The organism is Parabacteroides goldsteinii (assembly GCF_020091425.1).
GTDB lineage: Bacteria > Bacteroidota > Bacteroidia > Bacteroidales > Tannerellaceae > Parabacteroides > Parabacteroides goldsteinii.
In genome coordinates this window covers 230687-346029 of the sequence record NZ_CP081906.1, presented here as the reverse complement: position 1 = coordinate 346029, position 115343 = coordinate 230687, and the positions used below count along the sequence as shown (strand labels likewise).

Sequence of the window (115343 nt, the reverse complement as noted above, 5' to 3'; positions counted from 1 at the left end):
AATGTTACTTTTCTCTTGATAGAAAAGTAACCAAAAGATCAAGGCTGCATCTGCTTCGCTACTCAGCATCCTGCGTTCGCTGTCGTCTGTGAACTCGCTACGCTCAAACAGCACAGCCTCCGGACGCTCTCTACGGATACTTCGCTTTACGCTCACCAGATGAGGCCTTTCATAGAACGCTTTGCGTTCTCTTAAGATTGCCGATACTACCTGTTAAATCCGAAAGTTTTTGTTTTATAAGTACCGGTATCGGCCATCCTAAGAGGGTGAACGTCCGCGTAGGGGAAAGACGAAGCGGTTAAAAAAATCCGTTGTCTGAGCGAAGCGAGTTTCGGATTTTTCAGCGAAGTCTTTCACCGGAGCAGTGAAGCCGGTTAAGCCTTGATCTTTTGACTACTTTTCCATCAAGGGAAAAGTAGGTTCAATTATTTCTAATTTCGGATGTTATGTCATTCGTAAGGAGACTTGTTAATGTAAGAAAAAGTCATGCTACAACGTAGCGAGTAAAAGCTTTATATATTTTGCAGTAAATGTACGGGGGGTATTCCTTTTTTCCATACTTTTGTATGCTATGATAAATGCAAATCCGAATGAAAAAGTCCTTATCCCATTTACCTAAAGAGAAACAGACCGATTTACGTCTGATCGCCCGATATGTAGTCGAAGTTCTTGGTGATCAATGTGAAATGATCATTCTTTATGGTAGTTATGCTCGCGGCAACTACGTAGAGTACGACCAACGGATCGAATTTGGAATACCGACTTACTTCATGAGTGATTTCGATATACTGGTCATCACCCGGAATGATTGCAATAGTAACGGAATAAGCCGTCAGTTGGAAAAAGTGGAAGATCGTTATTACAAATATAAAGGGATGGGAAGATTTGCATTTACGACTCACATCCATTTTATCGATGAAACGATCAAAGACTTTAACAAAGAAATAACAAAAAGCCGCTACTTTTATACAGACATAAAGAAAGAAGGTATCCTGCTATACGATAGTGGTAATTGCAAATTAGCCCGTCGCCGCAAGCTTAATTTTTCCGAGATTGGAGAACTGGGACAAGAATATTATACTACTAAATTTAAATTAGCGACAAGTTTTATGAAAGGGGCTTGTTTTTATTTAAGTGAAAGTGAATTCAATATGGCCGCGTTTCATCTGCATCAGGCTTGCGAGAACTTATACCGTGCTATTATTCTGACATTTACAATGCATACTTATAAAATACATGATTTGGAAGAGTTAATTAAAGCTGCCAAAACACATTCTTTGGAAATAACCAAAGTATTCCCCCGCGATACCGAAGAAGAAATACGATTGTTCAATTTGTTGCTTAAAGCCTACATAGAAGCACGATACAATAAATATTATGCTACAACGAAGGAAGATATAGAAGCCTTAATCCCACGTGTAGAGCATTTAGCAGCGATCACCAAAGAAGTTTGCGAAAATAGAATAAAGGAATATGCGAGTCGTGCCAGAACGACAAACTAACCGGCAGAAGCCGGGAAACTAATTCATTCCTCCCTACTAACTAATTGAAATGTAAGGACTCCTTATTGGCAAGGTGTACAGGATAGCCAGCCAAGGTGTACAGGATAATCCACCAGGGTGTACAGGCTAATCGATTATCCTGTACAGGGTGGTTATACTAAGTAAGGAGTTAACAATTAGTTTATTATAGGGTTTGATTTACTCAGACCGGAAGAGAGCAATAGTTTCAGAAGTGATACATGATAAAACATCTTTTATACACAATGTTTTCAGTATTTATTTGCCATTTGCAATATACTTCTATAATATCCTATCAATAAGCATAATAAGACATGGCAAATAACTATTCTATTTGCCATACTATTTGCCATTTGCCATCATTCCTCTTACGGTTGATTATGGCAAATGACAAATAACATTGCAAACAGAAAAAACATTTGCAATAGTATATATAACTGTTTAACAATGCATTGCATCGGCATATTGCAAATGGCAAACAAAATACCGAAAACATTCTGTGAGTGTTTATCGATGCATCTTCTTACGCCGGTTCAATTCTGACTGCAACATCTTCAGTTCACGGCTGGTCTGCCCTGCGACCGAAGTGTTTTCTTCAGCACGCCGGATCAGGTAAGGCAATACGTCTCTTACCGGAGCATAAGGCACATACTTGGTTACATTAAATCCTTCATGGGCCAGATTGAATGAGATATTATCGCTCATCCCCAGCAACTGGGCAAAAAAGATACGGGAATCATCCCGTTTGAGACCTTTCTCATCTATCAGCTTAGCCAGTTTATAATTACTTTCCTCATTATGCGTTCCCATAAACATCTCGAAATGCTCCAGATGGTCCATGGTAAAACGAACAGCCGCATCGAAATTCTCATCGGTCGCCTTCTTATCCTTGCAGATCGGGTCGGGATAACCCAAAGCCGCAGCACGCGCACGTTCAGCCTCCATATAAGCACCACGCACAAACTTGACACCGGCGATATATCCTTTTTCTTTGGCATCATCCAGAATACGGCGCAGGTAAGGCATACGGTCATGACGATACATCTGCAAGGTAGCAAATACGATCGCACGTTTCTTATTGTATTTCCGCATCGCCTCGTCGGTCAGTTCATCCAGCGCATCCTGGAAACAGTAATCTTCCGCATCGACAATCAGACGGACATCGTTCTCATAAGCACGCTGGCAGAAAGCCATAAAGCGTTCTTTAAATTCGCGGAAGGCTTTTACTTCTTCAATGGTCAGTTCGCCCCGTTTTTCAGAAGCCTTAGCAAGAAGTTCATCGGTCGTTATAGTAGAAGGTTTGAATACGGCATAAGCCAGGTTATCATTTCCTTTGGCAAAATCGATTGAACGTAGTGTTTCTTCAAATGTAGCCTGGATACCTTCAGGAGTCTGCTCGCCTTCGGCTGAAAAGTCAAGGGTAGAACGCACATTAAACTGTCGGAGATGGTCGATCGCTTTGGTACAATCCTGTAATGTCTCACCACCGACAAACTGTTTATATAAAGTTGGCTTTACAGCCCATGCTAAAGGGAAATGAATCTTTAAGGCGATATTACTTCCAAAACTGGCACATTTTACCAGCCACGGATATTTTATTGTATTGAAGAGTAAGTAAGCGTTTCTCAATTCAGACTGCGATTTGGATGAAAATGCAATCTCGGTATTATTAAAGTCTAACATAGTATCTGATTTTTAAAGTTGACAGATGACAGTTGACAGTAAACAATTTCGAAGCATATTACCTGTCAACTGTCACTTGTCAACTGCCAGCTGATATGTTATTTTTCTCCTAAGAACGGATAACCGTAAGAAGTAGGCGGAACCAAAGCCTCCTTGATACAACGAGGATTCGTCCAGCGGATCAGGTTCAGCGGACCACCGGCCTTGTCATTCGTACCGGAAGCTCTCGAGCCACCGAACGGCTGCTGTGCAATAACGGCACCGGTCGGCTTATCATTGATATAGAAGTTACCGGCAGCATAGCGCAGTTTATTGAATGCCACGTCGATAGCATAACGGTCGCGTGCAAAGATCGAACCGGTCAGGGCATAAGGAGAAGTACGGTCGCACAACTCCAATGTTTCCTCATATTTATTATCGTCATATACATAAATAGTGATCACCGGACCGAATATTTCTTCCACCATGCTCTTGAACATCGGATCTGTTGTCTGGATAACAGTCGGTTCAACAAAATAACCTACCGACTTGTCGCCATTACCGCCAAAGACGATCTCAGCATCCGGAGATTGTTTCGCATAGTTGATATAACTCATGATATTATCGAATGAAGCCTCATCGATCACCGCATTGATAAAGTTCGTGAAATCCTGCACGTCACCCATCTTGATCTCTTTCAGCATATCGCCTACCATCTCTTTTACATCTTTCCATAAAGAAGCCGGGATATAGGCACGTGATCCGGCAGAACACTTCTGACCCTGATATTCGAACGCACCGCGAACGATAGCAGTCGCCACATCCAATGCCGGAGCAGACGGATGAACAAAGATAAAATTCTTACCGCCCGTTTCACCGACAATCTTCGGATAAGATTTATAATGGCCGAGGTTCTCGCCCATCTGGCGCCATAGCGTATTGAATGTCGCAGTAGAACCAGTGAAATGGAAACCTGCCAGATCGCGGCTGGCAGTTATCACCTTACCGATCACGCTCCCCTGTCCAGGGATAAAGTTGACAACACCATCCGGAAGTCCGGCTTCCTGGAAGACCTTCATCAACAGATAGTTTGAATGGATAGCCGTAGTAGACGGTTTCCAGACAGCCACATTACCCATCATGGCGGGAGCCATATTCAGGTTGCTGGCGATAGAAGTAAAATTAAACGGTGTCAACGAGAACACGAAACCTTCCAGGGCACGGTATTCCATACGGTTCAGGATACCCGTTTCCGAATAAGGCTGGTCGGCATATACCTGGCTGGCATAGAACGTACTGAAACGCAGGAAGTCGATCAGTTCGCAGGGAGCATCGATTTCCGCCTGGAACGGGTTCTTGCTCTGTCCCAGCATCACTGAGGCATTTAACAGATAACGATATTTTGTAGCAAAGAGTTCAGCCACCCTTAACATAACGGAAGCACGTTCAACCCAGGGCAGTTCAGACCATTCTTTGTGCGCCTTCATAGCGGCGTCGATGGCCATCTGCACCTCTTTCTCGCCGGCTTTATGGTAAGTAGCCAGCACATGATGATGGTCGTGCGGCATAACCACTTTACCGGTATTACCCGTACGGACTTCTTTTCCGCCAATGATCAAAGGAATATCCCATTCTTCATTTGAGAGTTCAGCTAACGTTTTTTTCAAAGCTGCTTTTTCACTCGATCCGGGTGCATACGATTTTACCGGCTCATTAATAGGCTTAGGAAATCTAAAAATAGCGTTATCCATGTTGTTTCTTAGTTTATAAATAGTTAATCAATGATTTTTTCTATGCTGTAAACGTAGTAAAATAATTTTAAAACAAAGTGAGTAAAGAGTTAAATTAGTTTTAATTAGAAACACTTTGGTATATGGTATATATCAACATTTTCCCATCCATAGCTGTTATTAAAATATAATCATCTTAAAGGTATAGAAACTATGGCTATTAAAAGTGTTTGGATAGAAGAAGACTGTATCGCTTGCGGTACTTGCGAAGGCATCTGCCCGGAGGTTTTTCATGTGACGGATCGTTCCCGCGTAAACGAGGGAGTAGACTTCAACGATTACGAGGAAGAGATCAAAGAAGCAGCCGAAAGCTGTCCGGTCAGCGTTATTAAATATGATTAAGTGAGGAGGACCACTCACGTTTTACAGAGTAAAAAGTGGAGAGGTTATTCCGGTTTGGGATAACCTCTTTTCCTGTCAGGATTTGTCGGTATTCCAATAAAAAACCGTATATTCACAAAAAAGATAATTGGGATGAAGAAAACTGCTATACTTCCGGTATTTTGCCTTATTCTGCTGAGTTTCTGTACCGGCAAAACGGATAAGCCGATTACTGACGGACAACCTGCACCAGACTCTGCGACTGTAGAAGTAGCGGAAATAATAGATACTGTCCCTAAAGAAATAATCATTGAAAAGGAATTGCTCTACGACCAGCATACGCTGGAAGACACTTATCCGTATAAAGATACGACACGGGAGTTCCAGTGGGAAAAGATAAAGGAGCGCCTTGCCTGGCTCGAATCCATCCAGAAAGAACCGGCCACCTGGTCAATCCTCCAGAATTACAGGAATAAAAACGGGGAAGCGCCATTGGTAAAAAACTATCACAGAGATTCATACCGCCGTATAGCCGACTCGCTGGGCGTCGAACGCTTCCAGGGAATACCGCTCTACCTGACAACAGACACTACGGTGCCAGAACTCTACGGCAGGGACGGTGCCCTGGTAAAACACCTGGAAGACTATACGAATTTCACCCGGGTTGCCTCCGTACACACCGGAAAAGAGTGGATGATCCCTAAAAAATATATCCAGACGATTCCTGATACGATCGTCTTCAAAAAAGCTGTCTTTGTAGATACCCGGAATCAGAATATCGCGACACTGGAACAGGAAGGCGACAAATGGCTGGTCAGAAGCATGAACCCGGCTACAACCGGACTGCACAGGCCACCCTATGCCCAGGAAACGCCTCCCGGAGTATATATTATCCAGGAAAAGAAGCCCCGCATGATCTATCTGGTGGACGGTACCACGGAGACAGGAGGCTTTGCGCCGTATGCCAGCCGCTTCACAAACGGGGGGTATATCCACGGGGTACCCGTCAATGCTCCGCGCAAGTCACTGATCGAATACAGTTCGACGTTAGGAACCACTCCCCGCTCCCATATGTGTGTCAGGAATGCCACTTCACATGCTAAATTCATCTACGACTGGGCACCGGTTTATGAGACTCTTGTTTTTGTTTTCGATTAAAAATTCTAACTTTGCAGTCTGATTCACACAGACATGCACAAAGTTTTCATCTATCTGTTCCTATTGTTTATCCCGGTAAACTTCTCAAAAATGAGAAGTACGGAACCGGTCATCCATGAAGTTTCAAGCTGCCGGCAGTTGTACCAGGAGATGCAACTGGATGGGATGGTAAACTTTGAGGCATTCGAACAAGCAATCACCGGATACCATAAAATCGAAGATAAAACGAAAGAGATCCTTACACTGGTCGATTTCAGTAAGCCTTCGACCGAAGAGCGTTTTTATGTATTCGACATGAGGCATAAAAAATTATTATTCTCTTCGCTGGTATCACACGGAAAGAATAGCGGAGGGAATTATGCCACCTCCTTTTCCAACGAGAACGGTTCCCTCAAAAGTTCACTGGGATTCTTCCTGACAGAAAACACCTATCAGGGAAAGAACGGTTACTCACTTGTCCTGAACGGATTGGAAAAAGGGATCAACGACCGCGCCAAAGAACGGGCGATCGTTATCCACGGAGCTGCTTACTCCAATCCTTCCGTAATTGCTTCATCCGGCCGCCTGGGACGCAGTTTCGGCTGTCCGGCCCTGCCACAGGCTGTAAGCAAGCCTATTATCAACACCATAAAAGGCGGTTCCCTGCTTTTTATTTATGCTAACAATAAGAATTATCTGGCTTACAGCCCCATCCTATCCAAACGGCAGGTTGCTTCTATGTAAAAACCCTATCTTGCAAACGGATAAAGAAATGAGATAGAACTTTCGGGAGGTATCCCTCTGGCACTACAATGCGAATCCTATAAAAAAGGAATCATGAAAACCAAAGTAAACGGCTCTCCTATTATGGACATGCTAATCGCTGACGGCCAGATCAGACAAATCTTCACCTGATATCGCCTTTTCAAAAGATATACAGGACAGACTTCCGTCATTTATAAAAACAAATTATAAGCTATTCATACACATGAAAGATACGTTCCATCAACTGCCATTTCTCTGCGGAACTGGCATTCGGATCAGCTTGTTGAAAAACAGACATATATTCTTCCCACTCAGCCTGACGGGGTAAACCGGCGAGACGGCTGAATGCCGTATCCCAATCAAAATCGAGCGGTGTTTCCACGATCATGAACAAACGGTTCCCGCACAGATAAATTTCCATCTCCAGGATTCCGACACTTTTAATCCCCTCGCCTATTTCGGGCCAGTAACATTCCTGTCCATGTCTTTTCCTGTATTCTTTGATTAACTCCGGATCATCTTTCAGGTCCAGCGTCTGACAATAACGTTTAGTCGGGAAATCATAATGTTTGCTTTTGTATCCGTTCTTTTTATCTTCCATAAACCATATTATTTTTTAATTCGTTCAACAGGAACGATTACAGTACAAATGTAACGATTATTATGCAACCGAAATAAGAATATTTCTGCAAGGGATAAAACGATATCGACACCGGTTTCATAAAATACGGATCTAAATCGTTATCTTTACCCGCTCAAAAATAATATAAAAGATGAAGATCACTGCACCCCGGATAACTAAAGTATTAAAAGAAGACTGTACACTCGATGAAATGCTCCTGCAACCGGGAGAAGACCTGGCGGAATATTCTTTCAGGAATCAAAGAGTATTCGAATTTAAAACGGAAAATATGAGTATGCAGGACTGCCTGTTTACAAACAGCATACTGATCGGTTGCGGCATAAAAAAATCGCAGTTCAGTGATATCATCTTCAAGAACTGCGACCTGTCTAATATGAATTTCTCCGGTTCCGGTTTTCACCGTATCGAATTTATCGAATGCAAACTGATCGGGACAAACTTTTCCGAATCAGCGCTAAACCATATTGTTTTCAGCAACTGCAAGGCAGAATACCTCAATCTGAGCATGAGTAAACTGAAATATGTCAGTTTCGACCGATGCGACCTGCGAAACAGTTCCTTTGAGAACGGTCAGTATGCCAGCGTGAACTTTCATGAGAGTGATCTCAAGGAAGCTGAGTTTTACCGTACATCCTTAAAAGGTGTCGACTTCAGTAGCTGCGACATATCCGGCATCCGGATAAGTCCTATCATCGGCTGTGAATTACGCGGAGCAACAGTCACCTCTTTACAAGCATTGGAATTAGCCCATCTGCTGGGTGTTACAATTAAAGGATAATCTTCTTCAAATTCGTTATTTTGCATATTCCTGATGTCTTTTTAGCCAGGCAACTGCATAAGAACAGACAGCCCGGGGTTTCAATTGATTTTCTATCGCGTAGTCAAAAGTCGCTTTCACCAGTAAAGCGGCTATTCCCTGACCTTCCAGAGGAACCGGAACTATTGTGTGAATAATATCCAGATTATTACCAACAAGCCTGTACTGCACAAAGGCAGTTAAACCATCCTGTTTTATTTCAAAGCGATACTTTTCCGGATGGTGAACAATATCATATTCCATAATTTATTTTTTATCTACAAAACAACACCCTGTTATAGATAAAACAGTTTATTCGGAAATTAGTTCACCTGCCGGTTCATTTTGTCCGGATACAGGCTGCTTTTGTTGCTTTTTCTTTCCGGGATGGAAGAAATTCTTCACTTTTGTAAAGAAGCCGGAGACTCCTTTGGCAACATCCTGCACCTTTTTAGAAACACCGACCGACTCCGTCAATGCCGGACGAAGAATTTGCCACAGATAATTAAATGTAGAATGATACGGGTCACGTTCTATCGTCAGATGAGAATGACGGGGCCTGTATGTTCCCTGTTCCGGATGGTCGGGATTATCATGTTTCAGCACCAGGTTAGCCAAACGCGACAGGAATTTATTATCGATCACTTCCCCGTTTTTCTCTTTCATTATTTCAGCCTTCAGATCCCTGTAAAGAAATAGCATATCGACAGTGGCACCTTTAGTGGAGGCTTCAGTACTGAATGTAAAGTCGACCAGCTTGCCACTCTCCACTTTAGCAAAGGCAAGCGGCGTGATCAGTTGGTTCAATGCAGTCAGATCAAAGTCCTCCATATGCGCATCCAGCAGGAAACGATCGTTCAGGGAATCGACCGGAAGCTGCCAGGTGGCGGTAAAATATCCTTTCCCCATTAATTTGCCGTTTGCATCCAGACGGATATACTGGTCCGGATAGGAAACGACATTGGTAAAGCCGTAGAATTTCCCGTTCATTTCCGTGAAAAACAGTTTACCCGGTTGTATCCCTTTCTTTGACAATTCTTCGTAGACAACGGAAAAGTTATTTACACGGAGACTGTCGATAGCCATTTTCACCGGTGCCTTCTGCAAACCGGAATAGATCATCGGTACGATACGGCGGGGCACGGCAATCTGTTGGTTCTTGAAATTCTGAAGTTCGGCATTGTCAACCTCTACATTTTTTATCCGGACCACTTTCTCCGAGAAGTAAGCCGGCAAATCGATTCCCGACAATCCCAACCGGCCGACCTTGACATCAAACCAATCCTGATGCTTTGGCTGCCGGTAAGCAAATTCCATTTTCGGATAGGCAGAAACCAAATGGATATCTTCCAGATTCAGATCGGTATTATCCAGATTGACTTTTCCTATCTTCAAGGTATAAAAACCATTATCCAACGGGAATGCCAGGTCTTTGGTATCGAATCGGACAGTCTTCAGCCCGAATGTCCGGTTCCTAACATTGACATGCAGTCCTTCAAGAAACAGGTTTGCCGTATCACGATTCCATACAGCATTGGAGACTGTCAGTTTTCCCAGTGAAAGGTCAGGTGTAAACCGACCGACAGCCTCATAAATATCATCTGACAGGACAGCGGGAGATTTCTTTTTTGTCTTTATCGTATCGGGAGAAGTCCCGGTCTGATAACTGACAACCGGATCAGATAGATTTATTGAACCGACAGAAAAATGCAGACTGTCCCACACGATTTTATCGATACCCAAGTCCTGAAGTGATACCTGTAACAAGCTTCCGTCTTTTTTCATCAAGCGGATATCGGGTGATTCGACGTGCAGCGAAGCAGCATCCAAACGTTGAAGCAAATTCTCTGGCAGACGGTTCAAACCGGTCGCAGAAATCATCGGAGTCTCCATACGAAGATATGAATTTGCTCCCATTTGCCATAAAGAGTCTTGCGGGAGCAGTTTCACGTCCTGTAATCCCAATATGCCTTTTGCCGTAGAGAAATTACCTTTTCGGACAGCCAGACGGTAGGCTTTTCCCGGCAAATAATTGTCGAAGTCTTTGAAACTGAAACCAAAATGATCACAGGCAAAGAACAGCCCTCCACTCCGGTTCGTACTGTCGTCCACCAGGAAGCGGGTAGCATAGAAATTGAAATCCTTCAGCTTATAGATTATCGGATCAGGAACGCTTCTGTCATTCAATGTTACGTACGCATGATTCAGATTGATCCGTTTAATAGACAAATATTGCAATAACGGGTTCAGAATACTTTCCACATCCGCCCTCGGATTTACCGGCAGCTTCGTTTCCTTGCTTTTCTTCGCATAAGACGGGGATTTATAATAATAGATAACCGGATGGTCTATCTTGAAAAGGTCGGCACTGATCCCTTTATCATAAAGTAATCCCCTGATACCGATTGTGTCAATGCTACCAGACATATAGTCTTTCCGGGAATTTACTCTTATAGGCTTCAGGCGGATTTTCTCTATATTGAAATCGCCGGACTCCGTATCCAATGCCATACGGGCAATATCGAAACGGTGGTTACGTGCCGTCATCTCCCCGCTGATGCCAGTTGCTTCAAAGGCGAAACTACGGGAATACCACAAACCATGCTTCTCTTCCGAAACCGAATCAACCAGGAAGTCGTTTGCCCGGAAATTGAAGTTATCCAGTTTATAGACTTCCACTGAATCTTTTACGGCTTGCGAATAAGTAACTTTGGCGGCATCGATTCCGACAGTCCGGATAGAAACGCTATGCAAAACCGGCGATATTATGTCATATAAAGATAAAGCCTGTACCAAAGAATCCGTATCGATCTTTGTAGCATGGCCTGCCGCTTTTTTCGCTGCCGGGGCATTAGCGGCCAGATTAAATACCTGAATGTCCGACGAAGATATTTCAAAAGAACGGGCTGTCAGATAATTCAATGCATCTTCTCGTTTAAAACGGATTCCGTTGACTTCCACTGTCCGGACCTGTGCATCGACATAGCTGTCCGGACGTTGTTTTGTCTCCGTCCATAAACTATCCTGCGGAATCAATCGTATCTTCTCTATATAAATAATCGAATCCTGCGTACTGAGTTTTATGCTGTCTGTTTTAAGGAAAAAGTCGTTATTGGCTAGCAGCGTCTGCGGTTGGTTCGTCACAAATTCAAAGTTATCACAATAGAGTAACTTTCCGCTCTGTGACGAGTTCTTATCCAACAGAAAACCGTAAGCGCGAAAGCTGACATCATCAAGTCCATAGACGATCGGTGTCACAGGATTCTCGACAGTATAGGATACGCTGGCGTTCGACAGGTTCAGTGTCCGTACGCTCAACACATTTATATAAGGAGAGATTACTTCATACAATGATTTGGTATCGGCATGCCGGACCTTTTTCTCCACACGCCCCGAATAATAAGAATCGAAAACTTCTATCCGCGGGGCTTTTATCTCAAACGTATTAAAATGCAATTCCTTATAACTCCAACGCCAAGTAAGGTTTACACCTTTGAAATCTATCACGCCGATCTCCGCTTTCACATAAGTACGGGGAAGGCTGTCAATAGCTTTCCACTGTTGAAACACAGTTGAATCGGGCATCAGCCTGATGCCTTCGATCTTCAGTTCCCCTTTCACAAAACCGATCGAAAGGTCATCAAAAGAAAGATTATAGAATCCATCCGTAGCCTCAGCGGTGCGACGGCTCAGTTCTACTTTCAAATATCTTTCCAGGCGGTTGCTCAGGTACAGGTTCAAAATGGAAAAAAGAACGATCAATAATCCTGCTATTGGAAAAATGTACTTAATTATTTTCTTACTTCGTCTCATACCCTTTTCTCTATTTTATCAACAAACCTTTCTCTTAGGAGCAATTCCTCTGCGATCCGTATAAATACTCTATATTATTTAAAACAAGAAGACAAATATTATGTTGCAAATAAATAATACATTTAGCTGACCTTACAACCATATTACACAGATAATGATCTGGTTTAAATGTCTATTTTAACCATCATCCAGCCCGAATGAATAGATTTCAAACATTTTTGAATAATTTTTCATTACTAACTAAACCTTATATTTCATTACTTTGCCCTCATTAATAAGAAAACATCAAATCAAATGCGAATGAAAAAACTTGTATTACGAAGTTTCATGTTAGTTTTTTTCAGCCTTGTTATTACTGAAAAAGTACAATCTGAAAAAGCAATAAACATACCAACTTCATCAAATGAACAAACTGTAGGTACACCTGCGGCAACACAACAGACAATAACCATAAAAGGTGTTGTAAAAGATGAATCCAACGAACCCATGCCTGGAGTCAATGTCGTCGTTGAAGGAACAACTATTGGTACTATGACAGATGGAAACGGACATTTCTCTCTAAATCTACCATCCTCATCTGTTAAAATCAAATTCTCTTACATTGGATACAAAGAACAAATTGTTCCGGTAAAAGACAAAAAAGATATTAGTATTATAATGAATGAAGATTCTGAAATGCTAGAAGAAGTTCAAGTTATCGGATATGGCACACAGAAAAGAATAACAGTCACCGGTGCCGTTTCTTCAGTAGGTACTAAGGATATCCTGAAATCACCTGTACCTAATGTTGCACAAGCATTAACAGGTAAGGTTCCAGGATTATCCACAATCCAATATTCCGGTCAGCCGGGAGCAGATGATCCAGCCATATTCGTTCGAGGCATAGGTTCTTTAGATGCAAAAAGAGCTGCTCCACTCATTATGGTTGATGGAGTAGAGCGTTCTTTCTTCCGCCTCGATCCTAATGAAATCGAAAATGTGACCGTATTAAAAGATGCTTCAGCAACAGCTGTATTCGGTGTACGTGGAGCCAACGGAGTCATTTTGGTTACGACCAAACGCGGTGAGGAAGGAAAAGCGCAAATATCTGTTTCTACATCTGCTAGTTTACAAAAACCTCTCCGTTTATACGAATATGCCAACAGTTACGATTATGCAGTCGCATTCAATGAGAAATTAACAAACGATGGGGCTAGTCCGGTTTTTAATGAAAACATATTAAATGCATTTAAGAATCATACTGATCCCTTATTATATCCGGATATGAATTGGATGAATCTAATCATGAAGCCTACTTCTTTCCAATACCAGCATAATCTGAATATTTCCGGAGGCACAGAGCGTGTACGTTACTTTACTTCTATCGGAATTTTGACTCAGGATGGCTTGTTCCGTTCCTTTGATGCCGGTTACAATTCCAATTTCACATACAACAGATATAATTATCGCGCAAATCTGGATATAGATGTAACCCAAACGACCCTATTGAGTGTAAACCTGGGAGGACGTCTGGAAGATACCTGTGAACCTAACACCAAAAGTAATTTGTTTACTTTTCTGACCCGTGTAACTCCTTTTGGAGGAGCTGGTCTCTACGATGGTAAATGGATTCACACCAGTCCTGACAATATCGGTTGGGACAAAGGAGCATTAGAAAATGCAGATCCTTTTGAATGCTTCTTCGGCAAAGGTTATAATCAGAAAATCTATAATGAAATCAATTTAGACCTTTCTGTAAAGCAAAAGTTAGACATTATCACCAAAGGGCTTTCTGTTACGGTAAAAGGTTCTTATAATAGTGGTTACACACATACCAAAAACCGCTATAAAGAAATACCTTATTACACAGCACACAAAGATCCGGATACTAACGAGTTATTCTTCCGCAAATTCAGGGAAGAAACCCAACTTTATTTTGATGAATCGACAAACCGCGGACGTAACTGGTATCTGGAAGGAAGTTTGAATTATGACCGCAAATTCGGAAATCATCATGTAGGAGGATTAATTCTTTATAACCAGTGGCGCGATCAATATCCGAATCCTGATAAGTTTGACTATATAAGTATTCCACGTGGTTATGTAGGCTTAGTAGGACGTGCTACCTATGACTATAACAATCGTTATATGGTTGACTTCAATATTGGTTATAACGGTTCCGAAAACTTTGCCCCAGGCCACCGTTATGGCATATTTCCTGCATTCTCTGCCGGTTGGATCATCTCCGAAGAAAAATTCATGAAAAGTCAATCATTCATTAACTACCTGAAAGTACGTGGTTCTTATGGTATTGTAGGTAATGACCTGATGAGTACAAAATCACGTTTCTTTTACCTGCCGGATGCCTATAATCCTTACGGAACAAGTTACAATTTTGGTGTCGATGTATCTGGCAATCGTGATGGAGCCACCGAACTTCAGATGGGTAATCCGCTTGTTTCATGGGAAAAAGCAGGAAAACAAAATTATGGTATGGACTTCTCCATATTAAACGATCGTCTATCAGGCTCTTTCGATTATTTTATCGAAAAACGTCACGATATCCTGACAACACGGAATACCGCACCAAATTTTATAGCTATTACAATGCCAGTTGTCAATATCGGTAAAGTAAATAATAAAGGTTTTGAACTTGTATTGAAATGGAACCATAACATAGGCGATTTCAAGTACTGGATCAACACAAATTTATCATATGCAAAGAACACGGTTGTTTATAAAGATGAAATACCGCACAAATATCCCTGGCTGTATGAAACAGGTCAGTCTGTTGGTCAACCATTTGGCTTTATCTTCGACGGATTTGTCACTGATAATGATATAAAATCCGGGAATTTACCGGATCATAAACTAGATCTGAAACCTGGGGATGCCAAATACAAGGACCTGAATGGAGATAATATAATCGATGATAACGATCAATGCCCGATAGGTAACCCGATTTACCCACAATTAACAGCCGGTGCTACCATAGGTTTTGAATACAAAGGTTTCGATTTCAGTATGCTGTGGGTTGGAACAAGTAAAGTGTCGCGTTTCGTCAGTGCCGGACTCCGTGTTCCTTTCGGTGGCGGTAATTACGGATTATTGCAATATATGATTGATGATCATTGGACACCGGAAACAGCGGAAACAGCAAAGACACCTCGTTTTTCCGGAGCTGCAAATGCTAATAATTATACGCGTAACTCTACTCTCTGGCTAAAAGATGCTTCCTATATGCGTTTAAAGAACCTACAGGTCGGATATACATTCAAAGGGGACTGGATGAAAAAAATCTATCTAAAAAATATGCGTATTTATGCATCCGGCGAAAACCTGTTGACATTCGACCATCTGAAGATCGCCGATCCGGAGGCAACTGATGATAAACAGTTTGAATATCCGCTCCAAATGATCTTTAACATCGGTTTAAATCTTAATTTCTAATCAGATATAAAAGTAAAATTATGACACGTTCTATATTCAAATATATACTCGTCGCTACAGGGTTCATATATACACTCACTGCTTGTCAGGATCTGAAGTTCGGCGATGATTTTCTGGAGAAAGCCCCATCTAACGATGTGGACATCGACGTCATTTATTCAAATGCCCAATATGCCCGTACTGCACTTTGGAGTGCATATGCCACGTTACATTACGGATTAAATTTAGGGAATCAAGGAAATCAGTTAATGGGATCCGATCCGTTAGACTGTTTAACAGATCTAGTATATTCAAATGTATGGACAGACGGAGTTTCAGGAGCAGCTATCCATTATAACGGAACCTATTCCGCCGATTATGAAAATAATGGTTATTCTTCAAAATACAGTTATTATCAAAGACCATGTTGGCTAGGGATTCGTAGAGCCTGGTTATTCATCGAAAATGTAGACAGGGTTCCCGATATGGAAGAAAGTGAAAAAGTACGTCTGAAAGGAGAAGCGAAAGTCATTATCGCGATGCATTACTGTGACATATTCCGGCATTACGGAGGTGTTCCCATCATCGATCACGCCTATACCGCGAACGATGATATGCAAAAAGAAAGAGGGACTGTACAAGAAACATTGGACTTCATTATAAAATTATTAGATGAAGCCTCCGCCGTACTCCCTTGGGCAATGTCTGCCAGTGAAAATCGGGAATGGGAAGGCCGCTTAACAAAAGCATCCGCTATGGGACTAAAAGCACGCATCTTACTCTTTGCTGCAAGTCCGCTATTCAACAGCGCCAGTCCTTATATGGAAGGAGAAGCAGCCAATAACCATTTAGTATGGTTTGGAAGTTACAAATCAGAACTTTGGGATCAAGCCCTGGCTGCCCATAAAGAGTTTTTCGAAGAACTTAATAAAAACGGGCAATACAACCTGGTCTACAAATCAGATCCCAGACAAGCCTTTCGTTCCGGTTATCTGGACCGCGGAACAGGAGAAGCAGTAATAGCAACTCATTATGGCTATACTGTACCGGATTACTGGACATGGGGATGGAGTCATTATGAAACAGCCGGTGATGCTGGAACAGCATGTGGGACCCAGGAACTCGTCGATATGTTCCCCATGGTCGATGGACTACCCATAACAGAAAGTCCGTTATACGACCCTAAATCTCCTTATGATCAACGGGATCCCCGTTTATACGAAACAGTTGTTGTAAATGGCGATAAATACTACGGAGGCATAGCGGAAATCTACGTCGGAGGAAAACACTATCAGGAATTTGAAGGTTCTTACGGAGCCTTTATGTCCGGTTATCGACCGCGCAAATTCATTCTCGATGGCGGAGGTGGTCCATTATTCGAATGGCCGGCCGAGATCTCCGGAAAAGTAGTACAATGGCCTTACCTCCGCTTACCCGAATTATATTTAGGGTATGCTGAAGCTCTTTGCCAAACAAACGAAGATATGAATCTGGCCTACGAGTATGTTAACAAATTACGTGACCGGGTAGGTATAGGGCATTTAAAAAAAGGACTTGGTAAAGAGGAATTCCTCGAAGCCATCCTAACCGAGCGTGTTTGCGAATTTGCTTACGAAGAAGTACGCTGGTTCGATATGATACGGTACAAACGTGTCGATATATTCCAAAAAACTCCACATCGTGTAGTTATTACTAAAAATCCGGAAACTGGAGAATTCAGTTATGAGTATAAATTATTTAAACCTGCAGAAAACGGAGAACTCAGACAATGGGCCAATCCCGGTAAGTTCTCTCCCAAATGGTATCTGAGTGCATTCCCCAGTAACGAGATCAATAAAACATATGGTCTGATCCAAAATCCTGGATGGTGATAACCTTTATTACGAATACTAAATTTGAAAAATAAAATGAGAAATAAATTAATTCCAATCATATCACTGTCTTTTCTATGTGTTATGCCACCCGTTTGGGCACAAAGTGAAAAAGTAACAGAACAGACAGATGAGCAGGCTGATGAAACAACGATTGCAGCTTCTTCCGTCGATAACAAAGAGCTGATGAAACGCTCTAATATAAATCCTGCAAATGCTCTTTTCGGTAAACTGAACGGTCTTTTCATCCGACAAAATGGCGGATATGGTAATGGAGAAGGTAACCCGAGTATGAATATTCGAGGAATCGGTTCTTTGATAGAAAACTCCATATTAGTACTTGTTGACGGTTTGGAACGAGATATCAATTCACTGGTACTTGAAGAAATAGAAGATGTTACTATTTTAAAAGATGCAGCAGCATTAGCTCCATACGGAGTAAGAGGAGCCAATGGAGTCATGTTGGTAAAAACCAAACGAGGGAAAAAGGGGAAAGCTAATATTCACGTTTCTTATCAGCATAGCATCACAACCCCCATGCGCCTCCCCAAAATGGTCGATGCGGCAACCTATGCTGAAGCTGTTAACGAAGGACTAACAAATGAAGGTTTAGCCCGTCGTTATACACAACAAGAGATCGATACTTACCGGAGTGGAAAATATCCGACTCTTTTTCCAAATGTGAACTGGGTGAAAGAAACGCTACGTGATCATGGGCAACGTGACCAGGTCAATTTCACCGCTAGCGGTGGCTCTGATCGTATCCGTTATTATTCATTGCTCAATTTTATATCTGACAAAGGACTGCTAAAAAATACTGATCAAGACTCCCACTCCACTCAGTTCGGAAATTCCATATTGAATGTCCGAACAAATCTCGATATAGATATCACTGCTTCCACTCACGTAAAAGTAAATTTGTCAGGTAAAATAAAAGAAAAATACGAACCCGGAGGGATCTCTGATGAGGCTCTTATGGGTACTCTATATACACTTCCGGCAAATGCCTTTCCTGTTAAGACACACAATGGCATATGGGGAGGTTCGAATATGTATGATAAAAATCCAGTAGCAGAGAGTTCTTCAACAGGTTACAATACCTCACATGCCCGAACATTATTGGCAGACATGACACTTACACAGGACCTGGACGCCTGGTTACCTGGAGTCAGTGCTGAATTTCGTATTGGTTTTGACGCCTATTCCGAAACATGGGACACGCGCACCAAACAATACTTATACGAATCAAATATTGCTCATCTTAATAATGACGGAGTTCCTACAGACACAATCAATACACAATATGGGAAAGATGAAAAACAACTGGGATTCGACAGTTGGTTGAATGCCCAGAACCGTCATTCCAATATTCAGTTTGCGTTGAATTACCAGAAAGCATTTTCTTCAGGAAACCTACTTGCATCAGTACGTTATAAACAAGATAAAAATGTTTATCTGGAACAATATAACACTTATATGCACCAGGATATCGTTGCAAATGCCCACTATAGTTTAATGAATAAATACTATTTTGACTTGAATATGGCTATATCCGGAACTAGTCGTTTACCTAAAAATAATCGATGGGGATTCTTCCCGGCAATATCTGCGGCATGGCTACTAAACAAAGAGACATTCTTAAAAGAAACCTCCTGGCTGGATTTACTTAAACTACGTTTATCTTATGGCTTAACCGGGAACGACCAAGTTTGGAAGAATATGGATAAATATCCTTTCGGAGGTGGTGGAGGATTCATCTTTGGTGATGATTTCATTAGTAACGGAGGTATTGCGGAAGGTCAGTTACCTAGTTTAAATGCAACTTTCGAAAAAAGTAGCAAAGCAAATCTGGGTATTGATATGCAATTATTAAACCTAATAGATTTCAATCTGGAAACATACTTTGACCACAGATATGATATCATGGTTCCAAACAGAAATGTAACTTCCGGTTTCTTTGGCGCAACAGCATCTAATTCTCCCAATGGAATAGTAAACAATTACGGAGTTGAAATCGGAATGAGCATAGGAAAACGTATCGGAGATTTTGCTTTCAATATAAATGGTCAGTTTGCTTTTTCAAGGAACAAAATCATTGAGATGAATGAAACTTTTAAGCCATATGATTATCTCAAATCAACCGGAGGACGCCTGAATCAATTTTACGGATTGGAAGTGATCGGATTCTTCAAAGACCAAGCCGACATAGACAACAGTCCGGCACAGATGTTTTCAACTGTATATCCTGGAGATTTGAAATATAAAGACCAAAATGGGGACAAACGAATCGATGAACAGGATATCATACCAATGGGCTATAATACACAATGTCCGGAAATTTTCTATTCGGCGAGATTCGATCTCGAATATAAAGGTTTTGGCATCAATGCACAATTCCAGGGAGCCGGTCATTATACCGTACAACGAGATCTAAGTAGCCTTTACTATCCATTGATGAACAATCAAACGATCTCAACACATTATCTGGAGAATTGCTGGAGACCCGGAGCAGATAATACAGAAGCTACTTATCCACGTCTGACCACAACAGAAAGTGCAAACAATTACCGGAATAACTCAGTATTCATGAAGAACGTTTCTTTTCTGAAACTACGTTCGGCTGAAGCTTATTACAAGTTGCCGGAAAACTTTATCGAACGATTCCGTTTACAGGAATTCAGACTTTTTGTTAAAGGAATGGATTTATTCTCTCTGGATAATATGAAAGAAACTGATCCTGAAGTGATGTGGAAAACTTATCCGGCACAACGGTCTGTTCATTTTGGTTTCGACCTGACATTCTAATATCAAATTCAAAAACAACAAAAGAATGAAAACTAAATTATTTATATGTTTATTCGCTTTCTGTATAAGTTCATGTAATTATTTGGACTATGACGAATCCGATTTTCTGGAAAAAGAAGCAGTTTTTTCCAGTTTCAAATATACCAGAAACTTCCTGACTAACATCTATTCCTATGTACCGGCAGCTTTCGGTACAATTGGGGATGATGCCATGCGGTCAGCAGCATGCGACGAAGCTGTTTTCGTGGATAATCTATCTCCTGTGCACAGTTTTAACAACGGAGCATGGAGTGCGATCAACACGCTTGATGATAAATGGAATTATTTCAGTGGAATCCGCGCTGTGAATATGTTTCTGAAAGAAACGGAAGGACAGGAATTCGATGATCTGAAACACAATGAAGACTATAATGATATTATGGCTCAATTCAAATACTATCCATACGAAGCTCGCTTCCTACGTGCCTATTTCTATTTTGAATTAGCCAAACGTTACGGTGATATACCTCTTATCACAACTCTTTTAACAGAAGAAGAAGCTAATCAACAAAAACGCGCCTCGTTTGAAACCATCATCCAATTTATCATTGACGAATGTGATGCCATAGCCCCTCACCTTCCTGTCAGTTATAAGGATTTAATCAAGAGTGAGACCGGCCGGGCAACAAAAGGGGCAGCTATGGCACTGAAGTCAAGAGCATTACTTTATGCAGCCAGCCCATTATTCAACTCGAATAATGACATTGAAAAATGGGAATTGGCAGCTAGAGCCGCAGCAGACGTTATTGACAAAGCCTGGGATTTTGGATATATGCCACTCCCCGACTTATGGAGTCTTTGGAATAATAACTATACAAATAATAATGAATTGATCTTCGGCGTCATGCAAAAAGAAGATAACTGGTTTGAGCGTGTCAACTTTCCGATTGGCATAGAAGGAGGCGGAAACACAGGGCATTGCCCGACTGAAAATTTAGTCGAAGCATATGAAATGCAGGATAGCGGATTACCCGTTACTTCCAAAGCCGGATATGAACATGCTGATCCGAACTACGATCCTCAAAATCCTTATGAAGGAAGAGATCCCCGAATGTATGAACTGGTTGCACAAAACGGAGCATGGTGGGTTTATGATGAACAAATAGAATGTTGGTATGGAGGAAGAAGTGGTAAGCCGCAAAAAAATGCGACAGTGACAGGTTATTATTTAAGAAAATATGTAGACGGAAGCACCAGTTTAAAAAGCGAATTTGTAACCAGCAAACGACACGTATGGAATATCATGCGATACAGCGAAATATTATTAAATTTTGCAGAAGCAATGATGGAGGCCTACGGAGATCCTAACTATAAAGATGGCTATCCGATGTCTGCTAAAGAAGCTATAGAAATCATACGAAAACGAACTTATGTAGACATGCCTGGATATCCCGACAATTTAACAGTTGAAGAGTTCAAAGCAAAATTAAGAAATGAACGCAGAATTGAATTATCATTCGAAGATCATCGCTTTTGGGACATCCGCCGATGGAAAATAGCAGATCAAACAACCGACATTTATGGGGTAGACATTACTAAAAATGAAGACGGTTCTTTCAACTATAAAAAAGTACTTGTCGAAAAAAGAATTTTTAAAGATTGTATGTATCTCTACCCGATCCCACAATCTGAAATTTATATCAATCCTGAGTTAACTCAAAATCCAGGATGGTAACCATATAGCCAGGAGAATTCCTTTATAAAACAGGATTCTCCTGATTTCCTTTTACTAAATTTACTCAATAATAAAACGAATGAAACTGGTAACATCCTTCTTCCCGATTCAAACTATACCTTTGAAAGGGATACTATTTGCTCGACTTAATAATAAGTTATTCAGACAATGGGGAAAAACAAAATCATTGACATTTCTTATCGTTATTCTCTTCAATGCCTGTTCTCCATCAACCGGCTATTTAACTTCCTGCTCTCATACCTATTATTTAGATGCGACAGCAGGGAATGATAATAATCAGGGAACCTCACCGGAAGAAGCTTGGAAAAGTCTTAGTAAAATCCAATCGCTTGACTTAAAAGCCGGCGACAAAGTTCTTTTAAAGAAAGGAGAAATATTTACAGGAGAACTCCATATAAAAGGAACCGGTACTCCAGAAAAACAAATCATTATTGATGCTTATGGTGATAAAGGAAATAATCCTTGTATAGTTGGATATGACAATTCACTCTATGCCGTATATGTATATAATTCAACCTATCTGACTATCCAAAATTTGGAAATCATTAATACGGGAAAAGAACGATTACCAAACAGGACTGGTATAAAAGTTCACCTGAAAAACTATGGAACAGCACATTCCATCCTGCTAAAAGGACTCTATATCCATGACGTAAATGGAAGTTTGGTTAAAAAAGAAGGGGGCGGATCAGGTATTTATATCGTAAATGAAGGGGAAAAAACCAGTATCTTCGATGGCCTGACCATTGAAAATTGCACGATTCGACGCTGCGAACGCAATGCTATGATCTGGTGGGGATATTCAACACGCGATTTTTGGTATCCGAACCGAAATGTAGTAGTCAGGAACAACCTGATCGAAGAAGTCCCCGGCGATGGTATCGTCCCTATCGGGTGTGATGGAGCATTGGTTGAATATAATATAATGAGAAATTGTACTGACCTGTTGCCGGATGGGGAATATGCAGCTGGCATCTGGCCATGGAGTTGTGATAATACCCTTATCCAATATAATGAAGTTTCCGACCACAAAGCTCCGGGAGACGCACAAGGTTATGATTCCGATAATAATTGTAATAATACAATCATACAATATAATTACAGTCATGACAATGAAGGAGGTTTTCTGTTGATCTGTGATACGGGAGAATCTGTTATGCCGGAAAACATAGGAACTAATAATACAATCATTCGGGGGAACATAAGTATTAACGACGGTAATCGGACCCAATTAACCAAATCAGGTTACTTCTCCCCCAGTATCCATATCGCCGGTCCAGCAAAAAAAACAATGATCTATAATAATATTATCCATGTAAATAAAAAGAAAGCACCGGAGGTACAACGTTGTCTGCTCAGTATCACACCTTCTTATGGAGACGCAGACAGTACGACAGTACGGGATAATTTATTCTACGTCAGCGAAACCAGTGAATTTCACTTAGGGACATCTACAAATAATCTATTCCAAAACAATTATTACTTGGGAGACATCCTGAATATACCGAAAGATAAAACTGCCAGGTTTGAAAACGAGACCTACGAAAATATGATCAGAAATGACCTGTCAGGCTTTGAGTCATTAAAGCCATTCCTTCGTATGATCAACATTCCAACCGGTCGAATAACGACTATCGATAAAGAAGCTATCGATTCGTTTTTCAAAAAGTAATACGATTATATATGCGATGAATCCCATGTAAAAAGCGATTTTTACAAAGATTTATATACCTTAGATTTAAAATGTTTTTTCGTAACCTGAAACAAATGAAGAAATTCAGGACTTTCAGGTTACCTTTTTTATATATTTGTCATACAATTTTGAAAAATACTACTTATAATGAAAAGAATAATATTATTATTGCTCCTATGTGTATTTTCATTATATGATCATGCAGAAACAGAATGGAACAACTATAAAATACGTCCAATCAATAATCAGGATAAACTTCCCGGCAAACAGGTTAACCAAATACTCCAGGATAGTGAAGGGTATATGTGGTTTGCTACCAATAACGGTCTATGCTCCTACAACGGATACTCTCTGAAAACATACAAATCTTCCAACCAACATCCGAAACTACTGCAAAGTAATATTATAAATGCCATAATTGAAGATATAGATCATCGGATCTGGATAGGAACAGAACAGGGTATAAATATCCTGGACAAATCGACAAACAAGATTGAAACAATCAGTAACGACAGCCTCCAGAATTCATATATTCACTCTTTTCTTCTCTCCAGCGATAGCACTCTATGGATCGGAACACAGGTTGGATTACTTCGCTACAACAGAGGTACACGAAATTTCACGACTTACAAGAATCGTCCTAGCGACAGTACATCCATTTGCGGAAACGCTATAAAAGCTCTTTTGGAAGATAAATCAGGAGATATATGGATTGCTACTCACGGCTACGGAATATGCAGGCTAAATACCCAAACCGGTAAATTCGTCCATTATCCGTCACTTGCACCTTTAAACCGTGCCAACCATTTATTTCAGGATAGAGATAAAAATCTATGGGTATGTTTATGGGGAGACGGTGTTGTCAAAATAGAAAATAAAAACGACAGTTATCACCCTATTTATACACATTTACAAAAAGAATCGACATATGAATGCATTTTCCGTAGCCTTCAACAACTAGACAACGGAGAAATAATAGCCGGTACCAATCAAGGATTATATTCAATTACACCGGACAATATATTACAATCCTTAAATAAACAAGATAATACTTTATATACGCAAATTCTAAATAATGAGATTAACTATTTATATACGGATAAAGAACATAATGTATGGATCGCAACCCAAAACTCAGGCGTTTATGTCGCATACCAAGAGAAAAATCCATTCACAAATTATCCACTAAACATGACTACCGGTTCTCAACAGTCACTAAAAGTTAATTCTTTTTACGAATGGAATCCCAATGAACTCTTACTTGGAACAGATAAGATCTGCATTGCTTTCTACGATAAAATTAAACAGGAACTTACTTCTTACAATAACAAACAGAACTATAATAACATATTCAGGGAATGGCCAGGAAACTTACAGTTCATATACAAACATCCGTATAAAAACGAATTATGGTTTGGCACCCAATTCGGAGGACTGATTATATGCCAAATTGAAAAAAATGAAATCGTATCTTCCCGCTACTATTTTCAAAAACTGGGACAGACTCCGATCGGAACTACGGTCAATTCCATTGTTATGGACAAAGGCCATAATATATGGATCGGCTCCGACGAAGGACTAAATATAATTACAGCAAATGACGATACGTTATCATACAGGACATATAACCGGATACAAGCAATCTGCCAGGATCATACCGGCGCTATTTGGCTCGGCACCTATTTTGATGGTGTTTATCGCTTACGTCCTGGATTTGATGTCCGCAAATTATCCTTTGAAATATACAATAATAATAATAAACTGATAAATGCCAATGAGATACTATGTATTTTCGAGGATTCCTCTCAAAATCTATGGGTTGGCACTAAAGAATGCGGCCTGCAAAAATATAACCGAGAGAAAAACTGGTTTGAGCCAGCACCCGGTATAGAGGATATCCAGGGTAATATTATCTACAATATAACAGAAGCAAACGGAAAACTTATTCTTGGAACAAATCGAGGGTTGGTTCTATATAATAATACAACCTACCAATCCACCATTCTAACAGATATAGATGGCCTAATGGACAATAGTTGTATGATGAACGCCATGTTGAATACCGGCAGAGGTGAAATATATTACGGAACACCTAAAGGGTTTTATATTTTTCGTCCAGACCAACTGCTTCCAGACTCAACCAATGTAAAAACGGTTGTTACGGATTTCAAGATCTTCCATAAATCATTCGATGAATTACCTGCCAAAAAACAAAAGCAACTGGCTGGAGATTTTCATCCCCTTTATACCAGGCAAATCACACTAACGTCATCGGATAACAACATAGGTATAGAATTTGCCGCTTTATCCTACATACATCCCGAAAAAAAGAGATATAAATTCAAATTAGACGGATTCGACAAAAACTGGGTATATACAGATGCCTCACAACGAATCGCCTACTATACGAATCTCCCTGCCGGTTCATACGAATTCCACGTAAAATGCATCAACGACAGTGGAATAGAAAGCTCAAATGATGAAATATTTCATATCAAAGTCCTTCCTCCTATCTATAAAACAGGTTATGCCTACTCACTTTATTTTCTTTTAATTACAGGTATAGCTTATCTTTTATATCGTTTCCAGTTATATCGTTTCCGGCTACAGGAAGCCGTTAAAATCGAACAGATAGAACGGATCAAATCAGAAGAAGTGAATCAGTCCAAATTCAAATTCTTTACAAACATGTCACATGAATTCCTCACTCCCTTATCTATCATCAGTTGTTCTTTTGAGGAACTGAAACGAAAATTTCAGATCGATAACCAAACCATTAAAGCGGCCGAGTCTAATGTATTCAGGCTGAACAAACTAATCGAAGAAATACTGGAATTCCAAAAAGCAGAGAATAATAAACTAAAACTAAGAATCACGTATGGAGATATAGCCTCCTTTATTCGTGGGATATGCCATGAAAACTTTTCTTTACTGGTAAAAAACAAAAATATAACTTTGGAGGTACACTGTGAACCTGAGCATATTGCAGCCTGGTTCGATAAAGATAAAATCGACAAGATTTTGTATAATTTATTATCCAATGCTATAAAATTCAGTTACACAGATGGTCGTGGTAAAATTATTGTAACCCTGGTTGCAGAAGAGCTTGAAAATGAATATCAACATAAACAACTTACTATTAAAGTCGGTAATCAGGGAAAAGGAATCGGGAAAGAAGAATTACCCCAGATATTCACTCGCTTCTATGAGAAAAACTTCAGGCAATCCGGTAAAGGTAACGGTATCGGATTAGCTTTAACCAAAAGCCTGGTTGAATTACATAATGGAACCATCATAGTCGATAGTGAACTTAATGGATGGACTGAATTCACAATTCGTATCCCGATCAGCAGAAAAGCGTTCCGCGAAGAACAAATTGAGGATGAAAAACAAGAAAAAATAATATCCATGCAAACTCTTAGCGAAGATAAGGATCCATCGACAATAAATTCTGGAAATACAACAGGCAAACATTCTTTATTACTTATTGAAGATGATATGGAACTACGTACCTCTCTTCAACATCTCCTTTCCGAGAAATATTATACAGTCACTGCCTCAAATGGGCAAGAAGGACTGAATATTGCAGCGCAGATCAATCTTGATATGATTATCAGCGACGTTATGATGCCTAAAATGGATGGGTTCGAACTTTGTAAAAGAATAAAAAAAGATATCAATATCAGTCATATCCCCGTTATATTACTGACGGCTAAAATCGATGGTTCCGACCATTTGGAAGGTTTGAAATGCGGAGCAGACAGTTATATTACAAAACCATTCAGTTATACTCTTTTAGAAGCTCAGATAGAAACGATCCTTTCCAATCGTAAAAGAACTATTGAAAAATTTCGTTCCAGTCCTCTTACACAGGAAATCAATCTTTCCATATCTTCCTTTGAAGAGAAATTTCTGGAGAATACTATTGAAATAGTAAAGAAAAACATAGAAGACCCTGAGTTTGATGTAAAACAGCTCATTGAAGAAATGCAGGTGTCCAACTCTATGTTATATCGTAAGCTGAAAGCACTAACCAACCTTTCCCCTAACGAATTCATTCGGAATATACGCTTAAAAACCGCCACAGAATTATTGCGACAGAAAAAAGGAAATATATCCGAAATCGCCTATCAGGTTGGTTTTAAAGATGCCCGTTATTTCAGTGTCTGCTTCAAAAAAGAGTTTAATATGACACCTAGTGAATATATGGAAAAAAGTCAATCAATATGAAGAACAGGTTGAGTATTTACAAAAAGACAACAAAATAAGAAAAGAAGAATGATATAAGAGCCGTATTATTTCAAAATACCGGAGGGTACACTATAAACAAGGATAAAATCTGGTCGTACTTCATATCGCAAAGTATAAGACAAAGCATCCTCCGTTCGGGTTTCAACGGCTTTAATTTGTCCGGAGTCTGCATACACAAACGGCTCCACATGCAGATGTTCTATAAAGTCAACATCCTGTTGCCGGATCATCTTGAATAAAGCCTCCTTGGCACACCAGTGGACAAGCAGATGTTCTGTTTCATAATCCGGACCGACCGACGCATTCTCTTCCGGAGACATAAAACGGCTACGTATCTTTAATACCCGGTCGGAACGGTATTCTATATCTATACCAACCGCTCCCTGCTCCTGCAACAACACTGCCGCATAGCCATTCGTATGGGAAATACTCAGGGATAAGGATGAATCGGGTAAGTAAGGAGCGCCATCGTCATGATAAGCGATCAGCAACTCCTCTCCCGCCAACTCTTTCAGGAGAACACGAGACGCCAGCCATTCCTGACGACGTTTTTCCGTTTTTATCTGTTGCAGGAAAGGGAGATATTCGGATGTCTGTTCCAGCATCGACAGCAATTCTTCCGAACTTTCTTCAATCTTCCAGACACCCAACAACGGCTCTGTGTATTTAAACAGGACAGGCATTACTTTTTCCAGCTAAAGGATTGTATCAACTCGATAATATCTTTTCTCAGATAATCTGTAACCGGTGCCAACGAATCGGCATTCGGTACACAATCATAATATAAAGCACCCCGAAAGAAGTTCGAGGTACTGTCGGTCAGCATAAACTGTACAGGAGAAGCAGACTCCCCATCCAACAGGAAAAGAGAGCCATACACCCGTTCATCCGGGTTGCTATAGGCTTGTTCCTTTACCGCTTTCGCCTGCTTCGCCTGGCGGGAAACCAGGGAACGCGACTCATTCTCTGCTATTTGCAAAGTAGAACGGGTGACGGGTAAATAACTGCAATAAATCTTTACACCCAATGAAGGGTAAGACAAATTGATCCATCCTTCAGGACTTCCAATCTCCGGCAGCTCGACAATAGCCAACTGAGAAACGTTGAATGAGTAGGGCAAACAGTCCAGAGGCAACACCTGATAACGTGCCTGAGGCGGCTCGATACGGAAATAACCACGCGGTTTCGGTGTATATTCCGTACAAGACACACAGCACAACAGGATACAAAGGAAAACCATGCCGGACAGAATCTGCTTCATCACTCCTCTCCTTCTTTCTCTATTTCTGAAATGCAGTTGAATTTCACTTTCAGGATTCTCCGGTTATCCATTTCCAGAATCTGGAAACGATATTTACCATAATCAATGATCTCCCTGCGGCGCGGGAAGTCACCTTTTATTTCCAGCAAAAGCCCGGCAAGCGTTTCTACATCTTCCGTCAGTTTGCCGAACTCGGACGGGTCTGTATTGATAACGCGGAAGAAGTCAGTCAATAAAATCTTGGCTTCAAAGATCAGGCTACCGTCTGCCAGACGGACAAACTGCTTTTCATCTTCATCATATTCGTCCGAAATCTCGCCGACAATTTCCTCCAGGATGTCTTCCATCGTCACGATACCGGATGTACCGCCAAACTCATCCACCACAATCGCCATGTGAATCTTATTGGTACGGAATTCTTCCAGCAGGTCGTCGATCTTCTTTGTTTCGGGAACAAAGTAAGCCGGACGAATCAAGCTCTGCCAGCGGAATGTATCCGGCTTTTCTATATAAGGAAGCAAATCCTTTATATAAAGGATACCTTTAATATTATCTTCCGATTCGGCATATATAGGGATTCGCGAATAACCGGATTTGATAATGAAATCGATCACATTACGAAAACTGGTCTTTATCTCGATGTCCTCCATATCCAAACGAGGCGTCATAATCTCATCGGCCGTCTTATTATAGAACTTGATGATCTCAGCCAGCATCTCTTTCTCTTCCGGAATCTCTTTAGAGGTCAACTCCAAAGCCTTGGATAACTCATCGACCGACAAGTCATATTTTTTCTTCACCAGCGCCTTGTTGATAATAGAAGTAGAATTAACCAATACCACCGAAAGCGGACGGCAGAGGCGTTCCACCATATTCAACACCGAGGCGGAACGGCGAACGAAACGGAGCGAATTTTTCTGTGCGTAAATCTTAGGCATGATCTCGCCGAAAAGTAAAAGCAAAAAGGTCAGTACGATTGTCTCAAGAATGAAACCCAAGACAGGGACAGCCGAGAAATTGATCAAAGAATTGATACCGTAGGTACAAAGCATAACCACGGCCACGTTCACAAAGTTATTGGCAATCAAAATAGCCGCAAGTAAATATTCGGAGCGGTCCAGTAATTTCCGGATCAACGGGTCCGAAGGCGAATTCTCCTCCCGGATGTCGTTTATATCACCCGGGGAAAGAGAAAAGAATGCCACTTCCGATGCCGACACGAAGCCGGACACCAACAGCAGTAAACAAGCAAGGCTTAACGCTATAACAGGGCCTGCTGTGAGCGCCTGTATAGTAACCTGATCGAATAAGCCCGATAAATAATAGTCTGAGTCCAAGGGGAACCGTATTAGTTAAACAATATCAGAACGGAAGATCATCCGCACTGTTTGAATCTGATGACATATCCGGTTGCGCCGGTTGCTGGTAAGACGTTGCCTGCTGTGTTGCCTGTGGCTGTCCACCTTGCTGGAAACCTGTTCCGGCATTCGTTGCCGTACCGTCGGCCGGACGTGTGCCCGTATTATAAAATTCAATACGGTCTGCATGAATTTCAGTCACATAACGTTTCACACCGCTCTGGTCGTCATAACTGCGGGTACGAATCTTTCCTTCTACATAAACACCCGAACCTTTCTTCACCCATTTCTCAACAAAAGCAACCTGGTCGCGGCGAACCACGATATTGTGCCATTCTGTTCTCTCCGGCACAACCGTACCGTTTGCCAGTGTGTAACCTCTTTCGGAAGTTGCCAAAGGGAAGTTTGCAACGGCCGTACCGCTGTCGAAATAACGAACGTCGGGATCTTTGCCCACGTTACCAATCAATATGACTTTATTCAATGACATAGTTGTAATTCTTTTAAGATCTTACAAAGAAACATAAATTCGATCATTCAGACAAATTTCCGTTTAATTTCTCCAAATAAATATGTACCAGGCGGGGAACGGCATAACGTTCGATATCTTCATACGGAACAGCCAGATACGAATTCAATGCGTCCGTCACTTTTTCAATCTCGACCCGGTAAAATGTCGTATAAAGAACCTGATGGGAAAGAACATGCTTCACCTCGGACATATCCACGGAAACATTCATCCGACCGGCGCCGTCAAACAGTTTCCGGTACGCTTCCGTTTGCTGCAATCCGGCAAAATCCATCGGTTCCGCCGTCTCGATCAATGGGAATTCATAAAGCCCTTCCCAGATATCTTTTTTGCTCCGGCGCGAAAGCCAGGTTTGCCCCTTATATATAATGTATAGATAATGAAAATAACGGGGCCGTGTTTTCGTCTTGTTCTGCTTGACCGGAAACGCTTGCACATTACCCGAAGCATAGGCCATACAACGTTCCTTCAACGGGCAAACTTCACAATCCGGATTCTGAGGAACACATTGCAAGGCCCCGAACTCCATAACCGCCTGGTTATGCGTCCCCGCATATTTGGGATTCATCACAAGAGCGGCCAATTCCGCAAACTGTTTCTTTCCCTGCGTACTATCAATTGGCGTGTCGACCGCATACAGCCGGGATAAGACACGGTACACATTCCCGTCGACAACCGGATAAGGCTTATTCCATACGAAAGACACAATGGCAGCAGCCGTATATTCACCGATACCTTTCAAAGACAATATCTCTTTATATTCCCGAGGGAAAACGCCGCCAAACTGTTCCATGATACTCTTAGCGGCAGCATGCAGGTTACGGGCACGGCTATAATAACCCAACCCCTGCCAATATTTCAGCACCTCGTCATCTTCCGCCGCTGCCAGGGAAGCGACATCCGGGAAGCGTTCGGTGAACCTGTAAAAATAGTCCATCCCCTGAGCGACACGGGTTTGTTGAAGGATAATTTCCGATATCCAAATTATATACGGGTCGGACGATTCCCGCCAGGGCAGCATCCTCTTATTCGTTTTATACCAGGCCAGCAAAATATGGCTGACTTCCAATTCGTTTTCCATTTGCGTTAAAATGTCCTGTTTTTGTAGTTTTGAAACTCTCAACTCGTTGATTAATGCAAACATACACAGATATAATGAATTGTAAGGAATCTTTTTTATTAAAAAATGGCGGGCAATTCTTTTCCCACTTAAATAAAAAGCTATATATTTGCATTCCAAAAAATTAATAGGTCCAAATCATTAATTAATTTATAGACATGACTAAAGCAGATATTGTTAGCGAGATTTCAAAAAGTACCGGTATCGATAAGCAGACGGTATTGAATAGCGTAGAATCTTTCATGGACATCGTGAAAAGTTCGTTATCTCAGGGTGAAAACGTTTATCTGAGAGGATTCGGAAGTTTCGTTATTAAGAAGAGAGCCCAGAAAACTGCTCGTAATATTTCAAAAAATACTACGATCATCATTCCGGAGCATAACATCCCTTCATTCAAGCCGGCTAAAACTTTCCTGAACGAAGTTAAGTAATTAGTAATTATAGTTTAATTTAAAATTTAGAAACAATGCCTAGCGGAAAGAAAAGAAAAAGACATAAAATGTCTACGCACAAGCGCAAAAAGAGACTGAAAAAGAATAGACATAAAAAGAAATAAGTCTATTGAGAAACTCTAAAGAACAAACTTAATAAGTGACCTTTTAAGTTTGTTCTTTGCGTATTTAGAAAGGTCTGAATTAAAAAACCCTCTTATTAAGTGATAAGTGAATTAGTAGTTGATGTACAACCCAAAGAGGTATCTATTGCCGTATTGGAAGACAAAAACCTTGTGGAACTCCAGAAGGAGGCCCGCAATGTCTCGTTTGCCGTAGGCGATATTTATCTTGGCAAAGTAAAAAAACTGATGCCGGGTTTGAACGCTGCTTTTATCGACGTAGGGTACAAAAAGGACGCATTTCTTCATTATCTGGACTTAGGTCCTAACTTCAACACCCAACAAAAGTTCCTCAAACAAGCACTTGGCGATCCTAAAAAGATGCCCGCCATTTCAAAAGTGCAGATACTTCCGGAGATTGAAAAGGACGGAAGCATCAGTAACGTGCTTAAAGTAGGACAAGAGGTGTTGGTACAGATTGCCAAAGAGCCGATCTCAACAAAGGGTCCGCGACTGACTTCCGAGCTGTCATTTGCCGGAAGATACATCGTATTGATACCATTTGCCGATAAGGTCTCTGTCTCCACAAAAATCAAGTCGAGCGAAGAACGTGCCCGTTTGCGGCAGTTGATTCAGAGCATCAAGCCGAAAAATTTCAGCGTGATCGTACGTACTTCTTCCGAAGGAAAACGTGTTGCTGAACTCGACCATGAATTAAAGACATTAGTGAAACGATGGGAAGATAACATCGTCAAAGTTCCCAAACTGAAAGTGCCGTCGATTGTATATGAAGAAACGGCACGTACGGTAGCTTTGCTCCGCGACATCTTCAACCCGTCTTTCCAGAACATTTACGTAAACGATGCGGATGTTTATCATAACATACGCGATTATGTCAGCCTGATCGCTCCCGGAAGGGAAGAGATCGTACAGCGATATACCGGCGAATTACCTATCTTCGACAATTTCGGTATCACGAAACAAGTTAAATCGCTGTTCGGACGTACGGTTACGTATAAAAGTGGAGCTTACCTGATTATCGAGCATACCGAGGCCATGCACGTGATAGATGTGAACAGCGGCAACCGTTCCAAAGGGAGCGACGCCCAGGAGAAAACAGCTATCGACGTAAACACAGCCGCCGCCGACGAAATTGCACGCCAGCTTCGTCTCCGTGATATGGGCGGTATTATTGTGGTCGACTTCATCGACATGGCGGAAGCCGCCAACCGACAGAAGTTGTTTGAACACATGACTAAAGCGATGGCAAGCGACCGGGCCAAACACAACATCCTGCCTTTAAGTAAGTTTGGTCTGATGCAGATTACCCGCCAGAGGGTACGCCCGGCAATGGATGTGGATACAACAGAATCGTGTCCTACCTGTTTCGGCACAGGGACAATCAAACCTTCGATCCTATTTACCGACAATCTGGAAGGTAAGATCGATTGTTTAGTGAATAAGCATAATGTAAAGAAATTCGCCCTGCACGTACATCCCTACGTGGCAGCATTCGTAAACAAGGGGCTTTATCCCCTCAGTATGAAATGGAAACTAAAATACTCAATGGGTATGAAAGTCATTCCTAACCAAAGTCTGGGTTTTCTGGAATACAAGTTTATTGATTCCGACAAGAACGAACTCGACATGATGGAAGAAAAGGAAATGAAAAAATAAAAAATCCCCGGAGCCTGTATCGCTCCGGGGATTTTTTTATAGTATGTTTATTCAATTTCCGGTCTGTCTAAACTGCCTCCCTCCTCTTTTGAGGAAGAACCTTTTTTCCGCTGATTATAGGCTGTAATTGTTTCAGAAATCAACTGGTTCAGATTGCTGACAAACATAGTCGCCTTTTCAGATGGAACAGCAACGCTGTAAGACTGGGCAAGCATCACCAGATCGTCGTAATATTCATCAATGCGTCCGCGCAACACCGTTCCGCTTTCCTTCCGGTTAACCGCCCGGCTTTGAGTGCGCTCGCTGGTGACAGCGATATAAGCATTATTTGTATTTTCAAGTTCGGCCAGATAAGCATCCAATCCGAGCGTTGTTACATAAGGTTTATTTTCCTCTTTTCTCAAATCGAGTAACAGTCCTTGTATCTTGGCTGTTTCCTGCGCCACCGGAAGACGGGCGATGCCGATATAGGGTTTGATTACTTTATAAAGAAACTTCCCCGCATCTCTCTCTGCGTCAAGAGGCAATGTTCCTGCACGTGAGATGCGTGTAGTGATATAAACGACCAGGCTGTCGCGGTTTTTCTCGTAGAGTTGTGCCTCTTCCGTTTCTTGGTTGATACGGCTTTCTTCGACCACATCGGCCAAAACCATGATATCATCCTCATACGTTTGAGCAAACTGAGGCGATACTCCAATTGCCGGTGATCCGCTTGCCCGAACATCTTCATCCAATGACTCAATTTCGGGCCGATCGGCATCCGGCGGCGGAAGAAGGTTCAACACTGCATTCATAAAGGCCAGGTATTCAGCGGCGTTCAAATGCGTTAGGTTAATTGTCAAGATTTTTTTGTAGCTTCCCATGATATTGATTTTTTATTTATAAATTCTTCGCAAGATAAGAAAATAAATGGGTGAAGCTATTTATTTCAAAGAAAAACGTTGATAGACTAATGAAAATTAGCTTTTTTTCTCGTAAAAGGCAGTTTTCAATGGTAAAAGTCGGTTTCTCTGTGCGAGAAATGTGTTTTCAACGATGAAAGTTGATTTCTCAGTTAGAGAAATGAGATTACAGCATTAAAAACAAGGTTCTCGCCCGGAGAAATCGGTTTTCAGTATTAAAATGGGATTTCTCACATTGAGGAAGCCATTACACTGTATAAATTCCTAAAAAAAGACATTGAATATTTTGTATAAGAGCCTAAAAACACGATCTTTGTGAAGTATTGAAAAAAATAACGTAGAAGCGTTTCGATATTATCTTGTTCTGAAATCTGGACAATTTCGGCTACCCAAGATAATAGACCAAATGGCTCCTGCGCTTATGTTTGTTATATCTATTCATCCAGTGATGGATGGACCATATACTTGCATAAAGCGTGGGATCATTGTGCTATTATTGGGTAGTGGGCAGTCCAGAGCCTCAGAACTGTGATAGACGATGGTTCCCACGCTTCTTTTATTTATTAACGCCGAACGGAAGGGACAGGGAGGAAAAATAGTATCTTTTATCATGAAATTTTATAATCAAGAACGAGAGACATCAGAAATACAAATACATGATGTAGATGAGTATGAATATCCTTATTTATACACACACAATTTATCAAATCTTTATGCTTATCCAATCATAAATCACGGAGATGAATGGTACAGAGATGCTTCTTGTATTCCATACGACAATACTGCATTTTGTATAGAAAATGAGGTTGTAAAAAAACATTCAGGAGATGAGTTGGGGATTTTACTACACTACTTAACCGGTGATCGCTTTTGTTCTATATATGGTTATGTAAATACATCTTTGTATTCGCCTTCAAATTGCAATAAGTTAGTATTTTTTAAAGGCTTTGCTCTAGATTGCATTATTCATATCTATCCTGAGGCTGTTGGAGCTTTTACGATTGTTGTTCCTGAAATAGGTGCAACAAAAAGAGAGTTTAGTTTTACATATATTATTACAGATAAACCATCCTCTAAATCATATTGTCCATTAAACTATCTTACAGATATTTATGGAGGTTATTCTATCCCAAAAAGTGTTACAGATATTAGACGAACAGATATTATATTATATATATTGTCAGCTATGCTGGGGTATTCAATAGCTGATTTGACTTCTAACTTTGATTGGAATAAATTATTAAATCAACATGTTAAGTCAAAATTAGAGCAAGCTGTTTTTAATTACATTTATCCCCAAAATTTTCAGTCTCCATATAGTGAAGAAGAAATATGTTATTCAGAGTTTGTCAATAATTTTATATGTATCGCTAATGTAAATGCGTATAATTATAGAATGGATGCTGATACCATCAATAAAAATTATATCCGATTTTTTAATATTATGGACACATTTCCTACTTTTTTGAACAAAGTGCCTTCTCTACATTACAGTCATCTTTCTCGTGCTTTATATTTCACAGCCTATCATTTTGATGATGTTCGTGTAAATGATCGCTTATTTATCTTGGCATACAACATGTTAAACAGGGCATTTGAAACGACTAGAATGATTTATTTTTCTTTCTTACGTTGTAGTCTTATAGAAGAGCGATATACTTCAGCTATATCAATGATCTCTAAACTTTATCCTCAATTACCACTTGAAGAGATTGAGGAGAAAGTTGGAGAAATTCAATTAGCTGATTATTTACTCGTTGAAAAATATATTCCTAATTACATTTCTCCTAAAGATGATATAGCTATTCGGTGCAATCAGATTATTGATAATCTATTTTATTATTATGACATAGACGATGTATATACTCAAGTTTCTGATGTTCAAAAGATAATAAATCATAGATTATCACTATTTGCTAATTCTTCCGATTTTTTAAATCGAAAGAATCAGATTTAAAAAATCAAGTATAATGATTGAAAAAGCATAGTTTAATAGACAATTTTATTTATTTTCATATTTACAGGTAATGATAAAAACAAAGACAAGAGACGTGTAAAAAAACTTACACGTCTCTTGTCTCCATAAGCATTTTTCTCTTTCCTCTTTATTTACTCTTCCCCTTCGCCATCTCCAGCGCCTTAGTCGTCACATAATATTTAGCGATCATATTCGGGACTTCCCAATCCGGCAGTTTGCCATCTTGCAGGTATTGCAGGTAGTTTTCTGTCACCTGCCCGAAATGAGCCTCATGCCCTACTCTATATTTTACTGGGATCTGAACCTGCCATACATTATCGGCAATCTTATTTAAAACAACACCCGGATACTTATCCACAACGGCCGACATGGCAGTTGCCAGTTCTTTTTCATAAGCGGCTAGATCAATATCAGGCAATGCCTCGATATATAATTCCGGTTTATATCCCTGCTCCTGTCCCTGACGGATCACCAAGTCGGCCTTACTTCCCTTCATGACAGAAAAATGCGTATCACCGCCGCCTTTCGGGAAAGTATAATTCCAAATAACAGAAACTTTGGCCGTCACACCTTTGATCTTATAAACGATATCTCCGTTACAATAAACTTTCAATGTATCGTTCTCCACATCCTTTTTCAGGAAATCAGGATAAGCATCCGTGCCTGTCACCTGCTTAAATTCCTCCGGACTGATTGAAGTTGTCCAACGGTTCGCATCAACCAATTCGATATCTTTTTTATAATCGATGATCTGTTCAGGAAAAGCCTCCCACTGAACGAGATCTACCAGGTGAGTTGTTACATCCACAATACCTTCCCCCTGCTGAGTTACATCAAAATACCACACTGGACGGGTCAGTGGTTTGTTATCCACCAGCTTAAACAAATGATGCACACTTTCCTTTACGATAGCCGGCTCGTCGGGAGAACCTTTCAGCTGTTCACCATATATCGCCGGAATTGTTGAAAGCTCACGCTGTAACATCGTTGTAATCTCATTCCTTTCAGTCATAATGTCATACAACAGAACGTTCTTTTGCCTGGCAATATCAAAACACTCTTCCAGTAATTTAAAATTCTGGCTATTGATTGCCATAGGCTTGTCAGACAGCACATTGATACCGGCTTCCAGTGTCTTCTTTATATATTCTGTCTTCTTACCGTTGTTGCCGGCCTGAATCATGACATTACCCTTCTTCTCGGCAAGCATTTTTTCAAGATAATCGGTACCTGTATAAACAATTTCATTCCACAGTGTCGGATTCTCCGCACGAGTGTTAAATCCTTCGATACGCTTCAGGTGTTCGTTTACATCGAAACCTGTGGGAGCGTACACATAAACATCCTTGGAAACTTGTGGATAAGAGACTTTTTGTACCAGTGCTGCATGAAAATGTCCGGGATCGAGCGTTATAAGTTTCACCTCGCCCGGTGCGCCGGTAAACCCTTCTGCGTGTTCCTTCTTAGAGGAACACGCCGTTCCCAATAAAAGTGTAGCCATGGTAAAAACAAGATAGTTTTTCATTTTATATACGATTTAATTAATAATATTCTCCACCTTCGGTCTAAAATTATACAAGAATCACTTCTATGCCACAAAGATAAAAATATATCGTTTTAACATCTGCCGTATTGTCATTATTTCTGACAGCAAAAACAATTCGGAACCGTTCATTGTTACTTTGGCATACGTTTTGTATACTAATTGGTGCAACTCGACAAGAGAAAAAGCAAAGACGAAAAATAATAACAATTAAAATAGTAGAAAATTATGGGAAAAATTATTGGTATCGACTTAGGAACAACCAACTCATGTGTTGCCGTACTGGAAGGTAACGAACCGGTTGTTATTGCAAACAGCGAAGGTAAAAGAACGACTCCTTCAATCGTTGCATTCGTTGAAGGCGGCGAACGTAAAGTTGGTGATCCCGCAAAACGTCAGGCTATCACCAATCCGGAAAAAACTATATTTTCTATCAAACGTTTCATGGGTGAAACTTACGACCAGGTTCAGAAAGAAATCAACCGCGTACCTTATAAGGTAGTACGTGGCGATAACAACACTCCGCGTGTGGATATCGAAGGCCGTCTGTACACTCCGCAGGAAATTTCAGCAATGGTTCTTCAGAAGATGAAGAAGACTGCTGAAGATTATTTAGGACAGGAAGTAACAGATGCAGTTATCACTGTTCCGGCTTACTTTAGCGATGCTCAGCGTCAGGCTACAAAAGAAGCCGGTGAAATTGCCGGTCTGAATGTTCGCCGTATCGTGAACGAACCGACTGCCGCATCTCTGGCTTATGGTCTTGACAAGACCAACAAAGATATGAAGATCGCCGTATTCGACCTTGGTGGCGGTACATTCGATATTTCAATCCTTGAATTGGGTGACGGTGTATTTGAAGTAAAATCAACAAACGGTGATACTCACCTGGGTGGTGATGACTTCGACCACGTGATTATCGACTGGCTGGCAGAAGAATTCCTTCGTGAAGAAGGCGTTGACCTGCGCAAAGACCCGATGGCTTTGCAACGTTTGAAAGAAGCTGCTGAAAAAGCTAAGATCGAATTGTCAAGCACAACAAGCACAGAAATCAACCTGCCGTATATCATGCCGGTTAACGGTATTCCAAAGCACTTGGTTAAGACATTGACACGTGCTAAATTCGAACAGTTGGCAGACAGCCTGATCCAGGCTTGTATCGAACCGTGCCGTCAGTCATTGAAAGATGCAGGTTTGAGTACTTCCGATATCGACGAAGTAATCCTGGTAGGTGGTTCTACACGTATCCCGGCTGTACAGGCTATCGTTGAAAAATTCTTCGGCAAAGCTCCTTCCAAAGGTGTTAACCCGGATGAAGTAGTAGCTGTAGGTGCTGCAATCCAGGGTGGTGTATTGACTGGTGAAGTAAAAGACGTATTGTTGCTGGATGTTACTCCGCTGTCTCTGGGTATCGAAACAATGGGTGGCGTGATGACTAAGCTGATCGAAGCCAACACAACAATCCCGACTAAGAAATCGGAAACATTTACAACAGCTGTCGACAACCAGCCGTCTGTAGAAATCCATATCCTGCAGGGCGAACGTTCTCTGGCTAAGGATAACAAATCAATCGGCCGTTTCCATCTGGACGGAATACCTGCTGCACAGCGTGGTGTACCTCAGATTGAAGTTACTTTCGATATCGACGCAAACGGTATCCTGAACGTATCTGCAAAAGATAAAGGAACCGGTAAAGTACAGAGCATCCGTATTGAAGCATCCAGTGGTTTGAGCGACGACGAAGTAAAACGCATGAAAGACGAAGCTGCAGCCAATGCTGAAGCCGACAAGAAAGAAAAAGAACGTATCGACAAGCTGAACCAGGCTGACAGTATGATCTTCCAGACTGAAAAACAGTTGAAAGACCTGGGTGACAAACTTCCGGCTGATAAGAAAGCTCCTATCGAAGCTGCATTGAATAAGCTGAAAGAAGCTCACAAGGCTCAGGATATTGCAGGTGTCGATGCTGCCATGACTGAACTGAATACAGTATTCCAGGCTGCAAGCCAGGAAATGTACAATGCTCAGAATGCTCAGGGCGGTGCACAACCGGGACCTGATTTCGGACAGCAACAGGCCAACAACAATGCTGGCGGAGCTAAGGACGGTGGCGTAACAGATGTTGACTTCGAGGAAGTGAAATAAGTATCGGTAAACAACGATAACTAACGACAGAAAAGTAGGGTGTAGCTCAATGAGTTACGCCCTGTTTTGTTTTTAATACTTTCTGATGGATTTGCTTGTTTCTCGAATTTTTATCGTATATTTGTACCATATTTGTGCCGCGATAAGAAAGTCGGAAATCTGCGACAAAATATAAACGGATTGAATACAAACAAGTAAAAATCAGCATTATGCCAGCAGCAAAGTTCGAGATAAAGCGCAAATGCCAGCTGTGTGGTCAGGAGTTCATCGCCAAGACCATAGAATCGTGGTATTGCTCCAAACGCTGTTCCAACATTGCCTATAAGCGCAGGAAAGACGAAGAGAAGCGGAATCAGCGATTGGATGAAATTGTAAAGAGCATCCCGAAGCACCAAGATTACATCAAGGTGTCGGAAGCTTATGCCATGTTCGGCATCAGCAAAGATACGCTGTATCGTCTGATACATAAAGGGACTATTTCGCACATAAATCTTGGAACTAACCAAATCCGTGTCAGCAAAGAAGAACTGCTGAAACTCTATCCGCTACGAAAGAAAGCTCTGACAAAACCCAAACCCGTTGCAAAACTATATAGCTTGGAGCCTAAAGACTGTTATACTATCGGCGAAATATCCAAGAAGTTTCATTTAGAAGACAGTACGGTCTATCTACATATCCGTAAATACTCTATCCCTACCCGGCAGATAGGTAACTTCGTTTATGTGCCCAAGAAAGAAATTGATAACCTATATAAAGGGATGAAGCAATGAAGAAAGCGTTGGCCAATACACGAGTTTCAGTAAAACTCCGCAAATCGGAATACCGCGAGGAATGGTACCTGTATGTTGAAGCTTATCCGGTTTTCCAAGCAGACAAACCCACTCCCCAAAGAGTGCGTGAATATCTGAACCGTACTATAACCACTCCCATATGGGATAAGTCGCGGAATGCCCGAACCGACAAAGACGGCAAGACCACTTATAAGCTAAAGCGTGACTTGAACGGCATCATCCAATGCAAATCTCAATTAGACCAAGAATCGTGTATCTATGCCGACAAGGTGAGGAGCCTGCGCCAAAAGGAATACGATAACGCTTCGCTTTATTCTGAAACGGATGCAGAACAGGCAGAGCAGCTAGAGCGTTCACGTTGCAACTTCATAGACTACTTCGACCATGTGCAACGGTTACGCCACGCCCATAGCTCCGATTCCATTATCATCAACTGGAAGCGTGTACATGAATTGTTGAAAATCTTTGCGAAAGGAGATACCATCCTTTTCTCACAGATTGACTTGAAGCTGATAGAATCATTCCGTATGTTCCTATTGAACGCCCCACAGGGAGGAGGCAAGAAAGGTGTCATCTCGCAAAATACGGCATCCACTTATTTCTCCATATTCAAGGCTGCATTGAAGCAGGCTTTCATTGACGGCTATTTGACGGTTGATATTGGGGCAAAGATCAAGGGTATTCAAGGTCAAGAAAGCCGTAGGGAATACTTGACCATTGAAGAACTGAACCGCTTGGCTCAAACTCCATGCGACCCGTTGTTGAAGCGTGCCGCCCTCTTTTCTGCACTTACCGGGCTTCGTCATTGTGACATTCAAAAGTTGAAGTGGTCAGAGATAGAGGTATTCAATGGTGGTTACCGTTTGAACTTTACTCAGCAAAAGACCAAAGGCGTTGAGTATATGCCTATATCCGAACAAGCATTTCAATTATGTGGTGAAAGGAAGGACGGCGAACAATTAGTTTTTGGCGGACTGCCAGACCCGTCATGGATTAACCGTCCGATAAAGAAATGGGTTGCAGAAGCCGGAATAACGAAGCACATCACCTACCATTGTTTTAGGCACTCGTATGCAACCCTGCAACTCGCCGGAGGAACAGACATTTATACTGTTAGCAAAATGCTTGGTCATACGAATGTCCGTACAACTCAAGTGTATGCAAAGGTTGTTGATGCTAAAAAGGAAGAGGCTACCAAGACGATTAAGCTTGATTTACCGTATTATTGACTATAATTTTATATTCTAAATCAAATTATTAGGTAAATACGTAAATAGTTTTATGTCACAATAAAATATATTGTTGTTTTTCGAAATAATTTTGCATCTTTGAAGGTATAAGACAATAGAGTGTAATTATATGGCAACAAATAAAAACATTAATCGTATCAAAGTAGTTCTCGTAGAAAAGAAGAAAACGAACAAGTGGCTTGCTGACCAAATAGGTAAAGATCAGGCTACAGTGAGCAAATGGTGTACTAACACAACTCAACCCACTCTTGAAACTCTAGTAGAAACTGCAAGAATACTTGAAGTTGATATTCGGGAGTTGCTCGTACCTACAGACAATCAGAAAATTATGATGACGATCTTGTAATAACTAAATCTAATAGAATATGGTCAGCAAATCAATAATAGAAAAATTACGTGAGATATATCAATCTTTGCCTAAGGTTGAACTGGTTGACAAGGGTGATGGATGGGTGAACCAGTATGATTTCTTACGTGCTGTTGGAAAAGTAGGTATCAATTATAAGAATCTGGGGTACGATCATTTCTATGAATTTTTAACAGATTCTGGATTGTTTTCATTCTGGACAGATTTCTCGGGAGAAAAACCTATAAGGTATGTAATTGAAAAAGCTAAGCCAAAATCTCACGAAGAGCAAAGAAGACCACAATACAATCGTGCAGCAACCCAATACGTAGATTCCGAGGAGGTCGTTAAAATCAAACGCAGATTGCGTCTTGAGAACAATCAGTTTATTGGTCAGTTTGCGCCTCAAAGAAATGAAGGTTGGTTTACGATAACAGATATCCGTAATACTGATTTTACAAAGATTGAAGATAAGGAACGTGGTATAAAGAATCTGTCTATCTCATTCAGAAGCAACAAGGAGTTCAACCGCTATGCATACTACAAGTTCACTTGGGTATTGCTTGAAACCGATCCTCTCAAGTTCGGTATTGACTTGCATGAGGAAATAACACCAATTTACCCCAAAGACATTGTGAGCAGTCTTTACGAGGGCATTATGCGTTACCCTGCAGGTGCTGCAAAGAAGATTGCTCGTTCGCTTGATACTCTCAAAAAGCAACTTACACAAAGCGGTAAGGAAGTATTCATCTATGAGTTGCTGCAGAATGCTAACGACTATCCTCGTCGTACAAAAATTGATGGTAAGATTCAACCTTTGCCTGTTGATGTAGAGTTCCATATTACCGAGAACTACTTAACATTCGAGCATACAGGTGAATATTTCAATCCGAAGAATATTGCAGCTATTTGTGATATAAATGATGGCGAGAAGTCTGACAATACCGAAGCCATCGGCTACAAAGGTATTGGTTTTAAGACCGTTTTCCTTGACAACGACTATGTTCTCCTCAATACTGGTAATTACACTTTCAGGTTCGACAAGTCTGCTACGGATGTAATCAATACACCGTGGCAGATATTGCCAATCTGGACGGAACATAATGAGATCGATAATGAAATCAAGTCTGTATTCCGTCAGCATCCTAACGAAGAGTTCAGAGTAAAGTTCGCTCTCCAACCACGAGATAACGAAATTCTGACCGATGAAGACAGAGATGATAACTACATCGATTTGTTTACCGATGTATTTGAATCAGAGCGCGTCATATTGTTTATCCCGAACATCAAGAAGGTTAGCATCTTTATTGATGGTCAGGATGAACCGATTGTACGTGAGAAAGACAATAAAGACTGGTGTGTATCAGATTCTCTTGTAGATGATATTCCTGAGGATATTACAGATAAGATAAACGATGTCTTGGAAAATCCAGACTCTCTTCGTTCGGATGGTTATGAGAAAATACCTGAGAAGTACATGAACTTCCGTAAGACTGCGGTAAAGTTTGCGTGCAAGAAAGCTGAAAGAAAGTTGATGCCAGTTGATGATGCCATACTTTATTGCTATCTGCCAGCAAAGCGGGCTGATTGGGGCTTCAATTTCCTAATGAACACCGATATGGTGCCCAACGGACAGCGTGATGATATTGAGGATATCGAGCTCAATCACGTTATTGCTCGTATTGCAGGTAAACAGTTCTTTTATTGGATCAAGCAGCTTATTGAAAGCAAAAAATACGACCTTGACTCTATCTTTGCACTTATCCCAGACTTTGATGAGTGCAAGAAGAGACGCGTGTATAAGACGTTTATAGAGGAGTTCCAGGAAGAATTTGAAAAGTTCATAAAAGAAGAGCCTTTTGTTCCATGCGTGGATAAGGATGGTGAACAAACCTTTGAATGCATCGACAATATTATTAACGACATGACTGGCATGACAGCGAACGGAGTCATTTCAGACGAAGACTTCATAATTCTTATGGAGTTGGGTGACTACTCCTTGCCAGTTGACGAGTTAAGACAATCGGAGGCATTCATGGATTTCTTGTACAAGCATTCTCCTTCGAGCCTTGATGTAAAGGTTGATGCTGTTGTAAAGAAATGTGAGGAAACTGATTTCCAGACATGGTTGACAGTTCCCGAAAACAATACACGATTTATTAGACATTGGTTGAGTGAGGATGAACTAAACGAGTTTGCGAAGAAAAATATATTTATTGAATACGAAGGCGATTTGTTTACAGCAGGAAGTCTCTACTATGATTTTGACACGAATTGTAATGGAATAGGATTCTTGCGTAGATTTGTACCGCATCTTTGCGAGGCATCAAGATCAAATTTTGAGGAAGATGAAAATTGGAAATCATTTGCAGACAAGTATTTCCTGTCTTTCTCTGCTGCGTCTATGATTACAGATTACATTCTATCCAATGAGGATGCTATGGTGTTGCTTAACGTACCAAGCAATTCTGTTGCATTCTATCGTTATCTTGCAGTAAAGGAAGTTGATTTAAAGGCTAACAAGACAAAGATTCCGTACATTACCGAGGATGGTGGTGCAAGTACCGACTATACCAATTATCACTACTTCTTCAACGAAGAAGCTCATGGCTTAATACGTGAGAAATGGTTGGGCGAGAATCTTATCAACGTACTATCGCATATCTATTTTGACAGCCTGGCTGATGACGAGAAAGATAATATAACTGCAATATTTGCTAACCTTGGATTCAACGAATTTACCAAAGACTCCTTCATCACGACTGTCATAGTTGGCGATGCCGATTTCCGAGCAAAAGTAAACGCTGCCATAGAAAACAATTATGCCGCCAACAAAGCATTTGTTGAATATGTGTATGGTTGTGAAGCGCAGTTGAAGGAAAACGTTTTCAAGGATTATGTCTTGCGTTGTGTTGACATCCACAAAAATGAGGTATATCTTTGCAACGATGACGTGCGATACTTCAATCAGGATGCGTATGCTCAGAACAGCACCTATGCTGACAATATCAATCATGCTTGGTTGCAGGATAGCATGATGTATGCTCTATCGAATGATTACTTTGAAGGGCGTGAGAAGGAAGAGGTAAAGAAACTGGAATCGTTCTTGCGTCAGCAGTTTGGCGTTAAGACCTTCACAGACAAGTCGTTCTTCACAGATGTTGTAATCAAGAACAAGGCTGTTATCTATGCCGGTCTTGTTGACGAGGCAACTATGCTCACATTCTTGGAATACCTGAAGCGTGACGCAGACAGACTCTTTGATGATACTATGAGTTTCAACGACATCAAGGATATGCCTTTACTTGCCTATGACGGAACCATAGTAAGAGCAAGGGAACTGAATATCCAGTATATCGAATACAACGAGGACGCAAAGATTCTGTGCGAGAAAGCATGGTGTCCGAAGATGTATGTTGTGCTCTCACAGAAATATACCGATGATTTCTCTCAGGATATGCGTCAGCTGTTCAAGATTGTGAAGTTTGACATCAATACCACAACTGACATTCTTGCTCAGAACGCAAACTTGCGTCAATCGGTTAATGTTATAAACAATAACGTTGATTTCTGGCGATGGGTAAAGGTAAACCAGAAGCAAATTGCATCTGTTGATAAGTTTAAGACTATTCCGTTGCTTGACAATAACAATGCGCTTATCAATTGTGTATCGCTTTACATTTCTGACACCTATCAGCAAGAACAAATTGAGGCGCTGGTAACTAAGTATGTAAAGGAGGCGCAGTTTGTGTCTTCGTCTTACATCGAAACCGCCAATGAGAACGAGAAGTCAGAGTGGATGAAATTGTTCAGGAAACTCGGTCTTAAGTCCGATAACAAGGATATTCTTTTCTCAGACATCTTGCCTAAGCTTTCAACTATTGAAGTAGAGTCTTTGGATTCTGTTGTAGCGATGATGACCAAGCACCTTAAAGACCTGAAGGATAAATGGGCAGAAAGGAAATACCAAATTATGCAGTTGAGAGTTCGCACTCAATATGCTGGTTATAAGACTCTTGATCAGGTAATAATCGTCAATATGGATGAGGATTCTGTATCTGAGCCATTCAAGTACATCACTCTTGCCAACGAGGTTCATCCCGATATTCTAAAGGCAAATAAGGACTTGCTTCATGCTATCTCTGAAGAGTACGGTAATCGCAATCTCATTACCACAAAGCAAATGTGGATTGACGCAAAGGTTAAGGATTATCTTGCAAAGTTTACTGCCGATGAGAATAGCGTTGCAGACATTCACATTCAGTTTGTACGTGAAGTAGTCAAGATACAGAGTGAGTATGACATAAATGACACACTTCGTAAGCAGATAAAGTATCTGGTCAAGTCGAATGAAACGACATACAAGCTTGCTCATGAGCTGACACTTGGAACAGAATATTCTCCAACGTGCGACTTTGAGGCAAATGGTGTGTCTGAATTGTCGTATCTTTCAGACACTTACATCTTCGAAGGCAACAAGGATATCATCAAACAATATTTCAAGGCGGAGAACGTGCATCAGAATATGACGCGAGAGGACTTGAAGTATCTCGCAAACCGCACATTTGCTTGTTATTTTTGGTCGAAATGTTTCTCTCGTCGCTTGGTCGAATATGAATCCTGGGTAGAAGATGGATGTTTCAATAACCGCGTGTGCATACCAACAGAGAATTCTGTTCAAAAGCCGGAGTTGTTGTATACACCTCACATAGCTGGTTATGCTGTTCGTGCCAAGGTACCTCAATGGCAAGAGAAGGTTCCTTGCAAAGCTATTGTTGACTCTATTGACAATCGTGATACTCGTGAATTATTTGAGAAGATCAACTTCTGTAAAGCTCTCTCTTTTGAAGATTGCCTTTATTACCTTGCTCGTGTTACGCATCCAAGAGAGGAAGAAACTAATTTCCGCAGTATAGTGATTAATTGGATGCTGTCTTCGCCTATTCAAGATGAGACTTTGGTTGACAACTATCGTAAAACGCCAACTGCAGAATGGCGTAATGGTAAGGGGCAGAAGAAGCATATTACGGAACTTTATGCTATCCATCCAGATGCGACACAGGAAAGGAATATCTTCCGTGGCGATGAGTTTGTTATGCAGACAAGTGCTTTCCCTTATGATACAGATTCGTTTGTCAAGGTCTGCAACATGCTGAAGATAAAATGTCTGACAAGTTCTGATTTTGTGGCAACACCTATAGGCAAACAAGATGAAACAGCTGATATGGTTGCCATACTCAGACCTCGTCTGCTTATCTTGTCGGCTATCGAGAACCCAGATCGATTCCAAGAACTCTACGAACGTTATAATACAAAGCTGTCGCAGTATCATTTTGTTGTATGTGAAAAGATAGACCTCGGTTATGACACTATACATAATGATGTGGAGCGTATCTATAACGATGACAACCACCTTTATTATGTAAGCTCATGGAAGCATAATCGTACCTTTACAAAGTTCTGTAGTAGATTGAAGCGACTGGTAGGTTTTGACGTGTATGATAATGTATGTGAAGACGTTCTTGATGATAGCGTTTCTGTAGAAGCGTGCATCGAAAAGTATTGCTCTTCACTTGCATACGATGAAAAGTTCCGCGCTTATCTCAGATCGTTGGATTTGACCATCAACGTTGAGCCAGAGGAAGAAGAACCTATCGAAACAGAAAACGATTACTATAGCAATGCTACGAATGAACCAACAGATTCTGCTACTAAAGCAACTACAGAGACATCAACAGAAAATCAGCATGTTGACGATACGAAAACTATTTGCGAGGATGACAAGCCTAGTGCACCAAATAAAGATGTAACGTCAAGACCTGTTAACGAACTTGAAGTTGGGGAAGAATCAGAGACATCACCAAAAGAACCTATTCAAACCGCATCGCAGCAGTCAACTTCTGACTCTCGTCCACAACAGCAGTCGCAACAAACTGAATCACTAGTTGGTCAAGCAACGTCATCTACAGCAGAGGAAGAGTCAGAAGATGACCTTGGTCAGTATGACACATATGAACAGGTTGATGAAGAGGATATTGAAGACTACGATGACACAGACGATGTAGAAGCTGACGTTGATGAAGATGTTGACACAACGGATAATGCCAGCACAACGTCTTCTAATACTCATATGTCTAACACGTCTCACGCTTCATCAAACAAGCCTCATAAGGATTATGATCCTGACAGTAATGGGTACATGGGATCTGTTGATAAGGACAAGAATTATCAACCTGTTGGTGACAGACCTTACAAACCTCGTACACGTAAGCATCCGAAGATTTTCACCAAAAAGGAATTAGAACGCCTTCGCTCACATGGAACGCCTCTTGAACTGGAATCATTACCACCAACGAGGGAGGAAATAGACCTCTTAGCTCAATGTAACATCAAGCCAGAGCAGATTGCCGACACCAACTATCTTGCTCAGTTGCGTCTGTACCAGAATCTCAGAAATGAGATGCACGTAGAGCCTGAGGAAACAATGGAAGAGTTCGTGCATAATGCGAGTGATGTAACTGTACACAAACTTAAAGATGGTAGATACATTCATGCTTGTAGTGCTGCTCGTGGCGTGATGTATGTTTCTCCTTCTGTATGGAATAAGATGGTTGATGACAAGTGGAAGATTTGCGTTTATCTTGATGGACAAGGCAAGAACTTCCATTACATTAACAACGCCGAGGAATTCCTGAAACTCGTAGAAAAAGACGATGTTGTTATCAAGATTACCGGCAAGGAGAAGGTTGATGTAGTAAGGGCTCTTTATACAGGCATACTTGAAGATGCCAAAGGTACTGCATACACCTTGATTCGTGTGGCTGCTCGTACAAATATGGATGCCGTATTCGCTCACTATGTTGGTGCTATGGCAGAAGCGGAAGATGGTAACGATGATTACAACGATAACGACTATTGATTATGATTGACAATATCAAACTTGCAAACTATAAGTCATTCTTTGCTGACCAAGTGAAAGAGGCTATCGACGAGCAACAAAAGATCAATCGCTCGCAGATGCGGAACTTATTTAAGACAGGTGAATTATCGCTTGCTTATGTTGATTCCATTCAGCATGAGACAGGCATGATTATCCTCAAATGCCCTCGTCGTATGGCTCCACGCTTGAAAGTTCTGAAGGGCGTGTGCATAATTAAGAAAGGTGCTAAGCAAGCATTAGGTGAACACGTTACGGGGTGGATCTGCCGTTGGGATGAGTTCGTTGACAATAAGGATTTTCATTCTCCTGGTTCTGACATGACTCCAATGTACTATGTTCATACTGGTGATTCCAACTATGACTATGTTGCATGCTCTGGATTCAGTTTTAAGTTGTACGATATCTTGTCAAAGGCGTTGGTTGATGGCAAAAGTCTTTCACTTATCGTCCATAATCCATTTCCTCCTGTAGAGTATTTCCGCAACCTTGCCAGCTATATGGATGCATTCTCTTCAAACGATGAATTGAACCTTGAACCGACTATAGATTATGAGGAATGGACACCCGAGGAACTCGCATTTGATGAACAGAAGCCAACAGGCATTTCTGACACAATCATAGACACGCTCGCTAATGAACATTGTTGTATCGTACAAGGTCCTCCGGGAACTGGTAAGAGTTACACCATCGCTTCTGTGATTTCATCGTATCTTGATGCTGGCAAAACCGTCTGCGTCACCACCATGGCGAACAAGGGTCTTATCGAGTTGATAAAGCAGAAGCCTTTGCAGAAGTATGTGAAGGAAGGTCGTGTCAGCAAGACAAATCTCTCTATTGACGAACGCAAACAGGTATCTGGTGTAAAAGCTGCCTCTGCCGACTTGCAGGTTCCTGGTGGCGAAATGCTCTGTGCGACAAACTATCAGTTGTCAAGTGTTTTTAGCGAAAAGAAGATGACTCTGTATGGTTTGCCACAATACGATTTGGTAGTCATAGAAGAAGCTTCTCAGGCTTTTCTCACGGCTATAGTTGCGTTTAAGCAGTTGGGGATTGATTGCCTAATTGTAGGTGATCCTATGCAGTTGCCACCTATCGTGAAACTTAACAATCCACAATATAATTCGTGGAATGTGGCAACACAAGTTGAAGGATTGAAGTCTATGGCACTGGGGACATCGATAAAATCTTATCGTATAGTAACCACTTTCCGTCTCACGAGTCGATCTGCCTCCCTTACAAAATGCTTTTACGGAAATCGTTTTGTGTCTGTGAAGCAAGACTATTTAGATTTTACCAAAGCGAATAGTGTCTTATTTCCACAAGATGGCGGTGTACTTTACCATTGTACACTAGATGTCCGCAATGGAGTTTATTCAGATAAAGCAGATGCTATTATACGAGATGTGATTGAAAAGCTGGAAAAATTTTATCCTGATCGTTCTTTAGCTATCATAACACCTTTTAGAGATTCTGTAAAGGAACTGCAGAAACGTTTCTGTACGTCTGACCTTGAACTGGATATCACTATCGAAACGATAGATAGAATCCAAGGTATGACTGTTGATTATGCTATTCTATACATTCCTGGAAGGAATCCGGGTTTCGCACTAGAAGATCGACGTTTTAATGTAGCAACAAGCCGTTCGCTTAGTACGACTCTCATTATTTCAGATATGCCTCTTAACGAATTTCACACTGTATCACCTACAGTATTACAGTTTATAGATAATTGTGATAAGTTTGATGGTAAAACAAATGTATGGAGAACTAATTTGCAGGAGTCAGAATCATCAGCCCCTATAGTCCAACCTATATCTGAAGAAAAAACAGTATCAACGGTCTCCTCCACAATAGGGTTGAGAGTTGTAGGTAAAATTGACCTTTCTCAATTTGAACGGAAAAAGAAGGAATTAAGTATAACAAAGAAAAACTATTATATCATTGATACTAATGTTTTTGTGGACTATGCCGATATTATTTCTAAGATTGACAGAAAGTATCCTATCATCTTGTCTGCAAAGGTGACGGATGAGCTCGATAAGATGAAATTCAAATTAACTGAAGAACGAGAACAAAACGCGGAGAAGGCTTTACGCAATCTTAATAATGAGTCACAGCATGAGATTTTATACGAGTTCGCAGATACTTCTTTATTGCCAGATGACTTTGATAAACGTTCACCTGACAATATGATATTATCAGTCGCATTAAAGTATAAAGAACAGAATCCAATTATGCTTACATCAGACAATGGGCTACAACTTAAGTCTAAGCTATTGGGTATAACTACAATCTCGCTTAAGAAATTTCTAAAAAATAATTTACGCTAAGTATAGAAAGCGACATTGATTTCCTATTCTGTAAGCCATCTGCATCTTTCATGTGGGTGGCTTTCTGTTTCTATACATTTTTATCTTCACAACCTTATGATTCGATGATGATTCCCTTATGTCGAGAGGCATAAACGAAAAAATCTAATAATGGAATTTGTCATTATATCCACTGATAATCAGTGCATATAGTTTATGATTCTTATGACCTGCTGATGTTTCTTTATGTGATATTTGCCATCCATAAATCAGTATTGAAATTTGCCATTACTTTGCAGCAAAATCAACTGATAACGATATGGAAGACATGAACATTACATTTGAAGATTTGCCTAAGGCAATGTCATGGATGATGGACAAGCTCAATAAACTTGATTCCAAGATTGACAGTCTGAACAACATTTCACAAGTACGGCCTGCCGACCAGTGGATGAACCTGAAAGAACTGTGCGAATACCTACCCAGCCATCCGGCGGAACAGACCGTTTACGGATGGACGAGTTGCTACCAGATTCCGTTTCATAAGAGAGGGAAGCGTATCATGTTTCTCAAATCGGAGATTGACGCATGGCTTCATGCCGGCAAACGGAAATCGCAGAAGGAACTGGCGGATGAAGCCGCCCAATTCATAAAGTCAAAAAGAAATACCAGGTTCTAATGGATTCAACCAATTTATGCAATGCACTCAGAATGGAATTTGAAGGGGTCTTTGAAAGCAAGATTCCTTTGGATGCTTTTCCTGCCAAAATTCAAGATATGATATTGGCTTTAGCACGGCAAGAAAATTATTCCATTGAGTACATGATGGCTTCTCTTTTGGTGGCAGTGTCAACCGCTATTGGCAACGCTGTCAATATCCGTATTCGTGGTGGATGGATTAGTAATTCTGCCCTTTATATGATATTGGTAGGTCGTCCCGGAATGGGCAAAACTCCACCTTTGGATTTTGCATTCCGTCCCATCCGAAAACATGATGCTAAAATCATCAAACAATTCAAATTGGATATGGAACATTATAATAGCTTGGTTGAAAACAGCAAGGCTAAAAAAGACAACTCCTCTCCACTACCAGACAAACCTATTTTACGAAGAACTATCATATCCGATTTTACTCCGGAGGCTTTAATGCGTGCGCTTGATGATAATCAACGAGGTATCGTGGTATATGTAGATGAAATCATGGGAATGTTTAATGCCGTGAATCAATATAGTAAAGGACAACTTATTGAGCAACTATTGACCGCCTTCAGCGGAAAACCGCTGGATATTTCAAGGTGTAGTATTCCTGTCCCCATCCATATTGAACACCCCTTTATAAATATAGTCGGTACGATGCAAACAACTCGTATGCACGAACTAATAGAGAAAGGTTATAAAGACAATGGATTGATAGATAGAATAATCTTTGTATATCCATCTTCTCAAGAAATTTCTGATTGGCAATTAGATGAAGATTCATCCTCTGCATCTTTTGATAAATATTCTGCTATGTGGGAATCTATCATTAACAAGGTAATTAGCTTACCTTTTACAGAGACAGAAGACAATGGGTTAGCACAAAAGATATTGGACTTTTCTTCGGAAGCCAAAGCATATTTTACAAACTGGCGTAACGAGGCGATTCGAGCTGTCAATCAAATCCAAGATGATGGACTCGTGGATAGCAGAGTGATTAAGGCTCCTATGATTACTGCTCGTTTGGCTTTAGTCTTGCAAATTCTTCGTTGGGCTTGTGATGAAGTCCACAAGGATTTTGTGGATATAGACTCAACCAAATCAGCTACTGTATTGAGTGAATACTTTGAGAACTGTTATATCAACATTCAGAAATATATGTTGAGAGAGAGCGTTGAACCACAAAAGAGAGAATTGCTTGATTGTCTTTCCGCAAATTTTACTACTGCCGATGCTCTTCAAGCAGGGAAAGAAGTGGGACTGTCTGAACGGTCGGTAATGTATTCATTAGTTAACCTTGCTACAAATAAAATTATCAAGAAGGTAAGGCGAGGTGAATATGAGAAACTGCAATAAACGATCCCTTTTGCACTTTGCAGTTGTTGCAGTTTGCACATTGTCTCATATAAACTTTCTGCAAAACTGCAAAAAGTGCAAACTGCAACAACTGCAATAACAAAACGATGAAGTATGACTGAATATAGATTTTCTCTTCAAAAATATAAACGAGGTACAAAGCAATCATGCCCGAAATGTGGAAAGAAGCAATGCTTTGTCAGGTATATAGATAGTCAAGGAGAAATAACCTTTCCTGATTATGTAGGTAGATGTGACCATGAGCAATCTTGCCAATACCATTACACCCCATCAGATTATTTTCATGATAATCCAATGTTGGCGGACAGTAATAAGAATAGTTTTGTTGAAGTTCGCAAATCCAAACCATACTTGCCACCTCCCACTTCTTTTATTGATAAAGAACTAATGGAACGTACTCTTACTAACTACGGTATGAATCCATTGTACATCTACCTGTCTGGGATGTTGGGTAAAGATGAGACTTCTCGGATATTCCAACTATATCATGTTGGCACATCAAAGAAGTGGGGCGGTTCTACTGTCTATTGGCAAATTGATTGGCAAGGTAATGTACGAACAGGGAAGATAATGTTGTATGATGCAGAAACAGGACATCGGACAAAAGAGCCAAGAAGTTATGTTAGTTGGGTACATACAGAACTGAATCTCCCAAACTACAATTTGAAGCAATGTTTGTTTGGAGAACATCTGTTATCTGAGAATCCGACCAAACCTGTTGCTATTGTGGAAAGCGAAAAATCCGCTTTGATAGCTACCCATTATATGCCGGAATTTATATGGTTGGCAACAGGTGGAATGCATGGATGCTTCAAGTCTGACGTGGTAAGTGTATTGAAAGGTCGGTCGGTTATGCTATGCCCGGATTTGGGTGCAAGAGAGGTTTGGCAAACCAAGATGGCTTTACTCACTTCCGTATGTTCTAAAGTTGTATTGAGTGATAGTTTGGAACAATGCGCCACAGACGAACAGCGCAAGAACGGACTTGATATTGCGGATTTCTTATTGATGACTGAAACACCTGCGATGATACTTCAAAAGATGATAAAGCGAAATCCAAACCTACAAACTTTGATTGACTGCTTGCATTTGGAACTGGTGGATTCCGGTTAGTGATGTGTTTTTGGAGAAGCCAAACTAAGGGGAAAGTAAAACTATTGATTATCCAAATGGATATAGGTGACAATAGCCACTCTTAAAGTTGACAGACAAATGGCATAGTTCGGACAAAGACAATGCTTGCATTAAGGTATGTAATGCCCCATTTTTAATGGGTATTCTATGCAAGAAGTACCACCGTCCGACAAAATGGTTTCACTCATTTGTCGTCTTGGAGGCTTCTTGCATTACTCGCAGGCTCGCAATGGATAGAACATTTTATTAATAAATTCCAGTTATAAACGCTTATGGATATACAACAAAACAATGGAAAACAGGGTGTTCGTACTCGTCATATAGACATTCGTCTGACTGAAAATGAGTATGAAATGATAGTAGAAAAAGCTGCCGAATGTGGACTGACACTTAGTAACTACGGACGAAAATTATTGCAAAATCACCATCCAAACAAACGACTTTCAGACGAGGAAGTACAAGGATTGAACTCTTTATCGGATGCACGAGCCGACCTTATCCGCATTCAGAATGTACTCAAAGGTAAACCTGATGAGATTAAAAAACGATATTTCCGAGATGAGAATTATATGCGTGCTTGGATAGAGGCAGTAAATAGGCTTATTGTCCGATGGGGACAAATACGAGACAGTATAAATCAAATTTGAAGTTATGATAGCACAAGGAAAGGCAATTTCTCATGGAGCAAGAGCCATTGAGTATTCTATGGAAAAAGATAAAGCCCAGCTCGTTAAGGTGAATGACTTGCCAGAAAATATAGAACCTTTGGCTATGTGGTCACGGATGATGCAACACCAGCATCAATGTATGAAAGACAGATATAATCCGAAGCCCATAAAGCTGAACGCACTGCGCTTTGAAATATCTCCAGCCAAAGAAGAATCGGCAGGATGGACAATGACGGATTGGCAGAATTTGGCGGATGAGTTTATTGCAGTACTTGACGGCATTGACCGAAGATGTGGCAAACCAGATAGTCTTCTTAAACCGACCAATATCAAAAATAGCCTGTATGTTGTTTCGTTACACACCGACAGCAAAAGTGGCATCCCTCACTTGCATATTGTAGCTAACCGCATAGACAATATGGGCAAGACAAACGATGCGCATTATATTGGTGAACGTGCCGTTCATGTTGCCAACATCATCAATGAGAGACGTGGCTGGGTGCAATCCGTGCAACGTCGTGATGAGAATATTCAGCAAATCAGTGAAGACTGCATCGCAATATTGAAAGCTATGCCAGAATTTGATTGGGAAACTTATAGCCAAATGTTAAACGCTAAGGGGTACGATATTAAGTTGATAAAGGACGATAAGGAAGTGGTCAAAGGGTACGCTATACGAAAAGGGAACTCTATTTATAAATCCTCGATATTGGGTAAAAGTCGAAAATTGATGCCATCAAAAATTGAAGCGACTTGGGTGGGATTACATGCTTCTGATAAACAATCTGCAATTCAGTCAAAGGAAGTATGTACTCAAACGATGGCGCATAATAATAAAGAGGTGATGCCACAATCAAAGCCTTCTATTTACCACTATTCCATAACAGTGGATGGAGAACAACTCGAGGTTGATATACCAGATATGGTTAAGTCTGTCTTTGATGAAGAGTTTGGAAGCCTTGATGAAGAAGTCAAACAGACCAATTTATTCAAAGTTGCCGCCTTACTATTTGCCGGATATTTGGATGCTGCTACTTCTATGGCGGCTTCAAGCGGAGGTGGTGGCAGTCCCGGTAGCGGATGGGGTAAAGATAAGGACGATGATGAGCGTAACTGGGCTGTTCGTTGTGCAAAAATGGCAAAATGGCTCTGCAAACCGATTAAACGTAGCAGGGGTAGATAGTATTTCATTTATAATCACATATAACCATGCGTAAAAGTAAATATGACCAATCTTCTTTGCCTGTGCAGGATAGCAAGAGCATAGATAGTGATGATAACATTAGCAAAATTGAAAATCGTGTTGATTTTGAAACCGAGCTTGTAAATCTCACGAATCAGATTAAGGACATCAAAGATGTTATCCAAGAATTGAGACAAATAAAAGCATTTGTAGATGCTTCAGTGTTAACTTTTGAAGAATCGGCACAGGTTCTCAATGCTGCTGTAAAAGCATTTGACAATATCTCTGATACTATTTGCCATGCAATTATTCAGACGGAGAATACTGTTATAAATGTCAAACTTAGCGATGAAGATAAGGCTGTTCTTGCTGAATATCGCCATAGATTGATTGAGGCAGAAAAATCTTTATTTGAGAAGCAGATAACAGAATTGAAGGCACTTCATACTAATCACTGGAAAGAAGTCTATAAATATGTAAAATCTGACACTTCGTTTTCTCTTAATGGCAGGATAGCCAAATGTGCCATTGTCGGATTCTGGATATTGTATGCGTATTTTTGTTTGACACTGGGAGGATTGATAATTTATATGAAGTTCTTTTAGAGGAATTTGGAAGGATGGGCTGACCAACCTTCCAAATACATCACCATGTTATGACCTTATCAACAATCTCTTGTTGTTCGGCACTGCTACGCCTCAAATAAATGCGAGTGGTCTCAATGCTTTCATGTCCCATCAGGTCAGCAAGTAGAGAAATATCGTTGAACTTCTCCAAGAAATTTTTGGCAAAGCGGTGACGGAATGAATGGGGGTAAACCACTTTCTCATTCAATCCGTATTTGGTTGCGTAGTTCTTCAACTGTTGCGCAATCCCTCTGGTAGTGATACGTTCACCGAAGCGGTTAAGAAAAAGATAGCCGGTTATACGGTTGGCTTTACCAAGCCATTCTGTGGCTTCCTTGCGTAAAGTCTTAGGAATATAGATACGGCGTATCTTGCCTCCTTTGGTGTAGATGTCAAAATAACCCATCTGCACGTGTTCCACCTTCATTTGGATTAGTTCACTGACTCTTGCTCCTGTTGCAGCGAGGAAACGAACTACGAAATACCATTCTTGATTTTCCTCCTTTTTTAGTTTGTTTTTCAGAAAAGCGTAGTCGGCATTACTGATTACATTTTCCAAATAACTACGCTGTTGTACCTTGACGGATTTTAATCTCAAACGAGACTTCCCCATGCAATCAAGATACTTGTTCATTGCCTGAATACGGAGATTCACTGTCTTAGGCTTGAATTTCTCAATGAGATAGGTTTTATACACAAGCAAATTGCGTTTGTTCAGTTCTTTGTGCCGGGAATAATACTCTTTTACGGCATAGAGATAAGCTGCAATTGTGTTCTCCGCCATATTCCCTTGACGAAGATACGTTTCAAAATTTTCAATGTTCATGTCAGATACATTATTAGTTAAACAATTCGTTATCATAATAATGTATGGTATTGCCTAATTCATTGAGTTCCTATTATGAGAAGTTTATCGCTACAGGGGAAGTAAAGTGTATTGATGAGGAGATTCCGTTTGAGATACCTTCTTCTTGGGAATGGACACGGATAGGTAACATATTCAATCATACAAGTGGCAAACAGCAAAGTAGTAGCAACAAGAATGGAGGAACACCAGAGAAGTTTATTACTACCTCCAATCTCTATTGGGGATATTTTGTCCTTGATAATGTAAAAGTTATGAATTTTACTGAGGAAGAGAGCAAAAACTGCTCTGCTACAAAAGGCGATTTGCTTGTTTGTGAAGGTGGTGCAGGCTATGGTCGTTCTGCCATTTGGAATGAAGATTATGATATTTGTCTTCAAAATCATGTTCATAGATTGAGACCACTTGTTGATGGAACTTGTGAGTATGTATATTACTTCATATATCTACAAAAGGAGAGTAATAATCTAGCTTCCGTAGGAACAGCTATGCCTGGATTATCAGCCAATAGACTTAAACGTTTATTAGTACCATTACCACCTATAGCAGAACAGAATCGAATTACAAAGAAACTTAAAGAAGTATTTCTTGTAGTCGAAAAATATAATAAGGTGCAAGATGAACTAAACCTCTTAAACTCTTCGCTCAATGACATTCTCAAAAAGAGCATTTTACAAGAAGCGATACAGGGTAAATTAGTTCCTCAAATAGCAGAAGAAGGCACTGCCCAAGAGTTACTTGAACAGATACAGCAAGAAAAGTCACAGCTCATCAAGGAGAGTAAGCTAAAGAAATCCGCTTTAACCGATTCTGTTATCTATAAAGGTGACGATAACAAGTACTTCGAGAAGAATGGTAAAACAGAACAGGATATTACTGATGAAATACCATTTGAAATACCAAATAATTGGGAGTGGTGTAGAATAGGGAGTGTCTTAAATATTTGGTCTGCTCGAAGAGTACACGAAAAAGATTGGCGTACTTCTGGAATCCCCTTTTATCGAGCAAGAGAAATTAGTAAAATGGCTGATTGTGGTCATGTTGATAACGATTTGTTTATAGAACAATCGCTATACGATGAATTTTCTAAAAGCGGAGTTCCGCAAATTGGCGACCTAATGATGACGGCTGTTGGGACACTTGGCAAGACCTATGTTGTTGAGACAAAGAATCCTTTCTACTATAAGGACGGTAGTGTTTTATGTATAGGTAATCCTTTTCGCTTGAATCCGTATTATTTGAAATTATTTTTTGAATCGTTTGCTTTTACAAACCAATATTTGTCAGAGTCTGATGGAACTACAGTGGCAACCTTGACAATGGTGCGATTGAACAGATACTTAATCCCTATTCCTCCTTTAATGGAACAAACTCGAATCGTTGAAAAAATTAAAGCTGTAACAAGTATTATGAGAGGATAAATGGGCAAATCGTTGAAATTGAGCTTCCTTTTGAATATCCCAATAGCTGGGCTGTATTACGGTTGAAAGATATATGCCAACTAATAGACGGTGAAAAGAGGAACGGAAAAGGCGTTTGTTTGGATGCAAAATACCTACGTGGAAAATCATCTGCAACCATTGTAGAAAAAGGAAAATTTGTCTATGCCGGAGACAACATCATTCTTGTAGATGGTGAAAATTCAGGAGAAGTTTTTACTGTTCCACAAGATGGATATATGGGGAGTACGTTCAAACAACTCTGGCTTTCTTCAGTCATGTGGAAGCCTTATGTCTCGGCTTTTATTCTATTCTACAAAGAGGAGTTGAGAAATTCAAAAAGAGGTGCGGCAATTCCGCACCTCAATAAAGAGTTATTTTACAACCTGCTCATTGGTATTCCACCATTATTTGAACAGCAACGTATAGCGCACCAAATAAATAATTTATTTCAACTTATCAAATAATAATTCTATCATTGCCACTATTCGCCCTTGCTCTTTAAGAGGCGGAAGTGGCAATAAAAGATTATTCAAGCTCTTAGAATTTAATGTCTTGCCTTTTATTGCGTCTTTGGAATCGCCAAGATTAGATATAATCGGCAAAATGTGAAACAGATAATTTCTTGCTTGGTAATTTTTATCTACAAAAGGATATATGGATATAATTGCTTCATTATGATATGCCGAAACATTTAAAAGAGAAGTTCTGCCTACCGTTAACTTAAAACTCATTATTAAAGTTCCGGCAGGAGATATTTTTCCAAATAAGTTTCTAGCACATTCTGAGACGGACTCTTTTGTCGTTGTAACCAATCCATAATCAGACATATCTGAAATAGAAACCCAAGGATATTTCCCATTCGTCCAATACTTGGTTTCCCCTCGTGGTGGTGTCTTTCCGATAGACATTCTTATATATTGACCAAATCTAACCCAAGTCCAGTTATCAGGTAAGTCAAAAGGTATTTCTTCTGTTATATCAATGTCCTCATTGCCTACCTGCTCATAATACTTGTTATCGTCACCTTTATAGATAACAGAATCAGTTAAGGCGGATTTCTTCAGTTTGCCTTCCTTAACAAACTTCAGCTTCTCTGCTTTAATAAGCTCTAATAACTTTTGTGCTGTATCTTCTTCTGCAATTTGAGGAACTAACTTACCCTGTATTGCTTCTTGTAAAATGGATTTTTTAAAACTATGCCATATTTCTTTATTTATTTGGTTGAGTTTATTTTGACTAGTTCCATATTGATTAATATATGGGTATAACTGATTTAGCTTTGTAACAATGCGTAGTTGTTCTTCTTGTGGTGGAATAGGTAACAAGCAATGCTTAATAATGAGTTGATTTATGTTAGGATCCTTTCTTGAACCTGCTGCAAAATTCATCCAATATGATCTTTGATATTCAATAAAAGTATGGATGTAATCCATATTACAGAATCCATTAGGCTGGATGGCACATACAGATTGGTTAATAGTTGTATCAAAATGCAAGATACAGTGTTTGCCTATTGTCCCAGCACCACCGTACATTGCAATACACACTGTGGTTTGGGGTAAAACAGAAAGGTTGTAGTCGGTAGTTGCTTTTGCAGTTATTTGTATTTCTGTTTTATCCAAAATTCCATTGTTCAAGTCTGTTGTACGTACCCAATTGATATTGCCATTTTTATAATAATCCGGATTTCTACTTAATGGTGTAGCACCACTTGTTGTTTCAAAAATATTGCCAACTCGTTCCCATTCCCACCCTTGCGGTATCTCAAACGGAATCTCCTCATCAATACACTTTACTTCCCCTGTAGCGATAAACTTCTCATAATAGGAATTGTCCTCACCACGGTAAATGATTGATTCGTTTTTGTCCTTTTTGATTTTCTTTTCTTTAACCAACTTTGCTTTCTCGACTCTGATGCGTTCAAGAAGTACAGATGCCGGTTCATCATTAGGGTCTTGCGGTACAAGTTTTCCCTGTATCGCCCACTTGAGTATGCTGTTTTTAAGTTGTTTTCCGTTCATCTTAATTCTAACTGATTTAGAAGTTTTCGTCTTTCTGTTTTTCCTTAAGATAGAACTGATAGAGTTTTTTCCCTATCTTATCTTTTTTGAAGGTACGCTCATGATTTATAGGTGTCATAGACAAACGAATTTTCGCTACACCTTCATTCAATATTTCAAACTGTTGTGGGGTAATTCTAAATTGAGCTGTAGAACTTATTTCTGTGATTGGAATTACAATATTTCCACTTATAATACCTGCAGATTGGCTTCCATTACCAATTACAGTTCCTCGTAGTTCAAGATATTTGCCTGCGAATGTCCGAATTTTCATAGTTGGTTCAGCGAGGAAATTCATTCTGTCTGAACGCACTGTGGCTACTATTGAATAAATGGTATCTTGCTTAGCCACACTGTACTTCATATTGCAACCTTCGGCTGCAAGTGCTTTATAAGTATAACCTACCGTTTGTGCTTTAGCGTTGAGTCCTAAAATGACACAGAACAGAAATAATATAATCTTTATAGTTTTCATATTTAATCTTGTTCGTAATCCTCGCCTTGTATTCCTAATTCACCCTTACTCATGGCATTGGCAATATCTATTTTCAGTTCCTCGTCATAATCTTTACTTGTCAAAAAGCTATTGACGATGCGTAGCAGCAAGTCTTGGTCGATATTCGATGCAGCCACGTGATAAATGATAGATTCCAATGTGCGCATACAGATACAAGCGTGCCAATAATAATTATTCTTGTGTAAGAAGTAAGCACCCAAAGTCAGCGCAATGCGCTTATTCCCATCATTAAAGAAATGCCCGGAACAGAATCTATACATCAGATAGGTTAGTTTATCAGCAAAGGTTGGATAGTATAAATCATTTTGCACAAAATCCAATGCTGCACGAATTCCCCCTTCATCACGCACTCCTTCAAAACCGCCATCACTGGCATCAATCATTTTGCCATAGATGTTTAAGGTTTCATCGTAATCTATGTAAATAATATCCTTACTCATCTTCTGCCTGCTTTAAGCGTTTAAGCACATCTTTGTTATCCGCTAAGATACGGTCAAAATCAATAGACTGGTCACCGATGAATCGTTCAAACTCTTCAGGAGTAACAGCTTGCAGGTAATCTGCTATATTACCATGATACGCATCCCGGAAACTGAAATCCCTTGAAGCCATTTTGGTCCTGGCATCATTCAGATAAGGTTTCTGCATCGGGTGTTCGGCAAGTTCGTTTACAATGCGCTCCACTTCGTCAATGGTAAGCAACCTGCCACCATTTTCTTTAAATCGTTCACTGATAGCTGCGCCCACACCGTTTTCAAAAGAAGAAATAACCAATAAAACCTCTGAATACAGCGTGTGTCGAACATTGTCTTTGGAATCCAACTTCAATACTTCCCGATACTCCTTAGCATTCTCCTTGAATACAGCCTTATATATAAAGTCTGTAATTTGAGGATATTTGTATGTGGGATGCCCGTCTACATATTGATTGATGGCAGAAGTAAGATTTTTACGATAGTTTTCTTCTGTAATTGCAGCAGGAAGATAATGTACATCCCTGCGATTTATATATTTTGTTCCTCCTCCGGTCTTTTCGTTGATGGTAGTAATCACAAAATCCAAGATAAGACTACGGACTTTTTTAGCTTTCTCACTCTCTGTAAGTAGCATACCCATGTCTAAGAATGAGCGGAAGTTAAACAGTCCAAGCTGGGTTGTTTTGCTCCCGACATTTATGACGGGAGCAAATTGTAATTTCAACTCTTTCAGGTATTTACCCTTACATAAAATATATCCATTAGCCGATAATTCATCGGAATGTTTTTCCAAGTAGCGTTCTATGGTTCGTTCTTCTACTTCGTAGAAATCGGCAACCATTTTTTTTGTAAAGCGATACTCGCCCTCAAAGAGCATTCCTTCAATGTCAAGATGCTCCTGTACTTTACTAACAGCAAAACGGTTGTTAAGTACATTCTGCCTTTCTATGTTTGAGATGGTCAAATCTTTCATATCACTTTACAATTATCAGTTGCACGATTTTATGTCTATACCGAGAATTTTTTGAATCTCAGAAAGCGTTTTGTCTATTTCATGATCGAGTGCGGCACGCTTCTCAAAATATTGTTTGAGCAGTTCTGCTGGAGGGAGTATTTCTTCTTCCTCTTTCGGGAACTTGCATTGGTCAAAGTTGCAATCCAAGTTAATTAGTTGTTGGGCAGTAAACACACGACTCTTTTCTCCTTCTTCGTCACTTATAATTTCTTTCCTATCTTTCCACCATTCCTGAATAGGCAGTGTGTGTTCTACCTTCATTGGTTTGGTCTTTGAGAAGTGTTTGTACCCTTCCGGCATATCCAAACGATAGAACCATGTCTCTTTGGTCTTGAATCCTTCTTCGCAACCTTCGGCTTTTTCATTATTAAAGAAAAGAATGTTGGTTGCAATAGAGGTATATGGGGAGAATATAGAACCCGGCAAACGGATGATAGTATGCAGATTGAACTTGCGGAGTAAATTTTCTTTAAGTGCAAGTTTTGCTCCATCCGTACCAAACAAGAAACCATCTGGGATAATCACACCGCATCTACCACCAGCTTTGAGGCGGTACATGATAAGGGCTATGAATAAATCCGCAGTTTCACTTGAACGGTATTGCACCGGGAAATTGCTTTTTACACTATCTTCTGTGCTACCGCCATACGGAGGATTCATACCGATAACATCCACTTTATCGCTTTCCTTGAAATCAGTGATATTTGTTCCAAGCGAATCACAGTTAGCTATATTGGGAGCTTCAATATCATGGAGTAACAGATTTGTTATACTCAAAAGATAAGGTAGCGGTTTCCATTCTTGTCCTACGACTGCATTTTGCAGTTTTTCTCCATCTTCGGCAGAACCGACGCTCTTACTCATATAATTGAGAGCAGAGGTAAGGAAGCCGCCTGTACCACTGGTGAAGTCACCAAAGGTCTCGCCCAATTTCGGGTCAAGCATCATCACGATAAAGTCTGTCAAAGCACGTGGAGTATAGAACTCACCTGCATTGCCTGCTGATTGCAAGTCTTTCAAGATTCCCTCATAAATATCTCCAAATGTGTGGCGGTCATCAGCATCGTCAAATTCGATTTCATTTACGATGTTGACCACTTGACGCAAAAGCGTTCCATTCTTCATATACTGGTTTAAGTCAGCAAATGTTTCTTGAACAATGCTTTTGGCTCTTGGTGTATTGGCATCTATCGGAAGATTCTTTAAAGTAGGAAACAGCTTTTCATTGACGAAAGAGAGCAATGCTTCTCCTGTCAACGCTTCACCGTCTTTTTCATCTACTGCCCATTTGCGCCAACGCAAATCTTCGGGGATGATGGACTTGTAGTTGTCATCTTTGTATTCCCATGTTTCTTCCTGAGTGTCATAGACTTTCAAGAAAAACATCCAAGTCATTTGTTCAATTCTCTGTGCGTCACCATTGATACCAGCATCTTGGCGCATTATATTTTGGATTCGCTTTATGATGTTGTTTACTGCCATTTTTAAGCTGATTTATATATTTGATATTCAAGTTCTCTGATAGCTTGTTCAAAAGCGACTTTACCACCGAATAACTTTATGATTTTAGTTGGTTTCCCTATACTGTTGAACGGCGGTATCTCCAAAATATTTGCCTTTTCAAAGTCGAGAATACCATTCTCTGCATATTTGTCAAGAAGAGCCTCCAATACTTCACGGGCTTTACCTTCGTACTTCCCGAAGTAATTACGCTTCTTTACATTGTTTGCTCTCTCTTTCCTTGTTAATGGCGGTTGGTCAAACGCAACGTGGCATATCACATCAAAGATGTCGGCATCCTTCAATGCCGGATTAGCTTCACGTACAGCATCTATCAGAATAGCATATTCTTTCAATTCATCCATAATGGCTTGTTTGCGTTCTGCCTCCGTCCACGTTTGGATAAAATCATCCAAAGTTTGGTAATGGCGTAATAATTGCTTTTTAGCAAACGACTGAACACTTTCCGTTCTCATCGTCTTGCCATCTTCTCCTAACACTGAAACGATTTCATGGGCAATGCGAATATTCTTACCGCTGATAAGATATTTCTCACGATGCTCAGATACTATTGGAGTTTCTGGAGCATCAATGATTTTGTAAGGCTTTGGCTTTTTTCCTCCTCCTTTTGGTGGTTCCGGGTCGCCATCAAATGCTGGATCTTTGAATTTTGCGGTAGCATTGCGGAAATCAAGAATTTCCAAATGCCATTTGCCCTTGTCTTTTCTAAGTCGTGTACCTCGTCCAATGATTTGCTTAAATTCAGTCATAGAACCAATTTCTTTGTCTATGACGATTAAACCACAAGTTTTGCAGTCCACTCCTGTGGATAAAAGTTCAGATGTGGTAACAATTACAGGATAAGGCTCATCTACACTAATGAAATTGTCCAGTTGTTTCTTACCTTCTTTATCCTCACCAACAATACGTGTAACATAGTAAGGCGACTTTTTACATAAATCGCTATTCATATTGATAAGGAGCGTCCGCATTTCGGCAGCTTCCTCAATATCAGAACAGAATACGATTGTCTTTGTCATACGACCAATGTCATGTAACATTTGGGTTATCCTATGTGCTACTACTTTACGCCTTAACTTGATGGCAAGATCACGACCTATATTCTGTCTTTGATATAGTTTCTGTTCAATCTCCTTGCCTAATAAATCTATTTCACCTTCTTCTGGAGTCCATCCTTGTAAATCAATATTAATAAAGTCTGCTGTAACCCTGTATGGAGCTAAGAAACCATCTTGAATGCCTTGAAGAAGTGAATAGGTATATACTGGTTCACCGAAATAATCCAAGTTGTTCGCTCCTTCGTCAGCTTTCGGTGTGGCTGTTATACCAATTTGTGTAGCCGAACTAAAATATTCCAATACCTTGCGCCAGGCGGAATCGTCTTTTGCACTTCCTCTATGACACTCATCGACAATAATTAAATCAAAGAAATTTGGCTGCACCTCCAAGAATGGGTCTGGTTTACCCTCTTTCCCGACCAATTGGTGGTATAAAGCCATATACACTTCGTATGACGAATCAATTTTTTCCTCCCCCTCTCCAACAGAAGTTATCTTGGTCATAAACTTCTTGAAAGGCTTGAAGTCTTGCACCATTGTTTGGTCAATGAGGATATTGCGGTCTGCAAGATAAAGAATCTTTTTCTTAGCCCCACTTTTATGAAGACGATGGATAATCTGGAAAGCAGTAAAAGTCTTACCAGTACCGGTAGCCATTACCACAAGTACACGTTGTTGCCCTCTTGCGATAGCTTCTACTGTGCGATCAACTGCTATGCGTTGGTAATATCTTGGGTCATGGCTATGTGTATCATAATAGAAAGGTGTTTCTATTATGTTAAGTTCAACTGATGTGTAATTCTTAGATGCAAGATAACGACTGTATAGTTCTTCCTCTGTCGGAAAATCCTCTAACTTGATTTCGGTTTCTTTTCCCGTGATAAAGTCATGTTCCAAGAAAGCATTACCATTACTGGAATACGCAAATTTCAGGTCAAGGATTTCGGCATAGCTGATAGCCTGTTGAATACCGCCTCCAACTGCGTGCTTATTGTCTTTAGCTTCAACTACAGCGATGGGCTTACCTTTATGATATAGTAAGTAATCGGCTTTTTTACCCTCCGCCACAGAATGTTGATTGCCAATAACAAGTACTCGACCATCCGTAAAATAATACTCTTCACGCATATTGACGCCTACAGCCCATCCTTTTTGATTGAGTGCAGGAGTAATGAACAGAGTGCGTATCTCTTGTTCTTTAAGTTCTTTCTTGTTTACTTCCATGACATAAGTTGTTTTATGATTTGCAACTGCTGACAAGCAAGTCTTTCACGTCAATATTAAGAACATTGGCTATATCATTAAGCGTTTTAAGGTCTGGCTGAACCGAATTGCTGCACCATTTACTTACAGTACAGTTGGACTTCCCAATTTGCTCTGCAAGCCATTTTCCTGTTTTCTGTTGCTCTGCAAGTACCACTTTTAATCTGTTTAAATTAGCCATGAGGTAAAATGTTTTAATCCGAGAGCAAATTTATATAAATTGTCTGACAGTATAAGCAACTTCCGATAATAATTATTATCAGGAAGCAAAAAAAGGATTAGATAGCGTATTTTGATAAGATATTTTCGTCAATTTCAATCTTATGACGTCCAGTAGTAGTGCGCAGATTTTTTCTAACAGTGTCAAATGTAGAGTTAGCGAACCATTCGGAAAATGTCGCCATCACAAATGATGTAGTCATATCTCTGCCTATATTATATTGAAAAGCGATATTCCAAGCAAAGTTCTTCAACGAGATTTGAGTGAGAGAGGTGCGCTTCTTGATATGTATTTCGGTCGCAGAAAGCACTTGACGGTTAATCACAAGATAGCGGACAGATTCGCATATTTGGTAAATCTCTGTTTCCTCCAAATCAAAACGTTTAAATGTATCTCGTGTGTATCTCAGGATAGCATTCAGCTTTTCATCTTCTTCTCTTTCTTTTTGCCATTGGTATTGTTGCTGCTCACGCTGGTATTCATAGTGAAATAACTCCATTCGCTTTTTCTGAACTTCTTCGCAGTTTGAGATAGGAAAAGAAGTTAAAGCCAATGTCTTCTTACAGTCCCTTTTCTTGACTGATATCAAAAATGATGGAGGGATGGCTTCTATAATATATCTTGCCACGGTAATACAAAGATGATACATGAGTTTTAGTATGACATATCCAGTAGCCATAATAAACGGAAGCAAACTCATTCGTATGCCAAATATATTGCACACTTGAAATGCAATCATCGAAGCCAGCAGCACCGCAATGACCTCTATTACCCAAGAGTGGAGTATATATTGTTTTTGCTTCATGTCTATTGTTATTTATTTCTCAATGCAAAGGTACAACGCATTTTCATAAAAAACGAAAGGGAAAAATAGAGGGAGTAACTGTAATAAGTTCATTTTATGTTATTTGTGAAAAGAAAAGTATAACAAGTGAAAATATCCAGTAGCAAATGAAAACATCTGCAAACAGAAAACACAGTGTTAAATAAATATAAATCTTTTCTTCTCTATGAGAAGCTCTCCTCATTATCGTTTTTAGGGGGGTATTACATAAAAAGAAATCATATTTGTACCATGTATTTATAACTCGCTGATTTATATAATACATTAGTTTTGAGGAAGTGAAGTAAGATAGATTACATTTTCCACATAAGATGAAGAGCGATTGTCGGATTAATTTCCGGCAGTCGCTTTTTTTTTACCAAAACACAACTCACACCCTCTACGTATTTCCTAAAAAGAACGGCTACCAGGTTTCTTCCTGATAGCCGCTCTTTTTAGGAAATAACTCTATGACTCAGAGAATCGAAAAAGCATCTGCATCCTTCCACGCCGGGAATTTAGCACGCAATTCCTCCAAATCACTCTTATTTAATGTACAGGTACGAGTTATTTCCTCCCGTTTGCCGGCATCTGCCAGTTTCTTTCCTTTCGGAGAGAAGATCATGGAATCGCCCCGGTAAGTAAACCCTTTACCATCGATACCCACCCGGTTCACACCGCACACATACGCCATATTTTCAATGGCCCTGGCAGGCAACAATGCTTTCCATACCTTTTTACGGGGTTCAGGCCAGTTTGCTACATATATTAATAGGTCATACTCATTATCCACGTTGCGGCTCCACACCGGGAAACGGAGATCATAACAAACCTGCAAACAGATATTCCAGTCTTTATACTTTATTACCGTACGTTTATCGCCAGCCGTGAAATGCTTATCTTCAGCAGCCATCCGGAATAAATGACGTTTATCATAATAATATTCGTCCCCTTCCGGAGTGATAAAGAAAGCACGGTTAAAATACTTTCCGTCTTCTTTCGCAATAAAACTACCGGCGACAGCCAGATTATATTTAGCGGCCCACCCCTTTATAGTCGGGACAGTCGGGCCATCCATCGTATCTGCCAGCTTTTCCACCTCCATGGAAAAACCGGTTGTAAAGGTTTCGGGAAGTACGGCAATATCCGTTTTCCCACTCACACGCCGGAGTAATTCTCCGTAATAACCAAGATTCTCGTCTCTGTCTTCCCAAATGATATGGGATTGAATCATACTGATACGTAAGCTGTCTGCCATAATAGTAAATTAAACTTTTACGAAATTTTCCGGATGACAAGCTGTCACATCCCGGTAACTTTCACGAATTGTACGAATATCCTTTTCTGCATCCCCGGTTGGATAAAACAATCCTTTAAACCCGGCTTCCTTCTTTGCATAATCAAAATAAGCGATCATGATAGGAACCTGTGCCTTTTCAGCAATATAATAAAACCCTTTCTTCCATTCTTCCACCTTTTTACGTGTACCTTCCGGTGTCACAGCCAGCTGAAAAATTTTGCGTTTATTAAACACCTCAACCATCTGGTCGGTTACCGAAGTCCGTTGATGACGGTCGACAGGCACACCACCCAGCCACGAAAACAATATATTGAACGGAAAAAAGAACCATTCTTTTTTGATTAGAAAACTGGCGTTACGCCCTAATGCCGTATAAAACAACTTTCCGACAATAAAATCCCAATTGCTGGTATGCGGGGCAACGCATATCACACATTTAGGCACATCTTCGCCAACTGGTCCCAGTTTCCATCCGGCCATGCGAAGAAGTGCCTTACAGATCGCTTTCTTCATTATTTTTCTTTACTTAGCTCTCCTATTTCGTTAGCAATAGCGTCGACTTCTGTCTGCAAATCAACTCTTAGTTTACGATAATACTCTTTTACCAGTGTTTTGTTGTCTTTGGCATCCGGAGTTCCGGCACGACGGATAAATTCATCCTGCATATCCAGTATCCTTGTCAACAGAACATCAGCTTTATCTCCCTCTACTCCAGGAATAAATAGCTTACAAACTAATACTTCAGAAAACAGTTCACCTGCTACATAGCTGATTTCTTTCTTTAAAATTCTTCTTTTAGCCATAATTTTCGCATTAAAATATCTACAAATCTACAAAATCCTTTATTAAATAACTCACACCGCAGGAAAAAAGATAAAAATAATGTATCTTTGCAGCTTCAAATTCTCTGATTATAAACAAAATCGTTTATGGATACAAAGACAACAACGCCAGAATATCTCTTTGAAAGCAGTTGGGAAGTCTGTAATAAAGTGGGAGGGATCTACACTGTGCTGTCTACAAAAGCGCACACTCTGCAACAGATGTTTAACGATAAAGTGGTATTTATCGGACCTGATGTGTGGGGACCCGCTAACGCTCCGGACTTTATCGAAGATGATGCTCTGTTTGCTGATTGGAAAAAACATGCAAGAACCACTGACAAACTAAAAATGAAAGTCGGACGCTGGAACGTACCTGGTACTCCTCCGGTGGTATTAATCGACTTCAAGCCTTTTTTCAGTGATCGGGACGCTTTCTTTTACTCCATGTGGGAAAACTTCAGGGTAGATTCGATGCACGCTTATGGCGACTATGACGAATCCTGTATTTTTGCCTATGCAGTAGGAAAAGTGATTGAAAGTTTCTACAACTTCTATAATCTTTCCGATAAGAAAGTTACAGCACTGTTCAATGAATGGATGCTGGGTATGGGAGCGCTTTATATCAAAAAGCAAATCCCCGCCATTGCAACCCTGTTCACTACTCATGCTACATCTATCGGCCGTTCCATTGCCGGCAACAACAAAGCATTATATGCTTATATGGACGGATACAACGGCGACCAGATGGCGAAGGAACTGAATATGGAGGCCAAACATTCGCTGGAAAAGCAAACCGCTCACCATGTGGACTGTTTCACGACAGTCAGCGATATCACTGCCCGGGAGTGTAAGCAATTACTGGACAAGGCTCCGGATATTGTTACCCCGAACGGTTTTGAGCCCAACTTCGTTCCCGAAGGAAAAGAATATACCAAGAAACGTGCAGAAGCTCGCAAGACATTGATCAATGTAGCCGAGAAATTACTGGGATGTCCCATCTCTCCGGATGCATTGCTCGTATCGACCAGCGGACGGTATGAATACCGCAACAAAGGGATCGATGTCTTCATCGAAGCCATGAACCGTGTACGCAATTCAGGAGAATTACAACGTGAAGTCGTTGCCTTCCTGATGGTTCCGGCCTGGGTCCGCGACGCACGCGCCGACCTGAAAGAGGTGATTGAAAAAAATATTCAGACCACCTCTCCCATGCAAATGCCTTTTATTACCCACTGGCTGAATCTGATGGATCAGGACAAGGTATTAAATTATATCTCACACGCAGGATTCACAAATCAGGCTTCCGAAAAACTGAAAATAATATTTGTGCCCTGTTACCTGGACGGACGCGACGGAATCTTTAACAAGCCCTATTACGATCTGCTGATCGGTATGGACGCAACTGTATATCCGTCATACTACGAACCCTGGGGATACACTCCACTGGAAAGTGTTGCCTTTGGCATACCGACAGTAACGACCAATCTGGCCGGCTTCGGCCTTTGGGCGGAAAAAAGTGTCTCCGGCAAAAACATCAGCGAAGGTGTGGCTGTTATTGAACGGACAGACTTCAACTATTTCGATGTTGCTGATGCTATCACTGCTTCAATCCTCTCACTCGTCAAGAAAGACAAAAAAGAAGTTGAAGAAATACGCAAACGCTGTTTTAAACTGGCAAAGCAGGCTGAATGGAGTAAATTCATTGTTTTCTATCAAAAAGCTTTCAGCGACGCATTGGAAGCTGCAACTAAAAGAAACAGTTAAACATAGCTCATAATTAGCAAGATAATTCTATCTTTGCCACAGTTTTTTACATCTTATTAAAAGTTGAATCATTTTAAATCTCACAATAATGAAAATCAAGGCGAATAACGCAAACAGTCCGATCTGGAAGGACGTTTATTCACATTCGATGCTTCCCGAAGCATTACAACCCTTACACGAAATGGCTACTAATTTGTGGTGGGTATGGAATCATGAAGGGGCTAAATTATTTGGAAAAATCGACAAAGACCTTTGGGTATCTACGGAAGGTAACCCGGTGCTTTTACTCCAAAGCTTATCATTCAAACGTATTGAAGAAATCCAGGCCGACAAAGTATTGATGGCCGAAATCCAGGAAGTTTACGCCAGCTACAGAAAATATGTGGACGTAAAACCGGATGCTACTAAACCGTCTGTTGCATATTTCAGTATGGAATACGGACTCACCAACGTGTTGAAAATATACTCCGGTGGTCTGGGTGTTCTGGCAGGTGACTACCTGAAAGAAGCCAGCGACAGTAACATCGATCTGACAGCTGTAGGTTTCCTGTATCGTTACGGATACTTTACACAATCACTGTCTATGGACGGACAGCAGATTGCAAACTACGAACCGCAGAATTTCAACTCTTTACCTCTTTCTCAGGTAATGCAGTCAAACGGCGAACCGATGGTATTGGAAGTACCTTACCCAGGCAGAACCGTATATGCTCATATCTGGAAAGTAAGCGTAGGACGTGTTCCTTTGTATCTGATGGATACAGACATTCCTCAGAACAGTGAATGGGACCGTTCAATCACTCACCAGTTATATGGAGGCGACTGGGAAAACCGTATGAAACAGGAATACCTGTTAGGTATCGGCGGTATCCTGATGCTGGATAAACTGGGTATCAAAAAACAGATCTATCATTGTAACGAAGGCCACGCAGCATTGATCAATGCTCAGCGTCTGGTTAACTATATCCAGAACGACGGACTTACTTTCAATCAGGCATTGGAAGTTGTACGCGCTTCTGCTCTTTATACAGTACATACTCCGGTTCCTGCCGGACACGACTATTTCGACGAAGGCCTGTTCGGCCGCTACATGGGTGAATTCCCCGGTAAGCTGGGTATCAGCTGGCAGGAATTTATCGATATGGGACGCGAAAACCCGGGTTCTAACGAAAAGTTCTCTATGAGTGTATTCGCTTTGAATACTTGCCAGGAAGCAAACGGCGTAAGCTGGTTGCACGGAAAAGTATCACAACGCATGTTTGCTCCGGTATGGAAAGGATATTTCCCGGATGAACTGCATGTAGGATATGTAACTAACGGCGTACACATGCCGACATGGGCTTCTACAGAATGGAAACGTTTCTTCCACCAGCGTTTCGGTGAAAAATTCTTTGAAGACCAATCCAACAAAAAACTTTGGGAAGCTATCCAGAACGTCAACGACGACGATATCTGGGAACTGCGCAAAACTCTGAAAAATAAACTGATCGAATACATCAAAGGCCAGTACAAACAGAGCTGGTTGAAGAATCAGGGAGACCCTGTAAAGGTTGTTTCTATCCTTGAAAAGATCAACCCGAATGCGTTGCTGATCGGTTTCGGCCGTCGTTTCGCCACTTATAAACGTGCACACTTATTGTTCACAGACCTTGACCGTTTGGCTAAGATCGTAAACAATGAAAAATATCCGATCCAGTTCGTATTTACCGGAAAAGCCCACCCGGCTGACGGCGGCGGACAGGGATTGATCAAACATATCGTAGAAATCTCACGTCGTCCGGAATTCCTGGGTAAGATCATCTTCCTCGAAAACTACGACATGCGTCTGGCACGTCACCTGGTTGCCGGTGTCGACGTTTGGTTGAACACTCCGACTCGTCCGCTGGAAGCATCAGGTACATCCGGTGAAAAAGCAGAGATGAACGGTGTACTGAACTTCTCCGTACTCGACGGATGGTGGTACGAAGGTTATAAAGAAGGCGCTGGTTGGGCATTGACCGACAAGCGTACTTACGAAAACCAGCAGTATCAGGATCAGTTGGATGCCGCTACGATCTACCATATATTGGAAACAGAGATCATCCCGACTTACTATGCTAAAAACAGCAAGGGATACTCTCCCGAATGGATCCAGTATATCAAGAACTCAATGTCTCAGATCGCTCCCGACTATACAATGAAACGTATGTTGGACGATTATATCAGCCGTTTCTACAGCAAACTGGCTAACCGTTCCGCCCATTTGCGTGAAGGTAACTACGCTGAAGCCAAAGCTATCGCAGCATGGAAAGAAGAAGTGGCAGAACATTGGGACAGCTTCCAGGTTGAATCATTCACTTGCAGCAAGGATCTGGCTATCGACGGACCGGTTGTCGGCAAAGAATATTCATTCAATCTGGTAATCGACCGCAAAGACCTTCAGGGAATGCTTGGAGCTGAAGTGGTTGTGACCAAAGAAAACTCGGAAAATCATCAGCTTGAATTGCTTTATACAAAACCGTTCGTGCTGAAGAAAGAAGAAGGTTCTAAACTGTTCTTTGAATTGAAAACAACTCCGAGCGAAGCTGGTGTTCATAAAATGGGCTTCCGTGTTTACCCTGTAAACAAAGAATTGCCTCACCGTATGGACTTTGCTTATGTTCGTTGGATTCAGTTATAATAAACAGTTATAGCAAATATGAAAAAGGATGCTTCCATAACGGGGGCATCCTTTTTTCATATTTATTTAATATCCAGGATTCTGTGTCAGATTTCTATTCAGGGAAAGTATATTTTCGGGAATCGGAAAGACAGTCGTATAACCACTGCTTTCTCCCGGTAACTGCGGACGGCTGCTATAGGTCCGTGTAAAAAGACCAAAACGGACCAGGTCCTGCCTCCTCCACCCTTCCCAGGCAAATTCCAGTTGACGTTCGGCCAGTATATTATCTAAAGTAGCCTGACGGTCCGGCATTCCGACACGGGAACGGACCTGATTCAACTCTGCATCCCCGTTTCCCCCGTTACGGACCAATGCTTCACTTTTCATCAGCAAAACATCGGCATAACGGAACAGCACAATATCATTATCCATCAGCTTCCCGTCTTTAGTCGCCGTTTTATCGATTGCATATTTTTTCATACGGGCACCCGCCACCTTCTCAAACGGTTTGCCGGATATATCCACATCGACCTTCCAGGGCAGATATTCCAACACCTGCCCGGTATCGAGCCGAACGGTATCCCCATTCAGATCAAGCACAACACCGGCAAAATAGCATTTACTGAAACGGACATCGACCGAATCTGTATCATAACCGAAAGTCCGGAGCGCTTCAATTGTAGCGGCAGAGCCATTCTCACCGGATAATCCGTAAGCCTTCGCATGATTATAATGACGGGAGCGAAACAGGTATTGCATCTGGTTCGTATAAAAATTCTTATCCATCGGAATCGTAAAGATATTCTCTACAGAGGTTTCGTTAAATACGGAAAAGTTCTCTTCATAAGTACGTGACAACTGATAACCAAGCGCTGTTATGGAATCGCAATAAGCGATCACGGTTTCCCACGCATTCAACCGTTGACCGCCGACTTCAAAAAACACACTTTTTCCATCCGGCTGACTTCCGGCCGTCCAGTTATTATTTGTGTAAACTTCGGCATTCAAAGCCAGTTTAGCCAACAGAAAATAAGCAACCGGACGTGTCAAACGCCCGTAATAGTCACCGAGCTGGTTACTACGCTCCGCACTTAGCAACGGTGCTGCTTCCTGCAATTCTTTTACCACAAGCTCAAACACTTCCTGCCGGGTACTCTGCTTTACATCTTTCATCGGAGTGGATGACGACAATACAAGCGGAACACGTCCGAACATATCCACCAGGTAATAATAATACATGGCCCGGAAAGCACGCACCTCAGCCATATAAGCCGGGATATACCGGTTGTCCGTCTGCTTATAAAATTCGTCCAGACGTTCCAAAGACTTATTGCTCAACACAATCACCTTATACAAATACTCCCAGGTCGCCCGTATGGCATCACTGCTGACACCCCATTTATGCAGAAACAAACCTTGCCAGAAACCACCGTCATACCAGTCACCGCCACGGGTCGGAAGGATCGCCTCATCCGTCGTAAAGGTATTCAGGTCATATACTCCCCGGTAAGTTCCCTGTAATCCCTGGCTATCGCTGTAACCACCTACATAATTATAAAGCGTTGCAACCGTGTTCAGGTAGACCGAAGTGGCATTATCATAGGCTTCCTCTTCCGAAATTTGATCTCGCGGATTCTCTTCCAGGAACTTACTACAGGAAAGAAAAGTAAGACCGCACAAAATATAGGATAGTAAAACTAACTTCTTCATCGCTGCTAATTATTAAAATTGAAAACTCAAACCGACCGTATAAGAACGGTAAACCGGATAATTCCGCTTATCGTCTATCCCCAGCGTATTATTCACAATATAACTATTGATCATAGGAGTCAGGCCGGAATAGCCGGTGATCGTTGCCAGATTATTGACAGAACAGGACAACCGCAGGTTCTGCACATATTTCTTCCACTTGCCCAGCGGGACATTCCATCCCACGGTCAGATAGTCAAAGTTGATGTAATCACCTTTCTCCAACCAGTAATCCGTTGCCGTCTGATCCTTTATATTCTGCTCCGGAGCACCTTGCATCACATTGTAATCAGGGAAACTGCCCATATTCATATAAGTAAGGGAAGTCCCGTTGTATATCTTATGCCCGAAGGCTCCGTTTATCTGTAAAGAGACATCGAACTGCTTGTAGCGGAAACTGATATTCGATCCCAGCATCGTCTTGGGAGTCGCCTGTCCGGCAATGTAACGGTCTTCGCCATCTTCCAGATTCACGCCATCGCCATTCAGGTCGGCAATCTCATATCTATAACTACCATCCTCCTGCTGTGTCAGTCCGGTACAATGAGGAAGATAAAAGACACCTAAAGGCTGTCCGACAACCTGATAGACGATATGGTTATAACCGCCATGAAAACCTGCGCCATTCAGATCGGAGATACTGGTATATTCCGGTGCCGACATCTGTTCGCCTTTGTACATACCGCTCAGGGACAGGAGTTTGTTCTGCTGGAAAGTAACGTTGACATTGATGCTCAATTCCATATCTTTCGTTTGCAAAGGAGTAACGCCGAAACCCAGTTCGACACCGCTATTCCGCATCGAACCGAGGTTTGCCAACAGTTTATTGTAGGCAAAAGGCGGAACGCTCACATCATAAAGATAAAGCATATCGCTGGTCTTCGAATGATAATAATCGACAGTCATCAACAGACGGTTACGGAAGAAACCGACATCTATACCTGCATTCACGGTACGTTTTACTTCCCATTTCAGGTCGGGGTTGGCATTCCGGATTACCCCCATCGTTACCGTCGGGCTGCCTCCTACCGATACCACGCCATTGGGTTTCACCAGTTGCAGGGAGTTATAAGAATCGATCGCATCCTGATTACCGGAAAGACCGTAGCCGGCACGCAGTTTCAGATTATTCAGGAAAGTGAACTGTTTCATAAAATCCTCCTCCGTGATTATCCAGGCAGCCGAGACAGAAGGAAAGAACCCCCATTTATTATTCTTGCCGACTTTGGAGGAAGCATCTGCACGGGCATTGACCGTCGCCACATATTTTCCGGCATACATATAGTTGACACGTCCCAGAAAAGAACTCAACCGTGGGTCTTCATAATAAGAGTTCGTTCCCTCCCAAAGACGTACGGCCCCTGCCTGCAAATTATTATATCCGAATTTATCCGTTGAGAAATTCGTAACAGTCGTATAAAATCCGGTCAGGATATTCTTCTGAGCTTCCACCAGTCCAAGCGCATCCAGGTGATGCTTTCCCCAATCATTCGAATAACTCAGCAACAAATTACCCAACAAGTCCTCCATCTTCCTCTCTCCTTTATAGGCTTGTCCGTGCGCCCATACCGTGGTCGGCAGATACTGGGAGTTATCTATTATATTATATGTATAGGAACCGAAGGCTGAAAACTTAACCTGTTTGCTCAGGTTGACCGTAAACTTCAGATGGGTATTGAAATGGGCATTCGAATCATCATCTTTCACCTCCAGCCAGGCAAGCGGATTGGTAATCTGGCTGGCATTGGTTACCCCGTTCCATGCTCCGGTCTGCTCGTCCCGATGGTTCGGGAATGTCGGATTAAACGCGGCTGCCGAATAGAAAGTCTTCTGGATATCATTCAGATAACGGTTCTTTTGCAAGGAGCCGAAGACACCCAGGTCTATCTTCAACCGATCATTGAAAGCACGCTGGGCGATATCCAGTTTAACGGTAAAGTTCTGAAAATCATTTGTCCGTACCACGCCATCCCGGTCCATAACACCGAGGGAAGCACGATAGTTGGACGTTTCAGAGCCTCCTCCCAAAGCTATATGATGATTCTGCACAATCCCGGTCCGGGTTATTTCATCCGGGAAATTCGTATTATAACCCAGATCCAGTATGTCGATATTACGTTCGGAAGCCACCACCCGGAAATCGTCTCCCGACAGCATCTTCATATTCTTATAGACAGTCTCCACCCCGAAACTGCCATCGTAACTGATACTGAAAGCGCCGCCTTTCCCTTTCTTCGTCGCCACCTCGATCACCCCCGAAGCACCACGCGAACCGTACTGTGCCGTCTCGGAAGCATCTTTCAGGATAGTGAAGCTCTCGATATCCGCCGGATAAATGGAACTAAGCGTACTCAGGTCGGAAGAAACCCCATCGATAATGACCAGCGGGTCGTTCCCTCCGGTCAGAGAAGTCGTTCCCCTCACCCGGACAGCACTCAGTGCAGCCGCCCTGTTTGCTCCGGTAGAGATACTGACCCCCGCCGCCTGTCCGCTCAAAGCGTTCAGCGAACTGGAGACAAATCCCTTGTTCATACGTTTTTCGGAAACTTTATCAACAGAACCTGACATGGTCCGCTGATTCCCCGTTGCATATCCAACGGCTATCTCATCATCCAGCCGTATGGAATCAGGCACAACCGTCCTGAATGTATCCGTCGGTAACGGAGCGACCTGCGCCTGCCCTTCAATCCCCCGGACAGCTAATAAAAATATCGGAAATATGAATAAAGAAGAATAGAACTTAACCATATGCATATCGATTTAAGATTGTGAACCCCTTTTCAATAAAAACTACCGACCGCAAGGGATTGTTCATAAATATAATAAATGTTTTTAAATCAATGCTTATTTCTGTAATATTACTTGTATTGGCAGGTTCAGAATTAATCAGATATGAATTTAAACTATAACATATCCCCACTGCTATGGGGATATTCCCCCATTGTAATGGGGATTATTCCCCTCCTATAGGGGGAAAATTCCCCACACAAATAAAAAATGTGGGGAATTTCTTACGATGACTCAAATAGTATCAGAAGCGAGTCCATTCTTTCTAAACAAGCCTTCCCCCTGTCCCCCATTTAGTGATAATTAATAGTCCTCGCAAATAAATTATTTACGGAAATATTTCTTTATTCAGCAATACATTGTACCTTTGTCCTCGTTAAAAAAGAAAGTATTATTATAAGTAATAACATATAAAACTTATTATTATGTCTAAAGTAACAGTTGTTGGCGCCGGTAATGTAGGTGCTACTTGCGCAAATGTTCTTGCCTTCAATGAAGTGGCAGACGAAGTTGTAATGCTTGATGTTAAGGAAGGCGTTTCCGAAGGCAAAGCAATGGATATGATGCAGACAGCTCAGCTGCTGGGTTTCGATACTACAGTTGTAGGTTGCACAAACGACTATGCTCAAACAGCAAATTCTGATGTTGTTGTTATCACTTCAGGTATTCCCCGTAAACCGGGTATGACTCGTGAAGAGTTGATCGGTGTAAACGCTGGTATCGTGAAGAGTGTAGCTCAGAACATCCTGAAATATTCTCCGAATGCAATTATCGTAGTTATCTCTAACCCGATGGATACAATGACTTACCTGTCATTGAAATCTCTGGGCTTGCCGAAAAACCGTATCATCGGTATGGGTGGCGCATTGGATAGCTCTCGTTTCAAATATTTCCTGTCTCAGGCATTAGGATGCAATGCTAACGAAGTAGAAGGTATGGTAATCGGTGGTCACGGTGATACTACAATGATTCCGTTGGCTCGTCTGGCTACTTACAAAGGTATCCCTGTAAGCAAACTGCTAAGCGCTGAAAAATTGCAGGAAGTTGTCGCTTCTACTATGGTTGGTGGTGCTACACTGACAAAACTGTTGGGTACTTCTGCATGGTATGCACCGGGTGCAGCAGGAGCATTCGTTGTTGAATCTATCATCCACAATCAGTGCAAAATGGTTCCTTGTTCAGTTTATCTGGAAGGAGAATACGGCGAATCAGATCTTTGTATCGGCGTTCCTGTTATCCTGGGTAAAAACGGTATCGAAAAGATCGTTGAACTGGAACTGACAGCTGAAGAAAAAGAATTGTTCGCTAAGAGCGCTGCCGCTGTTAAGGGAACAAACGCTGCACTGAAAGAAGTAGGTGCTTTATAATCAAGAAACAAACTCGTTGATTATATAGTAAAGAGGATAGCTCCATAGAGGTTATCCTCTTTTTTTATGAGAATATATATAACTTTGATTTTACCTTTTTTACAGATACATAATACATATCTTTTCCATACCGGAAAAATATGGAGGAGCCTTTATTATTTTATCATTATCTTTACCTCAAAAAGTATTATGATCCGTCCAATGACATTGCATGATATCGCCGAGATCGTTGCGATCTATGCCCACTACGTGAATAACACGGTAATCACCTTCGATACGGAAGTTCCATCCGAAGCGGAAATGCGTCAGCGGCTGGCTCCCGTCATAGAAAACTTTCCGGCATGGGTCTGCGTTGAAGACGGGAAAGTTATCGGTTACTGCTATGCCCACGAATGGAAAACCAAAAAAGCCTACAACACAACCGTAGAAACGACTATCTACCTGCATCCCGACTATCCCGGCAGAGGATACGGCCGGTCATTAATGAACCAACTGATCGAAGACTGCCGCAACCGCTCATTTCATGTGCTGGTTGCCTGCATCACCATCCCCAATGCCCCCAGTGTAAAACTACACGAAAAGCTACACTTCAAACAAGTCTCCAGCTTCCATGAAGTAGGCCGCAAATTCGACCGTTGGCTGGATGTGGCCGACTATGAGCTGATTATTGAGTAATCACTCAACAATTTCTCTTTTGGCAATAGAAAGCATATATCCTATATCCGGCAATGTTTTAATAGCCAGGCTATCATCCACTAGCAAAAGAGTTCTCAATTTCGATATAAAATTATTCAAGCTAGCTTCATAAAGATCACAATCATTCCAAATTTCCTTATAAAAACAATTACGGGAAACCACTTCGCCTTGTTTTTCTATTAACAATAACAATATTTGATATTCAGTTTTACTAAGCTTCTTTATCAGTCTATTGTCAACAAGCAAATCGCGAGTCTCCTTATTCAATTGCAACCTGCCAAAAGGAACCAAGCATGAAGGTCCTGGAAAACAGGCATATTGCCGGATGTAGACAATCAGTTCTTCCATATCAAACGGCTTTTTAATATATACTTTTCCACCAGCCTCTATACCTTGAGCAATCTCATATCCTCTAACATGCGACGAAACAAATAAAATAGGAATTGTAATACCACGGGACTGTATCTCAGAAGCAAACTCAATCCCATTATCTTCCCCCATTTCAACATCCAACACTATTATATCGGGTTCAAAAGAAAGAACTGCATTTACTGCTCCATATAAAGACGATTGAAAAATGGCCTCCATCTCTTCCTCTTTTAAAAAAGACACGATCATATTTCCTAACAAAATATCATCATCGAAAACTATTACTTTTATTTTTTTGTCTGTATTTAGCATGGCAACGTTATAAAAAATGTACAACCTTTCCCCTCTACACTTTGAAAAGCGAGAGAGCCCCCCATATCCTTTATCACCCGAGCTGTATATAACAATCCCAAACCATGCCCCCTAGGCTGATTGTGGTGATCGCCTCTGCAAGATTGGATAAAAAGTTTTTTTGTAAGTTTGGCAGGTATCCCCCATCCCGTGTCTTTTATTGTAATAGTATATTCATCAGAACTGTTTTCAAGAAAAATCTCAATCGCCACATTTTCATCGGAATACTTTAATGAGTTATCCAATAGATTTGTAATGCAATTTCCCAAGTAAAAAGGATCTACATTAACCCATTCGGTTGTCAACTCATTTTCTATTGATAATACAAAATGCTTATCAGAGTAGAGTCTAGATAAATTACCTACGACGGAATTTATCAATCCTACCAAATCAACATATTCTTTTTTATATGAAATTGGTAGATCTCTCATTTTCAAAACTGATAATAAAGTTTCAATCGCATTACTCAATGTATACAATTGTGCTTTACAATTCAAAAAAGACTGTTTCTTCGCCTCATCGCATTCTTTACCTGCAAATCTGGAAATGAGCAGATAAGTTAAATTCAAAGGAGATTTCAAATCATGTATGGTTCCATATATAGCCAACATATTCGATTTCAACATCTTTTCTCTTTTCAATATATTAAGCAACAAATAAATCAGACATCCGATACTAATCACCATTGCCCAACATGAGATATCATTAATTCTTTTCATTTTCCCTATAATAAAAGAGGAGGGAATAACTGTCGAACATTGCAAAGATAAAGCATCAGAAATTTTTATACACGGAGAGATATAAACATAATCATCTTCTTTTTTCACATCGCATCCGATAGTATTGACCATCCGCCCATTTTCATATAGCTCTAATTTATAGATGAACATAAGATTGAGCGCATCCAAACGCTTTTGCAAATATTTATCCATTTCAAACAGATCAAAAGGCAAAGAGCCGACTCTCTCCTGTTGGACATAGATATTCAACAGGTTGTTGAAGAACAGGGAGTAATCTTCATAATAAGTTTTCTTCATATTATAAATCCAGATCCCCTGATTTATAATGATTGACAGGAAACCTACTATAAGGATGATGCTCGCAACTTTCATATACTACAAAATAGATACAAATATAACCAAAAAAAACATCTTTGATTACTCATTTATGATATAATGGTTAGATCGCATAATACCAATGAATAGTAATTTTGCCTCAATTTAAAATTCAACAATATGAAAAAAAATTATTATTTATCTATTTTAGTGCTAATTGGCACAGTGTTATTTTCTTGTCAGTCCATATTCGACGAAGAAAGTAAAGTTTCAAACAATCCTCAAGATTATATCGGACAACTCCACAATGAAGGTATGGATTACATTTTAGATGAAATAACCCAGTTACCTAAAACAAAATCAGGAATAAGACCTGTTGACATCTCATATATCAAGCAAGCAACTATTTCTTTTATGAAGAAGAAAGAACTACTTAATAATAAAATCACGAAATCGACAGACAACTATAATCTCCCTGATTCCATTAATTTCTCCGATGTAACTATGACTAATATTCAAAAAGATTATCTCATACGTTTGATCGATATCCTATCGGTTCCCAAAGAAGCTGATTTCAAAAAAATAACCAATAATATAATTGAATTTGAAAACGAAATATTACAAAATGAAGCTATTAGCGATAATGAAAGTTTTCCTATCTTATGTGGATGTTCTGTTGCTCGTTATTCTGCAATATATTGGACTGAAAATCTAGAAAAATGGAAAGTCGAAATCATAGGGATAAAAAATTCCCAACAAAAAATCATTACAACGAAAAGCGGAGATCCTGAAGAAGGTTTTTGGGATGGCGTATGGGATATAGCGAAAGAAGATGCGATAGGTGCTGCTTTGGGAGCTCTGGGAGGAGCAGGCATAGGCGGAGTAGGAGCTGTACCAGGAGCCATAGGTGGGGGATGTATCGCTTCTGGTACAGAAGCTGCTCACAAAATATTTTAAATTACAACAAGATGAAAAATATAATAAAATGGACTCTATTCGCATTATTTATCTATGCGTTCTTTTTTCTATCAAACATAATAATAGAAAGAGGAGATAACAATCTTAGCTATCTTCTTTATAGGAGCCTTATGTTCTCTTTTCCCTGTTGTTTCTTTTTCATAAATGTCACAAGATATATACAGAAGAAAAAAATAATACTCAAAGAATTATATATTAATTCTTTTTTATTTTACATCATACAATCATTAATATTCTATAAATTAAGTATTATAAATGATCTAAAATCGAACTATCTATTATCCAATATAGAAGCATTAATTCTAACTTTCATAATTCTATTAATTATAATAGGTACTGTAAAGTATAAAACAAACAAGTAACTTTAATCTAAATTAGTCTATTCTGTTTTATAAGAATAGACTAATTATTTTATCTAACAATTACTAATGAAAAGCAGATTGTACATTTCAAATAAATGGGAAACAAATCTATTACCAAGCACTTTATTAACCTGTTTATTATTTTTCTACCCCTTGATAACAAATAATATTAATTATGGATATCTAAAAGAAATATTTGTTTTCAGTATTAGTATAATATTCATTTTACATTATCTACTATTCAAAAACCGAATATTCATATACATATATGATATTTATATAGCTATAGGGATAATATACATTATTTTTAATATTAAGAACTGGGATAATGACACTTATGTAATCATCTGTTACATTATTCTGTTTTTCTGCATATCAAAGACACGATGGAATATTAATATCCTACTCATTATTATTTCAATAAGTACAATACATGCTCTCATATCAATATACAACAATTATACATCACCTTTAATTGGCATAATGAGAAACTCCGGCATAACGGGTATATATCTGGCCATAACTTATCCGATTGGTTTCTATTTCTTATTGAATACCAAGGATATTATGCAGAAAATCATATATGGATCAAACTCAGTACTGATTATTATCAGCATATATCTAACAGATTCAAGAAGTGCTATTCTATCCATATCAATATGTACTATTTACATTTATATAAAGAGCAGTAACACAATAATTAATCATATAAGGAAGATTAATATAAAACAAACAACTATTTGCATTTTATTATTTACATCACTAGGTATATTATTTCTATACAATTTAATCAATCACAGAAAAGACTCTGTAGATGGTCGAATCCTTATATACAAGATAACTACAAAAATGATATTCGACAAACCCATTCTCGGTTTCGGCTATAACACTTTCTATTCTGTATATCCAGATTACCAGGCATCTTATTTCAGTACAAATCCAGATAGCAAATATAAAATATTCGCTGATAATACTAAATATGGATTTAACGAAGTTCTACAAATAGGAGTTGAGTATGGAATAATAGGAATAATACTTACATTAATATTCATAATATATTTGCTTACAATCAAAACGAATGAAAATAAGTTCATTATATCTCCTTTAAAATATTCAGTTCTATCTATATTAATAGTTTCACTATCAAGTTATCCATTAAGAAGGGTTGAAACATTATTAACAATAACAATCCTTATTGGAATACTTGCGTCATTTGAAAAAAGGATTCTTTTTTCTTTCAATAAAATACAATGCAAATTATTAATTATACTATTTTCTTTTTTCAGCTTTAGCTTCATTGGATCTATAATAAACAGAAAAAACGCATACACTATTTGGCAAAATACAAAAAACACATCAATATCTGATAAAGAAAAAATGACAATTTACAATTCTATTAAAGACAAGTTAAAATATGACACACAGTTTCTATACAATTATGCTGTCATACTATCTAAATGTCAAAAAAATGAAGAAAGCAATATTCATTTAGACAAAATATTAACGCACATGAACACATCATCTATCTGGATATTAAAAGGGAACAACTATAAAAACATCAACAATCTTCACGAAGCCATAAAATGTTATACCTACGCTTCTAAAATAGTCCCAAATAGAATCTTCCCTTTATATCAATTAATGCTTATATACAAAGAATACAACAAACAAAATCAGATGATAAAAATAGCAAAACATATTAAGGAGTTTAATGTAAAAATACCATCTTATACTACACAAAAAATAAAAGAAGAAGCAAATGAAATTATTTCAATATATAATTAATAAAAAAATAATTGTTATATTTTCAACAACGATTACTTTTATATGTGCTGTTTGTATCATAAAGAACAATACAGATATACTTTCTTATAAATCAGACAACGATAATCTGTATAAAGTTTTAAAACATTATAAAAACGACAAAGAAAAATATAACGCAGCATTATTTTTAATTAAAAATATGGCAAACAAATATACCCATAAAGTAATAATAAAAGATTTATCAGACACAAATACACATTTCTCTTTATTTGACAAACACATAAATAAAAACAATTATAAATTCATATTGGACTCTTTAAATCTGCATATCAAAACAGATCTTATGTATAACACACAATATATTGATCCTCAATATTTAATAGAAAATTGTAACAAAGCATTTTATGCATGGAAAAACTATCCTTGGTCTAAAGGATATACAAAAAGTATATTTTACGAGTATATCCTACCATATAGAATAAATAAGGAAAATCTAACAGACTGGAGATCATTCTTCATGAAACGCTATAAACCATTGATTGATACTATGAAAAATGAAAAGACAATAAAAAATATTGCGCAATTAATAATCAAAGACATTAACAATCAAATATCTTACTCCAACAATTCACTCAATATTAAACCTTCTTTAGATTACAAAGAAGCTTTTTTATCTTCAAAAGGAAACTGTTCTGTCATAGCAGATATTATAGTACTGGCATTACGATCTATGGGCATTGCATCAACGAAAGACTATATTCCCTTATGGGGGAATACAAATAATGGACATGTCGAAGTCGTTTATTTTGATGAAGATTGTAATCCAGTAATGTTGCAAACAGGAAATTGGCTAGCCGCCCATCCTCCGAAAATATTCCGACAAGTATACTCTAACACAGAATTGACTAATATTGAAATGTTTGATAATAATTACTATCTAGATGTAACAAATGAATATATAGCGACATCAAATATCAAGATTTCAATTAAATCAACACAAAAAGATATTTACTTAGCTGTATTCAATAATAATAAATGGAAAGAGATCACTAAAGGAGAAAGGATTGATGATAAATCATATAAATTTCACAATATTGGAAGATCCATTATGTATTTACCAATCTCTAAAACAGATTATGGTGGCATAAAAACAATGGGAGTCCCTCTTTCTGTTGATTTTCTTGGCAATATAAAAAAATACAAAATCAACAACAAGAACACATTACATATTAATCTCACCCAATACCTAGCTAGCCTTCACATAACAGACAATATCAATAACTATGAATTAGCTTACTGGAATATTAGTCATTGGAGTTCAATAAGTATCTCCGGAGATCAATATAAAACTCTCTATGCACAGGATGTCCCTTCAAATACAATATATATAATTCTAGACAAAAGGGACTTAAAGTTCAAAGGAAGAATTTTCACATACGATAATGATATCAAAATATGGTAATAATCTTCTTGTCATTTTTGATATTCCATTAATTTGTTTACATTAGAGACCTCTACGGAAAACCAGAAAACAAATGTCTATATACAAATATATATTATTTACAGCTATATTCTTTATTGGAATGTTAATTATAAGTTCCGTTAAAAACTTATTTTTTGGATTTGGAACTCAATTACTCTATGCTATTGAGTGTTCTTCATATTGGTTCTTTTTTACTATCATCTATACACAATGTAAAAGAAAAAATAAAATACGCTATTCCCGATATATACTTTTACTATGCTTGTCATTTATCTCTAGTACAGTGATTTGTAACCTGGCAAATGTATACACGGGAAAAATTGAAAGCCTAATAATATTACGACCATTAGTTATGAATATTTTCCTGGCCATTATTATACAGTTGTTATTGATATACCATAAGGATAACGCCTAAACAACTAACAAAAGTTCCTTATTTTGTATTCTAAATACAGTTGTCTCCTAAAGCAAATACTACTTGTTCCTAATCTGAACATACTTATCTGCTAATTTTTTGACCTGGGTAAAAAACGTTTAGCACCTAGGTCGAAAACGTTTACTACCCAGGTCAAAAAATCAACGGATAGGTATCTTTATATTAGCATACAGTTATTTTAAGATCAGAAAGAAGTAGTATTTGGGTTATAAAGAAGTAGTCGGACGGCTATACAACAGATACCTATATGAAACTGTTGCATGAAAAAATAAGAGAGTGTCAAAACAGACACATTTACCTCTTAAAATAGCGTAGTTCTCTTTAATTTTTTGAGCTTCAAAAGATAAGCGGAGCATAGAAAATAGGCAGGTAACGATTAGGTGACGAAAATCCATCGCTCACTTGCGTTTTTCTGCATAACCTCAAATAACTCTTCAACTACAAAAGTAGTTAATATTCTTGGTCTTAGCAAATTCTCATGGGAGAAATTTCCTCAATAAAATTCTTTGATCTAAGTATTTTTTTATCTTGAATCCGTTTCCATGAAAAAAGGAAACGGATTTTTTCAATGGAAATGATTCGAACATTTTATCTTATTTTTCCGGTCATTTCGATTTTTCTTCAAGGCAGAAAAAATCCGCAAAGCTCTCGGATTGCAATCTTTTCAAGAGTTCAAGAGCTGTTCCCTCAACAGTTTCCGTGTGTAGCATTTCAAATCTTCCTTCTTCAAGTCAAAAACAATACAGGCAAAGTTCATGTCCCGTGGTGATAGGAAAGGGATTTCCTTGATGATTTCCCGGAACCCTTCAATGCCCCCATAGAGATTGAACCCGGCGTAGTAGTCCTCCAGCCATCCCCTTTCCAGAATCCGCTGTAGGACAATCTTCCGTGACTTCCACCAATCGAAGTCCGACAGGTCGTATTCCCATAACAATGACGGGGAAACGGAACATGCGCCATATTTCTTATAATCATCGAATATTGTCATTTTATCCCAAATGAATACTGTTACAAAAATAGTCTTTTTACCCCGAAGAGACAAGTTTTTCTTTGGAGATGTATCGGAATCAATAAAAAATAATCAAAAAATACATCATTGATACATAATGGTTTACTGGTAAAATATGGGGCTGGCGGTATCCGTCAACCCTATGTTTGCCTTCTGATTTTCCCAAACTTTGCAAGCGAAGAAAGACAAAAACAGTATCGAACTAAAAACAACCGACAAATGGAAGAAGGCAAGAATGAAATCATGGAGCTCAAGCAGATGATCGAAGGATACTTCGAGCGTCAGAACAAGCTCATCGCCCGTCTGGAAATGGAGCTGGAAGCGCTCAGTAACTTCAACGGCAAGCAGATGCTGGATAGCCGCGACATGCGTCTCCAGCTGAAAGTCTGCGACCGGACACTGATACGCTGGCGCATGTCGGGAAAGCTGCCGTCCTTCAAGATTAGCGGCAAGGTGTACTTCTGGGCATTCGACGTGTACAAGTTTCTCCGGGAGGAATATGGTACAGCCGCCCTGCCGGAAGCCTTCGAAGAACAGGAACCAATAACAATTAAAAATAGCAAGACAAATGGAAAATCAAAGTAAGTACATCATGATCGAGCGGAACAAGTTCGCCGCCCTTGTCAAGGCACACCGTAAATGCCTGCAGATATTGAGTATCCTGACCTATGCGCATACCGTCAAGGAAGTGCGACTGACCTTCACGCTGGAGGAGATCTGCGAGCTTCTCCAGATGACCCGTGAGGAAGTGGAGGCGCAACGGCAGAGGGGGTACATCCGTTTCAGCGTGCAGAACGGCATAACCGTCTATGAGATCACGGACATTCTCCGGTTGAAGAACATGCTGGAGATGGGAAAGATATACCGCAAGATCGACGGAATGGCGATAACCGTTCCGGTAAAAAGAGAGACCGGGAATGTAACGGATTCATTAACCGATTAATATGATTAAATATGAGACAGTTGGTACATGCCTCGCTTTTCAGCGGGTTTGGCGCGGCGGATCTCGCCGCTGAATGAATGGGATGGCGTAACGCCTTCCATTGTGAGATAGATGAGTTTTGTAACCGGATTTTAAATTATTGGTTCAGCCATGCAGAAAGTTATACGGATATTACAACTACGGATTTTCGGGGATGAAGGGGACGGATCGACATCCTCACAGGAGGTTTCCCATGCCAGCCCTTTTCCGTTGCCGGCCGGCGAAAGGGCGCGGAGGACAGCCGTTACCTCTGGCCTCACATGCTCCGTGCCATTCACGAGATCCGGCCCGGTTGGATTGTTGGTGAGAATGTTGGTGGCATCCTCACGATGGTACAGCCCGGCAAGACGGCTCACGTGGGATGTCAGCCCTCTCTGTTCGGAGAGGATCAGCCTGTATACCGCAAACGGGAGGAATACGTCGTCGAGACCATCTGCCGTGATCTTGAGCGTGAAGGATATACCGTCCAGCCGCTGCTTATTCCGGCTTGTGCCGTCGGTGCCCCACACAGAAGGGACCGTGTCTGGTTTGTTGCCCACGCCGATAGCCTCGGACTTCAAGGTAAGGGGACCCGGCAGCCAACAGAAGAGCCTTCCGGAGATCATCCGCGAGATGTTGCTGCCCACCCCGACAGCTACGGAGATACACCACTGGCAGCGGGTGGAACGCTGGAAACGTCAGGGGCGCGTGTCGATGCACGAGTCGGAGGACGGGGAGAAGAACCCCAACGGCCTGGCGGACTTTCTGGACTTCCACGGACTGCTCCCGACCCCGACGGCAAGGGACTGGAAGGGCGCGCCGACCTTGGAAAATTTCAAAAGGAAGGGGAAAAAACCGTGGCAGGGCAGCCTTCCCGATTTCTTTGCCCGGGCTGGGAGGAGTTTCCAACTCAATCCCCTGTTTGTGGCCGAGATGATGGGATTCCCTGTCAATTGGACGGTATTACCTTTTCTTCCTGGCGGCAGCAGTCCGTCAAGGGATACGGAAACGCCATCGTCCCCCAAGTAATCCATGAGATATTCAAAGCGATAGAATCAACTTATAAATAATAGACAGCATGCATACATTCATTATAGCGGAACATCCTGAGTTCGGTAAAATCCGGACAGTCGAGAAGGACGGCAAAATATGGTTTTGCGCAAAGGATGTCGCCGCATCATTGGGATACGCCAATACAAGGGATGCCATAGACCGGCACTGTAAACAGAAGGGAGTCTGCATTCACGACATCCCTACCACGGGCGGACGTCAGAAAGTCAAGTTCATAGACGAAGGGAACGTGTACAGGCTTATAGCCGGAAGCCGTCTGCCTTCGGCTGAAAGGTTTGAAAGCTGGATCTTTGACGACCTCGTTCCACGAACACTAAAAGAAGGCGGATACCTGCTTAACATAAAGGGAGAAACCGACTCCGAACTGCTTTCACGGGCCTTGTTGCTCGCAGAAAACAGGATAAAGGAACGCGACAGGCATATATCCGTACTGGAAGAGAAAAACGCGCAGAACGCCATCAAATTAAGCCGGCAGGCTCCTAAGGTAAGGTATTTTGAAGAGGTCCTGCATTCTGCAAGTACATATACAATCACGCAGATAGCCAAAGAGCTTGGAATGAGCGGAAGGGAGCTGAATTACAGGCTGAAATCGCTTGGAGTCCAGTTCCGCCAGTCAGGAACCTGGATGCTTACCGCCCGATACCACAAGGAAGGATATACCCGGACACATACGCATATATGGCAAAACCGGAACGGAGAAACCGGAACGGCCATGCATACCGTATGGACGGAACGCGGCCGGCTTTTTATCCATCAGCTGCTGAATTTCAATATTGGGTATTAGGCATGACATACCCCCACATTATAACAACCGGATTTATAATGTGGGAAGTATTGAAAACCCTATATATGAATAAAGGGAGAGCATACGCCATTTTGCTGTGCTCTCCCTTGTCCTTTTTATTTCTCGTAAAGCAGTAAAAATTCCATTTTTCTGCGTCTTTCTATTGATTTGACCTTCCGTCCCCGGTAGTGGCAATAGGAAATGTATTCCCTGTATATATCACGGTCTCCGGCTTCCAGCTTTCGGAGCAGGCGGCTTTTGGGTCGTTTCCCATAACCGAGCAATGCTGACGTTCCCACATTGTAGCTCAAAACCGTTAAAAGAAGTGCATTTTTACCGTACCTGCGGAACAATACGTAGCGTTTCATGAGATCCCTACGGAGCAGTGCTTCCGCTTCTGCTTCCGTCATGTCGTAGGACAGGTTTTCTCCCGGCAATAGCCTGTGCCCAAATCCATAGTACGGGAATTTGTCCCTTCCATGAAGTCCTTCCCAATGTTTTACAAGACTGACTGCAAGCTCAAATTTTACCGGATCCGGTTTCTGCTGTATCTTTACAGACTGTGCCGACAGGCCGACAGTCAGTCCTGACGGCAACAGTGTCATCACAAGCAGGCATAGTATTGCCTTTCCTCTTCAAACAGACATTCTCTTTACTTGTTTCATTGCTTTTACTATAATCTTAATCCTTTTTTCTGCACTTTATCCCGGTTGACTTTTGAAGTGCGTTCTTCTTCCTGCCTCTGTCGTGGGGTTGCGGTAAGGAAACGGATAAACAGGTCATATTCACGGATAAGCTGCTGCGAACACTCGAGTCGGAGTGTATGGGCCAGATTGCTCATCGGGCTTGTACTTCCGGCAGAGATGTCCTGCTCCAGCAGTTTATCCAGACAGGCATTCCTTCTTCGCTGTATGTATTCTGCGGTGTTTCAAGTTTCCTTATGTTGGAACGCAGATCGTTTAAGCATTTATACATATAATGCAGCCTGTATAACTCCTCGGATTTGTCTTCAAAGAAAGAAAGGTAGTTCGCATTGGACCTTACCGTGCCTTCCTGGATCTTCTCATCCAACACTTCCATTGTAGAATCCAGCCAGTCCATAAGCCTTATGACATTCGGGTTCTGTTGTACCATTTTATTATATTTTTAATCCGTTCGACTTCTTTTTCATTTCCGGCTCTGTTTTTGCTTTCACTTCCTTTCGGGGAGGCTTCATGGACAGAAGCCGTTCGAAGCCTGCATAATCCTTGACCAATCCCTGCATACATTCCAGCCGGTAGGTATGTGCCAGATTGAAAATCTCGTCCGTGCTACGCCTGCGGATACTCCCGCTGACCAGCTCCTTCAGGCATTCCTCCCGTTTATGCCGTATATATCCATGTACCTCCCCGGGAGCTTCCGCCTGCCTGATTACCTGCCGGAGTTCCCCGTATTGCTTTACCATGAAATGGGACTTGAACAGTTCCTCCCCGTTCCACGCAAAATGATAAAGGTAATCCCGGTCCAGTTTATCCCGGTTTTCCTTTATATTTTTTTCCTCGTTCCGTATCCGCATGTCCAGATATTCGGCAAGTTGCTCCATGCCGTATTTATCCTGTTCCGTCATAACTTCCGTCTCCCGTTAGTCGATTGTATCCGTATTTGCCCTGTCCTCGATGGAGAACGGGATGTCCAGTGTCCGCTCCACTTCGAAGTTGTCCACCGCCACGAAGCGGATCTTGGGATTGTCTCCACCCGTGTTCCGGTAAAAGAGGGTGAACACCTGGCGGCGGATATCCGTCGTGTCCAGCCCTGCGATGCCGGAGAGGTCCGTCAGTTCGCGGTTTATCAGTCTGGTACCGTCCACAGTGAACACCTCGCCGTCACCCTCCAGCTGTATATATCCGATGCGGTAACGGGCCTCGCGGTAATCCCCCTCGCGGTTAAGCGTCAGACGGATCTCCACTGTCTCATCCGGTTCAATACCCTCCTGCAGGTACCAGGAAGAGAGCGAGAAGTCGTATGCCTGCCGCACCTCCAGACGGTCGTCGCAGCCGGCAAATATGCACGCCAGCAGAGCCAGCGTGCATCCCATGATGAATGTTCCTAATTTCATTGTTTCCTGTTTTTAAAAGATTAATCGATGATGTATTTCAGTCCGACGGCCACTACCGTATGGAAATGCCCTACGGACGATCCGAAAAAGACACGCTGCCGGACATTGAAAAGAAAGGCCCAGCGGTCGGTAAGGAACGCCTCCATCTCGAGTGCCGGGGCGAAGCCGTAGATGAAGGCACCCTTGTGCAGCAGGGTCGCCCCGTCATAAAGGAGCCTGCCGTTCCGGTTTACCCTCTCATAGCCGGCCAGCGCGGACAGGCCGGCGGAGAGGAACACGTTCCTGCCCCTGTCCGAGAGGAACGGGAAGAGACAGCCCGCCTCCGCGGTGAACTGCTCCTTGGGAACGGCCGTCTCCTTATAGGCATAGTGCTTCTTCACATAATCCGCCCCGACCACCCAGCGCGAACGGTTGCGGTTGTAGCGGCTCAGGGCCAGTCCAATCTGAAAATTTCCTCTCAGATGCCTTACGTTCCTTCCGAAGTCATCCACGCCGCCCAGCCTCAGTTCAAGCCCCGTCTGCCCGGGCAGGTAGCGTTGGGCGGAAACCTTGCCCGCCCAAAGGGAGAGGAAGGCGCACATTGTTATAAACAGATACTTTCTCATGGTATTACTCCTTTACCAGTTCGTCCACCAGTCTGGCATCCACCAGGTCACTGTTCTCGATATGGAACCGCTGGTGGCGTCCGCCGTCTTTCTCGTAAATCTCCACCTCGATGAGCTTGTCATCGGGGATGACCACCTTGTGGAAAGCGTAGACGATGCGTCCTTCCCCTTTGCCCTCTATACGCCTCAGTTCGTTAAGCGCACGCACCGGTTCGATGTAGGTTTCCTGCTGTGCCGTACGTTTGGCCACTTTCTTGTCCACTACCTTGAAACGCACGAAGTCGATATCGAAGGGCACATGCGAGGAATTGGCCAGCGAGATATGGAGGAACAGCAGGTCCTTATGCACATAGATGCCCTTGAGCAGGGCCTGCATCCCGAACTGGCGGCAACCGATATGCTTCACGTCCCTGCGGTCCAGACGGTGGATGGTGTACATCAGGCTGGCGATGACCGAGGGGTCCTCCTCGCCGAGCTCGGTCACACGGACGGCGCTCCCGCCTGCGGAGGGTTCCGTCGGAAACCGGCAGTCCATATTGATGTTCAACGCTTCCGGCTCCTCCCTGTAGGAGACGAGGAATGAATAGAACGATCCGTCTCCCGTGATGACCGAGAAGTTCGTCTCGCCGGGGAAATCCCGGACGGCCGCCTTTACGCGCACCACGTTCTCCACGCCGTCCGCCTTGCCCGCAATGATGTCCGTGCTGCCCAGATCGACATAGCGGACCTCCGCGGGGAAAAGGATATGAACCGTCTTGCTGAACGGCACGCCGATCCTGTAGGGTGTGATATGCTGGCCGGCGGTCAGGATCCTGACCCCGCCCTCCGGTTTGGGCTCCTGCGCCCGGCAGGTCACTCCCGCCAGCGCAGCCATGATTAAAAGAATGAATGTTCTCATCTTGAATGATTGCTTTTAAAAAAGATTACAGTTAAACGTCATTATTGCTTTTTTGTGACCAGCAGCACCTTGTACCCGGCCTTCAGCTTTACCTTGACCGCCTTGACCCGCTGCGAGATGAACCGTGTCCCGCCTTGCAGGACACCCCGCGTGAGGTCCATCGCCACCTGCTGCCCGGCGGAACCGGCGAAGGAGATGCTACCGCCCATGCTCTGGCTCACGTCCCCCAATACTTCCTTGGCGGCTGTCCGGCTTTCCGATCCCGGCACGAAGATGCCCCGCTGCCCGTCAATGTCATATGTGGCCAGTTCCACCGGGATGATATTCCCGGCATATTCGATGCTGCTTACCAGGATGTCCAGGCGTTCCCCCCGGATGTCGGCCGTGCCGGTCACCAGGCTGTTGGCCGGCACGGTGATACTTCCGGCCTGCAGGGGCTCGAGCAGGCGCAACTTCACCCGTCCTCCCTGCTCGAGGGTCTGGCTCTCGGAGATGCAGGCCGGGATGGTGTTCATCCCCATCCGGTAGCTGCTGCCCACCGCCGTGTTGAAACCGTAGTTCCTCTCCACGGCCAGTGAGGCGACAAACGCGGAGTCCGTCAGCGGCTGCTCCAGGGAGGAGGTCGTTCCGCTCTCCGCCCGGCTGACGGGGACAGGCTCCGGCTTTTCTTCCTCCTCCGTCTCGCCGGGCGTGGCTTCCGGTTTGGGGTTCAAGTACCTGGCGGCCATCCGGTAGGACTGTTCCATCATCCGCTCGCGGGATTCCGCGCGCCTGTTTTCCGCCTCCGCCTCTTCCAACCGGCGGTTCAGCTCGTCCACCTTCTGTTCCAGGCCGCCGGCCGTTTCCTGCGGTGTCTCGTAGAAACTTTCCAGCTGCTCGGTGATCCTTTCGTAGGTGTCCGCCGACTGCCGTATGCTTCCGTCCGGGCCGGATAGGCTGTCCGTCTGTCCCTTACCCTCCAACAACCTTCCGGCAAGGTCGGAGAGCGACTGCATCCGTCTGTCTTTCTCACGACGGGCCTGCTGTCTTTCATAAACGTCCGTTTTATTCCCTTCCAGTTGGACCGTCGTGGGTTCCGGCACGTTCACGTTGAATCCGGAACCACCCGCCACCGTTTCCCCGTTGTCACCGGAAGGGGCGAATATTCAGTAGAGGACCGCCAGGAATACCAGCACGAAGGCCGGTATGACGACGTATTTCCTGCGGCGCAGGATTTCCTCCTCGCTAAGCCGCTTTTCCGGTTTTGTTCCTTTGGAGGGGATATCCCCGGCTTCCGCCGGCCGTGTGCCTTCCGGGGCTTCCCCGGCGGGCACGTGCTCTTCTTCCATGTTACTCTTCCTGTTTTCCATTCTGCTGGGGTTGTTTAATGGTCCGGTAAATACTTGTTACTTGTCCTTTCAGGGGATCGGGCAGCCTGCGCAGGGTATCCGCAAGGCTGCCTTCCCCGAAGGGAAGCTCCATGCGCTCCCTTGCCGGTGTCAGCCGGCCGGCGGCGCGCAGCAGGACGATACCCGATGCGACGCAGGTGAAGGCCAGCATCGCCACGAGGATGCCCCGTCTCTGTTTCTCGGAAAGGCCCTCCAGGTATGTCTTCAGCCTTTCCCTCGCTGTTGATTTTATATCCATTTTTCCTGATATTGTCAAAAAAGGTTGATTACTATAGGGAGGCATTACCTTTCCACGGTACGCAGGTCCCTGTTTTCCAGAATCTCAAAATGCTCCGCAAGGAAGCCCTGCGGGTTGTTGTCCGAGCGGACTGTGCTCTGCAGGCGGCAACGTGTCACCAGGGAGCGTTCGGTGATGTTGCTTCCCCGGATGATCATCTGCCGGGCATAGGTGGTGACGCGGTAGGGATAGCTGTCGAAATCGCAGCTCATGCTGTCCACCACCACCGTCTGGTTGACGTTCCCGCTGATGAGCCGGTTGTAGAACCCTTTCTCGTTCCAGTCGCGGTAATACCCGTACAGGCTCTTGTCGGCCAGGTACATCGCCCGGTTTATGTTCGACTCGATGGCCGCCTTGTCGGGGGCCAGGGTGAAGAACAGCTCGTGCAGGCGGCGTACGTGTTCCCTCGCTTCCACCGGGCGGTTGCGCGCGGCGTCCTGCGAGAGGGCCATGATGAGCGACTTCCCCTCGTCCAGCACGTAGATCTTCTCCCGCTGCGCCTCGGCGAACCGATAGGACTTCCAGACGGAGAAAACGGTCAGGAGGGTGCAGGAGGCGAGGAAGACGAGACTGAACAGGCGGATCTGCCTGAACGAGGACTCGATGTTTTTTAAGCTCTTGAATTCCATGTCTTGAAATGAATGAATGTTATTATTCAGTCGTTTTTACTTTTTCAGCAGTACTCCGGCCACGTTGCCCGTGGATGCCCCCGCCACGGCCCCGCCCACGTTGGCGGCCTTGCTCGCCGTATTGTTCATGTTCCGGTTGTACGCCCCCATGCCTCCGGCCTGGACCACCCAGTTCGCCACGGTAGGAACGCAGAAATATCCCACCAGCCCTATGAGCATGAACACCAGATAGATGGCCGTCGATCCGTCCGGGGAGAAGACGCTCAGGGGATCCTGTATCATTTCCATCTCGCTTTGCAACACCAGCGTCTGTATCTTGGCGAGCATCACCCCGAGCAGGTCGGAGATGGGCAGCCAGAGATATACGCTGATATAACGGGCCAGCCACTGTACGAGCGTGCCCTGGAAACCGTCGAAGACCGAGATCGCGAAGGCTATAGGCCCCAGCACGGAGAGGACGATGAGAAAGAAGGTACGGATCGTGTCCACCACCAGCGAGGCGGCGCGGAAAAGGAACTCCATCACCTTGCGCATGATGGTCTGTACGATGCTTTGCAGGGAAAAGGAGTAACAGGTGTGGGACATCCGCTGCATCACCGCGTAGTCCTCCTCGCTCCAGCCCATGTCGGCAATCTCCTTCTCCAGCTCCTCGTCCGTGGGGTTGAACTCCCCGGTCACGGCCACCTTCAGGGGCATCTCGGAGAGCAGCCTGTCCTTTTCCTCCTGGAACTTCCTCACGTCGAAGGTCTGGTCGTGGAGCATGGCACCCGTTCCCTGCACGACGGGGCTCAGGATACCGTTCAGGCTTCCCAGCACGATCACGTCGAAGAACAGGATGCAGATGCCCAGACAGAAGGGGCGCAGCATGCTGAACACGTCCACCGGCTCGGCGCGAGAGAGGGACTGCCATACGCGGTAGGCTATGTAGAAGAGCGCGCCCAGGGCGGCGATGGCCGTGGCCAGCGTCATCATCGGCTGGCACAGCTCGGTCATCTCGTCATACAGCCGGCGCAGGATACCGTGCAGGCTGTCGAAGGATAGGGATAATAATACCATGATCTTGTCTTTTTAAGGGTTTACCAATAGCGTTCATCCTCCCCGTAAAGTTTCAGGACCTGTTCGGTCTCGCCCTTCTCCCTGGCCCGCAGGTAGGAGATGCGCCGGTTCTTTCGGGTATAGTAGTTCACCAGCGTCCTGTAATGCTTCATCTCGCGGTACACCCTTTCTATAAGGTCCAGCCGTTCCTTGTCCGTCATGGACATGCCGGTGGGGTTGATGATGTTCTTCAGCTCGGCCACGGACGCGCTGCTTTTCTTCATGATGTTGTTGTAGCCGAAGGCGATGGCCTCCAGCTCCCGCTGCGTATAGTTCTCGTCGGTGAGCATCTTCCCGTAGTTCGTCACGTAGCTCTCCGAGATTTCCGAGAGCATCAGCACGGACTCCTTGACCTTCAGGCTTCCACTCACCAGCGAGTTCACGCTCTTGAGCATGTCGTAGTATTTCCGGCTTTGTTCATAGATTTTCGAGGCTTCCTTGAAGGTGGACATGGCGTTCTGTGCCGTTTCGGAGGTCTCCACCATCTCGTTGACGCTGTTCACGATGCCCTGCGCCAGGTTGCCCGGGTCGGTCACCACCCATTGCGCGTGCATGGCCGGTGCGGTAAGTAAAAAGGCGCACAATGCGCTGAAAATTTTTCGTTTCATTGAATCGTTCTTTTAAATGTTTTACAAAGATTATCTCCTGCTGCTGTTCTTTTCGGCGGCCAACACCTGTATGGCCTGTTCCATGCTGCCGGTCTTTGCCGCCATCCGTTCCACTTCCAGCTTTTCGCTCTCCTCCGTCGTGTAGGTAAGGTACTCGGCCGTGGAGGTCTCCGTGGCATAAACGGCCGACTGCACGCCTCCCAGTCCGATCCATACTTCCTTGTACCTGCGTGAGGGGTCGTTGGCACGATTGATGGAGAGGATCTGCGAGCATTCCTTGTCGGTCAGTCCCAGAAGGGTCTGTATCCGCTCGAACTTGTTAAGGTATTTCCTCTGGTCCAGCAGGATCTTGCAGTCCGAGTTGTTGATGATGGCCTCTTTCACTATCGGGGACGAGATGATGTCGTCCACTTCCTGCGTGACCACCACGGCCTCACCGAAATACTTTCTGACCGTCTTGAACAAAAAGAGCACGTAGGCGGCCATATTGGGGGACATCAGTGATTTCCAGGCCTCTTCCAGCAGGATGACCTTGCGGATACCTTTTAAGCGACGCATCTTGGAGATGAACGTCTCCATGATGATGAGCGTCACCACCGGAAGCAGCACCTTGTTCGATGATATGTTGTCCAGCTCGAATACGATGAACCGCTTGTGGGTCAGGTCGATCTCCTTGTCCGAGTTCAGGAGGAAGTCATAGTCCCCTCCCTTGTAGAACGGTTCCAGCACGTTCAGGAATCCGTCGATGTCGAAGTCCTTCTCGCGCACCCTCTTTTTCTCCATCATCCGGCGGTAATCGTCACGGACGAACTCGTAGAACCCGTTGAAGTCCGGCCTGAGTTCCGGATTTTCCGTAATCCTGCGGATATAGGCGTTCACCGCGCCGGAAAGGGCTACCTCCTCGGAGCGTTTCGGCAGCTCGTCCTCCCGTTTCCAGAGCGTCAGGATCAGCGTCTTGATGCTCTCCCTCTTTTCCACGTCGAACTGCCGGTCCTCGCTGTAGAAGGGATTGAAGGTGATCGGGCGGTCCTCCTCATACGTTATGTAGATCCCGTCCTCCCCGCGGGTGCGCTCATGGATGAGCCGGCACAGCCCCTTATAGCTGTTTCCCGTATCCACCAGCAGGATGTGCGCGCCCTGTTCGTAATAGTTGCGTACGAGATGGTTGGTGAAGAAGGATTTGCCGCTGCCCGAAGGTCCCAGGATGAATTTGTTGCGGTTGGTCGTGATGCCCCGCCTCATCGGCTCATCCGAGATGTCCAGGTGCAGCGGCCTGCCGCTGAGCCGGTCCGCCATCTTGATGCCGAAGGGCGAGAGGGAGGAGGCGTAGTTCGTTTCCCCGATGAAGAGGCATGCCGCTTGTTCGATGAACGTGTGGAAGGACTCCTCCGCCGGGAAATCGCCCTCTCCGCCGGGGATGCCCGCCCAATAAAGGGTCGGCGCATCCACGGTATTGTGCCGGGGCTTGCAGCCCATCTGTGCCAGTGCCGATCCGGTGTCGTTCCGGATGTTCCTCAGCCTCTCCCTGTCCTCCGACCAGGCCATGACGTTGCAATGGCAACGCACGGGGACCAGGCCGAAGGAATGCGCCTCGTTCAGGTACTCCTCCGTCCACTGCCGGTTGATCTCGTTGGCACGGCTGTAGCGCGAGAGAGAGCGCATATTCCTGGCCGCTTTCTCGAAATTCCGGAGGGTCTCTGCCGGATCATCTATGAACACGTACAGGTTGCAGATATGGTTATGGGGTAGCATCAGCCCCACGGGAGCGGCAAAGGAGAGGCGGCAGTCGCTACGGTCCGTGGAATATTTCTCATAACGCCCGTCCGTCCGCACCGCAGTGGGCAGGTCGTCCGCGTCGGAAAGCGTATGCACCGAGAGCCGTTTGTCGCCGATGCGCATTTCCGCGCCCCCGAGCCGGATGTCCTCCAGCGTGGTGGTGTCCTCCTGCGAGAGGGAGAAGTATTTCTCCACCAGGCCGGCCTCCTTTCCCTTTCCGGTAATCTCCTCCGTCGTGAGCCGTTCCAGACGGACCAGTCCGGAGTCGCGGATGATGCGCTCGAACTGCTCCACGGCTTCTAGGAAGCGGAGGACGCCGTCCTTGTCCCGGACCTCCCTGGGGAGGATATGCCCCCTGCAGAGGACGGAGAAGTTGCTCTGCTGCCGCATGCGCTCCTTCGTGGTACGGGTGATGAACAGGTACGAGAAATGGTTCAGGAAGGGCCGCTCGTTGAAATGAAGCTCGAAGCTGCGGTCCAGGAATCCCAGCTCCTCTCTGTCGGTACGTGCCCTGTAGCTTTCCTCCAGGAACCAGTCCTGACGGTGGACGATGGTATGGCAGGGCAATACCCGGACGGCCTTCGCTCATGCGCCGTGCATGGCCTCGTAATCGTCGGAGGTAAGGGTGAAGACCTCCGGCAGGCGGACCTTGAAGCCGACGGTCACGTCCGCGTCCTTGGAGAGGATGCACCCGTCCTCGACAGCGAGAAGGGGGAACTTACTTTCCAGGGTGGCCGCTTTGAGTATGTTTCGCATATTTTCTTCGTTTAAAAAGTGAGGTGATACGTTTTCTGTTGATGATGTAATAGGGACGGTAGCCTGCCGCCGCCAGCTTCATCAGCCCGTGGGGACCGTATTTCCTGTTCAGGCGGAACACGCCCAGGGTAATTCCCGTGGCCGATGCGACGCAGAGGGCGATGCAGAACCAGCGGTTCACGCCCGCCATGTAAAGGATGACGAACACGAGGAAGACGGCGAGCAGGCCGCCGGCAAAGAGATAGAGGTACTGCGCCTTCAGGCCGCAGAACTCCACGTCCCGCCCGACGCCCTTGTTCAGCTTGTATTCCATACGGCATGGGGGTTACAGGAAGAACGACCTCAGCACCGTGGCCGCCACGATCAGGAACACGCAGGCCCCGAACCAGCTGCCGGCGGTCTTGCCCGTGTCCGGATCGCCCGAGGAGAACTTGGAATACACGCGGATGGCCCCGATAAGGCCACAGAGCGCCCCGGCCGCATAAATCAGTTTCGTGGCCGGGTCAAAATATCCGGTGACCATCTGCGTGGCTTGCACCAGCCCGGCAGACCCGTCACCGACAGCGAATACGGGGGCCGTTCATGTGGCCAGTCATGCCAGCAGGAAGGCCGTTTTTACCGGTATGCGTCTGATAAGGGATGCCAATGCGTCCGTCACTTTGCCCATAAGGGAAAATCGTGAAAATGAATAAGAATTCGTATGTCTCATTGTTTTTATACCTATATTATAAATGTTCGTTAGACTTTCTTTCTAAACAGGCTGCAGGCCGGATGCCCGCGGCTGTTTTTACAACTACATGTTTACTGCCGGCATCAGCCGGAATCATAATAACCTCGCATCGTTACCTCCTTTTTTAATTGTCTGTCACTCGTGTTACCGTTTCTCCGAATCGGGACATCTGCAGGATCATCCCGATTCATAATATCCGATTGTCATTGTACTTTTTCTTTGGGTGGTTGTATGTATGGACCACTCCCGGTCCTTTTTCCCTTTCCGTTGCCGGAGGGAATCACCCTGAGTCGAAATATCCGTTTGTCATACTTCTTATTTTACCTGTTTGACTGCCAGTCTGTTTGCTTCGGGGATGGAATCCTGGGATCATCCCGAATCGTAGTACCCGGTCATCGTTACCTCCTTCTTTTAAATTCGACTTTGCCGCCCGGCGGCTTTTGTTTTCTTGGGAAAATGTCCGCGAAGCGGATCAGCTTGAATCATGATACTTCTCCATATACATTATATTGTTGGTTATCGGGGTATGAAATCCATGATATCGAAATCCCTGATTATGCTTTCCCTGTCCTTTCCCGCCAGCAGTGGCGGCTCCCTGCCACTGTCCACGTACAGTTCCATGTACCGTTTCAATGTCTCGTCGCTGCCCAGAATGCCGGCCTGCAGGATGCGTTCCATGTCGGTTCCCTCCAGCCGTTCCAGTGTCTGGCGGGCATGGGACCGTTCCGGTTCCGAAAGGCGGTCCGTGGTCATGAACCTGGAGAGCAGGTCCATATCGTCGAAGGTCACGCCTCTGGCACGGTGCGGATCGGGACGTTCCACATAACCGGTGATCTCGTAGCGTTCCGGCACTTCACCGTCCTCCGGCCTACTGAAAGAAACGGGGAATTCGGGCACGGATGTCTTTCTCCCTTCCATGGCCGTATCCGTCCGCTTTTCGCTCATCGCATATTCCTCGTCCATAGGCGGGGATTGCCATAACCGGTACTGGCTCCTGCCGATGACAGCTTCCTCCCGTGCTTCCGCCGGTTCTTCCTTCACCGGAAGACCGGAGGCAGGACGCTGTCCTCCCCTCCATTTAAGGACGCTGCCCGTGTGGACGTACTTCTCTATGCTCAGGTAGGAGGCATACAGGAACAGAAGAATGAATGCGTACTCCATACCCGTCTACATAAGGTTTGTCATGCTGTGTGTGTTTCCCGTCGGGCCGATACTGTGCTGGGGCGGGTCACAATCCACCACGGTAACGTTGTACCCCCGGCGGTTGTGTAGGATACCGGCCGTAAATACGGTGAAGGTGATCTTGCCGGGTTCACCCTTCCGACCGGCCAATTCGATAAATAAAGGTTCTTTTTTCATATGCATTTCTTTTTTATAGTTATTGCCGGCAAGCTTTCCTGCCGTTTCATGCCACAAAGGAAATAACAAGCGGAATGACCTCAAATACCCTGTCATGTATTGTCATGGATAGTCAGTTTTTGTCATGGCGGAAGGGGCGGTGAAAAGAAAAAAAGGCTTTCCCGAAGGGAGTCGTGGAGCCAGCCCCCCTTTGGAAAACAAGGATACGGCGGATATCCGATACCGCGGAAAAAGAAAAATCCCCGCCGACACACTTCAAGGCCGGCGGGGATCGCAATAATAAAGGAGCGGGCTTCTCACCCCGTGATGTAACCGTACTTTTTCAGGTCGTCCATGAAATGCTCCGGCGTGTCGGTCCTCACCGTCACCCCGTGCAGTTCCCTGTACCGCCCGGAGAAATTTACCATGTACTCCTCGTCGGTGCACCCGCTGTCAAACCAGCTGCCCTCACGCAGGACACGTACAAACTCGGAAGGGTCGGAGGCGGCAATCCTGCCACCATCCGCCAAAATATACATATGCCTGTTCATGCCGATAGTTTTTTCGTTCTTAATTTATAATATAGTTTCTGTTCACTGTCGAGGAAGGGGATGTCCTGGAGTGCGGTGGCCGCGGGCACCTGCCCCCTCGTGGCAAAGGTAACCAGTTTGTGGAGAAACAGCACCCAATTGCGTATTTTTGTGAAGTTGGTCGTTCCCGAATGCTGGCGGAACTCGACCGTCTTGTGCCGTGAATAGGCTTCGAGGTTCACCTTGTGGTAACGGTTGCCGATTCTGCTTTTCAGCTCATCCACCGTCCTGGCAGAGCGTATCATCGCGTCAGATACATGCCCCAGTCCCTTGCAATAGTAGTTATCCCTGCGGGATGCCGGCATGAACCTGTCGATGACCGGTTCCAGGTGCTTGTAGCTCAGGGCCAGGTTACGCCAGGTCTCCATGCTGAAACCGGCGGCATCGATATGTACGTGAAGCCCGCAGCTCTCGTTCACCTTCACGTCACACAGGTCAAGTACCCAGCAGACCTTCTCCAGTTCCCGCAGGCCGGCTTCACCGACCAGGATCGGACTGACCAGCTCGAAGGTGTTGTTGCCGTTCAGGCTGCCGTCCGTCACGAGCTTCCAATACGGACGGGTGGTATGGTTGTAGCCTTCCACCGTAACCTCGATACCGGCTTCCCTGAGCTCGCGTGCGAGCCGTTCACGGGAGCAGTTGTAAGCCTCGATCTCGATACCGAACTTGCGGTTGAAAGTGTAATCCAGTGCGGCTGTCGCCGGATGGATATTCAGACCGCCCTCACGTTCACTCATCCGGCGCAGGGCGTTCACTACAAAACCGTAATTGCCGTTGGTCACCATTCTCGCGATTTCCGCGCGGGGAACCCCCAGAAGGAACAGCTGCCGGATCTTGCTTGTCTTCGTTGTCTCTTGTGCTAAAATGCTTCTAACTTGCTCGTTCATAACTTGTTACCTCCTTTATTATTACACTACTAAGGTAATGCTTTTATAGGAGAAGTCGTAATTATAAGAGCCTTATTATCATGCTATTAGCTTACTTTATCTTAGGCTAAAAGTCCTTATTTAAGGTGTCTGTATCCTATTATCCGCTACCGGTCGGTGTCAGATTCCTCCAGACCGATGGCGGGGCATATCTCCTCCACCAGTTCAGGAAGACCGGAGCCTTTCTCCTGACGGGGATCGGGCGGGAACAGCGTGGAGCGGAAGACACCCTTGCAGACAGTATCTGCCTCCCTGTTGTAGCGGAGGGTGTTCGGGATGTGTGAGGACAGCAGCCGCAGCCCCATCCTGTGGATGACACGGTTCCAGGCATCATACAAGTCCTTCCGGCCCCGCCTGTCCACCATGTTCCAGAACAGCCGGATCCCTTTCAGGTTGCAGTTCCCCTTGGCGATCAGCTCTTCCTCCAACACCTTGGCAAACTGCAGGGAACTCTGCATGACGATGTTGTCCGCCTTGAGCGGGACAAAGATATAGTCCATCGCGGAAACGGTATGGACCACCCCCTCGCTGCGGAGCGTTCCGGGAAGGTCAAAGAGCACGATATCGAAAGTCTCCCCTTTTTCGTCCATATAACGCCGCAGGTCTTCCATTGCCTTTTCCGGATCGCTCTTGATGACCGGATAGGCAGGCTTCCGGATTCTCTCGTACTGCCGGTACAGGTTTACCTTCAAATCGTCATTTTTCATGACACTCTCCATGTCCCTCTCACGCATCAGGGCGATGCTGTGCTGCGGGGAGTCACAGTCCACAACCGCCACACGCAAGCCTTTGCGGTAATGCAGGACACTGGCCAGCAATACCGTAAAGACGGATTTTCCCACGCCACCCTTCTGGCTGGCGATGGCAACCAACAACTCTTTTTCTTTTTTCATCATACTTCTTTTTCATTAAATGTTAAACACTATTGTTTCTGAAACAAAAAACGATGTTCCCACCGGGGGAGATCCCCTGTCATGGGGAACGGGCCTTTATGGCCGACCGGGCAGGGACTCCTCCAGAATCATGTCCACCATTTCCCTGTATTCTTCCAGATGCCGCGAGACAAGGTGGTTGATGAACCCCTCCAGCGTGACCTTTCCGTTTCTCGAGGCTCCCGCCAGGATGGACAATTTCCGGTGCAGGGCGGCGGGAATATGCAGTGACCGGCGCTGCACGCCCGCAATGCCATGCAGGTATTCCTCCCCATAGACGGACGGCTGTATGGAGCCGCTTTTCCTTGCGGAATGTATAGTGTCGTTACCGGACGTTCCACGTCCATCCCGGGGACAGACAGGTGCTTCCCCCATGATTTCACGGATGCGGGCCGTGTCCATCCTGCCGGGACCCATCCGGTCTTTTACGTTCTTTCCTGTCATGATATATCTTCTTGAACAATGACAACGTTTTATTGGCGGGCCGTTCCTTTCGGCTGCCCGTCCTCATCCCAGGGACGATAGACCTCACCGAGCAAGGCGGCGATATCCTCCCTGTATTCCTCCATATGGAGCTCCAACAGCCGGATGATAAAACCGGAGATGCTGCCGCAACCGGCGGCCCTGACCAGCATGGCGATCCGGCGGTGCAGTCTCCCGTCAATGTATGCGGTCTTCCACTCCGCAGCCTTGGGGGCGGGAACCAGAAACCTCCTCTTGTATTCTTCCGGGTCTGTCACTTTCCCTGCCCCGACCTGCCTTTCATGCCCCGGCCCCCTCATCGCCGGTTCCGGGGATGGGGAAACGGGATCTGACAGAAGGTTCCCCGTGAGTCCGACCCTCTCGAGAACGATATCGGAAAGCCGGTTCTTTTCCTTTTCTGAATCCATATCTTAAAATCTTAAATTATTAAATTACACAACTGGTATTGTATCGGAATACAAAATAAAGGAAGAAGAGTACAGGACGGAACCACCTGTCACTTATAGTCATCCAAAGTCGGTTATTGTCATGATACACATGACGGGTGGACGGACATGCCGCTGCGCTCGGACGGTTCTTCCTATACGGAGGTGACGTCAGAGGTCCGCTGCCCGTAGAAGTGTGGAAAAGCGGGCGGGATTCCGTTTCCTTGTCCACCGGTCCTTTTCAATCCTTATGGGTAGGTGTGGGAACACGTACCTGTCCTGATACGGATTCTTAAATTATCAGTCTACAGAAGTGTATAAGTAGCAATCCGTTAATGGAGACGATGAAGAAAAAAATAAGTCGTACACGGCTACCTGCCCATTTCTCCATTTGCAGAAGTGTATAAGTAACAATCCATTAATGGAGACAATAAAGAAAAAATATAAGTCGTACACGGCTACCTGCCCATTTCTCCATTTGCAGAAGTGTATAAGTAACAATCCATTAATGGAGACAATAAAGAAAAAATATAAGTCGTACACGGCTACCTGCCCATTTCTCCATTTGCAGAAGTGTATAAGTAACAATCCATTAATGGAGACAATAAAGAAAAAATATAAGTCGTACACGGCTACCTGTCCATTCTCCATTTGCAGAAGTGTATAAGTAACAATCCATTAATGGAGACAATGAAGAAAAACCATAAGTCATACACGGCTACCTGCCCATTCTCCATTTGCAGAAATGTATAAGTAACAATCCATTAATGGAGATAATGAAGAAAAACATGAGGCATATACGGCTACCTGCTCATTTCTCCATTTGTAGAAGTGTATAAGTAGTAATCCGTTAACGGAGAATAGGGTATGGAAAGAGCTGATTTCCCGTAGATGCGCCTCCTTATCCCCGAATTATGAACGTAAGTCACATGGTTATGGAGAGATATCCATCCTTTTATGGGGAGAGCAGTCGACAAATACCTGATGGAAATGCCCCGCAAACCACAGGGGAATAGCCATACAATGGGCTGATACACAATAATTATTGGATAAACGTGGTCCGCTCCTGCGGACAGCAAGTTGTCTTTTCGTTAAACGAAAACAGGACGGTTTAACGGCGAAACGCCGCCAAACCGCCCCCTCTCCCCAAAAGCTCCGGAGTCGCTTTTTTATGAGCATCTATTCGTTCCACACTTACCAGTCTACTTATATTTTTATATAAACAGTTTAATCTTTATTTGATTGTCATACATTTGTACGTTAGTTAATAATTCTATAAATTATAACTTTGAACAGGCATGGACAAAGGCCGATTGATTGTTGGAATCAGGTATCCGGCATCTCAAGGACTTGGAAAAGAGAAAATTGTGAGCAATTATTCGTGCGCCATGAGGCACTTCATGCAATTCTGAAATGAGGTAGACATAAAGATAGCAGATCTGACTGTCAACCTGATGAAGGACTTTCAAGCCTATCTGGTTGGAAAAGGACTCAAGATGAATACCATATCGTTATATAACCGGATATTGAAAACGGCTTATAACTATGCGCTGGATGAGGAAATCCTGCAAACGGACAAACGACCGTGACAATATAGTTCTGATTTATCTTTGATTATAGGAACTGTACCTGCACATACTGGTTGATAGCAGTAGTATTGATATTGGTAGGGAAGTATATCTTTTCTGTCAAGTGGTCAGTATATCTCCTTTTGAAAGTATAGAAAGTACGTTTTTATGGATAAAGTGTTTTTTAGAGATGAAGTATAAGTTCGGAAAAACGTGTTATCCAGCGCATTCCTTTATACAAAAAAAACGGGGAACAGTAATTCAAGGGCTTAATTTTAAAATTCATGTGAATTTTGTTCACAGTTGTTTTCATGTAATCAAAAAACTTTTTAACTTTGCAATCGGACTATATAACCTGATTCCTAGTTGTCACAATTAGACAAGTTCTTTCATGATGATAGGTAAGGTAGCCTACGCCGTGCCGAGTATGGCGGAGTTACAATATGACAAAGCAGTACAAGGCGGGCATTGGGTGGGAAGTGTAGTCCAGACATAAAAGGCGTTTACTTGACGCTGTGTTTAAGACGGTCTGTAATCTAGCAAATCACAGTAAGTTTGGTCTTGAACGTAGCAACGGTAGATGTCCCGGGTGTGATATATCAACCTGAGGAGACCTTATAAGCACAAATTGTATCCATGAGGGTGCATTATGTCTGTTTATCTAGGTCTCTTAACGGTAACGATAATTCATATCGGCGTGGGCTCTGACGTTGTCTGTTCGACCAAAATAGGCAATTGCTAGAGCCTCAGACCGTGGAATGGACAACAGGACGATTCCACGCTTTTTTGTCCACAACCGATTTCTGTTTAGAATAAGGTTAGGTCATCAATATGAATGTCGTAGCGCATACATCAGGTGATGTCAGCACCCATGGAGGCGGTGAAAGACCTCCCTGCACCGGGCTTATCCCCGATGCCCTCCCCGAAGTTCAAAAGCCTATTAGTGCAGAGAACTCATATACAGGGGTGTCCACCAAATATGCTTTGTCGGGAACTGTTCCAAAGACAATAAAGAAAACCAAGGAAGATTCCCATTGGTATGCTCTTCGCACCACTTACGGCAGAGAGAAGAAAGCTTACGACTATTTGACAGGAAAGAATATCGAAGCATTCCTTCCCACCTTGACTTCTGTGAAACTGATTGCCGGTAAGCGCAGAACCGTAGAGGAGTCTCGTCTTCCCAACATCTTTTTTGCCTATGGTACGGAAGACGAGTTAAAAAAACACGTTTACGACAACGTAAACCTTCCATACCTCCGTTTTTATTACCGCCATTTCCATGAAGGAATTCGAATTATCAAAGAACCTCTCATTGTCCCTACGCAACAGATTGAGAGTCTCAAAATTATTTGTGCTTCCAAGGTGGAAGATATCATCCTTGTACCGACAGATAACAATAAGTTCCAAACGGGTCAAAAAGTACGCATAATTCACGGTAAGTTTAAAGGAGTTGTCGGACAAGTCGCACGTTTTTGCGGTCAACAGCGTGTGGCGGTTATAATTGATGGAATGCTTACAATAGCTACCGCATATATACCGAGTGCGTTTCTGAGTCCAATAGATTGAAAATTCCACATTCATTGCAGATTTTATATGAGCAACAAAATTATCGATTACTTTGAGGGGCTTAGTGTTAACATAGTGCATATAGCCCAATCGTATGCTTCAGACAACCGATCGCCACAAATAGAGCCTGTCCATATTTTTAGGGCACTCTTACATAAAAACGCAGGGTTGGTTAATTTTATAGAAGATACTCTTGATAAGGATTATTATTATTTGCTTGATTGGTGCGATATTCATATTCAGCAATGCGGGAAATCACCCTATCCGATGAAAAAAGCGGAGTTCTCGCGAGAGAGTAAAAGCGTTGTGAAAGAAGCGTCCTCATTGGAAGAACAATATGGCACGGATTCCAATAAGTTGGAACTGCTGTTGGCGGCGTTGGTCAGTCCCGGAGTCGGATTCACTTCGGAGCAGTTAAAAACCATGCCGCTGACAAAAGATGAAATTCTTTCGGTAATAACCGACAGAAGAAGACATGTGTCTGACAATAAGAAAGTATCCGTGCAATCCGTATCATATAACAATCGCCCCAATACCTATTGTAACCCTTTGCTTAGCGACAATAACATTGAAATTATTGGCATGGATAAAGAGTTGCGCTCCTTAATTGAGATTCTGGCCCGAAAAGATAGGGCCAATGTTCTTATCACAGGTGAGACCGGAGTGGGCAAGACCTCCTTAGTACATGGATTGATAAACTTGTTGAAAGAGAATAAATTCCCAGCAGCCCTTGACAATATCAAGCCATACGAGCTTGACCTTATATCGTTAAGTCAGGGAGTCAGCTATAAAGGAGAAATAGAAGACAGATTCAAGACTGTTATTGACGGATTTCAGGAGGTTGCGCAGCCTGTATTGGTTATTGAGAATTTCCATAGTATAGGTGACAGTACCTCTCCTCTAAACGCCATAATGCCATTAATAAAAAAGGTACTCTCTGGCAACACATTACAGTTCATCTGTATAACATCGATTGACGGCTATACCAAGAACATTGAAAAAGATAAGGAACTGACAGCTTATTTTGAGAAAATCTTGTTGGAAGCTCCGTCAGAAGAATCTGCCATTGACATCTTGAACAGCAAGAAGAACACATACGAGGAATATCATCATATTACTTTAGGTGCAGATGTTATTCCAGAGATTGTCCGTCTGGCAAAAAGGTATATGCCGGAACGTAATCTGCCTTCATCGGCGATAGATCTGTTAGACAGATCTATGGCATCTATAAAAATAGAATGGGAGTTGTCATCATCAGATAACGGAACCGAAGAAATTATCCTGCAAAAAGATGATATTCGCAATGTACTCGCAAAGATGACGGGTATTCCGATGGGAAATATCCAGTCGGAAGAACGGCAGAAGCTTTCAAGCGCAGAAGAAATCCTTCATAAAAGAGTTGTAGGTCAAAATCATGCTATAAAAAGTATATTGGATGCCGTGTTTGAATCCCGTTCCGGTCTGAATAAGAAGGGCCAACCCATAGGCTCATTCTTCTTTCTTGGCCCTACAGGAACTGGAAAGACCGAATTGGCGAAGTCATTGGCGGAATTTCTGTTCAATGACGAAACCTCCATTCTCCGATTTGACATGTCCGAATACAAAGAGGAGCATTCCGTGGCACTTCTTTACGGTGCGCCTCCGGGATATGTCGGTTATGAGGAAGGTGGCTTGTTGGTCAATCAAATCAGACAGCATCCATATTCTGTGGTTTTGTTCGATGAAATAGAGAAAGCGCACAGGTCTGTATTTGACCTGTTCCTGCAGATACTTGATGAAGGTAAGTTGCATGACCGTCTCGGACGTATCGGCAATTTCTCCAATGCACTTATTATTTTCACTTCCAACATCGGAAGCGACTATATCTTCAAGTCTTTCGGAAAAGGGCATGTGCCCACACACGACCAGATGTTAGAAGTGATGCAAGGCCAGTTTCGGCCAGAATTCTTGGCAAGGCTCACGGAAATAGTTCCGTTCTCGCCCATTACATCAGAAATGATAGACCGGATTTTTGATATTCACATACAAAACCTGTTGAAGATGCTGCATGAGCAAAATATATCTTTGACCATTGATGAGTCCGCCCGCAAATATATCACCAAGGTCGGATTCAACGCACACTACGGAGCGCGTCCGATTCTCGGAATTATAAGAAAAGAGATTCGCCGCCCCTTATCGAAGTTGATTATTTCCGGTGATATCAACGGTGGAGATTCCGTCACCATGAAATACAATGATGAAACAAAGGAAATTGTTTGGGATATAGACACTCCGGATTAACATGATTGTTTATGAATATACCAAAATGGTTGAAGAGATTGTTCCATAAAGGAACAACAAGCCATGAAGAAAAAGAAGCAATTAACGATACTATAGCAAAAAACAGAAGAACAATGGCAAGAAAAACCGTAATTTCTAAAGTTGTTGAGGAAAACGCACAGGATGGTATCATCGAGTTCCCGCAAAACAGGACACTCTATGTCGACCAGTTCACGGATGCGGCTCCCAACACCGACGAAGACAGGGAAGGCTTTAAAGCGAAAAGCATGAAAGATGTTTTTGAACATTTCCAGCCCGTAAAGGAAGGAATCACCCTGTCCACCGAAGAAGGTGGGGCTGTTTATGAAGATTTCCAATTCAAGCAAATGAAGGATTTCGAAGATGAGCAACTTATCGCACAAAGCAGATTACTGAGTAAGATGAAATCTAAAATTGATGCGTATAACTCAGTAATCCGTCAGTTGGAGAAGAACAAGACACTTCGTAATGCACTGAAGAATGACATGGCGCACGAAGATTTGAAGAATGCACTCAAAGCACTCCTATCGGAACTGGAAGATGCTGAGTAATAACGAATAAAGAACGAAATATTATGGCAGCAGAAGAACAGAAAAAAGAATCTTTAACCGAAGGACTGGAATTACAGGAGCCGAAAAAAATTGTAACCAATCCTGCCGAACAGCTTCAAAACAGTTTGTCCGGGCTTGATAAATTTGGTGGTTTCCAGTTATTGAAAGGGCTTATCAAGGGAGTGGAATATATGGATCCCCG

96 protein-coding genes and 1 pseudogene (2 of these 97 running past the window's edge) are annotated in these 115343 nt (G+C 42.5%); 44 read left to right on the top strand and 53 right to left on the bottom strand.

What is annotated here, in order from left to right; all coding sequences use genetic code 11:
• On the bottom strand, positions 1–156 hold the 5' portion of the coding sequence (locus tag K6V26_RS02330) for a hypothetical protein (RefSeq protein WP_154278159.1). Its footprint begins 9 nt before the window's first position; only the first 156 of its 165 coding nucleotides appear in the window; it begins with the start codon at positions 154–156; its stop codon lies off the left edge, out of view.
• 434 nt (positions 157–590) lie between these two features.
• Between K6V26_RS02330 and K6V26_RS02325 the strand changes: the two genes are divergently transcribed.
• On the top strand, positions 591–1502 hold the full coding sequence (locus K6V26_RS02325) for a HEPN domain-containing protein (RefSeq protein WP_224264506.1): 912 nt from the start codon (positions 591–593) through the stop codon (positions 1500–1502).
• 525 nt (positions 1503–2027) lie between these two features.
• On the opposite strand, the gene K6V26_RS02320 is transcribed toward K6V26_RS02325, so the two are convergent.
• Both K6V26_RS02320 and pruA read right to left on the bottom strand, forming a co-directional pair.
• On the bottom strand, positions 2028–3203 hold the full coding sequence (locus K6V26_RS02320) for a proline dehydrogenase family protein (protein ID WP_224264505.1): 1176 nt from the start codon (positions 3201–3203) through the stop codon (positions 2028–2030).
• 98 nt (positions 3204–3301) lie between these two features.
• Positions 3302–4933: an L-glutamate gamma-semialdehyde dehydrogenase gene (gene pruA / locus K6V26_RS02315; RefSeq protein WP_007653716.1), complete on the bottom strand. Its 1632-nt coding sequence runs from the start codon at positions 4931–4933 to the stop codon at positions 3302–3304.
• A 192-nt stretch (positions 4934–5125) separates the two neighbouring features.
• On the opposite strand from pruA, the gene K6V26_RS02310 reads away from it, so the two are divergent.
• From K6V26_RS02310 to K6V26_RS02300, 3 genes are all read left to right on the top strand, one after another.
• Entirely contained in the window at positions 5126–5314 is a 189-nt protein-coding gene (locus K6V26_RS02310; protein WP_007653717.1) for a ferredoxin, read from the top strand.
• A gap of 132 nt (positions 5315–5446) precedes the next feature.
• A complete protein-coding gene (locus tag K6V26_RS02305; RefSeq protein WP_224264504.1) occupies positions 5447–6451 on the top strand; it encodes a L,D-transpeptidase in 1005 nt (334 codons plus the stop codon).
• Between the two features lie 90 nt (positions 6452–6541).
• Entirely contained in the window at positions 6542–7174 is a 633-nt protein-coding gene (locus tag K6V26_RS02300) for a murein L,D-transpeptidase catalytic domain family protein (protein WP_122328506.1), read from the top strand.
• Positions 7175–7406: 232 nt separating this feature from the next.
• Here the strand turns inward: K6V26_RS02300 and K6V26_RS02295 are convergent, their stop codons facing one another.
• Positions 7407–7796, bottom strand: coding sequence for an L-rhamnose mutarotase (locus K6V26_RS02295; protein ID WP_122328442.1), 390 nt, complete (start codon positions 7794–7796; stop codon positions 7407–7409).
• Between the two features lie 172 nt (positions 7797–7968).
• On the opposite strand from K6V26_RS02295, the gene K6V26_RS02290 reads away from it, so the two are divergent.
• Positions 7969–8616: a pentapeptide repeat-containing protein gene (locus K6V26_RS02290; RefSeq protein WP_048317523.1), complete on the top strand. Its 648-nt coding sequence runs from the start codon at positions 7969–7971 to the stop codon at positions 8614–8616.
• 15 nt (positions 8617–8631) lie between these two features.
• Here the strand turns inward: K6V26_RS02290 and K6V26_RS02285 are convergent, their stop codons facing one another.
• Both K6V26_RS02285 and K6V26_RS02280 read right to left on the bottom strand, forming a co-directional pair.
• Positions 8632–8898, bottom strand: a complete 267-nt coding sequence (locus tag K6V26_RS02285; protein WP_224264503.1) for a GNAT family N-acetyltransferase — start codon at positions 8896–8898, stop codon at positions 8632–8634.
• A 48-nt stretch (positions 8899–8946) separates the two neighbouring features.
• The gene (locus tag K6V26_RS02280; RefSeq protein ID WP_224264502.1) at positions 8947–12447 is read right to left on the bottom strand and encodes a DUF748 domain-containing protein; all 3501 of its coding nucleotides are present in this window, start codon (positions 12445–12447) and stop codon (positions 8947–8949) included.
• Positions 12448–12747: 300 nt separating this feature from the next.
• Here K6V26_RS02280 and K6V26_RS02275 point away from each other — a divergent pair, with 300 nt between their 5' ends.
• The 6 genes from K6V26_RS02275 to K6V26_RS02250 all read left to right on the top strand — a co-directional run bounded on the left by K6V26_RS02275 (position 12748) and on the right by K6V26_RS02250 (position 28189).
• The gene (locus K6V26_RS02275) at positions 12748–15876 is read left to right on the top strand and encodes a SusC/RagA family TonB-linked outer membrane protein (protein WP_224264501.1); all 3129 of its coding nucleotides are present in this window, start codon (positions 12748–12750) and stop codon (positions 15874–15876) included.
• A gap of 20 nt (positions 15877–15896) precedes the next feature.
• Positions 15897–17726 (top strand): RagB/SusD family nutrient uptake outer membrane protein, encoded by a 1830-nt coding sequence (locus tag K6V26_RS02270; RefSeq protein WP_224264500.1) that lies wholly within the window; start codon positions 15897–15899, stop codon positions 17724–17726.
• A gap of 36 nt (positions 17727–17762) precedes the next feature.
• Positions 17763–20531, top strand: a complete 2769-nt coding sequence (locus K6V26_RS02265) for a SusC/RagA family TonB-linked outer membrane protein (protein ID WP_224264499.1) — start codon at positions 17763–17765, stop codon at positions 20529–20531.
• Between the two features lie 25 nt (positions 20532–20556).
• Positions 20557–22245 carry a RagB/SusD family nutrient uptake outer membrane protein gene (locus K6V26_RS02260; RefSeq protein ID WP_224264498.1) on the top strand — a complete coding sequence of 563 codons (1689 nt, stop codon included), beginning with the start codon at positions 20557–20559 and terminating at the stop codon, positions 22243–22245.
• 79 nt (positions 22246–22324) lie between these two features.
• A complete protein-coding gene (locus K6V26_RS02255; protein WP_224264497.1) occupies positions 22325–23938 on the top strand; it encodes a right-handed parallel beta-helix repeat-containing protein in 1614 nt (537 codons plus the stop codon).
• A 168-nt stretch (positions 23939–24106) separates the two neighbouring features.
• Positions 24107–28189, top strand: a complete 4083-nt coding sequence (locus K6V26_RS02250; protein WP_224264496.1) for a two-component regulator propeller domain-containing protein — start codon at positions 24107–24109, stop codon at positions 28187–28189.
• A 65-nt stretch (positions 28190–28254) separates the two neighbouring features.
• On the opposite strand, the gene K6V26_RS02245 is transcribed toward K6V26_RS02250, so the two are convergent.
• From K6V26_RS02245 to mutY, 5 genes are read right to left on the bottom strand one after another with little or no spacing between them, the layout of a single operon-like run.
• Positions 28255–28893 carry a 4'-phosphopantetheinyl transferase family protein gene (locus K6V26_RS02245; protein ID WP_224264495.1) on the bottom strand — a complete coding sequence of 213 codons (639 nt, stop codon included), beginning with the start codon at positions 28891–28893 and terminating at the stop codon, positions 28255–28257.
• Entirely contained in the window at positions 28893–29471 is a 579-nt protein-coding gene (gene gldD / locus K6V26_RS02240; protein ID WP_224265799.1) for a gliding motility lipoprotein GldD, read from the bottom strand. The genes K6V26_RS02245 and gldD overlap by 1 nt, the downstream gene beginning before the upstream one ends.
• Complete coding sequence (gene gldE, locus K6V26_RS02235) at positions 29471–30808, bottom strand: gliding motility-associated protein GldE (protein WP_007653736.1); 1338 nt, start codon at positions 30806–30808, stop codon at positions 29471–29473. The genes gldD and gldE overlap by 1 nt, the downstream gene beginning before the upstream one ends.
• 25 nt (positions 30809–30833) lie before the next feature.
• Entirely contained in the window at positions 30834–31319 is a 486-nt protein-coding gene (locus tag K6V26_RS02230) for a single-stranded DNA-binding protein (protein ID WP_122328438.1), read from the bottom strand.
• Positions 31320–31362: 43 nt separating this feature from the next.
• Positions 31363–32502, bottom strand: coding sequence for an A/G-specific adenine glycosylase (gene mutY, locus K6V26_RS02225; RefSeq protein WP_224264494.1), 1140 nt, complete (start codon positions 32500–32502; stop codon positions 31363–31365).
• Between the two features lie 134 nt (positions 32503–32636).
• On the opposite strand from mutY, the gene K6V26_RS02220 reads away from it, so the two are divergent.
• Positions 32637–32909, top strand: a complete 273-nt coding sequence (locus tag K6V26_RS02220; protein ID WP_005636204.1) for an HU family DNA-binding protein — start codon at positions 32637–32639, stop codon at positions 32907–32909.
• A gap of 224 nt (positions 32910–33133) precedes the next feature.
• A complete protein-coding gene (locus K6V26_RS02215; RefSeq protein ID WP_007653739.1) occupies positions 33134–34708 on the top strand; it encodes an Rne/Rng family ribonuclease in 1575 nt (524 codons plus the stop codon).
• A 47-nt stretch (positions 34709–34755) separates the two neighbouring features.
• On the opposite strand, the gene K6V26_RS02210 is transcribed toward K6V26_RS02215, so the two are convergent.
• Positions 34756–35571: a DUF6261 family protein gene (locus tag K6V26_RS02210; protein WP_154278473.1), complete on the bottom strand. Its 816-nt coding sequence runs from the start codon at positions 35569–35571 to the stop codon at positions 34756–34758.
• Positions 35572–36220: 649 nt separating this feature from the next.
• On the opposite strand from K6V26_RS02210, the gene K6V26_RS02205 reads away from it, so the two are divergent.
• Positions 36221–37567, top strand: a complete 1347-nt coding sequence (locus K6V26_RS02205; protein ID WP_154278472.1) for a hypothetical protein — start codon at positions 36221–36223, stop codon at positions 37565–37567.
• Positions 37568–37715: 148 nt separating this feature from the next.
• On the opposite strand, the gene K6V26_RS02200 is transcribed toward K6V26_RS02205, so the two are convergent.
• Positions 37716–39113, bottom strand: a complete 1398-nt coding sequence (locus K6V26_RS02200) for a putative oxidoreductase C-terminal domain-containing protein (protein WP_224264493.1) — start codon at positions 39111–39113, stop codon at positions 37716–37718.
• A 246-nt stretch (positions 39114–39359) separates the two neighbouring features.
• Here K6V26_RS02200 and dnaK point away from each other — a divergent pair, with 246 nt between their 5' ends.
• The 12 genes from dnaK to K6V26_RS02140 all read left to right on the top strand — a co-directional run bounded on the left by dnaK (position 39360) and on the right by K6V26_RS02140 (position 58575).
• Positions 39360–41276 carry a molecular chaperone DnaK gene (gene dnaK / locus K6V26_RS02195; protein WP_007653744.1) on the top strand — a complete coding sequence of 639 codons (1917 nt, stop codon included), beginning with the start codon at positions 39360–39362 and terminating at the stop codon, positions 41274–41276.
• 209 nt (positions 41277–41485) lie between these two features.
• On the top strand, positions 41486–42046 hold the full coding sequence (locus K6V26_RS02190; protein ID WP_224264492.1) for a helix-turn-helix domain-containing protein: 561 nt from the start codon (positions 41486–41488) through the stop codon (positions 42044–42046).
• Positions 42043–43296, top strand: a complete 1254-nt coding sequence (locus K6V26_RS02185; RefSeq protein WP_122118416.1) for a site-specific integrase — start codon at positions 42043–42045, stop codon at positions 43294–43296. Before K6V26_RS02190 ends, K6V26_RS02185 begins: the two co-directional genes overlap by 4 nt.
• Positions 43297–43426: 130 nt before the next feature.
• Positions 43427–43663: a helix-turn-helix transcriptional regulator gene (locus K6V26_RS02180; RefSeq protein ID WP_005936672.1), complete on the top strand. Its 237-nt coding sequence runs from the start codon at positions 43427–43429 to the stop codon at positions 43661–43663.
• A 19-nt stretch (positions 43664–43682) separates the two neighbouring features.
• Complete coding sequence (locus K6V26_RS02175; RefSeq protein ID WP_224264491.1) at positions 43683–50582, top strand: sacsin N-terminal ATP-binding-like domain-containing protein; 6900 nt, start codon at positions 43683–43685, stop codon at positions 50580–50582.
• A gap of 2 nt (positions 50583–50584) precedes the next feature.
• A complete protein-coding gene (locus K6V26_RS02170) occupies positions 50585–52933 on the top strand; it encodes a PIN domain-containing protein (protein ID WP_224264490.1) in 2349 nt (782 codons plus the stop codon).
• A gap of 298 nt (positions 52934–53231) precedes the next feature.
• Positions 53232–53591, top strand: a complete 360-nt coding sequence (locus K6V26_RS02165; protein ID WP_224264489.1) for a helix-turn-helix domain-containing protein — start codon at positions 53232–53234, stop codon at positions 53589–53591.
• A complete protein-coding gene (locus K6V26_RS02160; protein ID WP_224264488.1) occupies positions 53591–54964 on the top strand; it encodes a DUF3987 domain-containing protein in 1374 nt (457 codons plus the stop codon). The genes K6V26_RS02165 and K6V26_RS02160 overlap by 1 nt, the downstream gene beginning before the upstream one ends.
• A gap of 114 nt (positions 54965–55078) precedes the next feature.
• Positions 55079–56098 carry a DUF6371 domain-containing protein gene (locus K6V26_RS02155; protein ID WP_196033995.1) on the top strand — a complete coding sequence of 340 codons (1020 nt, stop codon included), beginning with the start codon at positions 55079–55081 and terminating at the stop codon, positions 56096–56098.
• 293 nt (positions 56099–56391) lie between these two features.
• Positions 56392–56766 (top strand): plasmid mobilization protein, encoded by a 375-nt coding sequence (locus K6V26_RS02150; RefSeq protein WP_007563566.1) that lies wholly within the window; start codon positions 56392–56394, stop codon positions 56764–56766.
• A 4-nt stretch (positions 56767–56770) separates the two neighbouring features.
• Complete coding sequence (locus K6V26_RS02145) at positions 56771–57970, top strand: relaxase/mobilization nuclease domain-containing protein (protein ID WP_224264487.1); 1200 nt, start codon at positions 56771–56773, stop codon at positions 57968–57970.
• Between the two features lie 26 nt (positions 57971–57996).
• On the top strand, positions 57997–58575 hold the full coding sequence (locus tag K6V26_RS02140) for a hypothetical protein (protein WP_224264486.1): 579 nt from the start codon (positions 57997–57999) through the stop codon (positions 58573–58575).
• A gap of 40 nt (positions 58576–58615) precedes the next feature.
• Here the strand turns inward: K6V26_RS02140 and K6V26_RS02135 are convergent, their stop codons facing one another.
• Positions 58616–59422: a tyrosine-type recombinase/integrase gene (locus tag K6V26_RS02135; protein WP_224264485.1), complete on the bottom strand. Its 807-nt coding sequence runs from the start codon at positions 59420–59422 to the stop codon at positions 58616–58618.
• A gap of 44 nt (positions 59423–59466) precedes the next feature.
• Here K6V26_RS02135 and K6V26_RS02130 point away from each other — a divergent pair, with 44 nt between their 5' ends.
• Positions 59467–60882, top strand: a complete 1416-nt coding sequence (locus K6V26_RS02130; RefSeq protein WP_224264484.1) for a restriction endonuclease subunit S — start codon at positions 59467–59469, stop codon at positions 60880–60882.
• A 62-nt stretch (positions 60883–60944) separates the two neighbouring features.
• Complete coding sequence (locus K6V26_RS02125; RefSeq protein ID WP_240346932.1) at positions 60945–61367, top strand: restriction endonuclease subunit S; 423 nt, start codon at positions 60945–60947, stop codon at positions 61365–61367.
• On the opposite strand, the gene K6V26_RS02120 is transcribed toward K6V26_RS02125, so the two are convergent.
• The 11 genes from K6V26_RS02120 to K6V26_RS02070 form a co-directional block, all read right to left on the bottom strand.
• The gene (locus tag K6V26_RS02120; protein ID WP_224264483.1) at positions 61347–62924 is read right to left on the bottom strand and encodes a restriction endonuclease subunit S; all 1578 of its coding nucleotides are present in this window, start codon (positions 62922–62924) and stop codon (positions 61347–61349) included. The genes K6V26_RS02125 and K6V26_RS02120 overlap by 21 nt on opposite strands.
• A gap of 16 nt (positions 62925–62940) precedes the next feature.
• The gene (locus K6V26_RS02115; RefSeq protein WP_224264482.1) at positions 62941–63438 is read right to left on the bottom strand and encodes a hypothetical protein; all 498 of its coding nucleotides are present in this window, start codon (positions 63436–63438) and stop codon (positions 62941–62943) included.
• 2 nt (positions 63439–63440) lie between these two features.
• Positions 63441–63920 carry a Fic family protein gene (locus K6V26_RS02110; RefSeq protein ID WP_224264481.1) on the bottom strand — a complete coding sequence of 160 codons (480 nt, stop codon included), beginning with the start codon at positions 63918–63920 and terminating at the stop codon, positions 63441–63443.
• Entirely contained in the window at positions 63913–64929 is a 1017-nt protein-coding gene (locus tag K6V26_RS02105) for a DNA-binding protein (RefSeq protein WP_224264480.1), read from the bottom strand. The genes K6V26_RS02110 and K6V26_RS02105 overlap by 8 nt, the downstream gene beginning before the upstream one ends.
• A 15-nt stretch (positions 64930–64944) precedes the next feature.
• Complete coding sequence (locus tag K6V26_RS02100; RefSeq protein ID WP_224264479.1) at positions 64945–66453, bottom strand: class I SAM-dependent DNA methyltransferase; 1509 nt, start codon at positions 66451–66453, stop codon at positions 64945–64947.
• A gap of 2 nt (positions 66454–66455) precedes the next feature.
• On the bottom strand, positions 66456–68774 hold the full coding sequence (hsdR, locus tag K6V26_RS02095) for an EcoAI/FtnUII family type I restriction enzme subunit R (RefSeq protein WP_224264478.1): 2319 nt from the start codon (positions 68772–68774) through the stop codon (positions 66456–66458).
• A gap of 13 nt (positions 68775–68787) precedes the next feature.
• Positions 68788–68994 carry a helix-turn-helix transcriptional regulator gene (locus K6V26_RS02090; RefSeq protein ID WP_032564469.1) on the bottom strand — a complete coding sequence of 69 codons (207 nt, stop codon included), beginning with the start codon at positions 68992–68994 and terminating at the stop codon, positions 68788–68790.
• 97 nt (positions 68995–69091) lie between these two features.
• Positions 69092–69838 (bottom strand): hypothetical protein, encoded by a 747-nt coding sequence (locus tag K6V26_RS02085; RefSeq protein ID WP_224264477.1) that lies wholly within the window; start codon positions 69836–69838, stop codon positions 69092–69094.
• A gap of 493 nt (positions 69839–70331) precedes the next feature.
• Entirely contained in the window at positions 70332–71114 is a 783-nt protein-coding gene (locus K6V26_RS02080) for an amidohydrolase (RefSeq protein WP_007653745.1), read from the bottom strand.
• Positions 71115–71123: 9 nt separating this feature from the next.
• Positions 71124–71669 carry a lysophospholipid acyltransferase family protein gene (locus tag K6V26_RS02075; protein ID WP_046147772.1) on the bottom strand — a complete coding sequence of 182 codons (546 nt, stop codon included), beginning with the start codon at positions 71667–71669 and terminating at the stop codon, positions 71124–71126.
• Positions 71669–71959 carry a hypothetical protein gene (locus K6V26_RS02070; protein ID WP_007653753.1) on the bottom strand — a complete coding sequence of 97 codons (291 nt, stop codon included), beginning with the start codon at positions 71957–71959 and terminating at the stop codon, positions 71669–71671. The genes K6V26_RS02075 and K6V26_RS02070 overlap by 1 nt, the downstream gene beginning before the upstream one ends.
• Positions 71960–72085: 126 nt before the next feature.
• On the opposite strand from K6V26_RS02070, the gene K6V26_RS02065 reads away from it, so the two are divergent.
• Both K6V26_RS02065 and glgP read left to right on the top strand, forming a co-directional pair.
• Complete coding sequence (locus K6V26_RS02065; protein ID WP_007653756.1) at positions 72086–73744, top strand: glycosyltransferase; 1659 nt, start codon at positions 72086–72088, stop codon at positions 73742–73744.
• 88 nt (positions 73745–73832) lie between these two features.
• A complete protein-coding gene (gene glgP / locus K6V26_RS02060; protein WP_010800339.1) occupies positions 73833–76403 on the top strand; it encodes an alpha-glucan family phosphorylase in 2571 nt (856 codons plus the stop codon).
• Positions 76404–76469: 66 nt separating this feature from the next.
• On the opposite strand, the gene K6V26_RS02055 is transcribed toward glgP, so the two are convergent.
• Both K6V26_RS02055 and K6V26_RS02050 read right to left on the bottom strand, forming a co-directional pair.
• A complete protein-coding gene (locus K6V26_RS02055) occupies positions 76470–78095 on the bottom strand; it encodes a RagB/SusD family nutrient uptake outer membrane protein (RefSeq protein ID WP_224264476.1) in 1626 nt (541 codons plus the stop codon).
• 12 nt (positions 78096–78107) lie between these two features.
• The gene (locus K6V26_RS02050; RefSeq protein WP_224264475.1) at positions 78108–80882 is read right to left on the bottom strand and encodes a SusC/RagA family TonB-linked outer membrane protein; all 2775 of its coding nucleotides are present in this window, start codon (positions 80880–80882) and stop codon (positions 78108–78110) included.
• Between the two features lie 464 nt (positions 80883–81346).
• On the opposite strand from K6V26_RS02050, the gene mdh reads away from it, so the two are divergent.
• Together mdh and K6V26_RS02040 are read left to right on the top strand one after the other, a co-directional pair.
• Positions 81347–82288 carry a malate dehydrogenase gene (mdh, locus tag K6V26_RS02045; protein WP_007653761.1) on the top strand — a complete coding sequence of 314 codons (942 nt, stop codon included), beginning with the start codon at positions 81347–81349 and terminating at the stop codon, positions 82286–82288.
• Positions 82289–82477: 189 nt separating this feature from the next.
• The gene (locus K6V26_RS02040) at positions 82478–82963 is read left to right on the top strand and encodes a GNAT family N-acetyltransferase (protein ID WP_007653762.1); all 486 of its coding nucleotides are present in this window, start codon (positions 82478–82480) and stop codon (positions 82961–82963) included.
• Here the strand turns inward: K6V26_RS02040 and K6V26_RS02035 are convergent, their stop codons facing one another.
• A complete protein-coding gene (locus K6V26_RS02035; protein ID WP_010800342.1) occupies positions 82964–83665 on the bottom strand; it encodes a response regulator transcription factor in 702 nt (233 codons plus the stop codon). It lies immediately after the preceding gene.
• Positions 83659–84741, bottom strand: coding sequence for a sensor histidine kinase (locus K6V26_RS02030; protein ID WP_224264474.1), 1083 nt, complete (start codon positions 84739–84741; stop codon positions 83659–83661). Before K6V26_RS02030 ends, K6V26_RS02035 begins: the two co-directional genes overlap by 7 nt.
• Before the next feature lie 198 nt (positions 84742–84939).
• Here K6V26_RS02030 and K6V26_RS02025 point away from each other — a divergent pair, with 198 nt between their 5' ends.
• From K6V26_RS02025 to K6V26_RS02015, 3 genes are all read left to right on the top strand, one after another.
• Positions 84940–85716 (top strand): hypothetical protein, encoded by a 777-nt coding sequence (locus K6V26_RS02025; RefSeq protein ID WP_007653765.1) that lies wholly within the window; start codon positions 84940–84942, stop codon positions 85714–85716.
• A gap of 449 nt (positions 85717–86165) precedes the next feature.
• Positions 86166–87884 carry an O-antigen ligase family protein gene (locus K6V26_RS02020; RefSeq protein ID WP_046147768.1) on the top strand — a complete coding sequence of 573 codons (1719 nt, stop codon included), beginning with the start codon at positions 86166–86168 and terminating at the stop codon, positions 87882–87884.
• The gene (locus tag K6V26_RS02015; protein ID WP_195586872.1) at positions 87859–89325 is read left to right on the top strand and encodes a transglutaminase domain-containing protein; all 1467 of its coding nucleotides are present in this window, start codon (positions 87859–87861) and stop codon (positions 89323–89325) included. The genes K6V26_RS02020 and K6V26_RS02015 overlap by 26 nt, the downstream gene beginning before the upstream one ends.
• A gap of 1121 nt (positions 89326–90446) precedes the next feature.
• Here K6V26_RS02015 and K6V26_RS02010 read toward each other — a convergent pair.
• The gene (locus tag K6V26_RS02010) at positions 90447–90770 is read right to left on the bottom strand and encodes a DUF6922 domain-containing protein (RefSeq protein ID WP_087340079.1); all 324 of its coding nucleotides are present in this window, start codon (positions 90768–90770) and stop codon (positions 90447–90449) included.
• A gap of 240 nt (positions 90771–91010) precedes the next feature.
• Here K6V26_RS02010 and K6V26_RS02005 point away from each other — a divergent pair, with 240 nt between their 5' ends.
• From K6V26_RS02005 to K6V26_RS01990, 4 genes are all read left to right on the top strand, one after another.
• Positions 91011–91376: a helix-turn-helix domain-containing protein gene (locus K6V26_RS02005; protein ID WP_087340076.1), complete on the top strand. Its 366-nt coding sequence runs from the start codon at positions 91011–91013 to the stop codon at positions 91374–91376.
• On the top strand, positions 91360–91734 hold the full coding sequence (locus K6V26_RS02000; protein ID WP_087340073.1) for a hypothetical protein: 375 nt from the start codon (positions 91360–91362) through the stop codon (positions 91732–91734). Before K6V26_RS02005 ends, K6V26_RS02000 begins: the two co-directional genes overlap by 17 nt.
• A 206-nt stretch (positions 91735–91940) precedes the next feature.
• Positions 91941–92822, top strand: coding sequence for a DNA cytosine methyltransferase (locus K6V26_RS01995; RefSeq protein WP_224265798.1), 882 nt, complete (start codon positions 91941–91943; stop codon positions 92820–92822).
• A gap of 8 nt (positions 92823–92830) precedes the next feature.
• Positions 92831–93607: a phage antirepressor gene (locus K6V26_RS01990; RefSeq protein WP_087340071.1), complete on the top strand. Its 777-nt coding sequence runs from the start codon at positions 92831–92833 to the stop codon at positions 93605–93607.
• A 116-nt stretch (positions 93608–93723) separates the two neighbouring features.
• Here the strand turns inward: K6V26_RS01990 and K6V26_RS01985 are convergent, their stop codons facing one another.
• The 23 genes and pseudogenes from K6V26_RS01985 to K6V26_RS01875 form a co-directional block, all read right to left on the bottom strand.
• The gene (locus K6V26_RS01985) at positions 93724–94212 is read right to left on the bottom strand and encodes a glycoside hydrolase family protein (protein WP_394373140.1); all 489 of its coding nucleotides are present in this window, start codon (positions 94210–94212) and stop codon (positions 93724–93726) included.
• 68 nt (positions 94213–94280) lie between these two features.
• Positions 94281–94448: a hypothetical protein gene (locus K6V26_RS01980; protein ID WP_224264471.1), complete on the bottom strand. Its 168-nt coding sequence runs from the start codon at positions 94446–94448 to the stop codon at positions 94281–94283.
• A complete protein-coding gene (locus tag K6V26_RS01975) occupies positions 94445–94741 on the bottom strand; it encodes a hypothetical protein (RefSeq protein WP_224264470.1) in 297 nt (98 codons plus the stop codon). Before K6V26_RS01975 ends, K6V26_RS01980 begins: the two co-directional genes overlap by 4 nt.
• A gap of 4 nt (positions 94742–94745) precedes the next feature.
• The gene (locus K6V26_RS01970; RefSeq protein WP_087340066.1) at positions 94746–95213 is read right to left on the bottom strand and encodes a hypothetical protein; all 468 of its coding nucleotides are present in this window, start codon (positions 95211–95213) and stop codon (positions 94746–94748) included.
• Between the two features lie 15 nt (positions 95214–95228).
• Positions 95229–95702 (bottom strand): TraQ conjugal transfer family protein, encoded by a 474-nt coding sequence (locus K6V26_RS01965; protein ID WP_087340063.1) that lies wholly within the window; start codon positions 95700–95702, stop codon positions 95229–95231.
• Positions 95703–95722: 20 nt separating this feature from the next.
• Positions 95723–96307 carry a conjugal transfer protein TraO gene (locus K6V26_RS01960; protein ID WP_087340060.1) on the bottom strand — a complete coding sequence of 195 codons (585 nt, stop codon included), beginning with the start codon at positions 96305–96307 and terminating at the stop codon, positions 95723–95725.
• A gap of 4 nt (positions 96308–96311) precedes the next feature.
• Positions 96312–97205 carry a conjugative transposon protein TraN gene (gene traN / locus K6V26_RS01955; protein ID WP_087340057.1) on the bottom strand — a complete coding sequence of 298 codons (894 nt, stop codon included), beginning with the start codon at positions 97203–97205 and terminating at the stop codon, positions 96312–96314.
• 41 nt (positions 97206–97246) lie between these two features.
• A complete protein-coding gene (gene traM / locus K6V26_RS01950; RefSeq protein WP_262905176.1) occupies positions 97247–98293 on the bottom strand; it encodes a conjugative transposon protein TraM in 1047 nt (348 codons plus the stop codon).
• 57 nt (positions 98294–98350) lie between these two features.
• Positions 98351–98533, bottom strand: coding sequence for a hypothetical protein (locus K6V26_RS01945; protein WP_224264469.1), 183 nt, complete (start codon positions 98531–98533; stop codon positions 98351–98353).
• Position 98534: 1 nt separating this feature from the next.
• A complete protein-coding gene (locus K6V26_RS01940; protein ID WP_224264468.1) occupies positions 98535–98831 on the bottom strand; it encodes a hypothetical protein in 297 nt (98 codons plus the stop codon).
• Positions 98832–98875: 44 nt separating this feature from the next.
• Complete coding sequence (gene traK, locus K6V26_RS01935; RefSeq protein WP_224264467.1) at positions 98876–99499, bottom strand: conjugative transposon protein TraK; 624 nt, start codon at positions 99497–99499, stop codon at positions 98876–98878.
• A gap of 36 nt (positions 99500–99535) precedes the next feature.
• Positions 99536–100555: a conjugative transposon protein TraJ gene (gene traJ, locus K6V26_RS01930; protein WP_087340048.1), complete on the bottom strand. Its 1020-nt coding sequence runs from the start codon at positions 100553–100555 to the stop codon at positions 99536–99538.
• Between the two features lie 20 nt (positions 100556–100575).
• Positions 100576–101202 (bottom strand): DUF4141 domain-containing protein, encoded by a 627-nt coding sequence (locus tag K6V26_RS01925; RefSeq protein WP_087340046.1) that lies wholly within the window; start codon positions 101200–101202, stop codon positions 100576–100578.
• Between the two features lie 30 nt (positions 101203–101232).
• Positions 101233–103734: pseudogene (locus K6V26_RS01920) on the bottom strand (TraG family conjugative transposon ATPase).
• Positions 103697–104047: a DUF4133 domain-containing protein gene (locus K6V26_RS01915; protein ID WP_087340037.1), complete on the bottom strand. Its 351-nt coding sequence runs from the start codon at positions 104045–104047 to the stop codon at positions 103697–103699. The pseudogene K6V26_RS01920 and the gene K6V26_RS01915 overlap by 38 nt, the downstream one beginning before the upstream one ends.
• Positions 104048–104059: 12 nt before the next feature.
• The gene (locus K6V26_RS01910; protein ID WP_087340034.1) at positions 104060–104275 is read right to left on the bottom strand and encodes a DUF4134 domain-containing protein; all 216 of its coding nucleotides are present in this window, start codon (positions 104273–104275) and stop codon (positions 104060–104062) included.
• Positions 104276–104980: 705 nt separating this feature from the next.
• Positions 104981–105625, bottom strand: a complete 645-nt coding sequence (locus tag K6V26_RS01905) for a hypothetical protein (protein WP_087340030.1) — start codon at positions 105623–105625, stop codon at positions 104981–104983.
• Positions 105626–105631: 6 nt separating this feature from the next.
• On the bottom strand, positions 105632–105919 hold the full coding sequence (locus K6V26_RS28675) for a P-loop NTPase family protein (protein ID WP_224264466.1): 288 nt from the start codon (positions 105917–105919) through the stop codon (positions 105632–105634).
• A gap of 200 nt (positions 105920–106119) precedes the next feature.
• Positions 106120–106353 carry a hypothetical protein gene (locus K6V26_RS01895; RefSeq protein WP_087340028.1) on the bottom strand — a complete coding sequence of 78 codons (234 nt, stop codon included), beginning with the start codon at positions 106351–106353 and terminating at the stop codon, positions 106120–106122.
• Positions 106350–107279 (bottom strand): amidoligase family protein, encoded by a 930-nt coding sequence (locus K6V26_RS01890; protein ID WP_087340025.1) that lies wholly within the window; start codon positions 107277–107279, stop codon positions 106350–106352. Before K6V26_RS01890 ends, K6V26_RS01895 begins: the two co-directional genes overlap by 4 nt.
• A gap of 146 nt (positions 107280–107425) precedes the next feature.
• On the bottom strand, positions 107426–108214 hold the full coding sequence (locus tag K6V26_RS01885) for a ParA family protein (RefSeq protein ID WP_008766507.1): 789 nt from the start codon (positions 108212–108214) through the stop codon (positions 107426–107428).
• Between the two features lie 93 nt (positions 108215–108307).
• A complete protein-coding gene (locus tag K6V26_RS01880) occupies positions 108308–108694 on the bottom strand; it encodes a DUF3408 domain-containing protein (protein ID WP_087340022.1) in 387 nt (128 codons plus the stop codon).
• Positions 108695–108723: 29 nt separating this feature from the next.
• Positions 108724–109140, bottom strand: a complete 417-nt coding sequence (locus tag K6V26_RS01875; protein ID WP_224264465.1) for a DUF3408 domain-containing protein — start codon at positions 109138–109140, stop codon at positions 108724–108726.
• A gap of 1472 nt (positions 109141–110612) precedes the next feature.
• Between K6V26_RS01875 and K6V26_RS01870 the strand changes: the two genes are divergently transcribed.
• From K6V26_RS01870 to K6V26_RS01850, 5 genes are all read left to right on the top strand, one after another.
• Positions 110613–110747 (top strand): phage integrase SAM-like domain-containing protein, encoded by a 135-nt coding sequence (locus K6V26_RS01870; RefSeq protein WP_262905163.1) that lies wholly within the window; start codon positions 110613–110615, stop codon positions 110745–110747.
• A gap of 810 nt (positions 110748–111557) precedes the next feature.
• Positions 111558–112292: a UpxY family transcription antiterminator gene (locus K6V26_RS01865; protein WP_087339454.1), complete on the top strand. Its 735-nt coding sequence runs from the start codon at positions 111558–111560 to the stop codon at positions 112290–112292.
• A gap of 267 nt (positions 112293–112559) precedes the next feature.
• Positions 112560–114572: an AAA family ATPase gene (locus K6V26_RS01860; RefSeq protein WP_224264464.1), complete on the top strand. Its 2013-nt coding sequence runs from the start codon at positions 112560–112562 to the stop codon at positions 114570–114572.
• Between the two features lie 11 nt (positions 114573–114583).
• The gene (locus K6V26_RS01855; RefSeq protein ID WP_224264463.1) at positions 114584–115141 is read left to right on the top strand and encodes a hypothetical protein; all 558 of its coding nucleotides are present in this window, start codon (positions 114584–114586) and stop codon (positions 115139–115141) included.
• 23 nt (positions 115142–115164) lie between these two features.
• A protein-coding gene (locus K6V26_RS01850) for a hypothetical protein (protein WP_087339445.1) crosses the window boundary here: on the top strand, positions 115165–115343 show its 5' portion. Its footprint extends 1213 nt past the window's final position; only the first 179 of its 1392 coding nucleotides appear in the window; the start codon lies at positions 115165–115167; the stop codon falls past the right edge of the window.

Coding starts and splice junctions, on each gene's coding strand:
- K6V26_RS02325 (WP_224264506.1), top strand. CDS start 591: ATGAAAAAGTCCTTATCCCATTTACCTAAAGAGAAACAGACCGATTTA.
- K6V26_RS02320 (WP_224264505.1), bottom strand. CDS start 3,203: ATGTTAGACTTTAATAATACCGAGATTGCATTTTCATCCAAATCGCAG.
- pruA (WP_007653716.1), bottom strand. CDS start 4,933: ATGGATAACGCTATTTTTAGATTTCCTAAGCCTATTAATGAGCCGGTA.
- K6V26_RS02310 (WP_007653717.1), top strand. CDS start 5,126: ATGGCTATTAAAAGTGTTTGGATAGAAGAAGACTGTATCGCTTGCGGT.
- K6V26_RS02305 (WP_224264504.1), top strand. CDS start 5,447: ATGAAGAAAACTGCTATACTTCCGGTATTTTGCCTTATTCTGCTGAGT.
- K6V26_RS02300 (WP_122328506.1), top strand. CDS start 6,542: ATGAGAAGTACGGAACCGGTCATCCATGAAGTTTCAAGCTGCCGGCAG.
- K6V26_RS02295 (WP_122328442.1), bottom strand. CDS start 7,796: ATGGAAGATAAAAAGAACGGATACAAAAGCAAACATTATGATTTCCCG.
- K6V26_RS02290 (WP_048317523.1), top strand. CDS start 7,969: ATGAAGATCACTGCACCCCGGATAACTAAAGTATTAAAAGAAGACTGT.
- K6V26_RS02285 (WP_224264503.1), bottom strand. CDS start 8,898: ATGGAATATGATATTGTTCACCATCCGGAAAAGTATCGCTTTGAAATA.
- K6V26_RS02280 (WP_224264502.1), bottom strand. CDS start 12,447: ATGAGACGAAGTAAGAAAATAATTAAGTACATTTTTCCAATAGCAGGA.
- K6V26_RS02275 (WP_224264501.1), top strand. CDS start 12,748: ATGAAAAAACTTGTATTACGAAGTTTCATGTTAGTTTTTTTCAGCCTT.
- K6V26_RS02270 (WP_224264500.1), top strand. CDS start 15,897: ATGACACGTTCTATATTCAAATATATACTCGTCGCTACAGGGTTCATA.
- K6V26_RS02265 (WP_224264499.1), top strand. CDS start 17,763: ATGAGAAATAAATTAATTCCAATCATATCACTGTCTTTTCTATGTGTT.
- K6V26_RS02260 (WP_224264498.1), top strand. CDS start 20,557: ATGAAAACTAAATTATTTATATGTTTATTCGCTTTCTGTATAAGTTCA.
- K6V26_RS02255 (WP_224264497.1), top strand. CDS start 22,325: ATGAAACTGGTAACATCCTTCTTCCCGATTCAAACTATACCTTTGAAA.
- K6V26_RS02250 (WP_224264496.1), top strand. CDS start 24,107: ATGAAAAGAATAATATTATTATTGCTCCTATGTGTATTTTCATTATAT.
- K6V26_RS02245 (WP_224264495.1), bottom strand. CDS start 28,893: ATGCCTGTCCTGTTTAAATACACAGAGCCGTTGTTGGGTGTCTGGAAG.
- gldD (WP_224265799.1), bottom strand. CDS start 29,471: ATGAAGCAGATTCTGTCCGGCATGGTTTTCCTTTGTATCCTGTTGTGC.
- K6V26_RS02230 (WP_122328438.1), bottom strand. CDS start 31,319: ATGTCATTGAATAAAGTCATATTGATTGGTAACGTGGGCAAAGATCCC.
- mutY (WP_224264494.1), bottom strand. CDS start 32,502: ATGTTTGCATTAATCAACGAGTTGAGAGTTTCAAAACTACAAAAACAG.
- K6V26_RS02220 (WP_005636204.1), top strand. CDS start 32,637: ATGACTAAAGCAGATATTGTTAGCGAGATTTCAAAAAGTACCGGTATC.
- K6V26_RS02210 (WP_154278473.1), bottom strand. CDS start 35,571: ATGGGAAGCTACAAAAAAATCTTGACAATTAACCTAACGCATTTGAAC.
- K6V26_RS02205 (WP_154278472.1), top strand. CDS start 36,221: ATGAAATTTTATAATCAAGAACGAGAGACATCAGAAATACAAATACAT.
- K6V26_RS02200 (WP_224264493.1), bottom strand. CDS start 39,113: ATGAAAAACTATCTTGTTTTTACCATGGCTACACTTTTATTGGGAACG.
- dnaK (WP_007653744.1), top strand. CDS start 39,360: ATGGGAAAAATTATTGGTATCGACTTAGGAACAACCAACTCATGTGTT.
- K6V26_RS02190 (WP_224264492.1), top strand. CDS start 41,486: ATGCCAGCAGCAAAGTTCGAGATAAAGCGCAAATGCCAGCTGTGTGGT.
- K6V26_RS02185 (WP_122118416.1), top strand. CDS start 42,043: ATGAAGAAAGCGTTGGCCAATACACGAGTTTCAGTAAAACTCCGCAAA.
- K6V26_RS02180 (WP_005936672.1), top strand. CDS start 43,427: ATGGCAACAAATAAAAACATTAATCGTATCAAAGTAGTTCTCGTAGAA.
- K6V26_RS02175 (WP_224264491.1), top strand. CDS start 43,683: ATGGTCAGCAAATCAATAATAGAAAAATTACGTGAGATATATCAATCT.
- K6V26_RS02170 (WP_224264490.1), top strand. CDS start 50,585: ATGATTGACAATATCAAACTTGCAAACTATAAGTCATTCTTTGCTGAC.
- K6V26_RS02165 (WP_224264489.1), top strand. CDS start 53,232: ATGGAAGACATGAACATTACATTTGAAGATTTGCCTAAGGCAATGTCA.
- K6V26_RS02160 (WP_224264488.1), top strand. CDS start 53,591: ATGGATTCAACCAATTTATGCAATGCACTCAGAATGGAATTTGAAGGG.
- K6V26_RS02155 (WP_196033995.1), top strand. CDS start 55,079: ATGACTGAATATAGATTTTCTCTTCAAAAATATAAACGAGGTACAAAG.
- K6V26_RS02150 (WP_007563566.1), top strand. CDS start 56,392: ATGGATATACAACAAAACAATGGAAAACAGGGTGTTCGTACTCGTCAT.
- K6V26_RS02145 (WP_224264487.1), top strand. CDS start 56,771: ATGATAGCACAAGGAAAGGCAATTTCTCATGGAGCAAGAGCCATTGAG.
- K6V26_RS02140 (WP_224264486.1), top strand. CDS start 57,997: ATGCGTAAAAGTAAATATGACCAATCTTCTTTGCCTGTGCAGGATAGC.
- K6V26_RS02135 (WP_224264485.1), bottom strand. CDS start 59,422: ATGAACATTGAAAATTTTGAAACGTATCTTCGTCAAGGGAATATGGCG.
- K6V26_RS02130 (WP_224264484.1), top strand. CDS start 59,467: ATGGTATTGCCTAATTCATTGAGTTCCTATTATGAGAAGTTTATCGCT.
- K6V26_RS02120 (WP_224264483.1), bottom strand. CDS start 62,924: ATGAACGGAAAACAACTTAAAAACAGCATACTCAAGTGGGCGATACAG.
- K6V26_RS02115 (WP_224264482.1), bottom strand. CDS start 63,438: ATGAAAACTATAAAGATTATATTATTTCTGTTCTGTGTCATTTTAGGA.
- K6V26_RS02110 (WP_224264481.1), bottom strand. CDS start 63,920: ATGAGTAAGGATATTATTTACATAGATTACGATGAAACCTTAAACATC.
- K6V26_RS02105 (WP_224264480.1), bottom strand. CDS start 64,929: ATGAAAGATTTGACCATCTCAAACATAGAAAGGCAGAATGTACTTAAC.
- K6V26_RS02100 (WP_224264479.1), bottom strand. CDS start 66,453: ATGGCAGTAAACAACATCATAAAGCGAATCCAAAATATAATGCGCCAA.
- hsdR (WP_224264478.1), bottom strand. CDS start 68,774: ATGGAAGTAAACAAGAAAGAACTTAAAGAACAAGAGATACGCACTCTG.
- K6V26_RS02090 (WP_032564469.1), bottom strand. CDS start 68,994: ATGGCTAATTTAAACAGATTAAAAGTGGTACTTGCAGAGCAACAGAAA.
- K6V26_RS02085 (WP_224264477.1), bottom strand. CDS start 69,838: ATGAAGCAAAAACAATATATACTCCACTCTTGGGTAATAGAGGTCATT.
- K6V26_RS02080 (WP_007653745.1), bottom strand. CDS start 71,114: ATGGCAGACAGCTTACGTATCAGTATGATTCAATCCCATATCATTTGG.
- K6V26_RS02075 (WP_046147772.1), bottom strand. CDS start 71,669: ATGAAGAAAGCGATCTGTAAGGCACTTCTTCGCATGGCCGGATGGAAA.
- K6V26_RS02070 (WP_007653753.1), bottom strand. CDS start 71,959: ATGGCTAAAAGAAGAATTTTAAAGAAAGAAATCAGCTATGTAGCAGGT.
- K6V26_RS02065 (WP_007653756.1), top strand. CDS start 72,086: ATGGATACAAAGACAACAACGCCAGAATATCTCTTTGAAAGCAGTTGG.
- glgP (WP_010800339.1), top strand. CDS start 73,833: ATGAAAATCAAGGCGAATAACGCAAACAGTCCGATCTGGAAGGACGTT.
- K6V26_RS02055 (WP_224264476.1), bottom strand. CDS start 78,095: ATGAAGAAGTTAGTTTTACTATCCTATATTTTGTGCGGTCTTACTTTT.
- K6V26_RS02050 (WP_224264475.1), bottom strand. CDS start 80,882: ATGGTTAAGTTCTATTCTTCTTTATTCATATTTCCGATATTTTTATTA.
- mdh (WP_007653761.1), top strand. CDS start 81,347: ATGTCTAAAGTAACAGTTGTTGGCGCCGGTAATGTAGGTGCTACTTGC.
- K6V26_RS02040 (WP_007653762.1), top strand. CDS start 82,478: ATGATCCGTCCAATGACATTGCATGATATCGCCGAGATCGTTGCGATC.
- K6V26_RS02035 (WP_010800342.1), bottom strand. CDS start 83,665: ATGCTAAATACAGACAAAAAAATAAAAGTAATAGTTTTCGATGATGAT.
- K6V26_RS02030 (WP_224264474.1), bottom strand. CDS start 84,741: ATGAAGAAAACTTATTATGAAGATTACTCCCTGTTCTTCAACAACCTG.
- K6V26_RS02025 (WP_007653765.1), top strand. CDS start 84,940: ATGAAAAAAAATTATTATTTATCTATTTTAGTGCTAATTGGCACAGTG.
- K6V26_RS02020 (WP_046147768.1), top strand. CDS start 86,166: ATGAAAAGCAGATTGTACATTTCAAATAAATGGGAAACAAATCTATTA.
- K6V26_RS02015 (WP_195586872.1), top strand. CDS start 87,859: ATGAAATTATTTCAATATATAATTAATAAAAAAATAATTGTTATATTT.
- K6V26_RS02010 (WP_087340079.1), bottom strand. CDS start 90,770: ATGACAATATTCGATGATTATAAGAAATATGGCGCATGTTCCGTTTCC.
- K6V26_RS02005 (WP_087340076.1), top strand. CDS start 91,011: ATGGAAGAAGGCAAGAATGAAATCATGGAGCTCAAGCAGATGATCGAA.
- K6V26_RS02000 (WP_087340073.1), top strand. CDS start 91,360: ATGGAAAATCAAAGTAAGTACATCATGATCGAGCGGAACAAGTTCGCC.
- K6V26_RS01990 (WP_087340071.1), top strand. CDS start 92,831: ATGCATACATTCATTATAGCGGAACATCCTGAGTTCGGTAAAATCCGG.
- K6V26_RS01985 (WP_394373140.1), bottom strand. CDS start 94,212: ATGACACTGTTGCCGTCAGGACTGACTGTCGGCCTGTCGGCACAGTCT.
- K6V26_RS01980 (WP_224264471.1), bottom strand. CDS start 94,448: ATGAGCAATCTGGCCCATACACTCCGACTCGAGTGTTCGCAGCAGCTT.
- K6V26_RS01975 (WP_224264470.1), bottom strand. CDS start 94,741: ATGGTACAACAGAACCCGAATGTCATAAGGCTTATGGACTGGCTGGAT.
- K6V26_RS01970 (WP_087340066.1), bottom strand. CDS start 95,213: ATGACGGAACAGGATAAATACGGCATGGAGCAACTTGCCGAATATCTG.
- K6V26_RS01965 (WP_087340063.1), bottom strand. CDS start 95,702: ATGAAATTAGGAACATTCATCATGGGATGCACGCTGGCTCTGCTGGCG.
- K6V26_RS01960 (WP_087340060.1), bottom strand. CDS start 96,307: ATGAGAAAGTATCTGTTTATAACAATGTGCGCCTTCCTCTCCCTTTGG.
- traN (WP_087340057.1), bottom strand. CDS start 97,205: ATGAGAACATTCATTCTTTTAATCATGGCTGCGCTGGCGGGAGTGACC.
- K6V26_RS01945 (WP_224264469.1), bottom strand. CDS start 98,533: ATGGAAGAAGAGCACGTGCCCGCCGGGGAAGCCCCGGAAGGCACACGG.
- K6V26_RS01940 (WP_224264468.1), bottom strand. CDS start 98,831: ATGGATATAAAATCAACAGCGAGGGAAAGGCTGAAGACATACCTGGAG.
- traK (WP_224264467.1), bottom strand. CDS start 99,499: ATGGAATTCAAGAGCTTAAAAAACATCGAGTCCTCGTTCAGGCAGATC.
- traJ (WP_087340048.1), bottom strand. CDS start 100,555: ATGGTATTATTATCCCTATCCTTCGACAGCCTGCACGGTATCCTGCGC.
- K6V26_RS01925 (WP_087340046.1), bottom strand. CDS start 101,202: ATGAAACGAAAAATTTTCAGCGCATTGTGCGCCTTTTTACTTACCGCA.
- K6V26_RS01915 (WP_087340037.1), bottom strand. CDS start 104,047: ATGGAATACAAGCTGAACAAGGGCGTCGGGCGGGACGTGGAGTTCTGC.
- K6V26_RS01905 (WP_087340030.1), bottom strand. CDS start 105,625: ATGGAGTACGCATTCATTCTTCTGTTCCTGTATGCCTCCTACCTGAGC.
- K6V26_RS28675 (WP_224264466.1), bottom strand. CDS start 105,919: ATGACAGGGTATTTGAGGTCATTCCGCTTGTTATTTCCTTTGTGGCAT.
- K6V26_RS01895 (WP_087340028.1), bottom strand. CDS start 106,353: ATGAACAGGCATATGTATATTTTGGCGGATGGTGGCAGGATTGCCGCC.
- K6V26_RS01890 (WP_087340025.1), bottom strand. CDS start 107,279: ATGAACGAGCAAGTTAGAAGCATTTTAGCACAAGAGACAACGAAGACA.
- K6V26_RS01885 (WP_008766507.1), bottom strand. CDS start 108,214: ATGATGAAAAAAGAAAAAGAGTTGTTGGTTGCCATCGCCAGCCAGAAG.
- K6V26_RS01880 (WP_087340022.1), bottom strand. CDS start 108,694: ATGACAGGAAAGAACGTAAAAGACCGGATGGGTCCCGGCAGGATGGAC.
- K6V26_RS01875 (WP_224264465.1), bottom strand. CDS start 109,140: ATGGATTCAGAAAAGGAAAAGAACCGGCTTTCCGATATCGTTCTCGAG.
- K6V26_RS01870 (WP_262905163.1), top strand. CDS start 110,613: ATGAAGGACTTTCAAGCCTATCTGGTTGGAAAAGGACTCAAGATGAAT.
- K6V26_RS01865 (WP_087339454.1), top strand. CDS start 111,558: ATGAATGTCGTAGCGCATACATCAGGTGATGTCAGCACCCATGGAGGC.
- K6V26_RS01860 (WP_224264464.1), top strand. CDS start 112,560: ATGAAAAAAGCGGAGTTCTCGCGAGAGAGTAAAAGCGTTGTGAAAGAA.
- K6V26_RS01855 (WP_224264463.1), top strand. CDS start 114,584: ATGAATATACCAAAATGGTTGAAGAGATTGTTCCATAAAGGAACAACA.